A 113,839-nucleotide genomic window follows, 5' to 3' on the forward strand; every position below is an offset into this window, starting at 1 on the left:
ACAGGCCCGGCTGGTAGAGGTGATCGTCGTCCTGGTCGACGACCGTGATCCGCAGCTCGCTGTCGTCATACGCGCGGCACAAGCGGTTCGCGGTCATGGTGCCCGCGGTACCGCTTCCGAGAATCACGATGTGTTTGCCCATACCCCCACCCTCGTGCGGGAGATGAGGGCGAGGCAGGGGCCGATGGTCCCTGCCAGGTACCCACCCGGGTATAACCTCACCCTGACCAAATACCCAGCAGGGTATATCGCCGTGGCAGGACACACGAGGGCCGAACGGCCCCTTCCCCGCCCCGTCGGCCTCTTCATCCTCCGCACCCTGCGCGGTCGACTGGAATCCGGAGCAGCGGACACCAGCGAGAAGGGCCCTGCCATGACCGACACCACACCGCAGACCCTCAGCACGAACCGGCCGCAGAACCCGGACGTGCACCGCCTTGAGGTCATCCACGTCGACCGGGACGCCTACACAGTGGACGTCCGCGAACACCGCCTCCGGGTCGACCAGCCGCTGGAGGCCGGCGGCACGGACACCGCGCCCACCCCCACCGAGCTCTTCGCGGCCTCGCTGGCCACCTGCGTCGCCTTCTACGCGGGCCGCTACCTCCATCGGCACGGCCTGCCCGGCACCGGGCTTCGCGTCCGTGCGGAGTTCACGATGGCCACCGACCGCCCGGCGCGTGTCGCCTCCGTGCGCCTGGTGGTCGTCGCACCGTCGGAGCTGCCCGAGCAGCGCCGCGCGGGTCTGCTGGCCGTGGTCTCGCACTGCACGGTCCACAACACGCTGAACCGGCCGCCCGAGATCGACATCGAGCTGGAGCCGTGAGTACGGCCTCCCTGCCCGCCGTGTCGGCGTGGCCGGCCCGGATCCGGGCCGGGCTCATCGGTGACGACGAGGTGCTGGACGGCCCGTACGGCCCGAAGCGCATCGTCTACGCCGACTACACCGCGTCCGGTCGTGCCCTGCACTTCGTCGAGGACTTCGTCCACGAGCAGGTGCTGCCGCGCTACGGCAACACCCACACGGAGAGCTCCGGCACCGGCCTGCAGACGACCCGGCTGCGCGAGGACGCCCGCCGGATCATCCGGGACGCGGTCGGCGGCACCGAGGACGACCTGGTGATCTTCTGCGGCTCCGGCGCGACCGCGGCGGTCAACAAGCTGGTCGGCATCCTGGAGTTGCGCCGCCAGGTGAGGCCGCCCGAGGGCAAGCGCCCCGTGGTCTTCGTCGGGCCGTACGAGCACCACTCCAACGAACTGCCCTGGCGGGAGTCGGTCGCGGACGTCGTGGTCGTCGACGAGGATCCGGACGGCCACATCGGCCTCGCGCGGCTGGAGGCGGGGCTACGGCGGTACGCCGACCGCCCGCTGCTGATCGGCAGCTTCTCCGCCGCCTCCAACGTCACCGGCATCCTCACCGACACCGACCGCATCGCCCGCCTGCTGCACGCGTACGGCGCCCTGTCCTTCTGGGACTACGCGGCCGCGGCACCGTACATCCCGATCCGGATGGCGGAGAGCGCCCGGGGCGCCGGGGATCACAAGGACGCGCTGTTCCTGTCCCCGCACAAGTTCGTCGGCGGTCCGCAGACCCCGGGTGTGCTCGTCGTGCGGCGTGAGCTGGTGCGCAACCCGGTGCCCACCGCGCCCGGCGGCGGCACGGTGGCCTTCGTCGGCCCCCTCGGCCACCGCTATCTCGACGACCCGGTCGCCCGGGAGGAGGGCGGCACCCCGGCGATCGTGGAGTCCATCCGTGCCGGGCTGGTCTTCGCGCTCAAGCAGGCGGTCGGCACCGACGCCATTCAGGCCGCGGAGGAGCGCCACTGGCGCCGCGCCCTCGCGGCCTGGGAGCGCAACGCCGGCATCGAGGTCCTCGGCAACCACCACGCCCGGCGGCTGTCCATCGTCTCCTTCCGCATCCGCCACGGCGAACACGCCTACCTGCACCACAACTATGTCGTCGCCCTGCTCAACGACCTGTTCGGCATCCAGGCCCGCGGCGGCTGCTCCTGCGCCGGCCCCTACGGCCACCGCCTGCTCGCCATCGACGAACCCACCTCCCAGGCCCTGCTCGACGAGGTCGTGCACGGCTGCGACGGCATCAAGCCCGGCTGGACCCGCGTCAACTTCAACTACTTCATCAGCGACACCGTCCGCGACTACCTCATCGACGCAGTCGGCCTGATCGCCACGCACGGGCACCGGCTCCTGCCCGACTACCGCTTCGACCCGCACACCGGGCAGTGGCGCCACCACAGCGGCCCCACGGATCCCCCGTTGCGACTGACGGACCTGCGTTTCGGCACCGACGGGCGGATCACCTCCCCGACCGTCCGCCACCGCCGACTCGGCGAGGCGGCGCTGGCGGATCAACTCGACGCCGCCCGCACGGTGCTGGCCGACCGCCCCGACCGGAACGACGACGGCCCCACCGGACTGCCGGCCGACTTCGAGCGCATGCGCTGGTTCCCGCTGCCGCCCGTCTGTCTGGAACAAACCCGGACCGGCACCGGTTGAACCAAGCAGACACAGATACCCCACCGGGTATACGAGAGGAGAGGGAATCCCATGCCGACCGTCGAACTGACCAAGGACAACTTCGAGGAGACCGTCATCGGCTCCGACATCGTGCTGATCGACTTCTGGGCCGCCTGGTGCGGGCCGTGCCGGATGTTCGGCCCCGTCTACGAGAAGGCGTCCGCGCGCCACCCCGACATCGTCTTCGGCAAGGTCGACACCGAGGCACAGCCCGAACTCGCCGGAGCGTTCCGGATCTCCTCCATCCCCACCCTGATGGCCGTCCGCGACCGGACTGTCCTGTACTCCCAGCCCGGCGCACTGCCGCCGCAGGCTCTGGAGGAGCTCATCACCAACATCCGCGCAGTCGACATGGAGGACGTGCGCCGGAAGGCCGCCGCGGGCTCAGGCGGAGCCGACTGACACCGCGGCACCCGTCAAACAGCTCCACCGTGGCGTTCAGCAGGTACGAAGCGCAGTCAGCGCCTCGTCGAGGTCGGCCGCGCGGGGGCGGTTGTGGGGCAGCTTGCCGAGCACGGCTGCCATGCCGCAGGTGTCGGTGAGGGCGGAGAGGACGAGGCCGCCCGAGATGCCGGCCGAGATCAGCAGGAGGGCCGGATGCACGAGCACGCCGAGGACCAGGCCGAGGAGCACCAGGGCGCCGGCGGTGAAGCGGACCTGGCGTTCCATGCTCCAGCCGGCCCGCGTGTCGCAGGCGGCGGGCCGGTGCAGGTCGTGTCCGTCGGCGGCCCAGGCGCCGGTGCCGCCGGCGAGCGTGGCCGTGATGATGCCCTGCTGGGCCAGGAGCTTGCAGGCGTTGTCGGACCGGGCGCCGGAGGCGCACACGACCAGGACGTCGCCGCGCTCGGCGGCGTGGCGTATCTCCGGCAGAGCCCGCCGGATGTGGTCCAGGGGAATGTTGACGGCGCCGGGCAGGTGCCCGGAGGCGTACTCGGCGGGCGTGCGCACGTCGATGACGGTCAGCTCGTGCAGCCGTGCGCGGGCCTGCTCGGTGCCGAGGGTGACGAGAGCGGGGGTGTTGGTCATGGCAGGTGTGATCCTTAATGGTCGACGCCGCCCCGAACCGGGACGTACAGTACCCCTAGGGGTATTTTTTTGAGGAGTGGTCGTGGAACTGGAGCTTGAGGGTGCGGACCTGAAGGCCGTGCTGAACCGCCTGCGCCGGGCGCAGGGTCAGATCTCCGGCGTGATCCGGATGATCGAAGAGGGCCGGGACTGCGAGGACGTAGTCACGCAGCTCGCCGCCGCCTCCCGGGCACTGGACCGGGCCGGTTTCGCGATCATCGCGACGGGCCTGCAGCAGTGCCTGACGGACATGGAGTCCGGCCGCAAGAACGGCGAGGACCCCGAGGCGATGCGCGCCCGCTTGGAGAAGCTCTTCCTGTCCCTGGCCTGATCATGCGCGGTGGCCGCCTCACGCGACGGCGTCGATCAGCATGAAGGCCGCGACCGCGAGCAGCACCACGGCGAAGATCCGCTGAAGCGTGGGCCCGGAAACCCTCGCCGACAGCCGCTTGCCGTCCCACGCGCCGAGGATCGCCGCCCCGATGAACGGTCCGACGACCGCCCAGTCCAGCCCCTCGACCGTACCGGCGCGCGTGGCCAGCGCGGCCAGCGAGTTGACGGTGATGACCAGCAAACTGGTGCCGACCGCGTCGCGCATCCGCAATCCCAGCACACCCACCAGCGCGGGTACGGCGAGGAATCCGCCGCCGACCCCGAGGACCCCGGTGACCGTTCCGAGTCCGGCACCGGCCGCCGTGGCCCGCCCCGGCCGCGCCGTCACGGCGCCTTCGGCGGCCGGCCGGGAACGCAGCATGCGCAGGGCGGCCACTCCCGCGACCACGGCGAAAGCGGCCGTCAGCACAGCCTCCGGGATCCGGTCGGCGAGCGCGCCGCCGAGCATCGCCGGGCCGATCCCGGCCGCCGCGAACAGCAGTCCCGTGCGCCAGCGCACATGGCCGTCACGGGCATGTGCGACCAGCGCGGTGACCGAGGTGAGCGTGACGATGACCAGGCTCGCCGTCGTCGCCCCGACCGGGCTGAAGCCGAGCAGGTAGATCAGTGCCGGGACGGCCAGGACGCTGCCGCCGCCCCCGAGCGCTCCCAGCGCCAGGCCGATGACCGCTCCGGCGGCCAGGGCGAGCAAAAGAGCGCTCACGCTATCGTGCCGTTCCCGCCGCGCGCGTCCACCACCGGCAGCCCCGCTCCGGCCCAGTCGCGCATCCCGCCGATCACGTCCACGGCCTCTGCCCCACGGGCGACCAGCAGTTCGGCCGCCTGCCGGGAGCGGTTGCCGGACCGGCAGATCACGATCAGGGGCCGCGCCTGCACGTGAGCGGGCAGCCCCGCACCGGCGGTCAGCGCCGACAGGGACAGGTGAACGGCTCGCGGCGCGTGCCCGGCCTGCCACTCGTACGGCTCGCGCACGTCCAGCAGTACGGCGTCACCGCCGCTGCCCGCATGGCCGGTGCGTACCGCCGCCTGTTGCACGGTCACGCGCCCCGGGCCGCCGGTGCCTCGCCGGAAGATGCTCATCTCGGTCTCTCGCTCCAGTTTCCTGTGTCGGTACGGATGTTCGGCCGGTCCCCGCGCCGTCAGGCGGTGCGGACGACCAGGCCCGCCTTGTCGGCTCCGTCGAAGGAGTCGTCCACGGCGACGACGTCCCGGCCCGCGGCGTCCAGCAGCGAGGCGGCGATCGCGGCGCGCATGCCGCCCGCGCAGTGCACCCACACCTCGCCCTCGGGAACCTCGCCGAGGCGGTGGTGCAGGGTGTGGATCGGGACGTGGACCGAGCCCTGCACGTACCCGCCGGCCCGCTCGGACGCACGCCGCACGTCCAGGACGACGACATCGGTGGCCCGCTCGGCGAGATCCGCGAACGTGGCCCGGCGGAAGGACGCCGGCGCCTCCCCCGCACGCAGCCACTCGGTCGGTCCGCCGGTGGCCGCGGCGGCCGGGCGGTCGATACCCACCCTCACCAACTCACGCTGCGCAGCAGCCAGTTGACCGGGCGACGCGGCGAGCAGCGTGACCGGCTTGCCCCACGGGATCAGCCAGGCCAGATACGTGGCGAGCTGCCCCTCGCCCTCGAAGTTGAACGAGCCCGCCACATGCCCGTCGGCGAAGGCGACCCGGTTGCGCAGGTCCACCACCCACTCCCCCGCCGCGAGCCGCTCCGCGATCTCCTCGGCGTCGGCGACGGCGGGCGGGGTGAGGTCGACGGGCACGGGCCCGGCGGCGTTGGCCGGTCCCATGTGGGTGTAGTAGGCGGGGATGTCGTCCAGACCGGCCAGCAGATCGGCGACGAAGGTGTCCACGTCCCGGGTGAGCGCCTCGTTGGACGCCTTCTCCTTGCCGATGGTCGTGTCGCCGCCCTCGGTCTGGGCGGACGAACAGAAGCTGCCGAAGCCGTGCGTGGGCAGTACGGCCGTCTCGTCGGGCAACTCCGCCGCCAGCCGGTGCGCGGAGGCGTGCTGGGCGCGGGCGAGGTCCTCGGTCAGCCGCGGCTCCACCAGGTCGGGGCGACCGACCGTGCCGATGAGCAGGGAACCGCCGGTGAAGACGGCGACCGCCGCGCCGTTCTCCTCCAGCACGTAGGAGGTGTGGTGAGGGGTGTGACCGGGCGTGGCCAGTGCGCGCAACGTCAGACCGGCACCCGGATCGATCTCGGTCCGGTCTCCCTCGTGGACGGGGACACGCTCGAAGAAGACGCGGGCCGCGGCGGGAACCAGGTAGGCGGCGCCGACGAGCCGGGCGAGCTCCAGGCCCCCGGTGACGTAGTCGTTGTGGACGTGCGTCTCGACGACGTGCGAGATCCGCACCCCGCGCCGGGCCGCCGCGGCAACCACCTGATCGACATCGCGGGGCGGGTCGACCGCCACCGCCGTGTGCCGGCCCCCGGCCAGATAGCTGCGGTTGCCGAGCCCCGACACCTCGATCGTGTCGACGAAGAACACGAAGTGCTCCCTTCCATCGAAGAATTACCCCAGGGGGTATGCTTGCGAAGGTAACACAAGTACCCCGGGGGGTATTTTCAAGGGCCGGGAAAGCCCAGGAAACACCTCCCGGGTACCTCACACCCGGCCGGCCATCCGTCCCCCGCCGCCGAGAACCGCCAGGAAGGGCTCACACCATGCGCTACGACCGCACCGTCCGCCTCGACGCCGACTTCGCCACCGCCGTCGCCCGCACCCGCGAGGCCCTCGCCGCGCAGGGGTTCGGCATCCTCACCGAGATCGACGTGACCGCCACGCTGAAGGCCAAGCTCGATCACGACATGGAGGACTACGTCATCCTCGGCGCCTGCAACCCGCCCCTGGCCCACCGCGCCCTGGAGACCGACCGCTCCATCGGCCTGCTGCTGCCCTGCAACGTCGTCGTCCGCCGCGACGGCGACCACACCGCCGTACAGGCCCTCGACCCGAACACGATGGTCGCCCTGACCGAACTCGACGCCCTGCGCCCGGTCGCCGAGGAGGCCACACGCCGCCTCGACGCCGCCCTCTCCGCCCTCACGGCAGGTGAGACGGAAGATTGAGCAGCCGACGGGCCCGACTCGGACTGCGCGGCAACTGGAAAACCGACAGGTCCCGCGGCGGGGCGGCCGCGATGGCCTGCCCGGCGATGCGGATCCGGCGCATGCTCGGCGTGTCCAGCGCTCTGATCAGGTCGAGCAGCGGGGTCTTGCCAGAGTCGGAGGGGCCCAGCACGACGACGAAGGCGTTCTCGTCCACGTGGAGATCGACGTCGTCCAGCGCGGTGACGGCGATCTGCCCCACCCGGTAACGGCGGCACACGTCATCCAGCTCGATCCGGGTGCCCGTCGCCGCATGGCCGACCGAAGGCTGGAACAGGACGAAGGTGGTGAAGGCCATGGTGGCCGCGGTCGCGGTGCCGGTGGCAATGACGGCGCTGGAATGGGTGATGGCCAGCAGACGGTGGGCCCCCAGGATGCATTCGTCAGGCGAGCAGGGCCCAGCGGACGCCTCCGCCCCGTCCGCGCTCTGCTGGGCGGCAAAACCCGCACCCACAGACGTACCTGGTGGACGGCCTGGCCATCCCCATCACCCCGGACAGCCAGGCCGCGATCAACGACGAAGGTACTCGCCCAGCGCCATGCGGAGGAGTGGCAGCAGGGCCTGGCCCAGGCCGGCGGCTTCGACCAAATGACGCCGGAGCTGATGCGGCTGTGGATCGAGTTCGCCGTCGGGGCGTCACGGCCGGGACACCCAGCCCGCGCCTGCTTCGTCGAGCGCTACGAGCGCAGTCGCGATCAGTTCTCGGAGGGCTTCCCCGACGAGGCGGCCCGCGCCGGGCTGCGCGAGGGCGTCAGCCCCGACTTCGTCCGGCTGCTGTTCGGCGAGAGCGAAGACGAGGGCACCGAATAAGCGAAGGCGAGGGCGCCGAATAGTCGACCGCCTTCACCCCCGGGACGTCTCGCCGCGGCAACGGCTCACAGGACCGGTGCGACGTCGGTGGCGGTCCGGGTCGGCAGCCCGCGCCCGCGAGGGCCTGCACCGCCCGAGCCAGGGCAGAACCGAGTCGCGGCGGATCTGGCGACCATGGCGTGGGGGAGGTTGACCCTTCGTGCCCTTGGCGGCTGCTCCTGGCCCCGCATCGAGCTGTCGGCACATTTACTAACAGTTGATTGAACAGCCCAGACTGTTAAACCTACTGTTAGTACCCATGAGAGCGGACACGGCAGCGGGCGGCGGCGACGCCCGTGACCTGGGTGACAGCACACGGCTCGCCTCCGAGCTGCGACTCGCGGTGGGCCGTATGACGCGGCGGCTGCGGCAGGCCCACGCCGTGGGGGACGTGTCCCTGTCGGGTGTGTCGGTGCTGGCGCGGCTGGCCGCCGACGGGCCCGACTCGCCGACCTCGCTCGCCGAGATGGAGCGCGTGCGCCCGCAGGCGATGGCCAGCACTCTCGCGCTGCTCGAACAGCGCGGGCTGGTGCGCCGTACCCCGGACGCGGCGGACGGGCGGCGCAGCATCGTGGCCGTCACCGATCAGGGGCGGGCCATGCTGGCCGAGCGGCGCTCCGAGTCGGTGCAGCGGCTGGCGGCCGTCCTCGACGAGTTCACGGTCGAGGAACGCGCCACGCTCGCGTCCGCGCTGCCGCTGCTGGACCGGATGGCGGAGCGACTGTGAAGCAGCGCTCCGAGCCCGGGCCCGGCTACAAGTGGGTCGCGCTGTCGAACACCACGCTCGGGGTGCTGATAGCCACGATGGACGCCTCCATCGTGATCATCTCGCTGCCCGCGATCTTCCGGGGCATCGGCCTCGACCCGCTCGCGCCCGGCAACATCGGCTATCTGCTGTGGATGATCCTGGGCTATCTGCTGGTCTCGGCCGTCCTCGTGGTCGTGCTCGGCCGGCTCGGCGACATGTTCGGCCGGGTGCGGATCTACAATCTCGGCTTCCTGATCTTCGCGTGTGCGTCCGTGGCGCTCTCCCTCGACCCGTTCCACGCGGGGGCGGGTGCCCTGTGGCTGATCCTGTGGCGCATCGTGCAGGCCTTCGGCGGCTCCATGCTCACCGCCAACTCGGCGGCCATCCTCACCGACGCGTTCCCGGCCCGGCAGCGCGGCATGGCCCTGGGCATCAACCAGATCACCGCGCTCGCCGGGCAGTTCCTCGGCCTCCTCGCGGGCGGACTGCTCGCGGCGGTCGACTGGCGCGCCGTGTTCTGGGTGAGCGTCCCGATCAGCGTCACCGGGACCATCTGGTCGTACCTCAGCCTCCGGGAGACCGCCACGGGCCGCCCCGGCCGCGTCGACTGGCTCGGCAACGTCACCTTCGCCTCGGGCGCCGGCATCCTCCTGGCCGCGATCACCTACGGCATCCAGCCCTACGGCGACAGCGCCACCGGCTGGGGCAACCCGTGGGTGCTCACCGGCCTGACCGGGGGCGCCGTACTGCTGCTGCTCTTCTGCTACGTCGAGACCCGCATCGCCGAACCCATGTTCAACCTGGCCCTGTTCAAGGTCCGGGCGTTCGCCGCGGGCAATCTGGCGGCCCTGCTGACCGCGATCGCGCGCGGCGGGCTCCAGTTCATGCTCATCATCTGGCTGCAGGGCATCTGGCTGCCCCTGCACGGCTACGACTTCGAGGACACCCCGCTGTGGGCGGGCATCTTCATGCTCCCGCTCACCCTCGGCTTCCTCCTCGCCGGTCCGCTGTCCGGGTATCTGTCGGACCGCTTCGGCGCCCGCCTGTTCTCCACGCTCGGCCTGGCCCTCGTCGCCTGCTCCTTCCTCGGACTGCTCGCCCTGCCGGTCGACTTCGACTACGGCGCGTTCGCCGCGCTGCTGCTGCTCAACGGGCTGGGCCAGGGCATGTTCTCCTCACCCAACACGTCCTCCATCATGGGCAGCGTGCCGCCGGAGTACCGGGGCGTCGCCTCGGGCATGCGGTCCACCTTCCAGAACTCCGGTACGGCACTGTCCATCGGCGTGTTCTTCTCCCTGATGGTCTCCGGGCTCGCCTCCTCGCTGCCGTCGGCGCTCAGCCACGGCCTCCAGGCGCACGGCGTACCGGCCGCGGCGGCCGAGCAAGCCGCGTCGCTGCCGCCGGTCAGTACCCTGTTCGCGACGTTCCTCGGCAACAACCCCATCGAGCACCTGCTCACCTCCCAGGGCGCCCTCGACCATGTCTCCGCGTCGCAGCGCGCCGCACTGACCGGCCACACCTTCTTCCCGCAACTGGTCTCCGGCCCGTTCCATCACGGCCTGACCATCGTCTTCAGCGTGGCCGCGGGCATGGCCGTGATCTCCGCCGTCGCCTCCGCCCTGCGCGGCGGCCACCGAGCGGCCCACGAAAACGCCGGCCGGCAACGCCCGTCCGCGGTGCCCGAGGCTCACGACGCGTCGGAGTCCTCGCACAACACGCCGTCGTAGGAACCGATGTGGCGCAGCCAGTCGGCCACGACGGCAAGGTCGGTGGCGGTCAGACCGGTGCCGGAATCGACGGCGAGGAGGAGCGCCTGCCCCGGATGGTGCGCCGACACCCACGCACGGTCGACGTCGGTGATCGCGTCGTCGACCCACACGAACGTGCGTCCCGCCGCGGCCTCGACAAGCGCCCGGGTCTTCCAGTTCAGCTCGCCCACCGCGTCCGTCATCGGCGCCTCGGGCAGTTCCGCGACCGACAGCGCGGGAAGTCCGAGCAGTGGCCCGATCACGGCGTTGGCCCGGTGCATCCACGCGGTCGCCCACACCAGCGCGCAGGGCAGCGCCAGCAGCCGCGGGCCGTGGCCGGCGTCGATCTTCGCCAGCTGGGGATTGGTCACCCGCTCCCAGTCGTCCCAGTCGTCCAGGGTGGTGGGAAGCCGCGCCCCGGCCAACGGCAGGAGCGTTCCGTCGACATCCAGGAACAGGAGCGGCAGCTCGGCGGAACCGGTCATGGCCGCACGCTATCGGCCCGCCGCGGGCCGGACTCGTGCAACCGCCGAACGCCCCTTGATCGTCCCTGATGCGTGAGCTTTCTCCTCAGTCTGCTGTTCGTCGTGATCGCCGCGGTGACCGGTGTGGCGTTCCTCGGCAAGGGCCTTGTCGGCCTGGGGCGCGGCGGACTCGCGCCGTCGCTGCGTGCTCTCGCCCATCTCGTCGGTGCGGGCGCCGCCGTCCTGTACGCGTTGGGCATGCTCGTCGTCGCGGGCGCGGTGCTGGAGGCGGAGGACGGCGGAACGGACTCGTCCCCGATCATCCCGTGCCGCACGGGCGTCACCGCCTCCGACTACCGCATCGACGACTACCGGGTCTGGTACGTGCCGGTCCGCTTCGTCTGCCATCGAAGCGACGGTTCGACGTACGACCGCGAGGTCCCCGGCTATGTGAACCCGGCGCTCGCGGCCCTCACGGTCACCGGCGTGGGCCTGAGGGTGTCCGCCCGGTACGTGGACGAGCGGGCACGGAAGTCCTGAGCATGCTGGCCTTCTTCGGCATACCCTTGATCAGCCTCCTGTCGTGCGCCGTCGGGGTGGTTCCGTACCGGATGTGGCGGGCGCGACGCCGTCCGACCAGGCCGGCCCGCTGGGCTGTGATCGGCGCGTTCCTGGCCGTCGTCGGATACGCGGGCGCCGTCCTCTACGGGCTGGCCTTCACCGATCCCGTCGCCGTGTGCGGGCAGCGGACCCTCGACGACGACTTCCCGCTGGTACATGTGACGGTGGACGCCTTCCCGCCCGACGTCGCCTGCTACTGGACGGATTCGGGGACGTACGGCCCAACACACCCGACCGCGCTGGGCAGTTGGACGATGTGGGCGGGCACCGGCGTGCTGATGGTCGCCCTCTCCTTCCTCCTCCTCACACGGCAGTCGCGGACCTCGCGCTGGGTGCGGGCCGGTGTGATCGGCGCGCTGACGGTGGCCGCCGCGGTCTGGGTGACCGGCATCGACCCCGTGCTCGACCTCTCCCGTACAAACCTCAACGACCAGTGCCTGTACCGGAAGACGGTCCCCCCGGACACCAAGCTCACGAGGATCGAGATCCTGGACATCAGGAGGACCGTCTTTCCGCCGTCCGTCGTCTGCGCCTACTCCGACGGCGAGGCCGACCTCCTCGCGGACCGGTGGGCGGCCGTGCTCGTGTGCCTCTCCGTGTCCGGTGCGTTGACGGCGGTGGCACTCACCCAGGTCGTGCGGGCCGGGCGCCGTACCGGACTTGCGGAGTGACCGGCGTACGTCAGCTGTTGCGCTGGCGCAGTGCGATCCGGTTGCCGTCCGGGTCCACCGCCTCGATGCGGATGCCGTACCCGTAGTCCTCCGGTTCGGGCTGGTCGAAGGTGACTCCCCGGCCGCGCAGCAGCTCGAAATCCTTCCTCAGGTCGTCCGATTCGAGGAAGACCGGACCGGGCGCGAGGCCCGACTCCGGCTCGGCCGGCACTCCCGCGGACGGGGCGTGCGACCACAGGAGGAGCTCGACCGCACTGCCCGGCACGCCCACCGTGAGGAAACGCTGCTGGAGGCCGGGCGCGTCCACGCGCTTCTCCAGGCCCAGTTGCTCCGTGTAGAAGCTCAGCGCCCGGTCCTGGTCGGTGACGTAGACCGTGACGTACATGATGTTGTTCAGCATCGGATTTCCTTTCGTTCGGTCCGACGCCTCGCTGACGGAGGCCGGCGCGGGTTTGTGACGGCGGCCGCACATTGCTCTGTCCGCGAGCCACTCGAAATTCCCTGTGATCTGCGACGACCCTCGTCGTAGGCTGACGCCCGCTGTCTGCCGAGGGAGGACACGTGACTCCACCCATGCGTGAACACGTGGGTTTCCTGCGTCGGTGGCTAAGCCGCCGTACAGAGGACCAGCCCGGCCCTGTTGAGGACGTTCGTTGCGCCGACGTGGTCCGCGTTCGCCGTGAACCCGCATCGGACGCATTCGAACTTCGCTTGGGTGACGCGGTTCTCCTTGGCGACGTGCCCGCACTCGGGACACGTGCGGGAGGTATTGCGCGCATCCACCGGGACCACGAGGCGACCGGCACTCTCAGCCTTGTTCGCCAGGATTCCGAGGAACTGCGCCCAACCCGCATCGAGAACACTGCGGTTGAGTCCGGCCTTCGCGGCAGCATTGTTCGGCAGGAAGCCGCCGGGCTGGCCGGGGTCGGGCTCAGGGGCTGGGCTCTTGGTCATGCCCGCCGTGTTCAGCCGTTCGTGCGCGATCACGTCGTGATCACCAACCAGCGCGCGGGCGGTCTTGTGGTGGAAGTCGGCGCGCTGTCGCCGGATCTTGCCGTGCAGCTTGGCGACCTTCCGAGCCGCCGCGCGATGGCGCTTGGTGCGTCTTCGGGTTCGTTGGGGAAATGTCGCGAGGTGCTGCTGCGCCTCGGCCAGTTCGTCGGCCATCGCCTCAAGGAAGCGCGGGTTGGCGACGTGCACGCCGTCGGAGGTGGTGAGGAAGTGGACGACGCCCATGTCGATGCCGACGATCGCGCCCGTGGGCGGCAGCTCATCGGCGGGTACGTTGTCGCAGACGAGGACGGCGTACCAGCGGTTACCCTCCCGCTTGACCGAGATCGTTTTGACACGGCCCCGCACTCGCCGGTGCTGGTGAACACGGACGTGCCCGACACCTTGAAGGCGCAAGCGGGTCTGCCGGTCGTTGGGGGTGGAGGCCCAGCGGCAGCCGTCGCCGTCCTTGGGGAAGGTGACGGTGTCAAAGTGCCCGATGCCCTTGAACCTGGGGTAGCCCGGCGTGCGCCCCGCCGTGACGCGGTGGAAGAAGGCCTGGAACGCCCTGTCCAGCCGCCTGAGCGTGGCCTGCTGGCTGGAGAACGACCATCGGCCCTGACGCTCCGGGTCGAACGCCCGGATCGCTTTGAGCTGGGCGGACTGATCCCCGTACGTGATCGAGGTCTTCGAGCCGTGCCGGTAGGCGTCCCGACGCTCCTGCAACGCCCCGTTGTAGAGCGAACAGTGGTCGGCCAGCATCGCCCGCAACGCGGCTTGCTGACCTGCCGTTGGACGCAGAAGGAACTTGTAGGTGCGGATCACGCGTGCGCCTCCTTGTCCTTCTTCCCGGGGCGTTCCCACTGGGTGTTGATGTATTTCTCCCCCGTGGCCGCCCACCCCGCGCCAACCGATGCGGCGAAGTACGACGACGACCACAGCGTGGCCATGCGGCTCTTGAGGTGCGAGAACTCCGCGCGCAGGACGTGGAAGGTGCAGCCCTCGAACTGGTTGGCCACGCACGAGGGCGGGAACTTCGGATCGTGCTTGACGAAGAGGCGTACGCGGTCGGGCATCACCTCAAGAGCGATGACCTCCCACCCGCGCTCGTCTGCCCTGTGCCGGGTCAGCTCCTCAATGCCTTCCGTGACCTGGTCACCGAGGACCGGACGGCAGTACTTCGGGCACCACACCACGTGGGGCCCGAGGTCTTACACACCGCCGGAAAACCGGCGAACCTTCCTGGTCACAACCCCACGATCACTATACAAACGCAACAGGTCCAATGCGGCAGAAAGGCGATACAGGTGAACAGTGCAGATTCACGCACCCGGTCAAGGTCAGAGCAATCCACAGAAGCCCTTCCCCACCCCGCTACAGCGGGGCATCCCCTGGCCTGGCACTGATGGGGATCCGCAGCCTGACCCGTACCGAAGCCGAGCGCAGGGCTTCGTTGTTGAGCGTGGAGCGGTACGACGTCGACATCGACCTCACCGCGCTGCCCGACGGCCCGGAGGTGCGGTGCGTGTCCACCGTGACCTTCACCTGCCACGAGCCCGGCGCGGAGACCTTCGTCGACTGCGCGGCCGACGTACGCGGCGCGACGCTGAACGGCACGCCCCTCTCCCCCGCCGTCGACGGCCGCATCGCGTTGCCCGCGCTCGCCGGGCACAACGTGCTGCGGGTGGAGAGCGTCCAGGCCGACACGGCCACCGGCGAGGGCGTGCACCGGGCGGTCGACCCCGCGGACGGCGAGGTCTACGTGTGGATGTCCTTCGAACCCGACGAGGCCCGCTTCGTCTGGGCCTGCTTCGACCAGCCCGACCTCAAGGCCCCGCACGCCTTCACCGTCACGGCCCCCGCCGCCTGGACCGTCACGAGCAACTCCGGCGACGCGCGCGTCGAGGACCTGGGTACGGCGCGCCGCTGGGCCTTCCCGGACACGCCGCCGCTGTCCTCGTACAACACCGTCGTCAATGCGGGGCCCTTCCACGAGATCCGCCGTGAGGTGGACGGCCACGACCTCGGTCTGTACTCCCGCCGCTCGCTCGCCGAGGTCCTCGAACGCGACGCCGACCAGATGTTCACCCTCACCGGTCAGGGTCTCGCGTTCTACGCCGAGGTCTTCGCGATGCCGTTCCCGCAGCGGAAGTACGACCAGGTGTTCGTGCCCGAGTTCGGTGGCGCGATGGAGAACTACGGCTGTGTGACCTGGTCCGACGCCTTCCTGCGGCGGGCCGTGCCGACGCCCGCGGAGAGCGAGCTGCTGGCCAAGGTGCTGCTGCACGAGATGGCGCACATGTGGTTCGGCAACATCGTCACCATGCGCTGGTGGGACGACCTCTGGCTGAACGAGGCGTTCGCCGAGTTCGCCTGCCACTGGGCCGCCGAGCGCGCGACCCGGTACACCGACGCGTGGGCCGGTCATCTCGCGGACGACAAGCTCCGTGCGTACCTGTCCGACCAGGGACCCGCCTCCCACCCGATCCACCAGCCCATCCACGACGTCGCCCAGGCCGCGTCGATCTTCGACAACATCACCTACCCCAAGGGCGCCTCCGTCCTGCAGCAGCTGATGACGTACGTCGGCGAAGAGCGCTTCCGCGCCGGCATGGCGGCCTACTTCGCCCGCCACGCCTGGGGCAACACCACGCTCCAGGACCTGATCGACGCGCTCTCCGAGGCCGGTGGGCGCGATCTGACCGGCTGGCGCAAGGCCTGGCTGGAGACGGCGGGCACGGACCGCTTCTCGCTGGAGCGCGACGGCGAGTCGGTCACGCTCGTGGCCGCCGACTCCGCGCGTCCGCAGGTGCTCGCGGTGGGCGCGTACGCCAGGAAGGGCGAGGCGTACGAACGGACCGCGCTGGTCCGGGTCGAGGTGACGCAGCCGCGCACCGCGGTCACCGGGCTCCCGCCCGCCGCGGACGTCCTGCTCGTCAACGACGACGACCTCACCTTCGCCACGACCCGCCCGGACCCCGCCACCCGCGACCTCCTCTTCCGTACGGCGGCCCACCTGCCCTCGGCGATCTCGCGGGGCCTGGCCGTCGCCACCGTGTGGGACATGCTCACGACCGGCGAGGCCACGGCGGCGGAGGCCGGGCGGTGCATCACCTCGGTGCTGGCGGCCGAGACCTCGGACGCCGTGATCGAGCCGTACCTCACGCTCGCCGCGAGCATCGCCGAGCTGTGGGCGCCGGACGCCGTACGCGCCGAGTTGACGCGGGCCGTGGCGGCGACGTGCCGGAGCCTCGCGGCGGACCCGGGGCGCCGGCAGGTCGCGCTGCGCGGGCTGGCCCGCACGGCGACGGACGCGGACGACCTGGCCTGGCTGCGCGCACAGGCGGGCGACGACGTGGACCTGCGGTGGCGTGCCCTGGTCCGGGAGGCGGAACTCGGCGGGGACGTGGCGTCCGAGACCGGACGGCTGCTCGAACGCGACCCGGACCCCGACGCCTGGGTCCGCGCGCTCACCGTACGCGCCGCGCTGCCCGACGCCGCCGCGAAGGCGGAGGTCTGGCAGCAGCTGGCAGTCGACCGCAAGGTCCCGGTCAGCTCGATCCGGGAGGTGGCCGAAGCCTTCTGGCGGCCGGGACAGGACGCCCTGCTGGCCCCGTACGCCCAGCGCTACCTGGACGCGATCCCCCAGTTGCATCAGGGCGGGATGATCCCGGCGATGGGCTTCACGCGCCAGCTCTTCCCGCCGCACGCCGTCGACGAGCCGTACATCGAGAAGGCCCGGCAGGCGTCCGAGGATGCGGCCCCGGTCGTCCGCAAGACGCTGCTGGAACGCTCGGACGCGATCAGCCGGATGCTGCGGTCCCGTGCGGGATCGGGGTCCTGAGACACGGGAGGGCCGAGCGGAATCTCTGACGGGAATACACGGCTCCGTGCAGCTTGCTGCCCACATCGTCCACGGCCGCGACCGCCGTCGCTCACTACACTGATGTACGCACGACGGTATCGAGCCACGGATTCCCGACCGGCCGGAACGTCGACGGATGAGGACGCGCGTGCACGACGAGTCGCCAGGGACGGCAGAGGCCGCCACCGACGGGTCCATGTCCGGACGGACCGAGTGCGGCAAGCAGGCGCGCAGTCCGCTGCGGGCCTTCCTGCAGACCGAGACCGGCAGCGCCGCGGTCCTTCTGGTCGCTGTGCTGGCCGCACTCGTGTGGGCCAACGTCTCGCCCGACACGTACGAGTCGTGGTGGCGGACCGTGATGTCGTTCCGCGTCGGTTCGGTCGGCGTCTCCCTCGAACTGCGCGAGTGGGTCAACAGCGGGCTGATGGCGCTGTTCTTCTTCATCGTCGGGCTGGAGGCGCGGCGCGAGTTCGACATGGGCGAGCTGCGCGAGCGCCGGCGTCTCGCGCTGTCGGTGATCGCCGGGGTCAGCGGCATGGTCGTCCCCGTGGCGGTCTATCTCGGGATCAACGCCGGCCACGACTCGGTGCACGGCTGGGGCGCGGCCATGTCCACCGACACGGCCTTCGCCCTCGGCATGCTCGCCGTGTTCGGTTCGCGGCTGCCGGGCGGTCTGCGCGTCTTCCTGCTCAGCGTGGCGGTCACGGACGACCTGCTGGCCCTGGCCGTCATCGCCTTCGCCTACAGCGGCGCGGTGTATCTGCCCGCGCTGCTCACGGCACTCGGCGTCTTCGCCGTACTCCTCCTGCTGCGCTCCGCCGGAGTACGCATCTCGGCCCTCCACGCGGTGCTCGGCGTCGCCCTGTGGGGTGCGCTGCTGCGGTCCGGTGTGGACCCGGTGGTCAGCGGTCTGGCCATGGGCCTGCTCACCTACGCGCATCCGGCCGAGCGGCACGCCCTGGAGCGGGTCAGCCGCCTGTTCCGCGGCTTCCGGGAGCAGCCGACGCCCGAACTCGAACGCGACCTGCGCCGCGGTCTGGCCTCCGCGCTCTCCCCCAACGAGCGGCTCCAGCGGATGATCCATCCCTGGACGAGCTATGTCGTCGTGCCGCTGTTCGCGCTGGCCAACGCGGGCCTGACGATCGACGCGGACGGGCTGTCAGCGGCCTTCACCTCGCCGATCACGCTAGGCATCCTGTTCGGGTACGTCGTCGGCAAGCCGGTCGGGATCCTGGGCTCCACGTGGGTCGCGATCCGCCTGAGCCGGGGGCGGCTGCGGCCGCCGATCGGCTGGGGGGCCATCGCCGCGGGCGGCAGTCTGGCCGGGGTCGGCTTCACGGTGTCGCTGCTGATCGCCACGCTCGCCTTCGACGGACCGCGGCTGGAAGAGGCGAAGATCGGCATTCTCGCGGCGGTCCTGGCTTCCTTCCTGATCACCTGGGCGGTGACGCGGGTCATCGCCCTGCTGCCGGCGCAGGCGCGGACCCGGGCCCTGCTCGGCGAGGGGCACCCCATCGTCGACCTCAGCGAACCCGTCGACACCGAGCGCGACCACATCCGCGGTCCGCTCGCCGCGCCGGTGACGCTGGTCGAGTACGGGGACTACGAATGCCCGTACTGCGGTCTCGCCGAGCCGGTGGTGCGCGAGCTGCTCGCCGACTTCGGCGACGACCTGCGCTACGTGTGGCGCCATCTGCCGCTGCCGGACGTCCACCCCAACGCCCAGCTCGCCGCCGAGGCGGCGGAGGCGGCGGCGCTGCAGGGCCGCTACTGGGAGATGCACGACGTCCTGATCAGCCATCAGGGAGACTTGCGGCTCAAGGACCTTCTGCGGTACGCCGAGCAGGTCGGCCTCGACCTCGACGCCTTCCGCCGGGATCTGCGGGCGCGGGCCGGGGCTCAGCGGGTGGCGGAGGACGTGGAGTCGGCGGACCTGAGCAGCGTCTCGGGCACACCGACGTTCTTCGTCAACGGCCGCAGGCACTTCGGCGCGTACGACGTGGAGTCCCTGTCAGCGGCAGTACGAGCGGCACGGGACCGGGCGGCGCTGGCCGCGGTCGATTGAGGCCATGCCTGTCGCCGCTGCCGGCTGCGGACGAACTGTTCCATGCCGGGGGCGTAGGGACGGTCGGCCTCGACCGGATCATCGAGCACGCCGCGCCTGTCTCGACTCGCGTCATGCCCCGCTGATCGCTCGGCTGGTGCGCGCACCCTGTCCGCCCGGATGGACCGCAACGCCTCGGCGGCCGCGCGGCGGGAGCGGCGGCGTTGCTGCCGACGCAGCACGGATGGGGCCGCCTGGGGTCGATGCCTCGATCATGCGACGTGCGCTTCCTCGGCGGGCCTGGAGCGGTTCGGGGTCGTGGCCAGCGTACGTGTGGCGCGGGCTGAGAAGGTGCGCAGATGGTCGCCCCACCGGCTGCGGCATGCCTCGCACAGTTCGACGCCGCCGAACTGCCCAGCAGCCTCGGCTCCGTAGGAGTCCCGGCGGCGACAGCGAGGGCACTTGTCCCGGTCGGGACGGTTGAGCATCTGGGCCATGCCGGGGAACAGGACACGGTCGGCCTGATCCATGACGGCCTCGTAGCGTTCCTTGCCCGTCGGCGGGGTGGTCTCGGCTTCGAAGCGGTACCAGAGTTTGGCGTTGTGCCGCGCTCCGGCCACGACGTCGGAGGTCTCCGGTTTGCCGACCATCAGGCCGTCTTCGACAAACCGGTAGCGGCGCATCATCTGGTGGATCGGTCCCCCGACGAAGCGGGCGAAGTTGACCGCGCAGCGTCCGGCGACTGTGCCGGACCAGCGGGTGTCCAAGTCCCACAGGGCCTGCCGGTAAGAGCCGTAGGCGTCCTCGCGAATCTCGCCGCCGGCGTAAGCGTAGGTGTTGTGGATTTCTCCCTCGGCCCGGTGCTTGTGGAAGGCGACGGCGTCGTAGAGGACTTCGCCGATCTCGGTGAGCAGGCGGTTCTCGTCCTCGGTGAGCCAGGCGTCGTCGTCGTTGCAGGCGATTGCGGCAGCCACGTAGAAGCGGAACATGCCGTCGCAGTCACGCAGCCGGAACCAGTCCTGGGGCGAATGGGCCAGCGCGTCGACGTACCGGCGCATGAGTTCGGTGTCGCGCCGCCCGGTCGACTTCTCCGTCATCAGCAGCAAGGAGGCCCGGTACTCGCGGGCCATGGGCTCGCGCACCTGGCTGTCCCCGAAGAGCGTGTCCAGTAGAACGTCGATGTCGTAGCCCAGGACGGGGTCGTCGCCGAGCACGTCCACCAGGTCGCCGAACACCTCGGCGACGATCGCGATGCCGCCCAACCGGGCCAGAGCGATATAACGGTCCCAGTTGGTGAACTCCGGGACCACGCACCGGTTGTACTCCCAGGTGTGCGCCAGAGTTTCGGCCCTGCGCTCGGGCGGCAGCGCGGATGACTGGAAGTCGTCCTTGAGGTCATCGGGATAGAACCACTGCTCCTGCGCCATGACAGGCACCCACTCTCACGGGGTTCACGGTCCACGGGGCGACCGGCTACTTCACTGCCAGCGTCCCCGGTGCAGGTGGGCGGTCGCAGCGACTTCCGACGGCGCACGGATGAACACGCTGGGCGCACAGGAAGCACTCCCGGTGACCAGTCAATCGATCATACAGACACCGCCTAGCGATCCCGGCGGGTGTTGAGCCGCGCCGCCTGGCGGGTCAGGTAGTCGCGTTCGGCGATGTTGGGGGCCTTGTGGGCCGCTTCGGTGTACAGGCGGGCCGCCGTCGTCAGGTCGCCGTCGCGTTCGTGGAGGTAGGCGGCCACGGCGGCGTAGCGAGGCAGCGCGTCGTCCAGTGCGGCGAGTGCCGCCAGCCCGGCGCGCGGGCCGTCCGCCTCGCCGACCGCGACGGCGCGGTTGAGGCGGACGACGGGGCTGTCGGTCAGGCGGGCGAGTTCGTCGTACCACTCGACGATCTGCACCCAGTCCGTCTCCTCGACGGTCGGCGCGTCCGCGTGGAGCGCGGCGATCGCGGCCTGCGCCTGGAACTCGCCGAGGCGGTCGCGGGCGAGGGCCGCCTGGAGGATTCCCACGCCCTCGGCGATCGCCTTCGTGTCCCACCGGCTCCGGTCCTGCTCAGCGAGCGGCACCAGACCGCCGTCGGGCGCGGTCCGGGCGGCCCGCCGGGCGTGGTGGAGCAGCATGAGCGCCAGCAGCCCCGCCACCTCGGGGTGGTCGATCGCGGCCGCGAGCTGCCTAGTGAGCCGGATCGCCTCGGCGGAGAGGTCGACGTCGCCGGAGTAGCCCTCGTTGAAGACGAGGTAGAGGACGCGCAGGACGGTGGCGACGTCGCCGGGCTGGTCGAAGCGCACGCCGGAGACGGTGCGCTTGGCCCGGCTGATCCGCTGCGCCATGGTCGCCTCGGGCACCAGGTAGGCCTGGGCGATCTGGCGGGTGGTCAGCCCGCCGACCGCGCGCAGGGTGAGTGCGACCGCGGACGACGGGGTCAGGGAGGGGTGGGCGCACAGGAAGTAGAGCTGGAGCGTGTCGTCCGTGCCGGGTGCGGGGCCGGGCGGCGGCTCCTCGTCGACGCGGTCCTCCCGCCGGCGGCGGGCGGCGTCCGCGCGGGTCGCGTCGAGGAACTTGCGCCAGGCCACCGTGACCAGCCAGCCCTTGGCGTCCCGCGGTGGATCGTCCGGCCAGACGCGGACCGCCTCGACCAGCGCGTCCTGTACGGCGTCCTCGGCCGCCGCGAAGTCGGCTCCGCGGCGGACGAGGACGCCGAGCACGCCCGGCGTGAGGCTTCTGAGCAGGGCCTCGTCGATCGGGGTCACTTGAAGGTGCACTCCGGGATGGTGGGGGACGCGCCCAGGAAGGGGCGCAGTTCGAGCCACTCGTGGATCGGCTTCCCGCCCGCGCCGGGGGCGGCCGACAGTTCCCCGGCCAGCTCGACGGCCCGCTCGTAGCTGTCCACGTCGATGATCATCCAGCCGGCGATGACGTCCTTGGTCTCGGCGAACGGGCCGTCGGTGACCGGCGGCCGCCCCTCGCCGTCGTACCGCACGAACGTGCCCTCCGGGGCGAGCGCCTGGCTGTCGACGAACTCGCCGGTCTTCTCCAGCCGGGCCGCGAAGTCGTTCATGTACTGCACGTGCGCCGAGATCTCCTCCGGCGTCCACTGGTCCATCGGCACGTCGTTCACCGCGGCCGGGGCGCCTCGGTAGTGCTTCAGCAGCAGGTACTTGGCCATCGTGATGCTCCTCGGTACTGGTGCGACCCATTGTGGCCGCGTTCACCCCGGGGACGGAGCAGGCGGCGGGTTCTCGACATCTCCGTCCGACTTTTTTCCGGGAGCGGGACTCCGATCCCCAATCCCCTTCCCTCAACTCTTACTTCACACCTTGACGGAAGTGGTCCGTACCTTTAGTTTCACCGGGCAACGCCACCCCCACGAAAGGCCACCCCACCCATGGCCAGACCCGGGCCCCTCTCCGCGTCCCCCGTCCTCGCGGTCGCCGCCCTGACCCTCTCCGCGGGCCTGCTCGCCGGCTCTCCCGCGCAGGCCGCGAGCACCGCACTGCCCACCGGCTTCGCCACCGTCATGAACGCCGCGAGCGGCCGCTGCCTCGACGCCAAGGCGGCCGGCACCGCCAACGGCACCGTCGTCCAGCAGTACTCGTGCAACGGCACGACGGCCCAGCGCTGGAGCTTCACCGCCACCAGCGACGGGTACGTCCGCATCAACAACGCGGGCGACACGAACCAGGTCGTGGACGTCGCCGACGTCTCCACCGCCGACAACGCCCAGGTCCATCTGTGGAGTTACGGCGGCGGCGCCAACCAGCAGTGGCTGCCGGTGGACGACGGCGGCGGCGCCTACCACTTCGTCAACCGCAACAGCGGCAAGTGCCTGGACGATCCCGGCGCCTCGACCGCCGACAGCGTGCAGTTCGTGCAGTACACCTGCAACGGGACCGCCGCCCAGCGCTTCCAGGTGGTCCCCGTGAGCCAGTCGGCCGCCGACCCCGATCTCGGCCCGAACGTCGTCGTCTTCGACCCGTCGATGTCGTCCTCGACGATCCAGAGCAAGCTGAACTCGATCTTCCAGCAGCAGGAGACGAACCAGTTCGGCTCCCAGCGCTACGCCGTGCTGTTCAAGCCGGGCTCCTACGACGCGGACGTCAACGTCGGCTTCTACACACAGGTGCTGGGCCTCGGCCTGTCACCGGACGCGGTGACGATCAACGGCGCGGTGCACGCCGAGGCGGACTGGTTCCAGGGCAACGCCACCCAGAACTTCTGGCGCGGCGCCGAGAACCTGTCGGTCAACCCGGCCTCCGGCAGCGACCGTTGGGCGGTCTCGCAGGCCGCGCCGTACCGCCGTATGCATCTGCGCGGCAACCTCGCGCTGGACGACGGCGGCTGGTCCAGCGGCGGCCTGCTCGCCGACAGCAAGATCGACGGCCAGGTCAACTCCGGTTCGCAGCAACAGTGGTTGACCCGCAACTCCCAGCTGGGCAGCTGGACCGGCTCCAACTGGAACATGGTCTTCACCGGCAGCACGGGCGTCCCCGCGACCAGCTTCCCGAGCCCGCCGTACACCACGGTCGCGCAGAGCCCGGTCTCCCGTGAGAAGCCCTTCCTGTACGTCGACGCGGCGGGCGCCTACCAGGTGTTCGTGCCGTCGCTGCGCTCCAACTCCTCCGGCACCAGCTGGGCGAACGGCGCCTCGGGCAGTTCGCTGTCGCTGGACTCCTTCTACGTCGTGAAGCCGGGCGCCACCGCCGCCCAGATCAACTCCGCGCTCGCCGCGGGCAAGAACCTCCTGGTCACCCCCGGCGTCTACCACCTCGACCAGACCCTGCAGATCAACCGCGCCGACACGGTCGTACTCGGTCTGGGGCTCGCCACCTTCGTCCCGGACAACGGCGTCACCGCGATGAAGGTCGCCGACGTCGACGGCGTGAAGATAGCGGGCCTGCTCTTCGACGCGGGCACGACCAACTCGCCCTCCCTGCTGGAGGTCGGGCCGACCGGCTCCACCGCCTCCCACACGGCCGACCCGACCTCCCTGCACGACGTCTACTTCCGCGTCGGCGGCGCCGGCGTCGGCAAGGCGACCACCAGCCTGATCGTCAACAGCGACAACGTCATCGGCGACCACATGTGGATCTGGCGCGCCGACCACGGCAGCGGCGTCGGCTGGACCAGCAACACCGCGGACACCGGCCTGATCGTCAACGGCGACAACGTCACCATGTACGGCCTGTTCGTGGAGCACTTCCAGAAGTACCAGACCATCTGGAACGGCAACGGCGGCCGCACCTACTTCTTCCAGAACGAGATGCCCTACGACCCGCCGAACCAGGCCGCCTGGATGAACGGCTCCACCCAGGGCTACGCCGCCTACAAGGTCGCCGACTCGGTCACCAGCCATCAGGCGTACGGCCTCGGCAGCTACTGCTACTTCAACGTCAACCCGGCAGTCGTCGCCGCACGCGCCATCGAGGCACCGAACAACTCGGGCGTCCGCTTCACCAGCATGGTGACGGTCTCCCTCGGCGGCACCGGCACGATCAGCCACGTCATCAACAACACCGGAGGCCCCTCCAACTCCGGCTCCAACGTGGCCAACCTGAGCAACTATCCGTAGCAGTCGCCCAGGCGGGCCCGCCGGCAACGGAAAAAACCCGGCGGGCCCGTGCTCTCTGATCACTACGATGGGAGCCGAAGACAACCATTCGACCGGCCCGACGGAGTGTGCCGGTCGAGGTCGCCGGTGCCAGGGACCGCTCCCCGGGCTGCGGTGATCTTCCTACCCAGGAGGACCCCCCGCATGTTCCGACGTATTGGCAGCACGGTCGTCCGACATCCCGTCTGGACGATCGTGGCCTGGCTGATCGCCGCGGTGGCGATCGTCGCCACGGCTCCGAGTCTGCCCTCCAACAGTGACGAGAGCAGCTTCCTCCCGAAGAGCTACGAGTCCATCAAGGCCGCGGACCTGCAGGAGAAGGCGTTCCCCAGCGCCTTCACCCCCTCCGCGATCGCGCTCTACCAGCGCACCGACGGCGGCAGGCTGACCGCCGCCGACAAGAAGGACGTCGCCCGGATCACCTCCGAGCTGTCCGCCAAGCACATCGACCAGGTGCAGAAGGTCGTCCCCGGCCAGCCGTCCAAGGACGGCAGGTACACCATGACCCTGGTCCAGATGGACAGCAAGAACGCCGGCCAGCCCAAGCAGGCCGACGCCGCCAAGATCCTGCGCGACGACGTCAAGCAGCTCGCCAAGGGCACCGATCTGGACGTGAAGCTCGGCGGCTCGGCGGCCCAGGCGCTGGACCAGCAGGACTCCTCCAAGCGGGGTCAGGCGCTGATCGGCATCGGCACCTTCGTGATCATCCTGGTCACGCTGCTGATCATCTTCCGGGCGCCCATCCTGGCCGTACTGCCGCTGATCCTGATCGGCGTGGTCTCGGCCATCGCCAACGGGCTGATCGCGTACGCCACCAAGCTGTTCGGCCTGCAGGCCAACAGCTCGATCTCGTCGATCCTGATCGTGGTGCTCTTCGGCGTCGGCACGGACTACTTCCTGTTCCTGATGTTCCGTTACCGGGAGCGGCTGCGTGCCGGTGACGAGCCCAAGGAGGCCATGGTCAACGCGGTCGGCCGGGTCGGTGAGGCCATCGCCTCCGCCGCCGGGGCGGTCATCATCGCCTTCCTCGCGCTGGCGCTGTCCACGCTCGGGTTCCTCAAGCAGATGGGCCCGGCCCTGGCCATCGCGGTCACCGTCACCCTGATCGCGGGCCTGACCCTGATCCCGGCCGTCGTCTCGCTCATCGGCCCGAAGGTCTTCTGGCCCTCGAAGACCTGGCAGCGGGAGCCCGAGAACGCCAGGTTCGCCGCCCTGGGCCGTGGCGTGCAGCGCCGCCCGGCGCTCACCGCCGCGGTGTCCGGTCTCGTCCTGGTGGCGCTGTCGCTGGGCATCCTCGGCTACAAGGCCACCTTCGACCTCGCCTCGGGTTCCATGCCCAAGACCAAGGAGTCGATGGTCGTCCAGGACGAGATGCAGAAGGCGTACTCGGCGGGCGCCGCCGCCCCCACCGACGTCTACCTGTCCAGCACCGACGGCAAGCCGCTGGACCGGTCCGGCTTCGACGCGTACGCGCGCAGGCTCGGCGCGGTGGACGGGGTCGCGAGCGCCCGTATGTCCCAGGTGAACAAGGCGGGCACCACCGCGGACTTCACCGTCACGCTCAAGTACGAGGCGTCGACGGACAAGGCGATCGACGCGGTGGGCAGGGTGCGGGACGTCGCCCACTCCGACGCCCCCGACGGCACGGAAGCGGTGGTCGGCGGCATGTCGTCGATCTACAAGGACATCGACGCGGCGGTCAACCACGACTACCGGACGGTGTTCCCCGTGGCGGCCGTACTGATCATGCTGATCCTGGGGCTGCTGCTGCGCAGTGTGGTCGCCCCCTGGTACCTGATCGCGTCGGTGGGTCTGGGCTTCGGTGCGACCCTCGGCGCCACGGTGTGGATCTTCCAGGAGGGGCAGGGCAAGCCGGGCCTGATGTTCATGCTCCCGGTGATCATGTATCTGTTCGTGGTCGCCATCGGCACGGACTACAACATCCTCATGATCGCCCGGCTGCGCGAGGAGGCCCGTGAGGGCCGCGAGCCGCGCGAGGCGGCCGGGATGGCGCTGCGGCACGCCGGGCCGACCGTGGCCGCGGCGGGCTTCATCCTGGCGGCGACCTTCGCCACGATGATGCTGGCGGGCAACTCCCTGCTCACGGAGATGGGCTTCGCGGTCTCCTTCGGCATCGCCGTCGCCGCGTTCGTGATGGCGATGTTCTTCACGCCGAGCCTCACGGCGCTGATCGGCCACGCGGCCTGGTGGCCGGGGCACGGCGACCGCGCGGAGGAAGCGGCGGCCGGGGGCGCCGTGTCGGACCAGGTCTCCGGTGGGGAGGACCGGAGCGGCGTCGCGCAGCAGGATCCGGCGGGGCGCCGCAGGTAGCCGGTGCACGGAGGTCGGGTCTCCGCTCGGCAGGCCCGACCATCCTCCCGAGGGCAGGCGGTAGCGGTCACGGGATCTCCTGCTCCGCCCAGATGATCTTCCCGTCGGCCGTGTACCTGGCGCCCCAGCGGTCCGTCAGCTGGGCCACCAGGAAGAGGCCGCGGCCTCCCTCGTCGGTGCTGCGGGCATGCCGCAGGCGGGGCGCGGTGCTGCTGGCGTCGGCGACCTCGCAGGTCAGGCTGGCGTCGCGGAGCAGGCGCAGGCGGATGGGCGGCTCGGCGTAGCGGATCGCGTTGGTGACCAGTTCGCTCACGACGAGTTCCGTGGTCATGGCCAGGTCGTCCAGGCCCCAGGCCTCGACCTGGCGGGTGGCGCGGGCGCGGAGGTCGGCGACGGCGGACGGGTCGACGGGCACGTCCCAGGAGACGACCTGGTCGGCGCCCAGGGTGTGGGTGCGGGCCAGCAGGAGGGCGATGTCGTCGGGCTGCGGTACGGGGACGAGTTGCCGTACGGCGGAGGTGCACAGGGCGGAGAGGTCGGTGTCGGAGCGGGCCAGGAGGGCGCCGAGCCGGGTCATCCCCCGTTCCATGTCGCCGTCGGCGCCCTCGATGAGGCCGTCGGTGTACAGGCCCAGGACGCTGTTCTCGGCGAGTTCGATCTCGCCGGCCTCGAAGGCCATCGCGCCGAGCCCGAGCGGAGGACCGGCCGGCGGCTCGGGGAAGGAGACCTGCCCGTCGGGGCTGATCACGACGGGCGGCGGGTGGCCGGCCCTGGCCATCGTGCAGCGGCCGGTGACCGGGTCGTAGACGGCGTAGAGGCAGGTCGCGCCCAGGAACGCGGAGGCGCCCCGGTCGGCGGCCTCCTCGTCGGTCTTCTCCGCGCTCAGCCGCAGCACCAGGTCGTCGAGGTGGGCGAGGAGTTCGTCGGGCGGCAGCTCCATGTCGGCGAGGGTCTGCACGGCGGTGCGCAGCCGCCCCATGGCCGCCGCGGCGGTGATGCCGTGACCGACGACGTCGCCGACGACGAGCCCGACCCGGGCCCCGGAGAGCGGGATCACGTCGAACCAGTCGCCGCCCACGCCGTCCGTCGGGTCGGCCGGCAGGTAGGCGGAGGCCACCTCCAGCGCGGTACCGCCGGTCAGGGCCTGGGGCAGCAGGCTGCGCTGGAGGGTGATCGCGGCGGTGTGCTCGCGGGTGTAGCGGCGGGCGTTGTCGACGCAGAGCGCCGCCCGCGCGACCAGCTCCCGGGCCAGCAGGACGTCATCCGGCTGGAAGGAGACGGAGTTGAGGGACCGGATGAACGTGGTCAGCCCCAGGACGGTGTTGCGGGCCCGCATGGGCACGGAGATGAGGGAGTGCATTCCGAACTCCCGGATCCGCGCCGCCCGTTCGGGCTGCTCGGTGACCCAGCGCTCGTCGGCGGGGTCGAGGACCGGGATGAGGATGGGCTCGCCGTCGATGAGCAGGTTCACGTCGTGCGAGGGAGGCAGGAAGCCCGCTCGGTCCCCCACCCGTGCCACGGCCTCCGGGCAGCCCTCGCGCACCGAGCTCATGCCGGCGCGGCGCATCACCGGTCCGACGGTCGCGGGCCCGGCGTCGGTCAGCCAGGCGCCGTGGCCCTCGGTGCTCAGTACGGGTTCCAGGAGGTCCACGACGACGAAGTCGGCGAAGCGCGGGACGGCGAAGTCGGCGAGTTCCTGGGCCGTGCGCATGACGTCCAGCGTGGTGCCGACGCAGGCACCGGCCTCGTTGACCAGCGTCAGCAGGCGGCGGGCGTTCCAGCGCTCGGTGACGTCCTGGACCATGTAGCAGACCCCGGTGGCCAGGTCGTCGGCGTCCACCAGCGGGAAGAAGGACGTGGAGTAGGCGTGCTGGCGGTGCGGGTCGGCCCAGCTCCAGCCGAGGTACTCGTAGTCGGTGACCGGGACGCGCGTCTCCAGCACCTTGCGCATCAGGCCCTCGATGGTGGCCGCCTGCAGCCCGGGCAGCAGCTCGCTCAGCCGGCGCCCCAGCCGCTGCTCGCGGGGCACGCCGCCGAACCGTTCGAGGGTGTCGTTCAGCCAGACGTAGCGCAGCTCGCGGTCCATCACCGCCATGCCGACCGGGGAGCGGGTGAGGAAGCCGTCCAGGACGGACTGGCCGACGGCCCACTGCGCGCGCTGCTCACGCGCCGACATCAGGAAGCACTCGTCCCCGCCCAGCCGGAAGGACGCGGACACCCGCAGGTCGACGTCGACCGACCGGCCGTCGCGGTGCCGTAGGGCGATGTGGCCGTTCCAGCCCATCCCGGCGCGGCAGCGCTCCGCCACGCCGGCCACCCGGGCGGGGTCCCCGGCCATCGCGACCAGGCGAGCGGCCGGGCCGCCGACCACCTCGGACGCCGGGTGGCCCAGGAGGGCCTCGGCGGCGCGGGTCCAGGCGAGCACGACGCCCTGAGCGGACACGATCGCCGCCGCGTCGGTGGACGCGTCGAGGAGATCGCGCGGTGCTGCGGGCCGCGGCCCGTCGGACGCTTCTAGCGCAGGGTCCATGGGTGCCATCCGGGTGCCGTGCTGTACAGGACCATGTTCCTGCTTGTGCGGCCGATGTGCACGGCCCTGGTGGGGCCCGTTGCGCTTCCGCCCCCGGCGTGGCGGAGGGAGCATGGAAGGGCCGCTGGTCGGAACCCGGATGGTGCGGCGACGCCGTGCGGCGTCGCGTGCCCCGGTGGAACGGTGGAGGTGGTTCCGGGATGACAGCCGAATCCTTCCAGCCCGACGCCGGTGTGCCCGGTACCGAGTCGCCCCCGCCGACCGGTGTGCTGGACGTCCTGAGCGTGGCCGCGGTGGTGGTCGACGCCGAGGGACGCATCGTGTTCTGGACCCCGCAGGCGGAGGAGCTGTTCGGGTATACGGCGCAGGAGGCGCTCGGCAAGTACGCGGCCCGGCTGTTCATCCACCCGGAGCACCTCCAGGCGGTGGTCAGGCTGTTCTCGGAGGTGCTGGAGACGGGGCGCAGCTGGGCGGGCGCCTTCCCGATCCGGCACAAGGACGGCAGCAGCCGGATCATGGAGTTCCGCAACATGCGGCTCCAGGACGACCTCGGGGACGTCTACGCGCTGGGCATCGCCGCCGACCACACCCTGTTGCAGCGTGTCGAGACCGATCTGGCGCTGTGCGAGCGGCTGATCGACCAGTCCCCCATCGGGCTGGCCCTCCTCGACCCCGATCTGCACTACCTGCTGGTCAACCCGGCGCTGGAGCGCATCGACGGCATCCCCGCCGAGGACCACGTGGGCCGCGGTCTGCGGGAGACCCTGCCCCTGCCGGACGTCGACACCATCGAGTCGGCGCTGCGCCAGGTGCTCACCACCGGCACCCCGCTGCTCGACCAGTACCATGTGGGCCGCCCGCCGACCGACCCGGAGCACGAGCACGCCTGGTCGCTGTCCTTCTACCGCCTGGAGGACCCCGGCGGCCGGGTGCTGGGCGCGGCCACCTCGGTCGTCGACGTCACCGAACGCCACCGCGCGGCCTCCGAGGCGGATCGGGCCCGGCGCCGGCTGGCCCTCATCGCCGACGCCTCCGTGCGGGTCGGCACCACGCTGGAGGTGGAGGAGACCGCGCGGGAGCTGGCGGAGATCGCCGTGCCCGCGCTCGCCGACGTGGTCGCCGTGGACGTACTCGACTCCGCGCTGGCCTGCCGCCGCTCGCGACGGCCGGACGACGGACCCGAGCTCTTCCGCGCCCTCGCCCTCAAGGCGGCGCATCCGACCGTGGCACTGCGCGCCGCCGACCCGCCGGGAGGGCTCGCGGCCTACGACGGGGACCGCCTGGTCACGCTGTGCGTCCACACCGGTAGACCGGTGCTGGTACGGCATGTCGGCGACCAGGATCTGCCGCGGATCGCCCGGGACGCGGAGGCCGGTTCGCTGCTGGCGCGGGCCGGGGTGCACTCGTATCTCGCGGTGCCGTTGATCGCGCACGGCGAGGTGCTCGGCGCCCTCGACCTCAAGCGCACCCGCAATCCCCTGCCGTTCGACGAGGACGACGTCGTGCTCGCCGCCGAACTGGCCGGCCGTGCGGCGGTGGCCATCGACAACGCCCGCTGGTTCCAGAGCGTGCGCAACACAGCGCTCACCCTCCAGCGCAGTCTGCTGCCCGACCATCCGCCCGAGCACGCGGGCCTCGAACTCGCCTCCCGCTACCAGCCCGCGCAGGCCACCAGCGAGGTCGGCGGCGACTGGTACGACGTCATCCCGCTGTCCGACGACAAGACCGCACTCGTCGTCGGCGACGTGATGGGCAACGGCATCGACGCGGCCGCCACCATGGGCCGGCTGCGGACCGCGACCTGCGCCTACGCGGACCTCGACCTCGCGCCGGACGCCGTGCTCCAGCATCTCGACAAGATCACCTGCGATCTGGAGCACTACATCGTGACCTGCCTGTACGCGGTGTACGACCCGCGTACGCGGCTGTGCCGCATCGCCAACGCCGGGCACATGCCGCCCGCGCTGGCCGGCCCGGACCGCGCCGCCGAACTGCTGGACCTGCCGCCCGGGGCGCCGCTGGGCGTCGGCGGCATCACCTTCGAGACCACCACGGCCCGGCTCGACCCGGGCGACCTGCTGGTCCTGTACACCGACGGCCTCGTCGAGACCCGCCACCACGCGATCGACGACCGTCTCAACCTCCTGCTGAGCTTCCTCGACGAACCCCACCGCCCGCTGGAGGAAACCTGCGACCTGCTGCTCTACGGCCTGCGCCATCCCGACGACCACGACGATGTCGCGCTGCTGGTCGCCCGGGCGGTGTAGCGGAACCGGGGTCGCCCGAGCCGCGTTCTCATATGCGGGACGCACGAGAGACACACGGGGACACGATGAGTGAGAAGGCCCGCAAACTGTTCGAGGCGCTCGACCTCGACCACAACGGCACCCTGACCCGCGACGAGGTGATCATCGCCTTGCGGACGAAGGGGCCGACGCTCGCCGCGTCGGGGGATCTGCCGTTCTGGGGCCTGGGAGACGCCGACGACTCCTCCGCCCTGTTCGACGCGGCCGACCAGAACGGGGACTCGGTGCTGACGCTGGAGGAGTTCGCGGCGGTGGTGGACCGCCGCTTCGGCTGGTCCTGATCCGGGTGTGTGCCCCGGTCAGCCCTGGACCGGGGTGAGCACTACGAAGTCCGCGTTCCACGGGTCGAGGCAGACGGCGAGCCTGCCCACGCCCTCCGCGTCCGCCGGCCCCATCTGCACGCTGCCGCCGTTGCCGGTGACCTGGGCGACGGCGGCGTCGCAGTCGGCGACCGCGAAGACCGGGTGCCAGTAGGGCCGTCCGTCGGCCAGGGAGAGGTCCTTGGCGGTGAGTTCCATGAGGCCGCCCTGCATGCGGTCCTCGCCGCGTCCGGCCGGGGTGATGAGGGTGTACGTCCCGCCGCCGCCCGGTAGCTCCATGTCGCCGAACTGCCAGCCGAGGACACTCCCGTAGAACTCCTTCGCGGCCGTCGCGTCGGTCGTGTACAGCTCGGTCCAGGACAGCGAGCCCGGCTGGTCCACCAGTTCGGCGCCCTTGGTGGTGCCCGGCTGCCAGACGGCGAACTCGCCGCCCAGCGGGTCGCTGTACTGCGCCATCCGGCCCCACTCGCCGAGGTCCCGGGGCGCCACCCGCACCGTGCCGCCCAGCCGCCGCACGGTCTGCGTGGTGGCGTCCGTGTCGGTGACGCTGTAGTAGATCATCCAGGCGGGGCGCGCGCCCTCCTCGGTGAGCTTCCCGAGCCCGGCGACGACCTTGCCGTCCTTCTTGAACATGCCGCCTTCCGTGTCCCCGCTCTCCCCCATGGGCTCGTAGTCCCAGCCGAGCACGGTGCCGTAGAAGGCCGCGGCGGCCGGGACGTCCGGAGCGCCGAGGTCGAGCCAGCAAGGAGAACCGGGAGCGAAATCGGTGGTGATCACGGCGAATCCCTTTCTGCACGGCGCACGCATCGCTGCACCTCGTACGAACTCAGCCTGACATCGAGTCCCCACGGCCGCTCGTCGGCGACGGCGGGGTGTCAACGGCCGGCCAGTCGTGGGCAAAGGCAGAGGCAAGAAACGCCGACTTGACCAGCCCCTTGTGTCTCAACGGCCTACTGGAAACACAGCGTTCACCCAGAGTCCGTCGCGCAACGCCAGGGTGCCCCCGTCGACAGCGCAACTGCTCGTCAGGGAGGGGACCATGACCGCACAGGCAGGGACAACGGACGAGGCTTCACAGGGGGCTTCCGAGGGGGTGGGCAAGGGGGTCAGCCGGCGTCACGCGCTCGGCCTTCTCGGCACCGCGGGCGCCGGGGCGGCCATCCCCCCGGTGCTGGCAGCCGGTGCGGCGCAGGCCGCGCCGCTCGGCGCACCGGCCTTCCACATCACGCCGGACTCGGCGGGCGCACCGCCGGTCCAGGGGCTGCATCTGACCTTCGGGGCCGATCCGAGCAGCCAGATGACGGTCTCGTGGATCACCGACAAGCCGGTGAACAGACCCGTGGTCCACTACGGCACCCTGGAGCACGGCTTCGGCTCCAGCGCGAAGGCCCGGACCGTGACCTACGTGGACGGCACCTCCAGCCGGACCGTCTACGTCCACCACGCCGCCCTCAACCGGCTGGCGCCCGGCACCGATTACCTCTACTTCGCCGGGCACGAGGGGACCACGCCCGACGGCGGCACCTTCCGCACGGCGCCGCGCGGCCGGCAGCCCTTCACCTTCACCAGCTTCGGCGACCAGTCCGCCCCGCAGGTGACCTGGGCGGCCGACGGCACGGTGGGACTGGACGCCAACTCCACCCCGGCGACCAAGGACATCGTCACCGGCATCGAGCAGGTCGCGCCGCTCTTCCACCTCCTCAACGGCGACCTGTGCTACGCCAACCTCGACGTCGACCGGGTCCGCACCTGGAACAACTTCTTCGCCAACAACAGCCGTTCGGCGCGCTTCCGCCCCTGGATGCCGGCGGCCGGCAACCACGAGATCGAGAAGGCCAACGGCCCGCTCGGACTCGGCGCCTACCAGAGCTACTTCACCCTGCCCTCCACCGAGACGGACGCCGAACTCGCCGGGCTGTGGTACGCGTTCACGGCCGGCTCGGTCCGGGTGATCGTGCTGCAGAACGACGACAACTGCCTCCAGGACGGCGGCGACATCTACATCAGCGGCTACTCCGGCGGCCGCCAGCTCGCCTTCCTGGAGAAGGAGTTGCGGGCGGCACGGGCCTCCCGCGACATCGACTGGATCGTCGTCGCCATGCACCAGGTGATGATCAGCTCCTCGGACGCGAACGGTGCCGACCTGGGCCTGCGCCAGAAGTACGGCCCGCTGTTCGACCGGTACGGCGTGGACCTGGTGGTGTGCGGCCACGAGCACAACTACGAGCGCTCGCTGGCCGTGCGCGGTGTCGTGAGCGGCAGTGAGACCCTCACCCCGAACCCGGTCTCGCAGGCCACCGACTCCATCGACACCGGCCTCGGCACCGTGCACATGGTCCTCGGCGGCGGTGGCGTCTCCGGCACCACGAACCAGAAGTTCTTCACGGATGGCTCGGCCAAGGTGATCACCGCCGTGTCGGCGACGCCCGGCTCCAACGGCAAGCGCACCTCCACCTACACCAAGGAGCAGGCGGTCTGGTCCGGCGTCCGGGACGTCGAACACCCCTATGGCTTCGCCGCGTTCACGGTCGACCCCGGCCGCCACGCCGGTGACACCACCCGCATGCACGTGACCTACTACAACGTCAACAAGCCGCACGGCGAGCTGTCGGTCTTCGAGACCTTCACCCTCCACCGCAAGCGCTCCGACGGCAAGGCCTGAAGACACGCCCGGGGATGCCCCACCGACGGGGGGGCGTCCCCGCCGGGCGGCTGTCACTTCTTCAGCAGGGCAAGCAGCGCGTCCGCCGGCAGCGGATGGCGCGTGTCCCCGCCCGGGCCCGTCGTGACGGTGGCGGTGAGCAGCGAGTTGAGGACGGCTTCCTCCACAGCGTCGAGTACGGCGGCGAAGAGCGCGTCGAGCGAGTCGTCCGGTACGACGGCGGGTCCGGCCGGTGTGCCGAGGCGCCGGGTGCCGAGGGCAAGGCCGTAGTCGCCGCTGCCGTGCGCGTACGCGGCGCCGACCCTGCCCAGTGCGTAGACGGCACGTCGGGCGAGCCGGGTCAGCTGGCGGGCGTCGAGCGGCGCGTCCGTGGCGACCACGACCATGCAGGAGCCGTCGTCCGGCGTCGGCTCCGGTGCGGGAAGACCGACGTCGGCCGGGGTGACCGTACGCCCGAGAACCCGCAGGGTGCCGCCGAAGTTCGCCTGCACCAGGACTCCGAGCGTCGCCTCCCGGCCCGCGATCCGCACACACCGCGACGAGGTCCCGATGCCCGCCTTGAATCCCAGAGCGACCGTCCCCGTCCCCGCACCGACCGACCCCTCGGCGACCGGCCCTTCCGACGCGGAGTCGAGAGCGGCCCGCACGTGCTCCTCGTACACCGGACGTGACCGGATGTCGGACAGAAGCCCGTCGTTGCACTCCCCCACCACCGGGTTCAGACTCCGTACGTCCGCTCCCTCCGGCCGCTCCAGCACCCAGCCGACGAGTGCGTCCGCGGCCCGGAACGCGGAGAGGGTGGAGGTGAGCAGGACCGGGGTCTCGATCGCGCCGAGTTCGGCGATCTGGGTGCTGCCGAGCAGCTTGCCGTAGCCGTTGCCCGCGAACACGCCCGCGGGCAGCGGGTTGCCGGGACCGACCCCTTCGGGCACGATCGCGGTCACCCCGCTGTGCACGCGCGGCGGTCGGATCAGCGTGGTGTGCCCGACTCGGACGCCGGGCACGTCGGTGAGGGCGTTGTGCGGGCCGGTCGGCAAGTCGCCGAGGGTCAGGCCGAGTTCGCGGGCTCTGCGCGGGGCGGCGGGTGAGGAGGGAGACGGTGCGGGGGCGTGCATGACCGGCACATTAGCTCCGCGGCGCCACACCCGCGCGCGGCCCAGGTCCGTCAGGCGGACTTCCCCGTCAGGCGCGCGGGCCGGTGTGCGTGAACAGGCAGAACGGGTGGCCCGCCGGGTCGCGCAGGACGCGTACATCATCCTGGGGCTGGAAGTCCGCCACCGTGGCCCCCAGGGCAAGAGCTCGCTCGACGGCTGATGGCAGATCGTTCACCTCGATGTCCAGGTGCATCATCATCTGCTGCTCGGACCGTGTGGAAGGCCAGTGTGGGCGGGTGAAGAGCGGGTCCGTCTGGAATGACAGCCCGGCGCTGCCGTCGGGCGGAGCGATCTCGACCCAGCCGTGTTCCTCCTTCCGCATCGGCCACCCGAGCAGGGCCTGGTAGAACTCCGCCAACTCATGCGCGTCCGGTGCATCGAGAGTGGTCGCGGCCAGCGTGAAACGCGGTTCGGGCTTCATGCAGTGCTGCTGCCCCGTATCACCGCCGAAAGCGCAACGAGCTCATGCGTTCGCGCCGCGCCCACGTGCCAGAATGGTGAAGTCCGATCTCCGTTCCGGCTGCTTCGAGGTTCCGTTCGTGTCCCAGACCGTCGGCCGTGTGCCCCAGCGACGCAACGCACGGTCCAACCGAGCGCGCATCCTGGCCACCGCGCGTCAGGAGCTGGGGCGCAATCCCGACATCACCCTGGAGGAGCTCGCCCGCGCCGCCGGTGTCGTACGGCGCACTCTGTTCGGGCATTTTCCCGGGCGGGCGGCGCTGCTGGACGCGCTGGCCGAGGAGGCCGCGGAGGCGCTCCAGGCCGCCGTTGCGGCCGGAGCAGGCGCGACGGAACCGGCCGACCGGGCGCTCGCCCGCTTCATGTTGTCGCTCTGGCCCGTGGGTGATCGCTACCGGATGCTGCTGGCGCTGGCCCGGCAAGACCTCGGCATGGAACGTGTCACGGGGATCCTGGAACCGGCCAGGATCAGGGCCACGGCCATCGTGGAGCAAGGACAGCGGGACGGCGTCTTCCACTCCCAGCTGCCCGCCGCGGTGCTGAGCGCCGGCCTGGAGGCGATGACGGTCGCCCTGTTGGAAGAGGTCAACACCGGGGCGCTGGAGGACGACGGCACCCGGGTGGCCACCACCACCCTCATCGCGGCCGGGGTGCCGGAGGAGCAGGCGCGGGGCGTGGTCGACGACGTGGCCGCTGCACCTTCTGCATCCGCGCCGTCATAAAAGGCGAGGGGACGGTGCCGGGCGTCCCCTCCTGGCACCGTCCCAGGGCCGTGCGCCGCTCAAGGCACGGCCCGTCCTGGGGAACTCAGGCGTCCACGGTCTCGGTCTGCTCCTCGGTCGTCCGCGTCGCATCTTCCCCACCGTGCTTCGCGGTGTGCCTGCGGCCGGGCAGGACGGCGATGACGATCAACGTGCCGGCGGCCATGATGATGCCGCCGATGAGGCTGGTGTGGGCGATGGCGTGGGCGAAGGACTCGTGGACCGCGCCGAGCAGGGTCTGGGCCTGTTCGGCGCCGCCCTGGGGGTTCTTGGCGACCTGCTCGGCGACCGCGATTCCGCCGCCGACGGAGTCCTTGGCGGTGTCCAGCGCGGCGGCCGGGAGGTGGCCGCCGACCATGCCGGTCAGCTTGTCCTTGTAGGACGTGGCGAGCAGCGAGCCCAGGATGGCGATGCCCAGCGAGGCACCGAGTTCCAGGGCGGTGTCGTTGGCGCCACCGCCGACGCCCAGCTCGTCCTCCGGGAAGGAGCCCATGATGGTGTCGGTGGCCGGGGACAGGCTCAGGCCGATGGCGAAGCCGAGCAGCACCAGCGGGGCCAGGAAGTCGGTGTAGGCCGAGCCGGAGTCGATCCGCGTGAGCAGGAAGACGCCCACGGTGCCGATGACCATGCCGGTGCCGACCACGAGCTTCACCCCCAGCTTCGGGGCCAGCCTGCCGGTCACGGCGGCGCCGGCGAAGACCGCGCCGGCCAGCGGCAGCAGGCGTATGCCGGTCTCCAGGGCGTCGTAGCCGAGGACGAACTGCAGGAACTGGGTGGAGTAGTAGATCGAGCCGAAGGTGCCGAAGAAGAAGAACAGCACCGCGAGCATCGAGCCGCTGAAGGGGCGCTCGGTGAACTTGCGGACATCCAGCATCGGATTCGGGTGCTTCAACTCCCAGGCCACGAAGGCCAGCAGGCCCACGCCCGCGACGACGGCCGCGGTGATCGGGCCGACGCCCCAGCCGAAGTGCGGGCCCTCGATGGTCGCGTAGACGAGGGAGCCGACCGACACGATCGACAGCAGACCGCCGACGTAGTCGATCCGGCCCATGCCCTCCGCCTTCGACGGCGGCACCAGGAGCAGCGCGCCGACGACGCCCAGGACGGCGACGGGGACGCTCATCAGGAAGGTCGAGCCCCAGGCGTGGTCCTCGAGGAGCCAGCCGGCGGCCAGCGGACCGGCGGCGATGGCGAGACCGGAGGTCGCGGACCAGGCGGTGATCGCCTTGGCGCGCTCGGCCCTCGGGAAGATCGCGACCAGTAGCGACAGCGTGGCCGGCATGACGACGGCGGCACCGACACCCATGATCGCGCGAGCGGCGATCACGAGGTTCGTCTCGTCGACCAGGCCGCCCATCACCGAACCGCCGATGAATATCAGCAGGCCCAGGACGAGCGCGCCCCGGCGGCTGTACTTGTCGCCGATCGCGCCGAGCACGAGCATCAGCGCGGCGTAGGGGACGGTGTAGCCGTCGATGACCCACTGGAGGTCACTGCTGCTCAGCCCCAGGTCCTTGGTCATGTCGGGGGCGGCCACGATCAACGACGTGTTCGCCATGACCACGATCAGCAGGCTCAGGCACAGGACCAGCAGCGCCCACCCGCGGCGCGGATAGGGCTCGGTCATCTTCTCGACGGGTGTCTTCGCAAAGAGCGGCATCGTCAGGCTCCTCGGCAGGAGGTGAAGCGGTGGCTTCGGGGGGCGGATCGATGGGAGTGGCACGGGCGGGGCCAAGAGGAGGCCCGACGCCAAGGGCAGTTAATTGCCCACCGATGTGCAGACTAGTTTATTGCCCACCAGTGTGCAACTATCGAGTCGCCCTCCCCCGCCGACCGGAGGTCCGACATGACCCACGCACCCGCCACAGCCACCCCGGAACGCAGCCGAACCCTGCTCACACGGGCTCGCATCCTCGAAGCGGCCCGACAGCAGCTCGGCCGCGACCCGGACAGCAGCCTCGGTGACATCGCCGAGGCGGCAGGTGTGGTGCGCCGTACGGTCTACGGCCACTTCAACGGCAGAGCCGCGCTCATGGAGGGGCTGGTGGAGGATGCCGCGCGAGCATTGCGGCAGGCGCTCGCGGTCCCGCGGGCGCCGGCGGCGGATGCCGTCACGGAGCTGGCCCGCTTCGTCCTCGCCGTGTGGCCCGTCGGCGACCGCTATCGCATCCTGCTCCGCCTCACCCCCCAGGACCTCGGTCCCGAACGGGTCACCGAAGTCCTCTCCCCCGCACGCGAGATGGCGGAAGCGATCATCTCCCGGGGCCTGCGGCAGCGGGTCTTCCAGACCTGCGCGCCGCCGGCCGTGCTGAACCGGGCACTGGAGAGTTACCTGCTGGGGCTTCTGGAGTGCGTGAACAGCGAGGTATGGAGCGACGACGGCACCGGCACCGCGACCGCCGCCCTGATCGCGATGGGCGTGGACGCGGACAGCGCCGCGAGATGCGTCCACGGGCTCGTCCGGACGGAGGGCGACGCCGCGTAGGCACACTTGCCCAAGCACCATCGGCCCAGGCGACACCTGCTCATCGTCGCCGCGCCCCCGGGGGCCTTGCTGATCGGCGCTGTCGCGGTCGGCCGGATCGCCACAGGGGGCGGGTCGTGCCGTTCCCGGGGATGTCGCGGGCGGTCAGCGGATCGGCGCCACCGCGCGCCTGCCGCTCGTCGGGGACGTGACCGCGAGCGCGGCCGTCTCGGCAGCGAGTGGCAACCGCATCGCCTGGCGGGGATCTACGCCCGCCTCACGGGCCGCTCGGCCGCCTTCCGCCCGGACTCGTCGGCCGAGTGAGGTCAGTCGAGCTCGGGCAAGGGGCGCCGGGCGACCTCGTGGGCGTCGTCCGCCGGCAGGCCCAGCATGCGCAGGACCATCTCGGCGAGGTTCGCCGCGGCTTCGTCACCGTCCACCTCGGGACGGGCGAATCGCAGCTCCACCAGGGACAGCAGGGTTCCACCCAGTGCGGACAGGGCGACCGTGGGGTCGACGGCGGTGAAGCGGCCGGAGGCCACGCCGGCCTGGAGGTCGCGCAGGGCCCGCCAAGTCAGACCGTTGCCGGAGTGGACGTGGCCGAGACCGCCACGGCGCAGGACCTGCATCAGCTCCGGGTGGGAGTCGGCCATGCGGGCGCTCAGCCGGAAGCCGGCGGCGACGAGTTCCGCCGGGTCGTCGATCCCGGCCAGGCGCTTGTCGAAGTTCTGGCCGAACTCCTCCAGCGCGTCCACCACCGCCGCCTCGAACAGTTCGTTCTTCGACTCGAAGTGGTTGTAGAAGGAGCCGAAGCCCACGTCGGCGCGCTCGGCGATGGCCTGGATGCTGGCACCGGTGTCCCCCGTCTCGGCCAGTATCTGCCGGGCCGCGCCGATGAGCGCCTTCCGGGTCGCGGCACGGCGCCGCTCGAAGCGGTTGCTGGGCGGGGCTGACGTCGGCATGCGCAGAGTGTAACCGCGTAGCGATCGCGATCGCAGTCCTGATGAATTCATCATTTCCCCTCGCGAACGTCTTGACGAAGAGACTGTCAAACTTGATGATTTCATCATTAAGGCGATGTTGCTCGGAGGGCACCATGTCTGAAACCCGCGTCCACGGGGCCGACGTCATCACGGCCCACCAGGACCTTCACAGCGAGCAGGGCGCCCTGCGGGGCGAGCACCCCGGGCGCTCCCGAAACCCCGTCATCAAGGTCGCCGACCTGGCCTGGCTGGAGTTCGAGAAGCCCGACCTGGAGCGGGCCGAGGTCTTCGCCCGGGACTTCGGCTTCCAGGTCGCCGCCCGCACCGAGCGCGAGCTGTGGCTGCGCGGCACCTTCGCGGGCTCGCCCTGCATGGTGATCCGGCGTGGTCGGACCTCCCGTTTCATCGGCCCGGCGTTCCGCGCGGTCGAGCGGGCCGACCTGGGCCGGCTGGCCCGCGTGACGGGCCGGGACGTACGCGACGCGGACGTGCCGGGCGGTGGCAAGGTGGTCGACCTGCTCGACCCCTCGGGCTTCCCGGTGCGCGTGGTGCACTGCGCCGAGCGGCTGCCCGCGCTGCCGGAGCAGCAGCCACTGCTGCTCAACTTCGGTACCGATCACCGCCGTACGAACGCCACCCAGCGCCCGCCCCGCGAGCCGTCCCGCATCCAGCGGCTGGGCCATGTGGTGCTGGAGACAAGGGTGTTCAGCCAGGCCCTGGACTGGTATCTGGACACCCTCGGCATGATCGTGTCCGACTTCCTGTTCCTGGACGGGCAGCGGGGCCGGGGGCCCACGATGGCGTTCATCCGCTGCGACCTCGGCAGCGTGCCGGCCGACCATCACACGCTCGCCATGCACCTGGGGCCCGGCACCGGCTACGTCCACTCCGCGTACCAGGTCACCGACCTGGACTCCATTGCGACCGGCGGCGAATACCTCAAGGAGCGCGGCTACAAGCGCAGTTGGGGCATCGGCCGGCACATCCAGGGCAGCCAGCTCTTCGACTACTGGCGCGACCCCGACCACTTCATGCTGGAGCACTTCGCCGACGGCGACCTGTTCTCCTGCGACCTCGAACCCGGCTGGGCACCCATGTCCACCAGCGGACTGGCCCAGTGGGGACCGCCCGCCACTCGCGACTTCCTCGGCGCGAGCCCCTCCCCGCAGCGCATCCGCGACGTCGTCCAGGCATTGCGCGGCGACAACGAGATGGACCCCGCACGCCTGCTCGGCCTGCTCAAGGCCGCCAACTCCTGAACCCCCGACTCCCTCACAAAGGCAATGCGATGAGCACCAATGTCCTGCGTACCGCCGACGGCTGGTGGGTCGTCCGCGGCGACCGCGCCGTCCCCGTCGACACCAAGGCCGCCACCACCGCCGAGCTGCTCGCCGACCCCGACGCCGTACGAGAGGCAGCCCTCTCGGACGAGGCGGGCACGCCCGTCGCCGACCTGGCCGCCCTCTCGCCGGTCACCACTCCGTGCCGTGTGGTCGCCCAGATGGTCAACTACCGCAGCCACGCCCGCGATTCGGGCTTCACCGGCGACATCCCGCCCGCCTTCTTCCGCAAGGCGTCCGGCTCGGTGAGCGGCCCCGGCGAGACCATCGTCCGCCCCGCGCACGTGAAGTTCCTCGACTACGAAGTCGAGCTCGGGCTCGTCATGGGCGCGTCGCTGCCCGTCGGCACCGTCGTCGAGGAGCGGGACCTGCCCTCGTACGTCGCCGGGCTCGTCGTCACCAACGACGTCAGCGCCCGTGACGTCCAGCTGACCAAGACGCAGTTCTACGAGAGCAAGTCGTACCCCACGTTCACGCCCACCGGGCCCCACCTCACGCTCCTGGAGCCGGAGGACTTCGCCCATCTCCTCGACCTGCGGCTCACGTTGAGCGTCAACGGCGAGCTGCGTCAGGACCGCACCCTGGCCGACATGATCGTCCGCCCGGCGCAGGCGCTGACCCTGCTGGCCCGCTTCCAGGCCCTGGACGCCGGCGACCTGCTGCTCACCGGCACCCCCGGCGGCACCGCGCTGAAGGCCCCGCCGAAAGCCGTGGAGAAGATCGGCGCGCTGCTGCCGCCCGCGGTGAAGTGGAAGGCGTTCTTCAAGAGCCAGGCGAAGAACCCGCGCTACCTGCGCACCGGGGACGTGATCACGGCGACGATCGCGACCCCGGACGGCCGCATCGACCTCGGCGAGCAGCGCACGCCCGTCGCGTCCGCGAACTGACACCCGAGGTGAGCCGCACATGAACGTCGACGAAGCCGCCCGCGTGCCCGTCGTGATCGTCGGGGCCGGGCCGGTGGGTGTCACCGCCGCCCTCCTCCTCGCCCGGCGCGGAATCCGCAGCGTCGTCCTCGAACGCCACCGGGACGTCTATCCGCTCCCGCGCGCCGTCGCATGCGACGACGAGATCCATCGGATCCTTCAGGCCGCGGGCGTGGGCGAGGAGTTCACCGCGATCTCCCGCCCGGCGGGCGGGCTGCGGCTGCTGGACGCCCGGCATCGGGTGATGGCCGAGTTCCGGCGCTCCCGGCGCGGCCGTCACGGCTATCCGCAGTCCAGCATGTTCGACCAGCCCGAGCTGGAGCGCGTGCTGCGCGACGCCCTCGCGAAGCGCCCGGAGTGCGAACTGCGCGGTGGCGTGGAGGTCACCGGTGTCGGCCCGGACACCGCGGGCCCCGTCCGGGTGACCTACCGTGACGACACCGGCGAGCACGAGCTGTGGGCCGAGGCAGTGCTCGGCTGCGACGGCGCCAACAGCCTCACCCGCGATGCGATCGGCGGCGTCTGGGAAGACCTGCACTTCGAGGAACGCTGGACGGTCATCGACGCCGAGACGACCGGTCCCGTCCGTTGCTGGGAAGGGGTCGACCAGGTCTGCGACCCCAAGCAGCCGGCGACCTTCATGCGGGTGAACGACACCCGCTACCGCTGGGAGTTCCGGCAGCGGGAAGGCCAGGAGACCGTCCGCGAGCTGGTCGCCCCGTGGCTCCCGCCCTCGTACGACGGGGACTTCGACGTCGTGCGCGAGACGCAGTACACCTTCCGGGCACGCGTCGCCGACCGCTGGCGCAGCGGACGGGTCTTCCTGCTCGGCGACGCCGCGCACCTCACCCCGCCGTTCGTCGGACAGGGACTGTGCTCGGGGCTGCGGGACGCCCACAACCTCACCTGGAAACTCGCCCGCGTCCTCCAACAGGGCGGCGACGAACGGCTGTTGGACACCTACGAGAGCGAACGCAGGCCGCACGCCCGGCACGTGGTCCGGCTCGCGGTCGCGATGGGCTGGGCCATGACCGGCGGCCAGGACGGCGCCGCCGCGATCCGCCGCAGGGCGCTGGCCGCCGCCTGCCGCATACCCGGCCTGACCGAACGGGCCGGCCGCGACCTCAGCCCGCCCCTGACCGCAGGGCCGCTGGTGCGGCGCGGTGTCCGACGCGGCCTGGTGGGCACGCACTGCCCGCAACCGTGGGTGAGCGTGGGCGGACGGCGTACCCGTCTCGACGAGGTGCTCGGCGACTCCTTCGCCGTCCTGACAGCCACCGGACCCGGCCCCTCGCTGACCGCACTCGCCCACGGCCTCGGCATACCCGCGCTCCCGGTGACCGACCTCGGCGACGACGGCACCCTCGCCGCCTGGCTGCGCTCCGGACGCGCGGACGCGGTCCTGCTGCGGCCCGACCGGATCGTGATGGACGTCGTCCCCTCCGGCGGCCGGGACTTCACGTCGACCGCCGCCTGGTCGCCCCTGCTGCACACCACACGAAGCCCTGTTCCCTCCGAACGGACGGCCCCGAAAAGCCTGTTGAGGAGTACGACGTGACGAGCACGCCCTTCTTCACACCCGACCCGGAGACGGCGGCCGCCAGCCGCATCGCCGAGTTCGCCCGGCGGCAGGGCATCGCCCCGGACGACTACGCCGCCCTGCACCGCTGGTCGGTCACCGACCTGGAGGGCTTCTGGGGTGCGGTGTGGGACTACTTCGCCATCGACTCCGACACCCCGTACGAACAGGTCCTGGCCGAGGAACGAATGCCCGGCGCCCGCTGGTTCACCGGCGCCACCCTCAACTACGCCCACCACGCCCTGCGCAACCTCGCCGACGACCGGCCCGCGATCATCGCCCTCGACGAGACCGGCTCCGGGTACGAGGTGACCGGCGAGCGGCTGCGCGGCCAAGTCGCCTCCGTCGCCGCGACCTTGCGCGACCTCGGCGTCGGCAAGGGCGACCGGGTCGTCGGCTACCTCCCCAACACCCCGCACGCCATCATCGCCTTCCTCGCCGCGGCGAGCCTGGGCGCCGTCTGGTCGGTGTGCGGACAGGACTACGCCCCCAAGGCCGCCGCCGACCGCTTCGCCCAGCTCGAACCCACCGTGCTGATCGCCGCCGACGGCTACCTCTTCAACGGCACCACCAACGACCGCCGCGAGGCCGTCCTCGAACTCGCCGGGTCCCTGCCGACCTTGAAGGCGACGCTGCTGGTCGGCCATGTCGGCCTGCCCTGGCCGGAGGGCAACTACCCGTCCCTGGTGATCCCGTGGGAGGACGCGGCCACCCGCACCGAGGAACTCGCCTTCACCGCGGTGCCGTTCGACCACCCCCTGTGGGTCGTGTTCTCCTCCGGCACCACCGGCCGGCCCAAGGGCATCGTGCACGGCCACGGCGGTGTGCTGCTCGAACACCTCAAGACGCTCGCCCTGCACTCCGACCTCGGCCCCGGCGACCGCCTCCTGTGGTACACCACCACCCACTGGATGATGTGGAACCTGGTCGCCTCCACGCTGCTGACGGGTGCCACGACGTGCACGTACGACGGCAGCCCGGCACCCTTCGCCAAACTCGACGTGCTGTGGGAGCTGGCCGCCCGCCACCGGGTGACCGTCTTCGGCACCAGCCCCCAATACCTGCTGGGCATGGCCAAGTTCGGCATCGACCCCTCCACGCACGACCTGTCATCGATCCGCGTGGTCGGCTGCACCGGCTCCGCCCTGCCGGCCTCCGCGTATCCCTGGGTCCGGGATCACGTCGGTGACCATGTACTGCTGGCCTCCATCAGCGGCGGCACGGACGTGGTGTCCGGCTTCGCGGGCAGCGCACCCAACACCCCCGTCTGGGCCGGGGAGTTGTCCGCCCCGCACCTGGGCGTGGCGCTGGCGGCGTACGACGCCGAGGGCATGCCGGTGGTGGACCAGGTCGGTGAGCTGGTCGTCACCCGCCCCATGCCGTCGATGCCGCTGTACTTCTGGAACGACCCCGACGGCACCCGGTACCGCGACGCCTACTTCGCCTCGTATCCCGGCGTGTGGCGGCACGGGGACTGGATCACGCTCACGGGTCACGGCTCGGTGATCGTGCACGGCCGGTCCGACTCCACCTTGAACCGCAACGGCGTACGGCTGGGCAGTGCCGACATCCACGACGTCGTCGAGCGCCTCCCGGAGGTCGCCGAGGCCCTGGTCATCGGCGCGGAGGAGCCGGACGGCGGCTACTGGATGCCGCTGTTCGTGGTCCCGGCCGCCGGCACGGCCCTGGACGACGCCCTGCGCGACCGCATCCGCGAGGCCATCCGCACCGGCGCCTCACCCCGCCACGTACCCGACGAGATCATCGAGGTGCCGGGCATCCCGCACACCCGTACCGGCAAGAAGCTGGAGGTCCCGGTCAAGCGCCTGCTCCAGGGCGCCCCGGTCGAGCAGGTCGTCAACCCGGCCGCCGTGGACGAGCCCGACCTCATCGACCACTTCGCCCGGCTGGGCGCCGAACGCCGTGGCCGATCGGCATGACGACCCCGCAGATCACGCTCGGCGGCTCACGTCGGCGTGTCACCCGGTCGTTCACCGCGCGGGGTCCGTCAGTCGGCCGCGAAGTCCTTCAGCGCGTCGGCCGTGCCGTTGTACCGGTCGTGGTCGCCGACCGTCTGGCCGGACGAGGTGTACTGCCACATGGTGTACGACGACCAGCCGGCCGGAAGCGTGCCGACCGAGGAGGCGTACCGGGCGACCCACAGGGGGTTGGTCGCCGCGAAGCCGGTGTAGCCGCCGGTGCAGCTGGTCCACCAGGAGGTGGACGTGTAGATGACGGCCGCGCGGCCGGTGCGGGCCTTGTAGCGGTTGAGGAAGTCCCGGATCCAGCCGACCATGCCGCTGCGGGAGAGGCCGTAGCAGGAGTCGCCGTAGGGGTTCCACTCGATGTCGAGGGCTCCCGGCAGTGTCCGGCCGTCGCCGGTCCAGCCGCCGCCGTGGTCGACGAAGTAGTCGGCCTGTGCGGCGCCGCTGCTCGAGTCGGGGGTGGCGAAGTGGTAGCCGCCGCGGACCAGGCCGACGTCGTAGGCGCCGTCGTACTGCCCGTCGAAGTACGGGTTCGTGTAGGACGTGCCCTCGGTGGCCTTCGTGTACGCCCACCGCACCCCGCTGCCCCAGAGGGTGGGCCAGGCGACGTCGCGCTGGTAGCTGGAGACGTCGACGCCCTCGGTCTGCACGGCCCGTGCCGCCGGGGGTACGGCGTCGGGCCGGCCCTCGATTCCGTCGTGGGCCATCACTCCGATGCCCATGTAGGCGCTGCCGCGCTCGGGTATGGACTCGCCGGCGGAGGCCGGGGTGGCCGAGAGTACGGACAGGACGGCGAGGAGGCCGGTCAGGGCCGCGGTGAGCCGCAGGCCCGGGCGACCGCGCCCCGCAGATATGGATCTTTGCATGTCCTCATCTGACCCTCGCTCCGGCCGGTCCGCACGTCATGCTCAGCCGACCGGCAACCCCCAGCGCGGCGCGTCCCCGTTCGGCCGTACGGGCGCCACGGTGAGGTCGGGCCGGTCGCCCTTGGCTGTGATCAGTACCGAGTCGCCCTTCCGCAGCGCGACCTCGATCGCGCCGTCGCCCGCGTCCGTGTAGTGCAGGGGGCGGCCGCGTCCGTCGCGTACCTGGATCGGCCCGGCGATGCCGTGCCGTACGACACAGGGTGCGCCGGCCTCGCTGACCAGGCGCACCCAGCGGGTGGTGCCGTGCTCGCGGCGCGCGCTCAGCAGGAAGGCGCCCTGGGTGCGGAAGTCGTGGACGGCGGTGTCGGTCCAGGCGGCGGGCAGTGCGGGGAAGACGCGGATGACGCCGCCCCAGGACTGGCAGACCATGTCGTGGAGTGACTGGGCGGCCGACAGGGGTGTCTCGATGACCGGGCCGGACTCCTTGTACATGGTGTTGGGCTGGATGAAGCGGGTCATCAGCTGTCCGAGGTAGGCGAGCGCGTCCTCGCCCTTGCCGAGCATTGCGGACATGGAGGCGGCGCCGGTGAAGGTGTAGCCCTGCAGGGCGCCTTCGAAGCCGACCCAGTGGGCGAGTGACTTCTCGATGAGGGCGCGCTCGTCGGGGGTGCGGCCGGTCACCTCGTACAGCGGGTAGACGGCGAGCAGGTGCGAGTAGTGGCGGTGCGACTTAGCGAAGGGGATGTCCGCGCCGATCATGAAGCCGTTCGCGTCCGTGGGGTACGCCACGCGCTTCGCGAGGACCTCGCGCCAGCGGGGGGCCAACGGGTCGTCGATGCCGAGGAGTTCGGCGCTCTGGATCAGGGTGGTGCAGCCCCAGGTCAGGAGCATCAGGTCGTAGTTGCAGTCGCGGGAGTTGCCGCCGTACTCCGGGGAGAAGGTGGCGGGCAGGTGGAGTCTGCCGTCGGGGCCGGGCTCCAGGAAGTGCAGGTAGTAGTTGATCGCCTTGCGGAGGAGGGGGAAGAGGACGTCCCGGAGGATCGACTCGTCCCTGGTGTGCCGGTAGCTGAGCCAGACGTTGTGCAACGCCCAGGTGAGGTCGCCGACTTCGGGGGTGGGCGGGTCCTGGCCGGGGATGCCGACGCCGTAGCCGGTGAGGGTGCCGGCCGCGCCGTTGACGAGCTGGGGGTCGGTGGTGCGCGGGATGCCGAGCGAGTCGGCGCGGTAGGGCTGGGCGACCTCCTTGGCGAGGTTGTCGCGGTATTCGCTCAACGCCCTGGTGATGGCGTCGAGTTCGAGGTGGTTGGAGCCGTGGACGAGCCAGTACTCCAGCTGGGCGTTGAGGTTCCACCAGGTGTTGGGCCAGGGCGTGGGCTCCAGCCAGGGGCCGCTGGTCGCCATGACGGGGGCGTCGCGGCGGGCGGCGGAGGCGGCCTTGTAGAGCTGGATCCAGTAGAAGCGCTGGATGCGGGCGTCGGGGAGGGAGAGGAAGCTCTTGCGGTAGTAGGTGTGCCACCAGGCGCGGTGGGTGGCCGTGAGGGCGGCGTAGGGCAGTGCGGCGGAGGCGCGGACGGCCTTCAGAGCTCGGTTCAGGGCCGTGGTCCGCGGGTACGAGTGCGCGACATGCGCGTACAGCGTCCTGGTACGGCCGCTGGACCGCTCCTGCCATGCGGTGACGTGCTGTCCGCCCGACAGCAGGGGCTGTACGGCGGCGTGCACCCCGTCGTGGTCGGTGACCTCGGCCGGCGGGTTGCCCTGGTAGCCGTCGGGCAGTGGTTTGAAGGCGGCGCGGGGGCTGATCGCGTCGGCCGGGTGGAACACCCAGCGGAATTCGCGCTCGCCCTCGCTGGGCGTTACCTCGACGGCGAGGACCGAGCGGTCGTTGTGGACCAGGGCGCGCAGCGCGAGGGTGCCCTTCTCGGTGGTGAGCGTGCCGGTCAACTCGGCGTCGTGCAGGGACAGTCGCCAGTCGAGGCCGGTGATCGCGCCCACCGGCTCCAGCGTGAAGTACCCGATGGGCAGCCGGGCCAGCCCGAACAGGGACCCGAACTCGGGGCGGTGGTCCTGGACTTCGGAGTGCTGGACGTTGAAGCGGACGGCGGCCGAGGTGGCGCCGGGCTCGGCGTAGATGCCGGAGCCGAGGAAGCCGTTGCCGAGGAACGGGCCCTCGTACCAGGCCGTCGGCATGCGCTGCCAGACGAGGTCGGCGTCGGCGAGGACGGTGCGCCAGGCGTCGGCCGCCGCGGCGCTCTCCTCGGCCACGGATCCTTCCGCCGCCGTCGCCGGGGTGGCCGGACCCGATGTCAGAAGTGCTCCGCCCAGGGCGGATCCGGTGGCGAGGACGGTGCGTCTGGACGGTTCGGGTGCGGCGGGGCAGGACACGTTACCTCCAGGCGGCTCTGTGATTCATCGGAGCTATCCCGCGTTGCAACATAGGGATGGGGGCAGACCGCGTCAATGGAGCGGGAGATATCCGATGTGTCAGGGGTGCATCCAGGCCCGGGTGCCGAAGGAGGCACATGCCCGAGCCGCCACCTCGGCCGCTCCCCGCAGCGCCGCCGCGAAGCCGTCGGAGGTCAACTTCCCCTGCGCGGCGAGGTGATGAGCGAGCGCGCCGTGCAGAAAGTCGCCCGCGCCCAGCGTGTCCACCACGCGCACCGACGGCACCTCCACGGTGCCGCCGGCCCCGTCGGGCCCTGCCCAGACGATGGGCTCCCCTCCCCGGCTGACCGCCGCCCACGCCACCCCGTGCCGGCGCAGGAACCGCAGTGTGTCCGCCGGGATGCCCGTGCCGGGCGGGTGGAAGTCGGCCGAGCAGACGGCCACGTCGACGGACGGCAGCAAGTCCCGCGTGCCGTCCTTCCAACTGCCCCCGTCCAGCAGGGTCGTTCGTCCGGTCGCGCGTGCCGTGCGGGCGGCAGCCGATGCCAGTTCCCCGTGGTGGCCGTCGAATTCGACGATGTCGCAGGCGGCGACCAGCGTTTCCAGGTCGTCGGGCGGAGTGAGGCGGTGGGCCGTCGCGTTGGTCGAGGCGACCGCGCGCTCGCCGCTCGACGCGGTGACCAGGATGGACGACACGGCGGGCGGCCCGGCCGAATCCGCGGCCAGGTCACGCACGTTCACGCCGAACCGGTCGAGGTCCGCGGTGGCGGCGAGTCCCAGCGGGTGCGAGCCGATCGCCGTGAGCAGCCCGGCCGTACCGCCGAGGTGCGCGAAGGCGACGGCCGCGTTGGCCGCCGGGCCGCCCGCGGCGACGGTCTGCTCACGGGCCGTCAGTTTCTCGTCGGGACCCGGCACATGGTCCACGAGCTGGATGACGTCCACCGTGCACAGGCCGACGAACAGCCCTCTCGGCCGTGCCCCGTTCACCGCTTCAGTCATCTTCGCCCTCTCCCCTGCCGAGTCGTTCCCCCGGCAGCCATCGCAGGGCGAACCAGAGTTCCATCCGTACGTCGAGATCGTCGAGGTCGACGTCGAGCAGCTCGGCCGTCCTCGCGATCCGGCGCCGGACCGTGTTGCGGTGCAGCTCCAGGGCGGCGGCGGTGCGGTCCCAGTTGCCGTGCTGGGCCAGCCAGGTGCGCAGGGTCTCCAGCAGTACGGCCGGCCCGGGTGCGGGGGCGTCGGCGAGCGGCGCGAAGCGGGCCCGGGCCAGCGCCACCGCGTCGTCGGCGCCGACCAGGGAGTGCAGGCTCAGCTCCTGCTCGCGGTGGAGGGCCCAGGGCGCGCCGGCGGCGACGGCGTGGCGCAGCATGCGGTCGGCCTGCCGGTCGGCGATCACCAGGTCCGCGGCGGCGACGGGTGCGCTCAGGCCGAGGGTCCAGCCCAGGCGGGCGACCGGGGCGAGGTCGGGCAGTGCGGCGCCGGCCGGGAGCAGTCCCCGCAGACGGATGCCGTCGACGTCGAGGTACGGCGTGTTCAACGCGGTGCCGAGGGCGGCGAGTTGGGCCGGGTCGGCGCCCGGGCGGCTCGCCGGTCCGGCGTGCGAGGTCGTGAGGCGGCCGTGGATCACGGTCCAGGTGTCCGTGGTGCGTGCCGCGGAGGCCAGCAGTGGAGCCACTTCGACCGGGTCGTGGCCGAGCATCAGGCGGACCAGCGCGGCGGCCGAGCGTGTGTCGGTGCCCAGGGCGTGCCGGGGAGTGGTGAGCAGCGACAGCAGGACGAGGGCGGTGCCGGTGACGGAGCGGTGCACGGCCGTGGGCGGGCGATCGGCGGCGATGCCGAGGGCGAACACCCCGTCGGTCGTCCCGGCCGTCTCGGCCGGGAGGGTGTGCACGGTCAGGTGGACATCGGCCTGGTGCTCGGCCGCCGCCGTCGGCGGTTGGGCCCGCCCGCCGCTCATGCCCCAACGTACGCGGGTCATGGTCTCGGTGGCGAGCGCGCGCAGCTGCTCGACGGCAGGCTCGGCCGGACGGGTCCCGGCAGCGAGGAGTTCCTGGCCGTACGGGTCCAACAGGACTGCCCACGCGCCCAGATGGGAGGCGAGCCGGTGCAGTACCGCCTTGAGCGGGTCAGGGCGGGCCGCGGCGGTGGCCAGAGCGGCCTGGGCCTCGGCTACCTCCCGCAATTCCCGGTGCCGGGCTTGTGCCATCGCCTGGTGGGCGGCGTGGTTGACGGCGACGAAGGGGGTGCCGGGCGGGATGCGCAGCAGGGGCAGCCCATGCCGGTCGCAGGCCGAGCGCAGGGCGGGCGGGACCTCGTCGTGCACGGGCGCGACGCCGAAGCCGAGTGCCGCGATGCCCGCCTCCACGAGACGGCGCACATAGGCGTCGACGGCCTCGTCCGTCCGCGGGAGGCGGACGCCGGCGATGAGCAGGAGCTCGCCGCCGCGGAGGTAGGGCGCCGGGTCCTCCAGTTCCGTGGTGCCGATCGTGCCGACCAGACGGTCCTCACGGGGGCCGGCGATCTGCTCCAGCCCGAGGCCGGGGTCGGCGAGCAGGGTGCTCAGCGACACGGCGGGCGTGTCCGGTGCCTGCGGGGTCGACGGCATGAGCGGTTCCTTGGATCCATGCGGCGGGATGATTCATCCCTTCGTCGCCAGGATATGAGATGGATCCGACACTGGGGCGGCGCGGCGGGCTGGCCTACGGTTGCCGGGAACCCGATCCCCAGGAGCCGCCGCCCATGACCATCCCGACCGCGACCTCCGCCCCTCTCCCCGTCGCCGAAGAGCAGCGCCTGCGCCGCGAACTGGCCGCCGTCTACCGGCTCGTCGCGCACTTCCGCATGACCGACCTGATCTTCACGCACATCTCACTGCGGCTGCCCGGCCCCGACCACCACTTCCTCATCAACCCCTACGGCCTCCTCTTCGAGGAGATCACCGCCTCGAACCTCGTCAAGATCGACCTGCGGGGCAACCCGGTCGAGCCGACGCCGTACCCCGTCAACCCCGCCGGGTTCGTCATCCACAGCGCGATCCACGCGGCCCGCTCCGACGCGCACTGTGTGCTGCACACCCACACCAGGGCGGGCTGTGCCGTGGCCGCCCAGCGGGACGGGCTGCTGCCGGTCAACCAGATGTCCCTGGAGTTCCACGGCCGCCTCGGCTACCACGACTACGAGGGCGTCGCCCTCGACCTCGACGAGCAGCGGCGGCTGGTCGCCGACCTCGGCGGGCACAGCGCGCTCGTCCTGCGCAACCACGGACTGCTCACCGTCGGCGAGACGTCCGGTCAGGCCTTCCTGCGCATGTACTACCTGGAGAAGGCCTGCGAGATCCAGGTCGCCGCCCAGGCCGCGGGCGCCCCGCTCACCGTGCCGCCCGCCGACGTCCGCGAGCGCGCCGGCCGCCAACTGCGCGGCGAGGACCACGGATCCGACCTCCGGGACGACGAGGCGTACGACCTGGCCTGGCGGGCCCTGCTGCGTCTGGTCGACCGCATCGCCCCCGATCACGCGGACTGACCTGCCCCGCCGCCGAAGATGATCATCCCTTGGGTTGCTGTTCGGATGGACGTCGGCCTTCCGCTCCCGACCGTTGGCGTTCGGCTCACACCGTTCTCCCGGCATCCGCGCCGCACCGGCCGGATGTGCCGAGCCGACGAAAGGCACCCACCGTGCGCCGTCCCACTCCGCAGTCCGTCCGTCGCGCCTGCCTGGCCGCCGCCGCGGCACTGCTGCCGGCCGTCTGCTCCACCCTGCCCGCACAGGCCGCGAGTTACGGCACCCCGACCATCAAGCTCTCCACCGCCTACCTGTCGGGCGCCGTCGGCTCCACCGGCGACCCGACGGTCACCGTGACCGTGGCGCAGAGCGGCGCGGACGCGAGCGCCCTCACCGTCGCCGCGTCGAAGACCAGCAAGTCGGCGGTCGCGGGCACCTCGGACGTCTCCGTCACCGGGAGCGGCACCACCCGTACCGTGGCGGTCACCGCGCACGCCCAGGGCTACGCGGACCTCACCCTCAAGGTCACCGGCCTCGGCGGCAAGACCGCCACCACCACACTGCACTTCGCGGCCTCTCCCGCCGTCCAGTACTCCACGGACGCCCGCTACCTGACCGGCGCGAGTGACGCCTCCGCGGCGGTGGACGTCGGCGGCGGGTACGTGGTGGTCGCCAACGACGAGGACAACACCCTGCGCCTGTACAACGGTGCCGCCTCGGGCGCGCCGGTGAGGACCTGGGACCTCGACAGCGCCCTGAACGCCGACAAGGAGGTCGACATCGAGGCCGGCACGCTGGTCGGGAGCACGATCTACTGGACCGGCTCGCTCGGCAACAACAAGGACGGCGAGTACAAGGCGGACCGCAACACCGTCTTCACCACCACGGTCTCCGGCTCCGGCGCAAACACCTCCCTGTCCTTCGGCAGCGCCTACCACCAGCTCCGCGACGACCTAGTGGCCTGGGACGAGGCCAACGGCGACCGGTACGGCTTCGAGGCCGCCACCGCGGACGGCGAGATCCCCAAGGAGATCAACGGATTCAACGTCGAGGGGCTGGAGTTCGCGCCCGACTCCACCTCCACCGCCTACGTCGGCTTCCGCGCCCCGCTGGTCCCGCCGCAGGCCGGCGGCAAGGCGCTGATCGTGCCCGTGACGAACATGGACAAGGTCGTCACCGGCACCGCCGCCGCCTTCGGTACGCCGATCGAGCTGGACCTCGGCGGACTGTCGGTCCGCGACATCCGCAGGAACTCCCTCGACCAGTACCTGATCCTCGCCGGTTCCTGGGCCGCGGACGACAACAGCGACCCGTACGCCTTGTACTCCTGGGACGGGGTGGCAGGGCACCAGCCGGTGAAGGTGCTGGACCTGCCCACGACCGACGCGGGCGGCTGGGAGTCGATCGTGTCCGTGCCCGACCTCACCCGGCCGGGAGCCCGTGTGCAGCTGATCACCGACGACGGCTCCGCCGACCTCTACGGCGACGGCACCGAGGCCAAGGACCTGACCCACCCGGAGTGGCAGAAGTCCCGCAGCACCTGGTTCACCCTGGGCTGACCCGGCGCCGGGCCCCCGGACGGACAGTAGAGTGAACGGTCCATGCCATAAAGGCCGACCGCATCCGTCCAGGCCACACCCGGTGAAGGAGACACGGTGACCCTGCGCGAGGACGATCCGCGGACCGTCGGCGGATACCGGATCGAAGCGCGCATCGGCACCGGCGGCATGGGCGTCGTCTACCTCGGCCGGTCGGTGTCGGGGCGGGCCGTCGCGGTCAAGGTCGTCCACGCGAAGTACGCGGAGAACGACGAGTTCCGGTCCAGGTTCCGGCAGGAGATCGCGGCGGCCCGGCGGGTGAGCGGAGCGTTCACCGCGCCGGTCCTCGACGCCGACCCGGACGCGGAACGGCCGTGGATGGCCACCGCGTACGTGCCCGGCCACACCCTTGCCGAGCGGGTGACCGAGGAGGGCCCGCTGGACTGGCCCTCCCTGCGCCGCCTGGGCACCGAACTCGCCGAGGCGCTGCGGGAGATCCACCGCGCGGACGTGGTCCACCGCGATCTCAAACCCGGCAATGTCCTGCTCCTGGAGGGCGGCGGCGAGGACGGGGCGGTGCGGGTCATCGACTTCGGCATCTCGCGGGCGGCGAGCAGCGACGTCCGTACCCAGACCGGCATCGTGATGGGCTCGCCGCCGTTCATGGCGCCGGAGCAGTTCAGCAGCCCCCGCGATGTCGGCCCGGCCGTGGACGTCTTCTCGCTGGGCGCGGTGCTGGTGTACGCGGCCACCGGGCGCAGCCCCTTCGAGGCGGAGAACGCCTACCTCGCCGCGTACAACACCGTGCACAGCGAGCCGGAACTGGGCCGACTGCCGCAGCCTCTGCGGCCGTTGGTGTCCCTGTGCCTCGCGAAGGAGCCGACCGCGCGGCCGACCTCGGCCGAGGTGCTGGAGACGCTGGCCGCGCTGCCGGAGGAGGTGACCGACGGGGAGCCGCAGGGCAGCCCGGCGCCCGTGGTCACGGAGACGGTGACCACGCTGCCGCCCGTCGCGGGCAAGAGCGGGCGGCGCGGGAAGAAGGTGTGGTTCGCGGTGGCCGGCGCGGCCCTGCTGGGCCTCGCGGGCACGGTCGTCGGGGTCAATCTCGACGACGCCCCGGCGGCGAGCCCCGGCCGGGCCGGCGTACGGGCGACCGGGACTCCGGCCGTACCGGCGGGCTGGAAGCCCTGGCACAACGCGCTCGCGTCCGACAAGGACGACCCGAAGAGCATGGGCATGGGCTCGGCCTGCACCCCGGATGCCCTCGGCGTGTTCTGCTCCTCCCCGACGGTCGCGCTGCAGCGACTGAGCCCCGCGACCGGGCAGGTCGACTGGACCAAGCCGATGAGCGACAAGCAGGTCTCCGGCTTCTCGCTGAGCGAGCCCGTCGTGCTCGACGGGGTGGTGTACGTCAACAGCGCCGACCGCAACGAGGGAGTGGACGCCTTCGACGGCCGGACCGGCAAGCGGCTGTGGCATCTGAACGGTCCCGTCGGGGAGTTCGACGCCCTGAGCGGCGTACTGCTCGTACGACTGGACAAGCTCACGCTCCAGGAGGCGGACGACGGCGCGAGCTATGCGGCGTACGAACCTCGCACGGGCAAGGAGTTGTGGCGGCGCAAGCTGGTCTCGAAGTCGGCCCAGCCCTTCTACGAGGGCTCGGACGGGGTGCTGTACGCCGATCTGCGCGGCGGTTCCGGCGGGATCGCGCGCATCGACGCCCGCTCGGGCCGGACGCTGGGCGCGGTCACTCCGCCGAAGGGTGATCTGTGGCTGGCCACGGTCCATGACAGCACGGCGTACTACGCGCGCTGGGAGGACAACACCGGGGTCTCCGCCGCCTTCTTCATCCAGGACCTCACCAGCGGGAAGACCCGCCGCATCGACTTCCCCTGGAGCGTGGAGCCGGAGGCGCCGCCGCTCGTGCGCGGCGACACCATGTACATCTTCGACTACGGCAACGAGACGCTGCTCGCCCTCGACCTCAAGCGCGGCAAACCGCTGTGGACCAGCTCCCGCGACCTGCGCGTGTTCAGCGAACCGTCCCTGCACGACGGGCGGTTGTACGTGAACCTGCCCGACACCAGCGTCATCGCCCTGGACCCGCGCACCGGCAAGGAGATCGGCCGCACCGCGCCGTCCTTCGACACGGAGGGCACCTCCTTCGAGGAGCTCTCCCCGAGCGGGACGCCGCCCTTGCTGGTGGGCCGGGTGCTGTACGGGGTCAGCGGACCGGGGGTCTTCTCGGTGGCCGACGTGACCTGAGCGGCCCGGCCGGAAAAGAGGCAGCCTTGTCACGGGCGGAGTCTGCGCGTCAGCCGACGGCAGCGGACTCCTCCGGGGCGTGGCTGTGGTAGCGGAGCAGGAGCATCGCCGCGTCGTCGTGCGGCGGGCCGCCCGCGTGCCGGACCACGTCCTCGCGCAGGCTGTCCAGGGCGCTCTGGGCGTCGGCCTCCTTGAGGAGGTACGCGCGCTCGCCGAGGGGGTAGAAGGTGCCGCGGTCGTCGCGTGCCTCGCTCACGCCGTCGGTGTACAGCAGCAGTTGCTCGCCCGGGGCGAAGCCGACGGGGAAGGGCCTGGGGCTGCCGTCCCCGTACCCGCCCAGGCCCAGCGGCAGCGCGTAGGCGGGCGGCCGGGGGAAGTCGGCGGTGCCGTCCTCGTGGACGACCATCGGCGGCGGGTGCCCGTAGTTGAGGAAGACGGCCTTGTGGTCGGCGCCCACCTCGGCGAGGATCGCGGTGACGAACTTCTCCCCTTCCAGCACCCGGGCCACACTGCGCTCCAGCCGCTCGCCCAGCCGCACCAGGTCGGGCTCCTCGTGCGCCGCCTCACGGAAGGCGCCGAGCACCACGGCGGCCGTCTCGACAGCGGCCAGGCCCTTGCCCTGCACATCGCCGACGATCACCCGCACCCCGTGCGGGGAGGCGACCACCTCGTACAGGTCGCCGCCGATCCGGGCCTCCGCGACGGCCGAGGTGTACGACACCGCCGCCTGCAGCGGCCCCGCGGTCAGCGGCACCGGCCGCAGCAGCACCCGCTGGGCGACCTCCGCGATCGAGCGCACATTGGCCAGTTCGGCCTCCCGGCGACCGCGCATCACGGCGGCCGCTATGCCCGCGCCGGTCACCCCGATCACGGACACCATCGCCATGAAGCCGCGGCGCTCCTGGAACAGCCCGTCGTACAGGCCGAGTGCCACGCACAGCAGCAGGGCGGCCGCGCCGAACACGGCGGTACGGCGCCAGCCGCCGACGAGTCCGGCGAAGGCGGGCCCCAACGAAGCCAGCGGCAGGAATCCCAGGCCGGGCCCGGTGAGGACGTCGCCCACGGCCACGGTCGCCATCACCGCGACCGGCAGCCAGGCCAGCACGGTGTGGCTGCGCTGCGGCTTCGTTGCGGCCATGGCGTGCTCCAAGGCGTCCCTGCGCTCAGGGGCCACCAAGGGCCCCTTCCCCACCTCTCGACGTCGAACAGACTGCCAGCCGGTGCTGTGAACCGCCTTCGCTTTACCCAATTGAGGCCGAGAGCGGACATTTACCGACCAACCTCCGCCAGAGCGCCGAGCAGACCGGCCGCGGCCTGCCGCAGGCGTGTCAGGCCGAGGGTGGCGTGATAGCGCACGGGTCGTGCGGGTCTGCGAGCCCGTCGTACTGCGGGCAGGGCTTGGGGCAGGTTGGCCAGCGCTTGATCAGCGACCTTGCCACGGCCTGGCGCTCCCACGGGCGCAGCCCGCCGTCGACCAGCGCCCTCAGGCCGTCCACCGCCCTTGCTCCGAGTTCGGGGTCGGCGTCGTCGAGGAGCGGCAGCAGCCGCCATACGGCGTCCCAGTCGCCCGATTCCCCAACGGCCCGGGCGGCAGCCGCACGGGGGGGGCCGGGCAGTGTGCGGTCGTGGAGTGTCGCTCGAACGCCTCGGTCGCCGCCTCGCCGTCCAGGGCCAGCCGGATCGCGGCGCGCGAGGCCCTGGCCGCACGATCGGGTTCTCGTCCGCCATGAGTGCCGGGAGCGTCCGTGCGCCCGCGTCCCGGTCCCCGAGCCGCCCGAGGGCCTGCGCCGCGGCCGCCCGCACGTGGGGATGGGGGTCGCGTGTGGCCCGTACGAGATGAGCGCTGTGCTCGGACCGGCCGAGCCTGCCGCGCGACGCCGCGCGTCCGCATCCGATGCCGCCGACTCCCGTACGAGGTATGCGATCTGATGCTCGGCGCACATGCCGTCACCCCCGCGGAGCGAGACTCCTGGGGCGTGCGGAGGTTGTGCCTGGTGCGGGCGCGGTGAGTCGGCTCAGGCAGTCGAGGGCGGTCCCCCGGCCGCCCTCCCAGCTCGCGGCGGCGAGCACCGCGGCCGCCGCCCCCGTGCCCAGCACGGCGCCGGCGATGACGTCGCCCGGATAGTGCACGCCGGTGTGGATGCGGGAGTAGCCCACCGCGCAGGCCAGCAGGCCGAGCGGGACCGTGGCGGCCGGGAAGGCGGGGCCCACGGCCGCGGCGAAGGCGACGGCGGAGGCGGTGTGGCCGGAGGGGAAGGACGCGGAGGCCGGCATGGGTACGTGCCGTCCCGGGAACGGCGAGTCCTCGGCGCGGTGCGGACGCGGCCGGCGCAGCAGCCGCTTGCCGATCAGGTTCGCGGTCGCCGAGGCCACGGCCACCGCCCCGACGCCGAGCACGGCGGCGCGGCGCGAGCTGCCGGGGCGCAGGGCCAGCAGGCCGGCGATCGCGAAGGAGATCTTGGAGTGATCGGCCGCCGCGGACAGCCGGCGCAGGGCGTCGTCGAGCGTGGGTGTCCTGGTGACCGTGACGGCCTCGTAGAGCGCCTGGTCGAGGGCGGCGAGATCACGCAACAGGCCTCGCTCTGCCGGGTGTTCGGGCGGCGGACGGTCAGGCATCGCTGTGCTCCTGCTTCTTCTCGGTGGGAACGGGGGTGCGGCCGAACGCGAGGCGGACCACGCGCCGCCAGTCGACGGACGGTGCGACGTAGGGGGCGCCGGGCCGGTGTCTGGGCACCCGCACCCGCAGTGCTCCGGGCCGCACCGTGCAGACGACCGGCGGCGGCAGGGTGAGCGCCTCGCCGTCGACGGCCACCGCGATGAGCTCCTCCTCGGCCTCCACGACGACCTGACGTGCCGTCAAGGACGTTATTCCGGCCGCCCTTTCGCCGAGCAGGACCACTTCGGCGGCCTGCGCCGCGCCCTCGACGCGGACGGCGATCACGCCGAGTCTGCCGCTGTCGAGCCGGGGGCGGCGCCCGCCGGCGAGCGGATCGGCGCGCGCGTACGGGTTGTTGCTGACGAGAAGTGCCTGCGGTGCGTGCAACTCCTTGTCGTCCACGCGGGCTTCGAGGGTGGTGCCGGCGTCGCCGGCGAGGAGGTCGGGGAGTTGGTCGAGGGCGGTGGCCGCCTTGGCGTCGCGGTAGTCGGGGCTCTGCACGATCTCCGCGTACGTCCCGAACGAGACCGTGTTGACGAACGGCCGCCCGGAGACATCGCCGAGGTCGACGCGGAGTTCGACGCCGTCGGTGAGTGCGTCCAGGCTGTTCGCGGGGTTCTCCCGGTCGAGGCCCAGGTCCATGGCGAAGTGGTTGCGGGTCCCGGCCGTGACGACCATGAACGGCAGCCCGTGTTCGGCGGCCACCCCCGCCACCAGGGCCTGGGTGCCGTCGCCGCCGGCCACGCCGAGCAGGTCGGCGCCCTCGGCCACCGCCTGGCGGGCCAGCGCCACCGGGTCGGGGTTCGTGTCGAGGTCGAGGAGGATCACGCGGGCGCCGAGGGCCTGGGCCCGCTCCACCAGGTCGAACCGGCCGACCTTTCCGCCACCCGACCGGGGGTTCATGATGAGCACGGGCCGGCGCGGCGGACGGGCCGAGCGGGAGTGCATCCCGTGCGGCTTGCGCAGGCGGCGCAGGGCGCTCCTGGCGCAGGCCAGCGCGGCGGTCCACGACGCGAGCGACGCCATCGCCACCACCCACAGGCCAGACACCGCGTACAGCACCAGGACGGCCACCGGGGCGGCCATGGCCAGCAGAGCGCCGAACAGACGCGCCGGTCCCCGGTGCGCGAGCGCCCACCAAAGACCCGCACCCGCCAGGCCGAGCCCGACCAGACCGAGCACCAGGACCGCCCACTGCCCGGCGGTCGCCACGAAGGCGACGGCCCCGGCAAGGCACAGCAGCGCGAGCCGGGCCAGGGACCGAGCCGCGCGCAGCTCTCGGCCGGAGCCGCGCGGCTCCGCCTCGCTCGTCGTACGGGTCACGTTCATGCTGCACGGGCGGTACGCCCTGCCTCCCCCTCCATGGTCGTCACGGCCTGCCGGTGCGGCACCCCGGCGTCCATGATCCCGGTCCGGCCGGAACGGCGCCACCAACGTGGCCTGCTCCCCAGTACCACCGTGTACGCCCCCCAAGCGCTCCTCCGTTGTGATGGCGCGCGCCGTCGGAGTTCGGCCTTTCTGCCGGTCGCAGGCAGGTGTTCGACTGGTCAGACGTGCGGGTTGACAGCATGGGCGGTTCCGTCGGCCGGGCCCTCCGACGGCCGGGAAATCGCCCGTGACCTGCGGGGATCCCCGCGGGGGCCGCCCTGGGACCGGGCGCGGACCCGGTGTCGTACTGCCTGCTGAGACGTCAGCGGCGACTTCCGGCCGGTTGGGGCTTGGCGTGATGGCACGTGCCGGGCGGTGGCCGAAGTGCCGACACCCCGTCAGGGTGCGCTTCCATTTGTGTGCGATCCATGCAGACGGCAAGGAGCACCTGTGCTGAGACGCGACGCCTTCAGACTGCCCCGGCATCCGACCTCGGTCGCCTGTGCCCGGCGGCGCGTTCGGCACCACCTCACCGCGTGGGGGCACAAGCCCGACGACGAGGTCACCGAGGAGGTCGTGCTGCTCGTCTCCGAGCTGGCGGCGAACGTGGTGCGCCACGCGCCCGCGCAGGCGCAGGAGTTCGAGATCGCGGTGACCGCGCTGGCGGACGACTCCTGCTTCATCGAGGTCTCCGACGAGAGCCCGACCCTGCCGTCGCTGCGGGCCGTGTCCTGCTGGGAGGAGGAGAGCGGGCGCGGACTGCGGCTGGTCGACGAACTCGCCCGCACCTGGGGCGTCCATCAGCGCGGCGGACACGGCAAGACCGTGTGGGCCCTGATCACTTCAGGCCCTCCCTAGCCGGACGCCCGCCGTCCCGACCCGGCCCGCGTGCCCCGACGGGATCAGGGTGGGCGAGTCCCCGCATTTCGGGTACCCGTGGGCTTGGAACCGCCCCCTCCGGGGTGGGTCCGAGCCGATGCCGAGGTGCAGCCATGGGTGATGCGCAGCGCGTCACGGAGTCCGACCGCCTGCCGGACGAGTGGGGCAGGATCCTCGACCTGCTGCGCCGGACGCGCGGCTTCACCTTCACCGGGTACAAGCACGGCGTGCTGGAGAGGTCCGTCAGCCGTCGGATGGCCGTCCTCGGCATCACCTCCTACACGGCGTACCGGCAGCGGCTCGCGGCCGGCCCCGGCGAGTGCGATCTTCTCCTGCGCGCGCTGCTGATCGGCACCACGTCCTTCTTCCGCGACCCGTCGGCCTGGGACTACCTGCGTCGGGAGGTCGTTCCGGAACTGCTGGAGGAGAGCGTTCCGGGCAGGGAGATCCGGGTGTGGAGCGCCGGCTGCGCCCGCGGCGAGGAGGCGTACTCGCTGGCGATCCTGTTCGCGGAGGCGATCGGCCGGGGCCCGGTGCTGCCCGATGTGAGGATCTTCGCCACGGACGTGGACCCGGACGCGCTCCAGGTCGCGCGGAGCGGGCTGTACCCGGGCAAGGCGGTGACCGCGATGCCGTCGCGGTTGCGCGACACCTACCTGACTCCGCAGGGCGACCAGTACCGGATCCGTTCCGGCCTGCGGTGCTCCGTGGTGTTCGGCCGACACGACATCATGCGCGACGTGCCGCTGTCCGGGGTCGACCTGCTGGTCTGCCGCAACACGCTGATGTACTTCGACACCACGACCCAGGCCGGGGTCCTGGACGGGTTCCGCTTCGCCCTGCGTGGCGGGGGGTTCCTCTTCCTCGGCCGGGCGGAGACGCTGGCGATCTACGGCCACGACACGTTCGTACCCGTGGAGCGGCGGCAGCGGGTCTACCGGCGGCTGCCGGACGGCCCGGCGGCGACCGAGCACCGGCCGGCTGCCGCCCGGCGACGCGATCGACGGCGCTGAGACTCGGCTGCCCGGACGCGCCGGGATGCTCTCAGCCGTGCGGAACGGTGCCGGTGTCGAGGGCCGCAGCGCGCAGGGCCGCGGCGAGCCGGGCGACCGGTTCGGTCGGCGGCTGGGGCATGCGGGCCAGCAGGAGGCGCCGCTGTTCCTGGGGGCCGCCGCGGACCGGCAGGACGCGTACGCCCGCGGGCGCGGCGGGCGCGAGGACGGCGGGCACGGTGGTCAGGCCGAAGCCGGCGGCGACCAGGTGCAGCTTGGCCAGCCAGTCGCGGGCGGTGTGGACGATCTCGGGCCGTTCGTCGAGGCCGGGCCACACCCCCATCAGCCGGTCCTCGCCGGAGGTGGAACCGGCGATCCAGCGCTGTCCCCGCAGATCGGCCACGTCGACGTACTCGCCGCGCGCGAGCGGATGGGAAGCGGGCAGGGCGAGGCACAGGGCGCGCTCGCTGAGCGTGCGCAGGGCCAGCGGCGGCGATTCGGCGTCCGGTGGCCGGAACGGCGGCGCCGACGCCAGCAGCGCGAGATCCAGGCTCCCGGCCCGCAACGCGCGGACCAGCGCCGGGGTGCTGCCCTCCCGGGTGACGACCCGCAGGGCGGGATCCGTCTCGCGCAGCCGGGCCAGCGCGCCGGGCAGCAGTACGGCGCCGGCGCTCGGGAACCAGCCCAGCCGGACGGTCCCGGCCTGCCCGGGCAGGCCGGACAACTCCCGGGCGGCGGCGTCGATCTCGTCGAGCACCGCCCTGGCGCGCCGCAGCACGACATGCCCGGCCGGGGTCAGCCGTGCGCCGTCCCTGCGCCGCTCCAGCAGTTCCGTGCCGGCCGCCCGTTCGATCGCGGCGATCTGCCGGGACACCGCGGACTGGGTGTAGCCCAGGGAGGCGGCGGCCGCGGTGAAGGTCGCCTGCTCGGCGACCGCTCGGAAGACCCGCAGTGCGGTGAGGGACACATCGGTGAAGTCCATGACGATTCCGCATCGTAGCTGTGCCTGGTTCTCGTTGGACTCATGGCACGGGGGTTCCTAGCGTTGCCTGCATGACCTCATCACGCATCGCCCTCGTGACGGGCGCCAACCAGGGTCTGGGCCGAGCCCTCGTCGAGGGGCTCGCGGCCCGGATGGATCCCGAGGACCTGGTCCTGCTCACCGGCCGCGACCCACGGCGCGTCGCCGACGCCGCCCGGGAGGTGGCCCAACTGCCCGGCACACGCAGCCGAGTCGAGGGACGGGTGCTGGACGTCACCGACACGGACGCCGTCGCACGGCTCGCCGACGAGCTCACCGCGCAGCACGGCGGGGTGGACGTGGTGATCTCCAACGCGGTCGCCCGCGTCCTCCCCGACGAGTCGCAGGCGGCGCGCGCCGACGAGTTCATCGACGTCTCCAACACCGCCACCCATGCCCTCCTGCGTTCCTTCGGCCCCGTCCTGCGCCCCGGCGGCCGGCTCCTTGTGGTGGCCAGCAGCCTGGGCACCCTCGGCCATCTCGACCCACGGCTGCACCACCTATTCGACGGGGCGGACCTGGAGCAGGTCGAGTACGCCGTCGAGTCCTGGCGCACCGCCATCCACAACAGGACGTCCGAGGAGGCGGGTTGGCCGCGCTGGCTCAACGTGCCCTCGAAGGTCGCCCAGGTCGCGGCCGTGCGCGCGGTCGCCGCCGAACGCCGGGAGCGGGACCTCGCCGAGGGCACCCTGATCGCCTCGGTGTGTCCCGGGATGGTCGACACGGCCACCTCCCGCCCCTGGTTCAGCGACTACAGCCAGGCCCAGTCCCCCGCCCGCGCCGCCGGTCCCGTCCTCGACCTGGTCCTCGCCGACCACGTGGACCCGGCCCTGTACGGCGAGTTGGTGCGCTTCGGCAAGCCCCTGCCGTGGCACGACGGGACGCCGCTGGTCGAGCAGGACCGGCTGCTCACGCCCTGACCCGGTCGCCCTAGGGGCAACACCCGTCCCCGGGCGCGGACTTGGCGCCCGTTTCCAGGCGGCAGAAGCAGGACGCCTCGACCGGTACGTCCGCCAGTGCCGTGGCGATCTTCAGCTGCTGGGCCACGATCGCGGCCTCGCCCGCCTTGCCGAGCCGTACGAGGCATTCGTGGAAGCCGTGCAGGGCCCAGACGTTGCCCGGGTGCTGCTGGGCGCGCGGGAGGGTGCCGTCGAGCCCGAGGTCGGCGCGGTAGACCGCCTCGGCCTCGGTGACCCGGCCCTGTTCGAGCAGCAGCGCTCCGTAGGCGTGCCGGGTGGGTTGCATCCACCCCCAGGGCTCGTCGTACGGGAGGCCGTCGTCGAGCTCGATCGACCGGCGCAGGGCCGCGAACGCCTCCTCGTAGCGGCCCTTGCGGTACTCCAGTTCGCCGTCGAGCATCGCGGCGGCGATAGCCAGGATGTCGGCGCAGGTGTTGTTGAACAGCATCCGCGTCTCCGGCACCCGCTCGACCGCCGCCCGGAACAGCTCGCGTTCGGCGTCGGCCTCCTCGACGCGGCCCGTGGCGGAGAGGGCGACTCCGCGCGCGTAGTGCAGCATCGCCGTGGTGACGCAGTACAGGCGCGGGTCGTCGGGCATGGGGAGGCGCAGGACGTCGTCCCAGCGGCCGAAGCGGATCAGTGCGTGCACCCGCATGGCGAGGAAGCCCTCCAGCCAGTCCGCCATGGGCGGGCTCTGCACGCGCAGCAGTTCCTCGGGCACGGCCGCTTCGAGCCGTCCCACCGTGTCGATCGCCTCCTGGAAGCGGCCGAGGAACATCGCGCCGTAGATCTTGAAGTGGAGGTTGTGGCACCGGTAGAGGGTGTAGAAGTTCATCGCCCCGGCCTCGGCGTGGTACTTCTCGTCGGCCTCGATCGCGTCGGTGTTGTCGGTGATCACGCGGCGGTAGTCGCCGCAGAGGACCTCCAGGTGCGAGGGCATGTGCAGGAGGTGTCCCGCGTCGGGCACGAGGCCGCGCAGCCGGTCGCCGGCGGGCAGGGCGGCCTCGGGGGTCGGGGACATCTCCATCAGGTGGATGTAGAGGTGGAGCAGGCCCGGGTGGACCGTGCCCGCCGCCGTGCCGAGCGCCCGCTCCAGCACGGCTCTGGCCTCGGTGGTGCGCGAGCCCGCCGCGGGGGTGCCGGTGCGGATGTCCCACAGCTGCCAGGGGGTCAGGTTCATCATGGCGTCCGCGTACAGGGCGGCCACGTCGAGGTCGTCGGGCGCCAGTCGGTGAACGGCCCGCATGCTGTCGGCGTAGGCGGTGTTCCACACGGCGCAGGTCTCGACCGCGGGAGCCTGCCGCTGCGGGTAGCGGGCGCGCAGTGCGCCGACGAGGGCCTGCTCGACCGGTGTCGCGCCGGCCGCTTTGGCGTGGGCGCGTTCGACGGCGGCGTGGGTGCGCTCGACGGTCCGCGACAGGTCCTGCTCGTCGAAGAACTCCCACGGCTTGTTGTAGTTGGGGCCCAGCGCGTAGGCGATGCCCCAGTCGGCCATGGCGCAGTCGGGGTCCGCCGCGGCGGCCGCCTCGAAGCAGCGGACGGCCTCTTCGTGGTTGAAGGCGTACGTCCAGTTCAGGCCCCGGTCGAACCACGTCTGCGCCTCGGCGGACGAGGTCGTCACGCGTCGGGTGTGGCCGCCGAGGTCGTAGTAGGTCATCCGGGCTCCTCAACGCTGCGGCCACCGCTTCGCACGATGCCCTCATCATGCCTTTTCGCCGCTACGGCGACCTGGTGGGCGCGCGCCGTGCCGCAGTGAGCCCTGTGTGCGCCTCCACCACCCTGGGGAAAAATCGCCATGTGACCGGTCGTCGGCCGGACATGGTGCAGCCCAGCCCCGCGTCGTCGAGAAAGCAGGTCCGCTCCCGTGCTGTTGCGTCTTCCCGAGTCCGTGTCCGAAGCACAGGAGTGCCTGGCGGAGGGTGCGGTGCCCATCGGCGGGGCCACGCTCGTGTGGGCCGGGTGGCAACGGGACGGATTCCCCGAGCAGGCCATGTCGCTGCGCAACCTGCCGGAGGCCAACGTCATCGCGCCGGGCGCGCTCGGAGCCGCCGTGGTGCTGAACCGGATAGACGACCGCGTGCCCGAGGTGCTGCGGCGGGCGGCCGGCTCGGTGGGGACCGGTGCGGTACGCCGGACCGCCACCGTCGGCGGCAACATCGTCGGCAGCACGCTTCGCTGCCTGCTCCCCGCCGCGCTGGTGCTGGACGCGCGCGCCACCGTGCTGGAGCGGGACCGGGTCTTCGAGACGGACCTCGCCGAACTCCTCGCCAAGCACCACCTGTTGGTCAGCCTGCGCTGGAGGGATCCGGTCGCGAGCAGTTACCGCAAGCTGGAGGGCGAAGCCGGCGGCCCGCCGCCCTTCGTCGTCGCCGCCGCGGTGCACGATGTCGGGGACGGGCCCGGTCTGCTGCGCGTTGCCGTGCGCGACGGGTACGAGGTGCTCGCCGACAGCGCCCCTTGTGACGCCGGGCCCGAACAGGCGATCGGTGCCCTGCGCGACACGGCCGTGGGCACGCTCCCCGACGCGGCCTGGGACGTGGTGCGCGAGCAGGTCACCGAGCTCCTGGACCGCCCGGAGGTCGGCTGAGGCCGTCGGGCATCAGGAATGACCTCAGTACGGTGAGCATCTCGTCGGGCGTCTCCTCCGCGGGGTAGTGCCCGCAGCCGGGAATGACCGCCGTCTCGACGTCGTCGGCGGCGAGCCGCATCGTCGCGCCGACGCCCTCGCCCAGGTTCTCCCCTCCCCCGATCGCCAGAACGGGCAGCTCCAGTCGCCGCGCCCGGCGCCGCTCGTTCTGCGCGACGGTGGTGTCGAGCGCGCGGTAGAACTCGAAGCTGGAGCGCAGTGCGGCCGGGTCCTCGGCGAGGGTGTCGACGTAGTGCCGTACCGCGTGATCCGGCAGCGGCTTCGCGGCCTTCGTGGCGAACTGGTGGCCGAAGAAGAGGTCTTCACGGCCGCGGACGAGGTCCTCGTTGAGACCGGAGAGCCGGTTGAAGGCGAAGTGCCACAGACGGTCGTTGGTCTCGCGGCTGCTGTGGAGCGGTGGGGAGGGGGACAGTCCCGGGATGGCCGCCTCGGCGACCGCGAGGCGGTCGATGCGGCCGGGGTGGTCGGCGGCGAGGGCGTAGCCGACCCACATGCCCACGTCGTGCCCGACCATCGAGAACCGCTCGTGCCCGAGCGCCGCCATGAGCGCCACCGCGTCGCTCGCGAGCGTGCCGGTGTCGTAGCCGTCGACCGGCTTGCCGGACTCGCCGACGCCCCGCGGGTCGAGCGCGACGACGCGGAAGTCCCGGGCGAGCGCGGGCATGAGCAGCCGCCAGGCGTACCAGGCCTGGGGCCAGCCGGCGTGGAGCAGGAGGGCGGGCCCCTCTCCGCCGGTGACGGCGTGCAGCCGGACGTCCCCGACATCGACGTGACGACTGGTGAAGGTGCGGGCGAACCCCTCCGGGAGTCCTGGCGCCCGCGAGACGCAGCCCCGGCCCTCGGGGGCGGACGGGCCACTTGCAGCGTTCGTCACCATCATCCTCGTCCTCGTTTCGCCGGCCGCGACGGGCGACCGCAACGCTATCCATCTTGGATCGATCGGTCAAAGATGGTGGGCGCATACTTGGACCGGTCGATCCAGGCGCGGGAGGGTGAGCGGCATGTCCGGCCGGAAGCAGTTCGACGTCGGCACGGCCCTGGACCAGGCCATGCGGGTCTTCTGGCAGCACGGGTACGAGGGCGCCTCGCTCGACGCGCTGGGCTCCGCCACCGGCCTCGGGCGCGGTTCGCTGTACGGCGCCTTCGGCAACAAGGACGCGCTGTTCCGCCAGTGCCTCGACCGCTACGCCTCGATCTACGCGGCCCGGCACGAGAAGGCCCTCGCGGCGCACCCGGGCGATCCCGTACATGCCATGGAGGCCTTCTTCGACGCGACGCTGGCCCGCATCGCCGATCCGTCGGTCCCGGTCGGCTGCCTCATCGCGCAGTCCGCCGCCCAGTCACCGGCGCTGAAGGCGGAGAACGGCGCCCGTGTGCGCGCTTTGGTGGACGCCCAACGGCGCCGGGTGCGCGGGGCGTTGGAGGGCGCGGCCGCCCCTGACGTACTCGACGAACTGGCCCTCTACGTCGTCGCCGTCAACCAGTCCCTCGCCGTGCTCAGCCGCGCCGGCACACCGGTGGAGGAACTGCGCGTCGTCACCCGCCTGGCCTGCGCCACGGTGGCGCACACCCTCGCCGAAGGAGCCTGAATGCGTCTCGGAGTGGTCGTCGCCGTCCTGTACTGCACGCAGTTCAGCAGGGAGCTGGACGACGCGGAGGCCGAACGGCTCGTCGGCATGATCCTGGAGCGCCCCTTCTACGACCTCACGGTGGAGGAGCAGTACGCGGGCATCGAAGCGGCCCTCACCGCCCAGTTCTGGGACGAGGACCTGTCCTGGCAACCGCACGACGAGGCGTCGATCCGTGACTTCCTGCGCCGCCTGCTGGACCTTCTGGACGCGCGGCGCCCGTGGCCGGAACCGCCGGTGCGCGCGCTGGGATTCGACCGCTGGGAGGAGTACAAGCACGGCGTGCTGCTGGCGCACGTACGTCTGCGCTCGCCCGCCCAGGACCGGCTGCACGCCCGCCTGCGGACCGTGCCCGGGGACCCGGAACAACTGCGTGGCGTCGTGCTGCGGCTCGGCTCCGGGGACGAAGTCGCCGTGGTGGCACCGCCGTTGCCCGACGGGTACGACGCGGTGCTGATGGCGCTGCCGCCGCACCGGAGCGCGACGCAGGTGATCGACGCGTTCGTCACACACGCGGAGTGCGAGCGGGACCGCGTGTCCCCGCCGGGGCGAGGGTGGCTCCGGCGCCGGGGCGCGCCGCTGCCTCCCGGGGTGCGGCCGGCCCGCGCCTGAGTTCAGCGGTCCAGGTCGTCCGCGTCCAGCACCTCGTCCGGCTTCGGCGCGCGCACGTCGAGCGTCTCGTCGAAGTCGCCGAACGACGTGGTGGTGTGGAAGTCGCCGCCCTTGTAGACCGTCTTCAGCAGGTACGGCTTGCCCTGCGTCGCCACGTAGAAGGTGTACGTCCCGCCCTTGTCGGCCTCGTCGGTGACCGTGAGCGCGACGGCCTCCTTGCCTTCGACGCGGGTGGGCCTGCCCTTCGTCGCCGTGCCGAAGGAGTCGAAGGTCCGCTCGCAGGAGGTGAGGCCCTTGTCGCCGTCCTGACCGGCCTCGACCGGCGACTTGATCCACAGCTTCTGTTCCGTGTCGACGTCGGTGTCGCCGTTCCAGCGCCGGAGGTAGGCGCGGTCCGGTCGGACGTAGTCCGTGCCGCCGATGCGGATCTGTTCGAGCGTGCCGCCCTCGGACCAACTGGTCCTGGCCCGGCACCGCTTGTCGAGGTCGGTCACCAGCCGGGTGGTGACCGTGCCGCCCTTCGTCGCGGTGCTGCTGACGTCGACCGTCACCGACTTCAGCGCGCGCATGGTGTCGTTGGCGTCGTCGAGCAGTTCCTCGGCGGACCGGTCCTCGGTGCCGCCGTCGCCGCAGCCCGACAGGGCCGCTCCCGCCAGCAGGCACGTCAGTGCGGCGGTCACCGCGGCAGGCATGTTCCGCATGAAAGGGCTCCCCGTTGTGGCCATGATCAGCCCGGGGAGCCTACCAAGGGCCCGGCTCCCGGCCGTTCAGTCCGCCGTCTTGCGTGCGAGCGCGTTGTTGGCCGTCGAGTTGTGCACGCTGAAGCTGACGGCGTCCGAGCGGTAACGGTCGTCCGACCACTCCACGGGCCGCCCCTCGCGTGTCGTGGTGACGCGGCGGACGCGCAGCAGGGGGCTGGTGCGGCGGATGCCGAGGAGCTCGGCGTCCTGGGCGCTCGCCGCGACCGCGTCGATGACGTGCTCGCCGTAGGCGAAGACGAGGCCGGTGCTGTCGAACAGCTGCTGGGTGACCGACGCGGCGTCGGGGTCGATGACCTCGACGGCGGGTGAGATCCAGTCGGCGTACACCGTGCGCTCGACGAGCACCGGCTCGCCGTCCAGTCCGCGCACCCGCAGGACGTGCAACACCTGCGTGCCCTCGCGGAGTTGGAGCCGCGCCGCGTCCTGCGCGCTGGCCGGCAGGTACTCCTGCGCCACCACGTGCCCGGTCGCCTCACGGCCCATCGCGCGCGCCCACTGGGCGAAGCTGCGCAGCTCGGCGAAGCTCTGGCTGCGACGGCTGGCGAGGACCACCCGGCGGGCGCCCTGGCGGGAGCCGATGAGCCCTTCCGTGGTCAGCGCGGCGACGGCCTGGCGGACGGTGCCGCGCGAGACGCCGTAGTGCGCGGCGAGCTCGGTCTCGGCGGGCAGCCTGCTGCCGACCGCGTACTCCTCGCGGTCGATCGCCCGCCGCAGTTCGTCGGCGATCTCCTCGTGTCGCGTCGCCACCGTTCCCCTCCGAATCTGCTGCTGTGCACAGCGTGAACAGGCTAGACGAGACCCTACAGTGAGCGCGCTTACCCGCGATTGTGCAGGGAATCGGGGGTCAGGATTTCGCCAGTGTTTACGAACACGTCACCACAGGCAGCCTTACTGAGGCCAACTTGTTCAGACAAGTTCCGAGTTTTGTGCGTCCCCTGCGCCCCTCCTGGAGTCACCGTGTCCCAGTCGAGAACAGCCGTCCTGACCGGCTCCCTCGCCGTCGTTGCCGCACTCGCCCTGAGTGCCTGCGGCGCCGCTCCCGACAACGCGTCGACGACGGCCGACGGCAAGAACGCCGCGACCGCAACCTCCGCGGCCGGCTTCGGCGGCCTCGACGCCCTGGTGAAGGCCGCCAAGAAGGAGGGCACGCTGCACGCCATCGCGCTCCCCCGCGACTGGGCGAACTACGGCGCCCTCATCGACGGCTTCACCAAGAAGTACGGCATCAAGATCACGGTGGAGAACCCGGACGGCTCCAGCCAGGACGAGATCAACGCCGTCACCTCCCGCAAGGGCCAGGACCGCGCCCCCGACGTCCTGGACCTCGGCTCCTCCTTCGCGCTCAGCGCCGCCCAGCAGGGCCTGCTCGCGCCGTACAAGGTGGCCTCCTACGCCGACATCCCCACCGGCCAGAAGGACCCGCAGGCCCGCTGGTACAACGACTACGGCGGCTACATCTCCATCGGCTGCGACGCGAAGCGGGTCAAGACCTGCCCGACGACCTTCGCGGACCTGCTCAAGCCGCAGTACAAGGGCCAGGTCGCGCTCAACGGCAACCCCACCAAGTCGGGTTCGGCCTTCGGCGGTGTGTACGCGGCGGCGCTCGCGAGCGGCGGCTCCTTCGACGACATCCAGCCCGGCCTGGACTTCTTCGCCAAGCTGAAGAAGAACGGCAACTACACGCCCGTGGAGTCGACTCCGGCGACCGTCGAGAAGGGCGAGACGCCGATCAGCATCGACTGGGACTACCTCAACGCCGGGTACGCCGAGGAGTTCAAGTCCAAGGGCCTGGACTGGAAGGTGGCGATCCCCTCCGACGGGCAGTACGCCCAGTACTACTCCCAGGCCATCAACAAGGACGCCCCGCACCCGGCGGCCGCCCGGCTGTGGCAGGAGTACCTCTACAGCACCGAGGGCCAGAACCTGTGGCTGAAGGGGTATGCCCGGCCGGCCCTGATGACCGCGATGGAGAAGGCCGGCACCCTCGACAAGACGGCCGCCGCGAAGCTCCCGCAGGTCTCCGGTACGCCGTCCTTCCCGACCGAGGCCCAGCAGAGTAAGGCCAAGACGGTCATCGCGCAGGGCTGGGCGAAGGCCGTCTCCGGATGACGGCCACCCTCCCGAGGACCGATGTGGTGCCCGCCGCTTCCCCGAAGCGGCGGGCCCGCGCCGGCGGCGTACTCGCCGTCGTGCCCCTCCTCGCCTTCACCGCGATCGCTTTCGGGGTCCCGGCGATCGCCATGCTGAACGGTGCGTTCAGCGTCAAGGACCAGGCCACGGGCGCCAGTTCGTACAGCACTCAGAACCTGACCACCTCGCTGCAGGGCGCGTACCTGACCGCGCTGCTCGGCAGCGTCAAGCTGTCGGCCGTCTCCGCCGGCATCGGGACGCTCCTCGGGCTGCCGCTCGCCCAGGTGATCGTGACCTCCCGCTTCCGGGTACTGCGCGAGGCCGCGCTCACCGCCTCCGGTGTGCTCGCGAACTTCGGCGGCATCCCGCTGGCCTTCGCCTTCGTCGCCACGCTCGGCAACGCGGGCGTACTGACCCGGCACCTGGGCCTCACGGACGCGGGCTGGGACCTCTACAGCTTCTGGGGTCTGGTCATCGTCTACCTGTACTTCCTGATCCCGCTGATGGTGCTCACCATCACGCCGGCCCTGGAGGGCCTGCGCTCCCAGTGGCGGGAGGCCGCGCAGAACAACGGGGCGACGGGCGTCCAGTACTGGCGGCACGTCGCCCTGCCGGTGCTGCTGCCCTCGCTGCTCGGCGGTTTCGTGCTGCTCTTCGGCAGCGCGTTCGCCGCGTACGCCACCGCCGCGGCCATGGTGGGCAGTTCGGTCCCGCTGGTCACCCTGCAGATCGCCGACGCCATCTCCGGCAACGTGCTCGTCGGCCAGGAGAACGTCGCGCTCGCGCTGAGCCTCGACATGGTCCTGGTCGCCGGGCTCGTCATGGCCGTGTACCTGCCCCTGCAACGACGGAGCGCGCGATGGCTCGACGCCTGAACCCGTGGCGGTGGGTCGTCCTCGGCCTGGCCGCCCTGTACTTCCTGGTCCCGCTCGCCGCCTCGGTGGTCTTCACCGTCGACGTGCCGGGCCAGGGCGTCACCTTCGACGCCTACTCGCAGATCGTCTCCACCGAGGGCTTCGGCTCCAGCCTGCTGCTCTCGCTGGAGCTGGCGGCCGCGACCATCGCCCTGGTCCTGCTGCTGATGGTGCCCGCCATGGTCGCGCTGCGGCTGGGCGCGCCCCGGCTGCGGCCGGTGGTGGAGGTGCTGTGCTCGCTGCCGCTGGTCGTCCCGCCGATCGCCTTCGTCGCCGGGATCGCCACCGTCCTCAAGTGGGGCCCCGAGTACCTCTCCCGCACCCCGCTGTTCGAGACGTTCGTGGCGATCCAGAACCCGAGCTTCCCGTTCGTGCTCGTCCTCGCCTACGTGGTGATGGCGCTGCCGTTCGTGTACCGGGCGCTCGACTCGGGGCTGCGCGCCATCGACGTACGCACTCTCGTCGAGGCCGCCCGCAGCTGCGGGGCCGGCTGGCCGCAGGCGCTGCTGCGGGCCGTGCTGCCCAACCTGCGCGGGGCGCTGCTCAACGCGTCCTTCCTCACCCTCGCCCTGGTGCTCGGCGAGTTCACCGTGGCCCAGCTGCTCGGCTTCCAGCCGTTCGCCGTGTGGATCTACAGCGTCGGCGGCTCGCAGGCCCAGCTGTCCGTCGCCGTGTCCGTGCTGAGCCTGCTCGTCACATGGGCCCTGCTCCTCGCGCTCGCCGGCCTCGGCGGACGCGACCGTACCGCTTCGTCCCGGGGATGAACCATGACCGCCACCACGCTTGAGAAGACGGCCGTCGACAAGGCCGCCACCGTCGAATTCCGGGGTCTGCGCCGGGAGTTCGGGGCGACCGTCGCCCTGGACGGCCTCGACCTGACCGTGCGGCCGGGTGAGTTCCTGGCCCTGCTCGGCCCCTCCGGGTGCGGCAAGACGACCGCGCTGCGCATGCTCGCCGGGTTCGAACACCCGGACTCCGGCGAGGTGCTGGTCGACGGCGAGGACGTCACGCGGGTCCCGGCTCACCGCCGTGACGCCGGGATGGTCTTCCAGTCGTACAGCCTCTTCCCGCATCTCAACGCCCTCGACAACGTGGCGTTCGGGCTGCGGATGCGGAAGGTGGGGACGGCCGAACGCCGGTCCCGTGCAGCCGAGTTGCTGGAGCTGGTCGGGCTCGCCGACAAGGGCGACCGGTTCCCGCACCAGCTCTCCGGCGGCCAGCAGCAGCGCATCGCGCTCGCCCGCGCCCTCGCGCTGCGGCCGCGCGTCCTGCTCCTGGACGAGCCGTTGTCCGCGCTCGACGCCAAGGTGCGGCTGACGCTGCGCGAGGAGATCCGCCGCCTGCAGCAGGAACTCGGCATCACCACCCTCTTCGTGACGCACGATCAGGAGGAGGCCCTGTCCGTCGCCGACCGGGTCGCCGTGATGCGCTCGGGACGGCTCGAACAGTGCGCCGCACCCGCCGAGTTGTACGGCCGGCCCGCCACCGCCTTCGTCGCCGAGTTCGTCGGCACGATGAGCCGGATCCCCGGCCGGCTGTCCGGTGACACGGTGGAGGTGCTCGGCGTACGGCTGCCCGCCGACGGGACGCTTCCCGCGGACGGGGTGGTCGACGTGCTGGTGCGGCCCGAGGCCGTGCAGGTCGCCGCGGACGGCGCCGGTGACGCCCGGGTGATCGCCGCCGCCTTCCTCGGCGCGGCCACCCGGCTGACCGTGCGCCTCGCCGACGGCACCGAGGTGAAGGCCGACCTGCCCACGCACGAGGCCGCCGCGCTGGGCGCCGGGACCGCCGTACGGGTGTCGCTGCCCGAGCGGCCGGTGCTGGTCGCCGGACGACCGGCCTGACACCCCACACTCGTAACCCATCAGATCCCATCCGATCCCATCCGTTCCCCCCACCCGAAGGCAGTTACCGTGACCCAACCCCCGCTCCAGGCAGTCCTGTTCGACATGGACGGCACGCTCGTCGACACCGAGCGACTGTGGTGGGAGGCGGTGCAGGACATCGCGACGGAGCTGGGCCGGCCGCTGGCCGAGGCCGACCAGCCGGAGGTGCTCGGCCGGCCGGTCGAGCACACCGCCGACTGGCTGGCCGGGCTCACCGGGGCGCGGGACCTCGCCGCACGGCTGCACCGGGAGTTCGCCGAGCGCGTCCGCACCGGCATCGTGCCGCGCCCCGGCGCGCTCGCCCTCCTCGACGCCCTCGCCCGCGACGGCGTGCCGACCGCCCTGGTCACCGCCTCTCCGCGGTCGGTCGCCGACAGCGTGCTGGCCGTGCTCGGCGCGGACCGCTTCCGCGTGTCGGTGACCGCGGACGACACCCCGGCCACCAAGCCCGACCCGGACCCCTACCTCGCCGCCTGCCGGGCCCTCGGCGTCGACCCGGCCCGCTGCGTGGCCGTCGAGGACACCCCCACGGGCGTCACCTCCGCCGAGGCCGCAGGGTGCGCCGTCCTGGCCGTGCCCTCGCTCGCGCCCATCGCCCCGGCCCCCGGCCGGACGGTGGTGCCGAGCCTGGCGGAGGTGACACCGGGCCGGCTGCGGGACCTGGTCCGGCCCCGGCTGCGGGTGCTGAGCTGGAACCTCTGGTACGGCGGTACGAAGGTCGACGACCACCGCGCCAAGCAGCTCAAGGTGATCCTGGACACCGAGGCCGACGTGGTGGGCCTGCAGGAGACGGCCGGCACGGCGGCCCGGGAACTCGCCGAGGCGCTGGGCTGGTACCACCACGAGGCCGGCGAGAACCTCGGCGTCATCAGCCGCCACCCCATCACGGCCGGCCTCGGCGACCCCGATGTCGGCTTCTACGGGGCGGCCGGCGCCCGCATCTGCGTCGACGGCCTCCGCGAGGTGGACGTGTGGACGGCCCACCTCCACTACACGCCGTACGGGCCCTACGAGGCCGCCTTCGACGGCCTGCCGCCCGCCGAGCTCATCGCCCACGAGGGCGTACGGCTGGGGCAGATGCGGGAGGCGCTGCGGTGGATCGCCGAGTCGGGTGGCGCCGGACGGCCCGTGATCCTCACCGGGGACTTCAACTGCCCCTCCCACCTGGACCGGCCCGACGTGGACTGGCCGGTGACCTGGGCCGCCGAGGAGGCGGGCCTGCGCGACTCCTACCGTGAGGCCCATCCCGACCCGGTCCTCGCCCCCGGCCACACCTGGTCCCCGATCCACCCGGTGCACGAGGAGGATCCCGCCCGCCCGGAGCCGCAGGACCGCATCGACTACGTCCTCCACAACGGCCGCGGCCTCGACGTGATCGACGCCCGTACGGTCGTCACCGGTGTCCCGCGCCCCTGGCCCGACGTCGCCGGCAACGACTGGCCGTCGGACCACGCGGCGGTCCTGACGACGTTCGCCCTCACCCCTCCGGAGTGATCCTCAGGTCGCCGAGCGCCTCGGTCGCGGCGTCGAGGAAGCGCTGCCGCGCCGATTCCACGTCCGTGGCGCCGTCCCACGACCCTTGGTAGAGGATCCGCTCGGCGATCCGCACCAGGCGTTCCTGGAGGTCGGGGTCGCCGGTCTCCCGGTAGCGGGCGTTGGCCTCGTCGAACTCGGCGCGTACGGCCTCCGGCAGCTCCATGGCGGTCACGGCGGTGAGGGCCTCCTCGGCGACCACCGCCACGCTCCGGGGCCCGACGATCCGGATGCGGAAGACGGTGGTGAACAGCCGTCCGCCGAGGTCCTGCACCCGTCTCCAGTTCTCGTACCTCGGCGGGAGCTCGCTGTGGAACCGCCCCCGGGCCAGGGTGTATTCGTGCCAGGCGGTGAGGAACTCGGCGTACGCCGTGCTGCGTTGGCCGCGCACCCACTGCTCCTGCTCGGCGTGCCGCTGATGGCGGATCTGGTGGAGGAGGGCCGCCGCGTTGCGGTCGGCTCCGATCTTCGCGCCGAGGATCGCGGCAAGCCCGCCCAGTGCCGCGCCCAGCACACCGACCGCTCCCGCCGCGATCGCGGCGACTCCTTCGTCCATGCGGTCATCCTCACCGCCGCCCCGCCCGGGCAACCCTGACGCACCGCCGCCCGGCGCACGCGAAGTGGCCGGGCGGCGGACGTCGTCGTGGGGCGGGGATGTCAGGGAATCAGATACCACTTCTCGATGTAGCCGACGTCACGTGCCAGCCGGTCCTGGACGCGCAGCTTCCAGGTGCCGGAGACGGGCTGGTCGGAGGCGTCGACGACGAAGGTCTGGTCGACGTTGTCGGCCGAGCCGCCGCTCCGGTTGAGCAGGGAGTAGACCTTGCCGTCCGGGCCGACGAGGTCGACGGTGAGGTCTCCGCGGTAGGTGTGAACGATCTTGACGTAGACCTCGGTGGCGGTGGAGGCGTTGCCGTCGCGGTCGGCGACGGTGACCGGGGACTCCACCGCGGCTCCGGCGTCGGGGATGTCGACCCGGGTGGCGTTGCCGTACAGCTTCGCCACCCGCCAGGTGAAGGTCCGGGTCGCGGTCGAGCCGGTGTCGTCGGTGACCGTCACCTTCACGTCCTGGGTGCCGACGGTGGTCGGCGTGCCGCTGATCAGGCCCGTGGGGCTGATGGTCAGGCCGTCGGGCAGGCCGGTCGCCGAATAGGTGAGCGCGGAGCCGGAGTTGGTGGTGTAGGCGTCGATCTGGAGGGAGACCTGGTCGCCGACCCCGCTGGTCTGATCGGCCGTTGCCGCGATGTTGACGCCCGGTGCGATGCGCGGGCCCACGTTGATCGCGGCCCAGGCGTCGGAGACGGCCAGGTACGTGGGGCTGTAGGCGCCGAACAGGTCGGCCGCGGCCTGGAGGGTGGCGGTGCGCGCGCCCGCGTAGTTGGTGGTGGAGGTCATGTACGTGGTCAGGGCCCGGTACCAGATCCGCTGGGCGTTCTCGATGCCGATGCCGGTGACCGGGAGGCCGTCGTGGGTGGGGCTGTCGTAGGCGACCCCGTTGACGGTCTTGGCGCCGCTGCCCTCCGAGAGGAGGTAGAAGAAGTGGTTGGCGGGGCCGGAGGAGTAGTGGACGTCGATGTTGCCGAGCGAGGAGTCCCAGTAGTCGCGGGAGGTGCCGTCCCTGGACGGCTTGTCCATGTAGCGCAGCGGGGTGCCGTCGCCGTTGATGTCGATCTTCTCGCCGACCAGGTAGTCGGGGACGTCGGCGGGCAGGTCGGCGTGGAACTCGACCGCGGCGGCGAAGATGTCCGAGGTCGCCTCGTTGAGGCCGCCCGACTCGCCGGAGTATGTCAGGCCGGCGGTGGCGCTGGTGACGCCGTGGCTCATCTCGTGGGCGGCGACGTCGAGGGCGGTGAGCGGGTGGGTGTTGCCCGAGCCGTCGCCGTAGGTCATGCAGAAGCAGGTGTCGGACCAGAAGGCGTTGACGTAGTTGTTGCCGTAGTGGGCGCGGCTGTAGGCGGCGACCCCGTCGTTGCGGATGCCGTTGCGGCCGAAGACGTCCTTGTAGTAGTCCCAGGTGGCCGCGGCGCCGAACGCGACGTCCACGCCCGCGGTCTGCCGGTCGGCCGGGGTTCCGTCGCCCCAGATATCGTTGTCATCGGTGAACAGGGTGCCCGTGCCGGAGGTTCCCTGGTTGAGGTCGTAGGTGCGGTGACCCGCGCGGTCGCCGTCGACGAGCTGGTAGGTCGAGCCGGACAGCGTGGTGCCCAGCGGCACGGTTCCGTTGAACTGGCCGGTGCCGGTGCCGGTTTCGACGCCTTGGTAGCGGAAGAGTTCCTTGCCCGTGCGGGCGTCGGTGATCACGTGCAGTTCGCTGGGTGTGCCGTCGTGCTGGAAGCCGCCGACCACCGACTCCCAGGCCAGGGCGGGCTTTCCGGAGGCGGCCCAGACGACCCGGCGCGGCGTGCCGTCGATCTCGGCGGCCTTCGCTCCGGCCCTCCGCGCGGCGGTGAGCGCCCGCGTCTTCGCGGTGCCGGCGGTGACGCTCGGCCTGGTGGCCGGGACGGTGAGCGTGGCACCGGTCGCCCTGGTGCTCGTGGTCCGGCCCTTCCCGGTGTGCACGACCAGGTCGCCGCCGAGGACCGGCATTCCGGCGTACGTCCGCTCGTAGCGGGTGTGGGTCGTTCCGTCGGCGTCCTGTACGACGTCCTTGACGACCAGCTTCTCCTTGGCGCCGAGACCGAGGGTCCGGGCGGTGGCGGCGGCCTTGTCGGTGGCGTTCTCGACGAGGGCGGCGCGGCGCGCCGGGGTGAGCGGGACCTGGGCCGCGCCCGACTTCGGCGTGGCGAGGATCTTTCCATGGCCGCGCGCGGCGGGCGCCGCACCGGCGGTGCCGGTCTGGACTCCGGTGGCCAGCAGCGTACTTATGGCCGTGAGGGCGAGGGCGAAGGTGTATCTGGAGCGGTGCGAGGAAGGGTGTTGCCGCGACAAGTCGTTCTCCTTCTGCAGGGGCGAAGGAACCGTGCATGTTGTGAACACACGGTGAAGTCCGCGGACAGCAGACTGGCACCCGACCCACCCGCTTGTCATGAATGCAACAACACAACGGCCGGAAACCGCCGCCAACTTCCGGTCCCGTCAGGCCAGTTCCGGACTCTCAAGCGAACGTCGAACGTCGGTCTTCGTCCAGCATGTGTCAGTCCCAGAGACACGCTCCCGCCACCCCGGCCACCCGCCTACGGTCCCGTGCATCGGACAGGCCGGCGGCCGCCGGTCCGCCACAGCCGACTACCAAGGGGAGGCGCCATGGCGAGTGTGGAAGTGTCGCTGAAGGAGATGATGACGGGGGTCGAGGGATCGTTGGGGGCCGCGGTCGTCGACTACACCAGCGGCATGGCCCTGGGCACGCTGGGCGGGGGCAAGGACCTCGATCTGACGATCGCCTCGGCCGGCAACACGGACGTCGTGCGGGCCAAGGTGCGCACGATGGAGACGCTGGGGCTCAAGAGCCGGATCGAGGACATCCTGATCACCCTGGGCAACCAGTACCACCTGATCCGCCTGGTGACCGGCCGCAACGGGAACGGGCTGTTCCTCTACCTCGTACTGGACAAGGACCGCTCGAACCTCGCGATGGCCCGCCACCAGCTCAAGCGGGTCGAGGAGAAGCTCGAGGTCTAGGCCGCCCGGAGGTCCGGGGTTTCGTGCGCCCACGATGTGAAGACTTCTTCAAGTCACCACATCAGCATGATCCCAATACGTGCCTGGGCGCGGCCGCGGACGACCAGGATCGGTTCTCGCAAGACGGGTGCGGCGGCACCTCCGGGCGCCGCCGCACCGTGGCACCACACCCGAACGGCAGGGAGAGAGCACTCATGCAAGTCCCCCTCTACCAGGCCAAGGCGGACTTCTTCCGCATGCTCGGGCACCCCGTGCGCATCAGGGTCCTGGAGCTGCTCCAGCACGGGCCCGTCCCGGTGCGGGACCTTCTCGCCGACATCGAGATCGAGCCGTCCAGTCTCTCGCAGCAGCTGGCGGTCCTGCGCCGGGCCGGCATCGTGGTGTCCATCCGGGAGGGCTCGACCGTCAGCTACGCGCTGGCCGGCGGTGATGTCGCCGAACTCCTGCGCGCGGCCCGCCGGATCCTCACCGAGCTGCTGGACGGGCGCAACGAACTCCTCGCCGAGCTGCGCCGCGCGGACGCCCCCGCGCCGCAGGTGCCCACCAGCAGCCGCGGCTGAACCGGCGCTGCCCCCGGCACGGTGGCCTGCATTGCTCCGCCCGAGTGGTGCTCGCCTCCGCCCGGTCGTAGCGTCGGTACAGGGACGACCGCAGAGGAACCGCAGCCGGGGAGCGGACATGCGCGCACACGCACTGACCACAGCAGTAACGCTCTGCCTGGCCGCGTCGCTCGCGGCGGCCGCGGGCGCGCCTTCCTCGGCGAGGCCGGAGTCGTCGCGGACGGTGGCGGAGCAACCCGCGCCGCCGGTGCTCGTCGACTGCTTCTGGCACCCGCAAATACGCCCCTCGGCGTTCATGCTCGCCTGCGGTGACGGCAACAGCCGTCTGACCTCGCTCAAGTGGTCGCAGTGGGGTGCGGACTCGGCGACCGCGCAAGGCGTGAACGTCGTCAACGACTGCAAGCCGTACTGCGCGGCGGGCACCTTCCATTCGTACGCCGTCTCGGTGCGGCTGGATCATCCGCGGTCCTGGAAGAAGCGCCCGCAGGTACGCCACTACACCCGCATGACGCTCGTCTTCACCGGCGCTCGCCCGGACACGTACCCGCCGACGGTGCGGTATCCGCTGTGGGACTGAACGTCAGCCGCGGTCGTCCGCGTCCATGGGCGGCCGGCCCTGCGGAGACTCCCCCGCGGTGAGGTGTTCCAGCACCTCGACCAGTTCCTGGCAGGCCTGTTCCACCGAGCGCCGGGTGTTGAGCTGTTCCGTGATGACGGCGGACAGCAGGAGGGCGGTCAGGGCCATCGCGCCGTTGAAGGCCTGGAGCTTGATCATGACCTCGACGCCGGTGAGGTGCGCGAAGGGGCCGACCCGGTCGGTGGCCGCAATGGTGGCCATGACCGAGGCGAACAGGGCGCACAGCATGCTGCCGGTGAGCTGGAAGCGCAGCGCCGCCCAGATCAGCAGCGGGTAGACGAGGAACAGCAGGCTGACGGAGCTGTGGGCGGCCAGGGGTATCAGCCCGCAGGCCACCAGGGTCAGGCCGACGGCCTCCTTCCAGCGGTGCGGATACGGCGGCCAGGGCGTCGCGTACAGCGCCAGCAGGACCGGCGTGACGATCAGGACGCCCATCGCGTCGCCCGCCCACCAGGCCGACCAGACCAGCCAGAAGCCGCTCATGGCGAGCTTGCCGGTGAGCACGAGCAGGCCCGCGCCGGCGGTGGCGCTGATCAGCATGGCGGCGAGGGCGCCGAGGAAGACCAGGGCGAGACCGTCCCGCAGTCGGGCGAGGTCGGTGCGGAAGCCGACCTTGCGCAGCAGGTAGTACGCGGCGAGCGGGGCGAGGGTGTTGCCCAGCAGGGTGCCGAGCACGGCGAGCTGCGGGGTGGTGATCGACATGACGACGAGCAGGGAGCCGATCGCGATGCCGGGCCAGGCGCCGAGTCCGAACAGCAGCAGACAGGTCAGTGCCACGCCGGTGGGCGGCCAGATGGGTGTGACCACGGCACCCTCGACCACGAGCTGCCGCAACAGCCCCAGCCGCCCGGCCGCGAAGTAGCAGGCGGCGACGGCCAGGGTCCTCAGGGCGAAGAGGCCTGGTCGGCGCAGATCCTGGGTAGCCACCACAGTTGCCATCAGACACCGAGGGGGGCCGGACGGCGAGGCGAGCGGGGCAGCGGTAGGGGCGGGACCGGGTTCGCGCCCTAGCGCCGGGCCGCCGGTCCGTCGTGGCCGACCACCAGGACCGCCGCGTCGTCCTCGTGGCCGACGCGTTCCGCCACCTTCATCACGGCCGCCGCCAGCGAGCTCGCCTCCATGCCCGCCACCGCGGCGATTCCCGCGAGGCGTACCACCTGGTCGAGGCCCTCGTCGATGCTCAGGGACGGGCCCTCGACGACGCCGTCCGTCAGCAGGACGAAGACGCCGCCCGTGGTGAGCCGGTGGCGGGTCACCGCGTACTCCATGCCCTGCTGGATGCCCAGCGGCGGTCCGCCCTCGTCGTCGGCGATGCCGGACCGGCCGTCCTGCGTGGCCCAGATGTGCGGGGTGTGCCCGGCACGTGCGCTCTCCAGGACCCCGGTGGCCGGGTCGAGCCGCATGAACGTGCAGGTGGCGAAGAGGTCGGTGCCCAGCGAGAGCAGCAGGTCGTTGGTGCGGGAGAGCAGCTCGCCGGGTTCGCTGGTGACGGAGGCGAGCGCGCGCAGACAGACCCGGACCTGGCCCATGAAGGCGGCCGCCTCGATGTTGTGGCCCTGGACGTCGCCGATCGACAGGCCGATCCGGCCGTCGGGCATCGTGAAGGCGTCGTACCAGTCGCCGCCCACGTTGAGGCCGTGGTAGGCGGGCGCGTACCGGACGGCCAGGTGGAAGCCGGGGGCGACGGGCAGGTCCCTGGGCAGCATGCCGCGCTGGAGGGCCACGGCGAGCTCGACGCGCGAGCGCTGCAGCTCGGCCAGCTCGCGCGCCTGGGCGGTCAGCGACCCGAGGCGGGCGAGCAGCTCGTCGCCGTCCTCCGTTGGGCGCGTCAGGGACATTGTTCACTCCGGCGGGGCCGTGGGCCGTGGCCCCTTCAGGGCAAAACCCCAGATTATGCGTTTAAAGGGATGATAGCGACATCCGTCGCCGTCCCCGAGTCCGCAGGTCCTGGGCTGCCCCCCGGGGGCCACGCGCCCGCCCGCCGGTTCAGCCGCCGAGGGCCGCCATGACCACGTCCTTGGCCTCCTCCTGCACCTGCCGGAGGTGGTCCGCCCCCCGGAAAGACTCGGCGTAGATCTTGTACACGTCCTCCGTGCCGGAGGGCCGCGCAGCGAACCAGGCATTCTCGGTGCTGACCTTGATGCCGCCGATGGCCGCGCCGTTGCCCGGGGCCTCGGTGAGCACACCCGTGACCGGCTCCCCCGCCAGGGTGTCGGCGGTGACCTGGGCGGGCGAGAGTTTGGCGAGGAGGGCCTTCTCCTCGCGGGTGGCGGGGGCGTCGATGCGCGCGTAGGCCGGGGAGCCGAAGCGGTCGGTCAGGGCGGCGTAGTGCTCGGACGGGGTCTTCCCGGTGACCGCGGTGATCTCGGAGGCGAGCAGCGCCAGGATGATGCCGTCCTTGTCGGTGGTCCACACCGACCCGTCCCGGCGCAGGAAGGACGCGCCGGCCGACTCCTCGCCGCCGAAGCCGATCGACCCGTCGACCAGCCCGTCCACGAACCACTTGAACCCGACGGGCACCTCGACCAGCCGGCGCCCGAGGTCGGCGGCGACCCGGTCGATCATCCCGGAGGAGACGAGGGTCTTGCCGATGCCCGCGTCGGCGGGCCACTCCTTGCGGTGGGTGTAGAGGTAGGCGATGGCGGCCGCGAGGTAGTGGTTGGGGTTCATCAGGCCCGCGTCCGGGGTGACGATGCCGTGCCGGTCGGCGTCGGCGTCGTTGCCGGTGGAGATCTGGAACCGGTCGCGCCGCTCGATGAGCGAGGCCATCGCGTACGGCGAGGAGCAGTCCATGCGGATCTTGCCGTCCCAGTCCAGCGTCATGAACCGCCAGGTGGGGTCGGCGAGCGGGTTGACCACGGTCAGGTCGAGCCGGTGCTGTTCGGCGATACGGCCCCAGTAGGCGACCGAGGCCCCGCCCAGCGGGTCGGCGCCGATCCGGACGCCGGCGGCGCGGATCGCGTCGAGGTCGAGGACGTTCGGCAGGTCGGCGACGTAGGCGCCGAGGAAGTCGTGGCGGCGGGTGGTCTCCGCGGCGAGCGCGCGGGTGTACGGGACGCGCCGTACGTCCTTCAGGCCGGCCGCGATGATGGCGTTGGCGCGGTCCTGGATCCAGGAGGTGGCGTCGGAACCGGCCGGGCCGCCGCTCGGCGGGTTGTACTTGAAACCGCCGTCGGCGGGCGGGTTGTGGGACGGGGTGACGACGACGCCGTCGGCGAGGCCGGAGGTGCGGCCGCGGTTGTGGGTGAGGATGGCGTGCGAGACCGCGGGGGTGGGCGTGTAGCCGTCGGCGCTGTCGATGAGCACGGTGACCCCGTTGGCGGCGAACACCTCCAGGGCGGTGACCTGGGCCGGCTCGGACAGGGCGTGGGTGTCGGCGCCGAGGAAGAGCGGGCCGTCGGTGCCCTGTTCGGCGCGGTACTCGCAGATCGCCTGGCTGGTCGCGGCGATGTGGTCCTCGTTGAACGCGGTCGCCAGGGACGAGCCGCGGTGCCCGGACGTACCGAAGGTCACCCGCTGGCCCGGGTCGGACGGGTCCGGGTGCAGCGCGTAGTACGCGGTGACCAGCCGGGCGACGTCGACGAGATCCTCGGGTCCGGCAGGCTGACCCGCTCGCTCGTGCTGCATGTGCCCGCTCCTCCACATCGGTTGACCAAAAGCGTTTGCAGCGCCCATCCTCCCCCGTCGCCGGGCCGGTTCGCGAGTGTGCGCTCCTCACGCACACTCGCGTGCGGTCGGCTACTTCCGCAGGAGCGCGCAGACGAAGTCCTCCTGGACGGCACGCATCTTCTTCAACAGTTCCGGTTTGAGGGCCTCGTTGATCTGGGTGGTGACGGAGAAGGTGAGCGACCTGCGGCCGTCCGGGGTGGCCGCGATCAGCTGGGTGTAGCCGGGGAAGTTGCCGGTGTGCCCGAGGACGACCCCGCACCGGGTGTCGTACCGGAAGATGGCCAGTCCGGCGGAGTTGCGCCCCGGGCCCTGGGGCTGGGAGGCGCCGTCGATCCAGTTCCGCTGCGCGTGCACCACGTCCTTGCCGTACAGCGCGCCGCCCGCGTAGCCGCGGATGAAGCGGGTCATGTCGGCGGGCGTGGAGATGATGCCTCCGGACGCCCAGGCCCCGGAGACGCCGAAGACCTCGCTGACGTCGGCCGGCGGCGCGGGCGGGCTCACGTCGTAGCCGTGCAGGTAGGGCTCGGGCATCCGGTAGCCCTGGGGCAGGCTGGTGTCGTGCAGCCCCAGCGGCCGGTAGACCAGCGTGCGCAGCAGTTTCTCGTACGGGGTGCCGGTGACCGCCTCCGCCATGAGGGCGACGGCGATGTTGTCCGAGTTGCTGTACTGGTAGCGGCTGCCGGGACTGAAGCGGAGGGGCTGGTCGGCCACATAGTCGAGCAGGCGCCGGGAGTCGAAGTGGTGCCGTGGGTCGGCCGCGAGGGCCGCGCGGAACCCGGCGGACTCGGAGAAGTCGGGCAGCCCGCTGGTGTGGTCGAGGAGTTGGCCGAGCGAGACGCGGTGCCAGGCCTTGGGCAGCCGTGGCAGCCGTTCGCCGAGGGTGTCGTCGAGGCGCAGGGCGTGCCGGTCGACCAGGCTCAGCGCGACGGCCCCGCTGAAGGCCTTGGCCGTGCTGGCGATGCGCATGTGGTCGTCGCTGTGCGGGCGCCGACCGGTGGCGAGGTCCGCGACGCCGGCCCGGACGACATGGGTCTCCCCGTCCCGTCTCAGCAGGGCGATGACTCCGGGCGGCCCGCCCGGGGTGTCCACCAACTGCTGGGCCTGGCGCTGGAGTTCGTCGTCGTGGGTGGCGGCCGTGCTCGTGGCGGCGGGGCCGAGGGCGGCGGCGCAGACCGCGGCGAGGCCGGTTGCCAGCAGGCGGGCGCGGGCCGGGACGGAGCGGTGGGGCATGGGGTCTCCCGGGAGGCTGGGCGAAGGTGCAGGCCCAGCCTTTCCCTCACCCGGAGCGGTAGCCTCCGGTGCTGCTGCATCCGGCGGAACGCGTCACGCGCCGGCCGGCACCACCTTGGTCACCTTGCCCTGGGGGGTGGCGTCCAGATATCCGGTCTCGCCGTAGTTGTCGGTGAGGTAGATCCGCAGGGCGACGGGCGTGTCGAAGGTGCTGTTGGGCGGCTGCAGCCACAGGTAAGGGTCCGCCGGCTTCTCGACCTTCAGCTTCTTCTCGGCGAGGGCGAGCAGCGCGGGCACCTTGTCCCAGTCGAAGTCCTTCAGGCTCACCGGCTCGTTGCCGCCGCTCAGGGTGCCACCCAGCGGGCTCTTCTCCACCCCCTGCCATGTGCGGTAGGTGTAGCTGTCGTAGCGGGTCTCGCTGCCGGGGACCATCGCGTCCACGGACACGTACCCGGGGTACACCTTCAGATCGCCGAAGGTGGTCCGGCCCGTCTTGTCCTCGATGGCCTTCAGCGCGGACCGGATGCCCTGGGGAGTGAGCATGCCGGTGGCGAGCTTCGACGTGGCGCTGGGCACCGGTGACCCCGAGGGCTCGGTGGTCGACGTATCGGTCGATGCGGAGCCGGTCTGCGGCGTTGTGTGGCTGCTGGGGCCCGAAGCGCCGGAATCCTTGTTCCCGTCGTCGCCGGACACCGCCAGCCAAGTAGCCCCGCCCGCAAGCACGGCGCCCACGACCACGGACGCGATCACCGCCCCGCGCCGCCGCCCCGGCCGCGGCACCACCGTGTCGGGAGCCGGTGGCGTCGGCGGCAGCGGTCGCGGCGGCGCCAAGGGGTAGGAGGTCGTACCGGAGTCCTCCACCGCCTCGGCCGCCGCGGCCAGCAGCGCGTCGACGGTCTGGGCGTCCGGCCGCGCCGCTGGGTCGCGTACCAGCACGCGTTCGAGTACGGGCGTGAGGGGCCCGGCCTGCTTCGGCGGTGGCACGTCATCGTGGAGTACGGCGGCCAGCGTGGCCAGCGTCGTGCCGCGCCGCAGCGGATGGTGGCCCTCGACGGCGACGTACAGCATCATCGCCAGCGACCACAGGTCGGCGGCGGGGCCGCCCTCGCCGCCCGTGACGCGTTCCGGGGCCATGTAGTCGGGGGTGCCGATGATGGAGCCGGTGGCGGTCAGGGCCGTGGACTCGCGGATGGCGGCGATGCCGAAGTCGGTGAGGACGGGGCGGCCGTCGGGGCGCAGCAGGACGTTGGCGGGTTTCACGTCGCGGTGCTGGACGCCCATGGCGTGGGCCGCGCGCAGGGCGTCGAGGACGCCGCGGCCGACGCGGGCGGCTTCTGCGGGGCGCATGGGGCCGCGGGCCAGGCGGTCGGCGAGGGAGCCGCCCTCGACCAGTTCCATGACGATCCACGGGTAGGTGCCGGCGCCGCCGTCGACGATGTGATGGATCGTCACGACGTTGGGGTGCTGGACCCTGGCGAGGGCGCGGGCCTCGCGCAGCACCCGCTCGCGCAGCATCCGCGCGCTCTCGGGGTCGTACTCGGCGAGGTCCGGGTCGGCGGGCCGGACCTCCTTGACCGCCACGCTGCGGTGCAGCAGCAGGTCGCGGGCGCGCCACACCGTGCCCATACCGCCGCCGCCCAGCCTGGACTCCAGCTCGAACCGGTCGTCGACGACCCGTCTGCCGGTCTCCCCGTCGTTCATGGCGAGGAGCTTAGGGGACAAGTGTTCACGGTCCGGTCGGTGGCCCTTGCAGCCAGGGCCTGTTGGGCTGGTTCGGCGGCAGGGTGAAGCGGGTGGTCAGGCCGGCCGGCTCTGGGGCGGCGGGGGCATGCCTGCGGTGCCTCTGCCGGGCGGGGACGGTGTCGGCTGGGGGCTCGGCGCTCCGTCGCCGACCCGTGGGCGCCTCCGCCATGACCACCGCCAGCACACACCAGAACAGGACGTCGATCCGGTCGAGGTTGGCCGGGTGGTCGAGCATGCTCATCAGGAAGAAGCCGGTCAGGGACGCGAGGCCGACCGTGCCGACGACCGACTTGGCGCGGGCGGCGCGGGCCGCGGACGTCCAGGCGATCACGGTCACCGCGCCGATGGCGAGCAGACCGAGCGGGCCCGTCTCCACCAGCCAGTTGAGCCAGAGGTTGTGGGCGTGGACGAAGACCCGGTCGCCCGGTGCGGTGGCGGTGATGACGGCGCCCGACCGGCCGAGGCCGACGCCGAGGGGGTTGTGCGGGGCGAGGTCCAGGGCGGCGCGCCAGGCCTGACCGCGTACGCCGAGGGAGTTCCCGGCGCGGGAGGCGAACCAGATCGCGGCGGACGCGGCGAGCAGGCCGCCCAGGCTGATCCCGGCCACCAGACGGCGCCCGGTGCGGTCGGCGAGCCGAGGCGCGAACCAATAGGCGCCGCCGAGCACGAGCAGGCCGGCGGCAGCGGCGACGTACCCGGCCCGCGAGAAGGTGGTCAGCAGGGCCCCGTACCCGACGACGCCCAGGACGACGATCGCCGTACGGGCCGTGCGCTCGTCGACCGCGACGGCGGCGAGCAGCGTGAACGGCAGGAGCAGTACCAGGAAGGCGGCCAGCAGGTTGGGGTTGGCGAAGGTGCCGGTGGCCCGGATGAGCACGTCGCCGCCCGCGTCGCAGGCGATGTCGGTGAGGAGGCCGGTGCGGCAGAGGCCGGTCGGGGTGTCGTTGGTGAACTGGGAGAAGGCGCCGGTGCCGGCCGCGGCCACCCCGGCGAGGGCGAGGAGGCCGACGGCGCGCCAGGACTCGGGCTGGGTGCGGCGCAGGCCGACGACGAGGTAGTAGCAGGCGATCACGGTGAGCAGGCCGCGCAGCGGGGCGGTGGGGTGGCCGCCGCCGTAGGTGGCCAGCACCGACGCGACGAGCAGCAGGCCGACGGGGATGTCGAGGCGGGTGCGGAAGTCCCGCAGCCGGGCCCGGGGCCGGCCCGGCGCCGGTACGGCCATGGCGGTCAGGCCGATCAGCAGCACGAGCCGCGTCGGCGTGAGGATCCCGGTGATCGGGTCGTCGGGGAAGAAGTCGGTGGCCGCGTCCAGGAGCAGCACGGCGACCGCGCCCAGGGGCACGAACTGCAGGAACCTGGCTGCCGCCGACGGCTGCCCCGCCGATGCCGGTACCGGTCCGCCGGTGGGTGTGCGTCCGTCAGGTGTCGATGCCATGGCACCCGAGCCTGGGCCCCGAGCGCGAAGAGCGGGCGTCGGGCGGACGAACACGACGGATCGGGTACGGGGACGGGGCTTTGCGGATGCTTCACGGCGCGCGGACTCGCCGTCGCCCGACAGCGTCGAGCCTTGCGGTCACCTCATCACGCGCGGGCGTGCAGTCGCCGCACCGGCGTCCAGCCGGGCGCCCACCTCACGACACGCCGACTTGCCGCCACCCGACGACGCCGGACCGTGCGCTCACCTCATCACGCGCGGGCGTGCAGTCGCCGCACCGGCGTCCAGCCGGGCGCCCACCTCACGACACGCGGCCTCACGCTTTCCTCACCACGCCCGACCGCGCGCCCCGCGTCACCGGACCGCCCGGCTTCACACCCGCCTCCCCGGACCGCCCCGCCCCGCCTTGCCCCGCCTCACGAGGCCCGGCCCGTCGCTCGCCCCGCAACGCCGGGCCCCTGCCGGCGCGGTGACGCGGGCGATGGTCGGCAGACGACCGGCGTGGCTGGCCTACTCGACCCCGACCAGCGCCCGCACCTCGAACTCGGCGTACTCCTCCGGTGGTTCGGGCCGGCTCAGGACCGTGCCGAGCCAGCCGAGGAGGAAGCCGGCCGGGATCGAGACGATGCCGGGGTTCTGCAGGGGGAACCAGGCGAAGTCGGAGTCGGGGTAGAGGGAGGCGGGGGTGGAGGAGACGACGGGTGAGAAGACGACGAGGAGTACCGAGCACAGGAGCCCGCCGCAGAGGCTGAGCAGCGCGCCGGTCGCGGTGAAGCGCCGCCAGAACAGGGTGTAGACGAGGGTCGGCAGAATGGCGGACGCGGCGATCGCGAAGGCGAGGAAGGCGAGCGTCGCGGTGTTGGCGCCCCAGGACACGAGGGCGAGGAGGATGCCGAGGACGCCCATGACGGCGGCGGCGAGCCGGGCGACGAGGAGTTCCTCGGTCTCCTTGGCCCTGCCCTTGCGGATGACCTCGCCGTAGAGGTCGTGGGCGAGGGAGGAGGCCGCGGCGAGGGTGAGTCCGGCGGCCACCGCGAGCAGCGTGACGAAGGCCAGGCAGGACAGCAGGGCGGTGAGGACGCCGCCGCCGAGGGCGTGCGCGAGGAGCAGTACGGCGGCGTCGCCCTTGTGGTCCATGCGGGAGATGGTGTCCCGGCCCACGACGGCCGTGGCGCCGAGGCCGAGGATCCCGGCGGCCAGGCACACGAGGCCGACCAGGCCCATCGCCCACACGACCGAGGTCCGCAGGACGTGCCGGGAGCGCGGGGCGAGCAGCCGCATCATGACGTGCGGGAGCGCGGCGAGGCCGAGCACGATCGCCAGTTCCAGGCTGAAGAAGTCCAGTTTGCTGGTGGTGCTGCCGCCGTAGCGCAGCCCGGGTTCCAGGAAGCGGGTGCCGATGCCGCTGTTGTCCGCGGCCGCGGTCAGCAGGGCGTTGAAGTTCCAGTGGTAGTGGTGCAGCACCATCACCGCGGTCACGCCCACCCCGGCGATGAGCATGACGGCCTTGACGATCTGGATGAACGTGGCTCCGGGCATGCCGCCGAGCGCGGCGTACACGATGACGATGGAGCCGATGACGACCACGCACAGGGTGCGGGTGGCGGCACTGGGTTCGCCGGTGAACTGGGTCAACAGGGCGACGCTGCCGACGAGTTGGGCGACGAGGTAGAGGGTCGTGACGGCGAGGGTGCACAGGGCCAGGGCGAGCCGGACCGGGCGCTGACGGCGCGGCATACGCAGGGCGATGGTGTCGCCGAGGGTGAACTTGCCCGCGTTGCGCAGGGGTTCGGCGATCAGCAGCAGGACCGTCATCCAGGCCACCGCGGTGCCGCCGAGGTAGAGGAGGCCGTCGTATCCGGTGAGGGCGACCAGGCCGGTGCTGCCGAGCAGGGTGGCGGCGGACAGGTAGTCGCCGCACATCGCGAGCCCGTTTCGCAGGGGTGTCATGGTGCGGTTGCCGAGGTAGAACTCGCTGATCTCGTCGCGCTGCGGGGCGATCAGCAGCGCGGTGAAGAGGGTCACCACGACCACGGCGGTGAAGAGCAGGAACGTCAGCTGGAGGCTGAACCGGTCGGTGACGACGGCTGCGGTCATCGCCATGTGTGCTGCCCCCCGCTCCGGAACGGGGCGGCCTGCCAGGTGCCCTGCTCCCCCGGGTCGGGCTGCTGTTTGTGCGCCTGGGTGCGGAAGCCCCGGGCGATGGGGTCGATCCTGGTGCGCATGTGTACGAGGTGGCGTCGCGCGACCAGGGCCATCACCACGAACTGGCCGAGCCCGAGCGCGAGTCCGAGGGTGAGGTGGCCGACGAGCGACGTGTTCATGAGAGCGGGCGTGAAACTCGACAGCAGGACGTACACCAGGAACCCGCCGACGGCGAGGGCGGTCATCCGTATCCCTGTTCTGCGCTGGGCCCGGCGCAGCAGCCGAAATTCGGGGTTTTCGGATATCTCGCGCTGTCTTGCCTGCTCGACATTCACGCGGGCGCACCTTCTTTGCATCCTGATGCCGCGAAGGTGAATCGTCCGATCAGTCCAAAGAACGGATCGAACACGCGCGGGGAGCGTGCCGGAGTCGATCACCATGCGGACATTGTGGGGGGTTCGTGAATCTGGAATCGCTGCTTTCCGGATTCCTGCGGGCCGGCCGGAGGGTGAGGCGGCACCGGATGCCGGAGTATTGCAGCGCGCCGGTTGAAGTATCAACCGGACGGACGGGCGAATTTACCGGGCTGGCTCATTCACACACGCGACGGTGAGTCACGGGCGTCGCGCGGCCTGCGAAAAACAGCACGTCCGCGAATAGTCCATACCTATTCCACGGAAAGGCTGTCTCAAATGCAGCGCACAGGAGTCGAGCCTCCGTCACCCCGCCGCGCTGACGGCAACGTAAGTGAACGTTTAACCACCCGTTGACACCCCTGTGGCGATGCAGGTTCCCGCTCCGTCTGCGCCATGACCCGCCACCGCGAACTGCCGGCGCCGAGCTCATCGGAGTGGAGGACGACGTCTACAAGGGCCGGGTCAAGGTCAAAGTCGGCCCGGTGGTCAGCCAGTTCGCGGGCACGGGGCCGGGAACGCCTCCGCGACGATCGACGCGCGGCTGCGCCCCGAGGCCGTGGGCACGGTCGTGACGGTGAGCGCCGATCTCAAGTACACCTGCCGCGGAGCCCGAGGAGGAGCCTGCGGGCGAGCCGCTGGACCTGGTGCGGCCGCCCGGCGCGGCGGCACCAGGTCCGGCGAACGGGCCGGGCCGTCGCCGTCAGGCGCTCCGCGTCAGCCGAACATGCCCGGCTGGTAGTCGCCGGCGGGCTGCTGGACGATGACGTTGAACCGGTTGTACATGTTGATCAGGGCGATGGTGGTCACGAGGGCGGCGAGCTGCTCCTCGTCGTAGTGCTTGGCCGCGTTCTCCCAGACCTCGTCCGGGACCCCGCCCGCCGCGTCCGCGATACGGGTGCCCTCCTCGGCCAGCGCCAGCGCGGCACGCTCTGCCTCGGTGAACACCGTGGCCTCCCGCCAGGCCGAGACCAGCAGGAGGCGCTGCACGTCCTCGCCCGCGGCCAGGGCGTCCTTGGTGTGCATGTCGGTGCACATTCCACAGCCGTTGATCTGGCTGGCGCGGAGCTTCACCAGCTCCTGCGTGGCGTGCGGCAGCGTCGAGTCGGAGACGGCCTTGCCCGCCGAGTTGATGTGCCGGAAGACCTTGGTCGCGACCGCGTTCTCGAAGAGGTTCAGACGCGCTTCCATGATGTGCTCCTGTGTCGTCGTCGTTGGCTACACCTCTCTGACGGGACGGCACGAGGAGTTGTGACACGCGCGAATGTGACCTGCGTCTCCCTGGGGCGCGGGGTGTGGTGACGAAGCGGCGCAGTCCCGGGGCGACCGGCGAACAGCTCGATGAGGCCGGGCGCCGCGTGCTCGGCGAACAGGCTCGACGCGGCGACCCGGCCCGTGCGCGGTCCGCGTGAACAGCTTGTCGCCGAGTTCCCTGGGCAGATGGGCGATCGGTTGTGCCGGGGTGAACGAGAACCTCCCGCGCTCTCCACGGGTGCACATCTCCTGTGGGCCGCCGGGCTTCGAAGGCCCCCAAACGGCCTGAGGAGCAAGGGAGTTCGATGGACTCGGGTGAGGGTCAGTCCAGCAGCCCGGCGGCCAGTGTGGCCCCGAGTTCCCAGCAGGCCTCGATGTCGGCCTTTGCCGGCTCGCCCGTCACGGTCACCGGCTTCGCCGCGAGCCGCCAGCCGAGGCCGGTGGTGATCGCCTCGATGCCGCGCACCGCGCCGGTGACGTCGCTGCCGCCGTGCACGTAGTAGCCGAAGGGCCTGCCCCCGGTCGCGTCCAGGCAGGGGTAGTAGATCTGGTCGAAGAAGTGCTTGAGGGCGCCGGACATGTAGCCGATGTTGGCCGGGGTGCCGAGCAGACACGCGTCGGCGGCCAGCACGTCGGAGGCCGTGGCGGCGAGCGCGGGGCGCCGTACGACCTCGACACCCTCGATCTCCGGGTCGGTCGCGCCGGCGACGACGGACTCGAGCATGGCCTGGCAGTTGGGCGAGGGCGTGTGATGCACGATCAGCAAGGTGGGCACACCCCGCACCCTAATTCAGAAGCGGAAACGCTGAATTTGATGAGAAGGAGTTGTTGGACTTCAGAATCGTGCGCGGCCACAGTGAAACCATGAACCACCTCGCTGATCCCGGCCGCTACGACGGCACCATGCGCTACCGGCGCACCGGCCGTTCGGGCCTCGACCTGCCCCTTCTGTCCCTCGGCTACTGGCACAACTTCGGGGACGACCGGCCCTTCGAGACGCAGCGCGAGATCGCCCTGCGCGCCTTCGACCTCGGGATCACCCACCACGACCTGGCGAACAACTACGGCCCGCCGTACGGCTCCGCGGAGCTCAACTTCGGCCGGCTGATGGAGCGGGACCTCGCGCCGTACCGCGACGAGCTGGTGATCTCCACCAAGGCGGGCTGGGACATGTGGCCCGGTCCGTACGGCCAGGGCGGCGGCTCCCGCAAGTACGTGCTGGCCTCGCTCGACCAGTCCCTGAAGCGCATGGGCCTGGAGTACGTGGACATCTTCTACTCCCACCGGCTCGACGCGAGCACTCCGCTGGAGGAGACGATGGGCGCGCTGGACACGGCGGTGCGCCAGGGCAAGGCCCTCTACGTGGGGATCTCCTCGTACGACGCCGAGCGCTCGCGGCAGGCCGCGGCGATCCTGCGTGACCTGGGGACCCCGCTGCTGATCCACCAGCCCTCCTACAGCATGGTCAACCGCTGGATCGAGACCGAGGGCCTGCTGGACGCCGCCCAGGAGGAGGGCTTCGGGGTCATCGGCTTCACGGCGCTGGCGCAGGGGCTGCTGACCGGGCGCTATCTGAACGGGGTGCCGGAGGGGTCGCGGGCCGCTGCGGGGACGTCGTTCGACACGTCGTGGCTGTCGGAGGACATGCTGGCCAGGCTGCGCGCGCTGAACGACATCGCGGCCCGGCGCGGGCAGAGCCTCGCCCAGATGGCGCTCGCCTGGGCGCTGCGGGACGAGCGGGTCACCTCACTGGTCATCGGCGCGTCGCGCACCGAGCAGCTGGAGCAGAACGTCGCCGCGCTGGAGAACCTCGACTTCAGCGCCGAGGAGCTGGCCGAGATCGACAAGTACGCCACCGACGGCGGCGTCGACCTGTGGCGGGACGCCCGGACGGGCAACCTCGGCTGACGTCGGGGCTCAGCACAGCACGCGCAGCGCTCCGGGCAGGACCCTGACCGTGACGGGCAGTACGGCCTCGACCTCGCCGTCTGCGCCGTAGGGCACGTCACGGTCGGCGGAGATGGTGATCTCCCGCCCCCGCAGGATGCGCACCTGGGGCCGGTCCACGTGGGCGCCGGTCTTCAGGTCGTTCATGAGGGCGAAGAAGAGCCGCCGGGGCGCCTCGCTGATCATCACGATCTCCAGCAGTCCGTCGTCCACGCGGGCGTCGGGGGCGATCAGACGGCCGGAGCCGTAGTAGCCGGAGTTGGCGGCCACCACCGTGTAGCCGGTGTGCCGGTGCTCCCGGCCGTCGACGGTGACGCGGTAGCGGGCCGCCCGCCAGGTGGTGACGGCCCGCAGGCCGCCGGCGTAGTAGGAGGCCGCGCCGCGCAGCAGTCTCGCCTGGTTGGCGTGGCGGTTGGCGAGGGCGTCGACGCCCGCGTAGACGCTGCCGAGGACGACGGTGCGGTCGTGGACGGCCGACTCCACCTCGATGGTGTCGACCGCGCGCGGCTCGTTGTGCAGCAGCACCTCGGCCAGCCGGGCCGGGTCCGAGGGGAGTTCGAGGGCGCGGGCGAAGTCGTTGCCGCGCCCGGCCGGGACGAGGCCCAGCACGGTGCCGGTGCCGCTGAGCGCGCCGCCGATCCCGCCGGCGATGCCGTCCCCGCCGACGGCGAGCACGACCCGGCCCTTGCGGCCCGCGTCCCGGGCGAGTTCCTGGGCGTGGGCGAGGCTGCGGCTGTACTCGGTCTCCAGCTCGGCGCCCGCCTCCCGCAGCGGCCGGGCCACGGCGAGCAGCGCGGCGGCGCCGGTGGATCCGCCCGCGGTGGGGTTGACGACGGCGGTGAACTGTCGCATCGGTGTGGCCTCCGGTCAGTCTTCGAGGGGCAGCAGAACACCGGGGTTGAGCAGCCCGTCCGGGTCCAGTGTCCGCTTCACGGCCCGCAGCGCGTCGACGGCGAGGGGTCCGGCCTCGCGGACGTACCAGTCGCGGTGGTCGGTGCCCACGCCGTGGTGGTGGGTGATGGTGCCGCCCGCGGCGAGGATCGCCTCGTTCGCCGCGTGCTTGGCCCGCGTCCAGTGCGCCACCGGGTTGTCGCCCTGGGCCGAGACGACGGTGAAGTACAGCGAGGCGCCGTTCTCGTAGACGTGGGAGATGTGGCACATGACCAGGGGCGGGGTGCCGGACTCGGTGAGCGTCGTGGTGAGCGCCTCGCGCACCGCCGTGTAGAGCCCGGGGACGCGGGACCAGAAGGTCGCCGTCTCCAGCGTCTCGGCGAAGGCGCCGGCGTCGAGCAGCGAGTCGCGCAGATACGGCGCCGAGTAGCGCCCGTGCGCCCAGCGCTCGCCGGGTTCCGCGCCGAGGGGCGTGCCACCGCACTCGCGCAGTACGGCCGCGGCGCCTTCCCGGCGGTACGAGACGTCCTCCTCCGTACCCTCGTAACCCGCGATCGCCGTGCATCCGGCGGGCGTCGGGGCCTCGGACGAACCGATGGCGTCGGGCTGGGCGAGGCCGATGAGGGTCTCGGTCTCGTCGGACAGGCGCAGTACGGTCGGGCGCGGCCCGTCCTGGGCGAGGCGGCGCAGTGCCGCGGCCCCTTCGTCGAAGGAGGCGAAGCGCCAGCCCTCGTACACGCGGGTCTGCGGGACCGGGCGGACGCGTACCGTCACGGAGGTGATGACGCCGAAGGCCCCCTCCGAGCCGAGGACGAGCTGACGCAGGTCCGGTCCGGCCGCCGAGCGTGGTGCGCGGCCCGTGTCGACGGTGCCCTCGGGGGTGGCGAGGGTGAGGGCGAGGACCATCTCGTCGAAGCGGCCGTAGCCGGCGGAGGCCTGGCCGCTGGAGCGGGTGGCGGCGAACCCGCCGATGCTGGCCCACTCGTACGACTGCGGGAAGTGGCCGAGCGTGAAGCCGTGTTCGGCGAGCAGCGCCTCGGCCTGCGGGGCGCGCAGGCCCGGTTGCAGGGTGGCGGTGCGGGAGACGGGGTCGAGGTCGAGCAGCCCGTCCATGCGCCGCAGGTCCAACGCGACGAACGCGCCGCGCCGTTCGGGCGCGAGACCGCCGACGACCGACGTGCCGCCGCCGAACGGCACGACGGGCAGGCCGAGTTCGGCGCACGCCCGCAGCACGGCGAGGACCTCCTCGTGCCCGGCCGGGAGCAGTACGGCCGCCGGGACGTCATCGACCTCGCCCTCCCTGATCCGCAGCAGATCGGGGGTGGACTTGCCCCTGGTGTGCCGGATCCGCGTCTCGGCATCCGTGCGCACGTACTCCTGGCCGCCGACCGCGGCCGCCAGCGCTTGATGGGCTGCGGGCTCCAACTGCCCTTCCGGTACGGCGATTTCCGCCAGCTCGACCGGGTCGGCGGCGCGCGGTTTCACGCCGAGCAGATCGCGCAGCAGCCCGATCACCGTGTCGGGCAGCGGCGTCGCCCTGGCCGGGTCGCCCCAGCCGCTCCACAGCATGTCCATGAGTGTCGTCCTCACCGGTCGATTCGAGCGATTCCGTCCGCCGACGCCACCCGCGGGCCCGTCGAGGCGTTACACTGTGACACATGACGCCTATTCGTCACAACGGTTCGGACAACGACGCGGTGCTCGACGCGGTACGGGACTGCGTCCTGGCCGTCGGGGTCCGCCGTACGACGCTCACGGACGTGGCCCGCCGCGCGGGCGTCTCCCGGATGACGCTGTACCGGCGCTGGCCCGATGTGCGCACGCTGGTCGGCGACCTGATGACCCGGGAGTGGGTCGACGTGGCCACCCGGGCCATCCCGGAGCGCAGAGAAGGGGCCGACGCGCGCAGCCTGCTCGTGGAGGGGCTCGTGGCCGGAGTGGCCTCCTTCCGCGCCCATCCGCTGTTCCGGAAGATCGTCGACGTCGACCCCGAGCTGCTGCTCCCCTATGTGCTGGACCGGCGCGGGGCCAGCCAGATCGCCCTGCTGGAGCTGCTGGTCGGCAGCATCGCGGAGGGACACGCCGACGGGTCGGTGCGCGCCGGCCACCCCGAGCGACAGGCGCGGTCGCTGCTGCTGATCGTCCAGTCCTTCACCCTGTCCCTGCGGACCATGACCGACGAGGACGATCCCGAACTCGACTCCCCCGCGTTCCTCGCCGAGTTGAGCGCCATCCTGGAGAGGACCCTCGCGCCATGAGCATCGCCCCCGCACACGGCTCTTCCCTGTCCGCCGCCCGCCGCTCGCGCGAGCTGACCGCGACCGTCGGCGGCCCGGCCGTGGACGTCCTCGTCGTCGGGCTCGGCGCCACCGGTGCCGGAGCGGCGCTGGACGCCGCGGCCCGCGGGCTGTCCGTCGTCGCCGTCGACGCCCACGACCTGGCCTTCGGCACCTCCCGCTGGAGCAGCAAGCTCATCCACGGCGGGCTGCGCTATCTCGCCTCCGGCCGGCTCGACGTCGCCCACGAGAGCGCGGTCGAGCGCGGGGTGCTGATGGAGCGCACCGCGCCCCATCTGGTCCGCGCCCAGCCGTTCGTGCTGCCCCTGACCCCGCTCGTCTCCCGCGGTCAGGCGGCACTCTCCTGGGCCGGCTTCAAGGCCGGCGACACCCTGCGCCTCTCGGCCCGCACGGCCCGGGCGACACTCCCCGCGCCCCGCCGCCTCTCCGCGGTGGAGACCCGCCATCTGACCCCCGCCCTGCGCACCGACGGCCTGCGCGGCGGACTGCTGTCCTGGGACGGCCGGCTCGTCGACGACGCCCGCCTGGTCACCGCCGTCGCCCGCACCGCCGCCGCGCACGGGGCACGGATCCTGACCCGCGTCCGGGCACTGGAACTCACCGGCTCCGGGGCCCGGGTCCGCGACGAACTCACCGGCGAGGAGGGCGAGATCCGCGCCCGCGCGGTCGTCAACGCCGCGGGCGTCTGGGCGGGCGGCCTGGTGGACGGCATCCGCATCCGGCCCTCGCGCGGCACCCACCTCGTCCTGCGCGCCGCACATCTCGGCCCACTGCCGGCCGGCCTGCACATCCCGGTCCCCGGCGAGACGAACCGCTTCGTCCTCGTCCTGCCCCAAGGCGACGGCCGGGTCTACGTCGGCCTCACGGACGAACCCGTCGAGGGCCAGATCCCGGATGTCCCCGAGGCGCCGGAGGCGGACATCGGCTTCCTCCTCGACGTGCTCGGCTCGGTCCTGGACGTCCCGGTCCGCCGCGAGGACGTCGTCGGGGCCTTCGCCGGACTGCGCCCTCTGCTCGACACCGCGACCGGCGAGGCGACGAGGACCTCCGACATCTCCCGCCGGCACGCGGTGCTCACCTCGCCCGACGGCGTGATCACCGTGGTCGGCGGCAAGCTCACCACGTACCGGCGGATGGCCGAGGACGCCGTGGACGCGGCCGTCGAGGCCCGCAACCTCACCGCGGGCCCCTCCCCGACCGCGTCCCTGCCCCTCGTCGGCGCCGCGTCCCCGCGGACCCTCGAAGCCCTGCCGGCCCCGCGCCGTCTGGTACGGCGGTACGGCACCGAGGCTCCGGCCGTGCACGCCCTCGGCGCGGCCGACCCCCGCCTGGGCGAGCGGGTACTGCCGGGCCACCCCGTCACCGCCGCCGAACTGCTGTGGGCGGTGCGCCACGAGGGCGCGCTCGACGAGTCCGACGTACTCGACCGGCGCACCCGGATCGGAGTGGTGCCCGCGGACCGGGCGGCGGCGCTGGATGTCGTACGAGAGCTGCTGAGTGAGGCACCGGCACAGCAGGGCTGACGCGTCCCGGACCTGCGGCCCCACGCGCGGGATTCGAATTGCCCACTTATGCTCCCTTTGTGTGACGCACACCTTCGACGAGCTCGTGGAGAAACAGCGCGCGGCCGACCAGACCCACAACCAGGTCGAGGAGCTGCGGCTCTCGTACGGTCCGCCGACACAGCCGGGCGGCTGGACCGGGCAGCAGACGGAGACGTACGAGACCGCGTGGCGAGCCTGGCGCGATCTGGCCCGTGAGGCGCAGTCCTCGGTCACCGAGTACGCCAAGGAGACCGGCAAGCCGCGCACGAGTGTGGAGGCCGAGGTCAAGCAGGCCGTACGGCATCCCCAGCCGGAGTCCTGACCCACGCGGAAGGGCGCCCGGACCGATCACGTCGGTCCGGGCGCCCCTGGCGGTGCGTCAGCGCACGTAACGGCGGCGCGTCCGCGTGAGCAGGAACAGGCCCGCGATCAGCAGCGCGGTACCGGCCGCGGCCGGCCACAGTGTCGTGCCGGTCTCGGCCAGCCCGCCCTGGACGGCCTGCGGTTCGGTCTGGTTCGCGGCGCCGGTGTCGCTGCCGCCCGTGGTCTGGGCGGCGTTGTCGCCGGTGCCGGAGCCGTTGTCCGAGGAGCCGCCGTTCTGCGCGGCCGCGGTGGTCTTGGACGCCGAGGGCTTCGCGTAGACCTTGGGTTCCGAGGTGCTGGACATGGTCGGAGCATCGGTCGTCGGGGCGGCCGACTGCTGCTGACCGGAGCCGTTGCCGTTGTCGGAGCCGTTGCCTGATCCATTGTCGGAGCCGTTGTCGGATCCGCCGTTGCCGTTGCCCGAATCGCCGTTCCCGTTGCCCGAGTTGCCGTTGCCGTCACCGGCCGGCGGCGTCGTCGGGTCCTCGGTCGGCTGGGCGGTCGGCTCGTCCGTGGGCTGGTCGGTCGGCTTGTCAGTGGGCTTGTCGGTGGGCTGGTCCGTGGGGTTCTCCGTCGGCTGCTGGGTCGCCCCGCCGTCCGAGCCCGGGTCCTCGGAGGTGCCCGCGCCGCAGTTGCGGCCGCCGTTGATGCAGGAGACCACCTCCTTCATCAGACCCTCGTCGAAGACGTTGATGAAGTCGCCGTGGTCGGTGACCGGCTTGTGCAGCTGCTCGGGGAAGGAGTCCACCGCGAACAAGGGAGTGGTCTTGCCGCCGTCCTGCAGGCTCGGCGCCTTGACGTCGTAGACGATCCGCTGGACGAGCTGCGGAATGGCCTCGAAGCCGTTCGGGCAGTTGCCCTGGGCGTCCGCGAAGGCCACGTGGGTGCGGTGGTTGGCGCTGTCGATGTTGCGGCCGTCCCAGCAGCTCTGGAAACGGAAGGTGCGCACCACGTCGCTGCCCTGCGGGCACAGCGGGTACTTGTCCTTCAGCTGCCGGTCCTCGAACCCGGTGCAGCTCCAGGAGGCGTTGGCGTTGGCCGGGCCGTTGACGAAGGCCTTGGCGTCGCCGGTGATGATGCGCAGCAGGCGGGGCATCTCGGTGACCTTGCTGCGCGGGCTGCCGATGAAGGTCAGCGTGACCTGCTTGGCCCTCACGATCTGACCGGCGTTGCCCTCGATGCCACCGCCGGGCTTGTTGGCGTCCTGCTCCTGGGTGCCGTTCTGCAGCCGCAGCACGGGCCAGTAGTACGTGGACTTGTCGCCCGGGTTCTCACAGCTCGTGTCGGCGTTCGCGAGGTCGTCGTCGCTGGCGAAGGCGTTGTTGGACTGGTTGCCGATGTAGTCGTGGAAGTGGTGGGCGCCGTTGGTGACACCCGGGGCCACGATCACGTTGTCGGAGTTGAACAGCCCGTTCTCGTTCACGCCGCAGCTGGTGGTGAAGCTGCCCTTGGAGACGAAGGAGTTCAGGTCGGGGGCGGGGGCGTTGGGCTGGACGCTGTTGATGTCCTGGTAGTCCCCGGCGACGGGCCCGTTGCCGGCCTGCCCGCCGTTGCCGTTCTGCTGGCCCCCGCCGTTCTGACCGTTCTGGCCGTCTCCCTGGCCGCCCTGCTGCTGACCGTTCTGGGAACCGTCACCGCCGTTGCCGCCGTTGTCCTGGCCGGCGTTCTGGTCGTTCCACGTCCGCATCGAGCAGTCCGCCATGGAGTCCAGGCCGTCGGCGCTCTGCCCGGCATGCTCCATGGCGCCGCCGATGCGGTCGAGCGTCTGGGACCGCTGCTCCTTCAGCGGCTTCATGACCGTCTCGTCCGTGTAGCCGCTGTCCTGGCGCTGCTCGGGCGTCGCGGCCTGAAGCTTCTGGTAGGCCTCGGCTATCTGCTGGTCCAGGGAGGCGAGTTGCTTGTCGACGTCGCCCCGCGCCTGGTCCGGCACCTGGGTCAGCTTGCTTCCGACGTCCGGACAGTCGATCGTGCCGGCCGCCGCGCTGCGGGTCGACTGCTCAGTGCCCGAGCCGCCTTCCGTCGCGGAGGCGTACACGTTGGCCGCGACCAGGCCGCCTCCACCCAGCATCAGGGCGAAAGCCGCGAAGGTCGCGCGGCGCGGTCCTGTCGGGCGTCTGCGCGTGTTGCGTCCCACGAGTTCTCCTACGGATCATGGCGGTCAGGCATGGAAATCCCTCGACCCCATACGGACACCGGCACAGGCGTGTTCAACCGCACCACAGATTCATAGGAACATCTCAGTAAGCGCATGCACCGCGACGCGCTCGCGTAGCGCCCGGGAGGCCGCCGGTTCCGCGGATCCACGGGCTGACGGGCCCTACAGCTCCAGCCAGAAACCCGTGCGCGTCAGCCAGCGGTCGAGCAGGGCCGTGTCGCCGTCGGTTTCGACCGCGGGTGTCGGACGGCGGTAGAGGAACAGCAGCAGGTCGGTCGCGGATCCGCGGACGCTCACGGCGGCGTCCCCGACGCCGGGCCGCCAGAGGGGCCGGGCGCCGGTCAGGTCGACGAGCCACTGCCCGGCGCCGGTCGCCTCGAAGCTGAGCGTGCGGCCGGGGCCCAGCAGACCGGGCGCGTCCGGTCCGGGCTCGTACGCCTCGGGGACCGTCGAGAAGTCCAGCCACTCCTCGACACCGTCGACCGCGAGACCCTCGTCGAGGGTGAACCTCCCGCCGGTCGCCAGCACCGCGTCGGCACGGTGGACGACGGTCTCGTGGGTCATCCTCCTCGCCCAGAACGACGTCGACTGCTCGACGAGTTGCTCGTCGGCCGGAGTCCACACCGGCACCCCCGGCCCGGCGTCGCGCAGGGCGGCGGCGAGCTCCGACGCGCCCTCGCCGAGCCACGCGTCGAGTGCCTCACCGTCCACATGCGCGTACACGGCCGGGTCGTTGACGCCGTCGTCGGGGAGTGGTTCGGCGGACCGGGTCCGTACGATCGCCTCCGCCCAGCGGTGGTCCCCGCCCACGTGCCGCAGCAGTCGGCCGAGGTCCCAGCCGGGGCACGACGGCACCGGGGTGGTCGGGTCCGCGTCGGCGGCCTCGGTCCGGAGCAGGTCGGTCTGGTCGACGATCGCGCGGCAGTGGTCCTCGAAGGTCAGCGAAGTCACCCGTTCATCATGCGTCAGGTGCCCCGGGCGACGGCCTCGGCAGACGCGAGGGACGCCCCCCGATCCGCCAAGCCAATCCCTGACCGTCCCGCACTCTTGACGTGGCCCTTGACGTGTTTGGTTCAGACCTTTAGGTTCCCGGACGCACGGCTTCACAAGTTCGACTGACGTTCACTCACATGAACGTGCTTCGTGGTGCCACCCCCCACCGTCCGCCGCCTGCGAAAGGCTGTGAACCCCACTCATGAGAGCCCAACCCCCCACGCGCCGCGCCGTGTTGCGCGGCGGCCTCGCCGCAGCCCTGCTCACCCTGCCCGCCACCTTCCTGGCCGCCCCTGCCGCCGACGCCGCCGCGTCCGCGCCGATGGCCGTCGCGCCCTACCTCTACAACGGCTGGGGCAGCCCGCCGAGTCCGACCACCATCACCAACGCGACCGGCGTCAAGTGGTTCACGCTCGCCTTCGTGCTCAGCAACGGGCACTGCAATCCGCAGTGGGACGGCTCCCGGCCCCTGACCGGTGGCGTCGACCAGCGGACCGTCAACACCGTCCGCACCAACGGCGGCGACGTCATCCCCTCCTTCGGCGGCTACAGCGGCAACAAGCTGGAGAGCTCCTGCTCCAACGCCACCGAACTGGCGGGCGCCTACCAGAAGGTGATCAACGCGTACGGCCTCAAGGCGATCGACATCGACATCGAGGCCGACGCCTACAGCAGCGCCACCGTGCAGAAGCGCACGGTGGACGCGCTGAAGACCGTGAAGGCGAACAACCCCGGCCTGAAGGTGTACATCACCATCGGCACTGATCAGAGCGGCCCCGACACCAGCCTCATCAAGCGCGCGGCCTCCTCCGGCCTCTCCGTCGACGCGTGGGCCATCATGCCGTTCGACTTCGGCGGCGCCGGCAAGAACATGGGCACGCTCACCAAGCAGGCCGCCGAGGGCCTCAAGTCCGCGCTCAAGAGCGCCTACGGCTACAGCGACGACCAGGCCTACCGGGACATGGGCATATCGTCGATGAACGGCATCACCGACGACAACGAGACGGTGACGGTCGCCGACTTCCGCACCATCCTCGGCTACGCCCAGCAGCACCACCTCGCCCGGCTCACCTTCTGGTCCGCGAACCGCGACCGGCCCTGCACCGGCGGCCCCGACGACAGCTGCTCCGGGGTGAGCCAGCAGGCCTGGGACTACACCCGCGTCTTCGCCGGATACACCGGCTGATGCACGCCGCACATCAGCTCACCTCGTCCGTCGGCGAGTCGTACAGCTGGCCGAACGACCTGCGGCGCAACCCCGACCAGTCCTGGTACAGCGGCTACCACCCGATCCTGTGGACGAACACGAAGTTCCGGATGCCGTCGTCGGCCTTCGCGAGCCCGACGCGGAACCGGTTCCTGCTCGACGGCCTCAAGTGGCTCGGCGGGCTGCCGAGTCCGCACCGGAGCGCGCACCACTGAGCCGGTGCGCGAGGGGCCCCGACCGCGGCGAGGGTGCGGTCGGGGCCCCGCACCTGTCGTGATGTCGTCGCACCGCCGGGCGTGATCCGGGGCCCGCACTGGCGTTCCCTACGATGACCGGGTGACGAGTGACACCCCCACACGGGCCGGCGCCGACGAGGCCGTCCGCCCGGCCGCGGAACCCGAGACCGCTTCCTGGGCGCAGCGCCTGCGCCGGTTCGGATACACGCCGGCCCCACGCACCGACACACGCGAGCGCCTGGTGCCCCCGTTCCCGCAACCGAGCACCCGGATCTGGGAGTTCCTGGGCCTCGGCCCGCGGCTCGCCCGGCGGCTGGCCGGATCCATGGCGTGGGTGGGGCCGCTCCTCGTCGCCGCGGTCGCCGGAGCGCTCCGGTTCTGGCGGCTGGGGCAGCCGCACGCCCTCGTCTTCGACGAGACGTACTACGCGAAGGACGCCTGGTCGCTGCTGAAGCTCGGTTACGAGGGCACCTGGCCGGACCGGAAGATCGCCGACCCGAAGATCCTGGCCGACCCGCAGGTGATCCCGCTCTCGGACACGGGGAGCTTCGTCGCGCATCCGCCGATGGGCAAGTGGGTGATCGCGTTCGGGGAGAACCTGTTCGGTCTCGACCCGTTCGGCTGGCGGTTCATGACGGCCCTGCTGGGCACCTTGTCGGTGCTCATGCTGTGCCGAATAGGCCGTCGGCTGTTCCGTTCGACGCTGCTCGGCTGCCTGGCCGGGGCGCTGCTGGCGGTGGACGGCCTGCACTTCGTGATGAGCCGTACCGCGCTGCTGGACCTGGTCGTGATGTTCTTCGCGCTTGCCGCCTTCGGCTGTCTGCTCGTCGACCGGGACCGGGCCCGCGCCCGGCTCGCGGCCGCCCTGCCCGTCGGCCCGGACGGCTTCGCCCGCCCCGACCACCACACCGGCGAACACGCCGGCACCGGGTGGCGCCCCTGGCGGCTCGCGGCCGGTGTCTTCCTGGGCCTGGCAGCGGCGAGCAAGTGGAACGGCCTGTACTTCCTCGTCTTCTTCACGGCCCTGACCCTGCTCTGGGACGTCGGCGCGCGCCGGATCGCGGGGGCGTACAGCCCGTACCGGGCGGTGCTGCGCAAGGACCTGGGCTGGTCGGTGGTCTCGATGGTGCCGGTCGCCGTGCTGACGTATCTGGCGACCTGGACCGGCTGGTTCATGACCGATGACGGCTATGCCCGGCACTGGGCGGACGGCCGCGGCGGCACCTGGTCGTGGATCCCGGCCCCGCTGCGAAGCCTGTGGCACTACGAGCACGCGGTCTACGAGTTCAACATCAACCTCCACGCCTGGCACCGCTACAAGTCCAATCCGTGGAGCTGGCTCGTCCAGGGCCGCCCGGTGTCCTTCTTCTACGAGTCCCCGAAGCCCGGCCAGGAGGGCTGCCACACCAGCGTCGACTGCTCCCAGGAGATCCTCGGCCTCGGTACACCGCTGCTGTGGTGGACGGCCTGCTTCGCGCTCGCCTACCTCCTCTACCGATGGGCGATGCGCCGCGACTGGCGCTCCGGTGCCGTCCTGTGCGCGGTGGCGGCGGGCTATCTCCCCTGGTTCAACTACCAGGACCGTACGATCTTCTCGTTCTACGCCGTCGCGTTCGTGCCGTATCTGTGCCTGGCCGTGGCCCTGCTGATCGGCGCCCTGCTCGGACCTCCGGGGGCGAGCGAGCGGCGCCGGCTCGTGGGCGCGACGGGGGCCGGTGTCCTCGTCCTGCTCATCGTCTGGAACTTCATCTACTTCTTCCCGCTCTACACGGGCCAGACGATCCCGTACTCCGACTGGCACGCCCGGATGTGGCTGGACACCTGGATATAGGGGCGGGGGCTCGTCAGAGGGAGTCCAACTCCCCTGTCGTACGGCCGAGATAGGTGACCGGACCCGGATCCGGCACCTCGATCTCGTGGAAGCCGAGGCGGTCGTAGAAGGCCCTGGCCGGGGTGTTGGCCGTGACCATGCACAGGTGCGCGGCGGCGACACCCCGGTCGTGCAGGGCGCGCAGGAAGGTCCGCATCAGCTCACGGCCGTGCCCGCGGCCCTGCCACGCGGGGAGCAGGTCGATGTGCAGATGGGCCGGGTACGCGGCGACCTCGGGGACGATCATCCGCTCGGGATGGTGCAGCAGCGCGATCATCGCCTCGTCCGGGGTGCTCGGCGGCCCGGCGGGCTCCGGGTAGCGGTCCGCGACCAGGAGCAGCCACTTGGCGCGGAAGGCCTGGACGAAGCCGGGGGTGTCGGCGGTGCCGAGGATGTAGCCGACGGCCCGGCCGTGTCCGTCGTCCAGGACGAAGGCCAGTTCCGGCTCCAGGTGGGCGTACGGCGCCGCGAAGTTCGTCGGGAAGATGCCGGGGTCGGCGTAGAGGGGGCGGCTGTCCTGGCCGTTGTGCGCGGTGCGGACGCAGATGTCGTCGAGGGCCGCACGGTCCTCGGGGCGGTAGGGGCGGATGGCGGGAGACGAAGTCACACCGGCATCCTGCATCCGATGGGAGCGCTCCCACAAGGGGGCGGTGTACGGGCCCGGTCGCGCGACCGGGCCCTCGGCCGTCGGGTCAGACGTGCGGGCGACGCCCCTGCTCCTGGTGCGGGAACGTCTGGTCCGCGCCGGGCAGCGTGGGCTTCGGCAGCGTCGCGACCTCCTCCTTGGCCTTCTCCAGCTGCTCCGCGGTGTCCTCGGGCAGCCGGGGCGGGCGCGGGCGGGCGTCACGGAAGCGGAACGCGGTCGTGAGGTCGCCGAAGGTCTCACGCCGCCAGTCGCTGACGTTGGGCTCCTCCACGCCGGTGAAGCGCTCCAGGAACTGGAGGGCCGAGGTGTGGTCGAAGGCCTCCGAGGCGACCCAACCGCCCACGGTCCAGGGCGAGACGATGATCGCGGGCACGCGGAAGCCGGCGCCGATCGGCAGCCCCTGGACGTACTCGTCCTCGGTGCCGGCGGGTGCGGTCGGCGGGGGCACGTGGTCGAACAGGCCGTCGTTCTCGTCGTAGTTGAGGATGAAGGCCGTCTTGCGCCACACCTTCGGGTTGGCCGCGATCGCCTCGATCTTCGAGGCGACGAAGTCGGCGCCGGCGGCGGGCAGGTAGTCGGGATGCTCCGACTGGTAGCTGGTCGGCATGATCCAACTCACCGTCGGCAGCCGGTCGCCCCGGGCGTCGTCCTCGAAGGTGCCCTCGGGCTGCGGGCGCACGCCGCGCTCGTAGAGGTCGGAGCCGGGCTGCGCGTTCTTGAACGTGGCGAACTGCTCCAGCATGTTGCAGCCGTAGTCGTCGTCCTGCTGGTACACCTTCCAGCTGACGCCGGCCGCCTGCAGCCGTTCGGCGTACGTCGTCCAGCGGTACGGCGTCGGCGCGACGTTGCTGATGATCGGGCCGCCGTGGGTGCCGGCCGGGTCGATCGAACCGGTCATCCACATCAGGCGGTTGGGCCAGGTGGGGCCGAAGACCGAGCAGTAGTAGTTGTCGCAGACGGTGAAGGTCTCGGCGAGCGCGAACTGGAACGGGATGTCCTCGCGCGTGTAGTAGCCCATCACGTAGGGGCCGTTGACGCCGTCGGCCTTGCGGTGGGCCGGCAGCCACTGGTCCATCTTCCCGCCGTTCCACGCCTGGTGCTGCACCGACCAGGCGTGGCTGGTGGAGGGGATGGCCTGGGCGCTCGACGTGTGGGTGTCGAGGTGGAAGGGCAGCAGATAGCCCTTCGGGTTCACGGCGTCCGGCTGGTAGAAGACGGACCGTCCGGTGTCGAGCTTCAGGGCGTGCGGGTCGGCGAAGCCCCGGACACCGGACAGGGTGCCGAAGTAGTGGTCGAAGGACCTGTTCTCCTGCATCAGCATGACGACGTGCTCGATGTCGCGCAGCGAGCCGTTCCTGGGCGGTTCGGCGGCGACGGCCTTCTGGACGCTCGGCGGGAGGAGGGAGAGGGCCGCGGCGCCGCCCAGCGCGCCCGCGGCGGAACCCAGAAGTCTACGACGTGTCAACTCGGCCATGGTTGCCCCTTCTTGAGCGGGAGAAGCTCTCGGGAGTGGCGGCCGGCCCGGTGCGAGAGGCGGGCCGTCGATCACTCTCCGCTCGAAGAGGCGGGGCACATCAGGGGCCGGTGGTGAACATGTGGCCAACGCCCGGTGGGGAGTTGGCCAAGCCATGACCGGGGATGGTTGGCGGCTACATGGATGTCGCCCGGTGTTGGGAGACGCCCGAATGGAACTCCATGGCCAGGGCGTCGGGTTCGACCGTGATGACGGCCTGGGCACGCGGTGGACGGGAGGTCACCTCGAACCGGGGCCAGGCCTGGAGCACGGTCGCGAGGATGATCTGGAGCTCGACCCAGGCGAAGTTCTCCCCGATGCACTTGCGGCGGCCGTCGCCGAAGGCGAGGAAGGACCCCCGGGTGCCCGCGCCACCGTCCGCCTCCCAGCGGTCCGGGTCGAAGCTGTCCGGGTCGGGGAAATGGGCGGAGTCGTGCTGGTGCATATACGGGCTCCACATGACGTCGGCGCCCTCGGGTATGAGGTGTCCGCCGAGGACGATGTCGCGGGCGGCGGTCCGCGTCACCATCCAGAGCACCCCGTACTTCCTGATCGCCTCCTGCAGAACCCGTCGGGCGTACGGGAGCCGGTCGATGTCGTCGTAGCGCAGCGGCCGGTCCCCGCACACCGAGGCCAGTTCCTCGCGGAGGCGTCGCTCGACGGCGGGGTTGCCGGCGATCTCGTACAGCGCCCAGGCGAGGGTGGTGCCGGTGGTCTCGATCGAGCCGGCCAGAAGGGTGATGGTCTCGTCCTGGAGTTGCCGGCGGCCGAGTCGGTCCTCGGCGCCGATCAGGGTCTCGAACAGGCCGCCCTGCTGCCGCACCGCCTCGGCCGCGTGCGGGCACGCCTCGACGCCGGACGCGCCGTCCGCCGGAGCCGGTCCGGGTGCGGTGACGTCGATGTGGTGGTCGATGGCCTGGTCGATGAGGGCGCGCAGGCGGGCGACACGGTCGGCGTGCGCACGGTTGGCGGGCAGCGGCAGCCGCGTGATCCAGGGCGGGAGAATGACCTGCCGAATCGTTCCTTTCATGATGTCGGGCATGAGGGCGGTGAACTCGCCCTCCAGATGGGCGGGCAGGCCCGTGCCGAACACGGCGACGAGGAACGTGGCGAGCGTGATCCCGTTCATGTCGGCGAGCACGTCGCGCGGTTCGGCCGCGGTCCAGGCGCCGACCATCTTGCGCACCTGGTCGATCATGGCGTTGCCGTGCTCGGCGATGTGCGCCTTGTTGAACATGGGCTGCATCAGACGGCGGTTGCGCAGATGGGTGTCGCCGTCGGCGACGGTCGCGATCCCGTCGCCGAGGAAGACCCGCAGCGCGTCGTTGTACTTGCCGCCCTTGACGAAGTGGGCGGCGTCGTTCACCAGGACGCGCCGGGTCAGTGCGGGGTCGGTGACCACGTAGGCGGGTGTGGGGCCGATGCGGATGCGCACCACACTGCCGTACTCACGAAGCGAGTTGAAGAACGGCAGCGGGTCGCGGGCCAGGCGGAGGCCATGTCCGATCAGCGGGAGTCCGCCGGGGGCCGTGGGGGTGGGGATGGGAGCCGTGGTGGGGGCGCTCATCACGCGATCACTCCTCGTGGGGCGGGATCAAACCCCCGGATGCATGCCCATGACAGCCAAAGCCGATGCACCGGGCCGATGATCTCTGCGTCACACAGGTCCCTCCGATGTCTCTGTCCGCCCAGGTGCGCCGCAGGCCCGTCGTGGCGCATTCTTGCTGTGTCGCCCGCTGGACGGCGCACGGACGAGGTAGGACCGGATGACTCGGAGCGCGGAGGAAGCACACCGGACGCCCGGGCAGCTGGCCGCGCTGCTGATCGACACCTCGACGGAGGCGATCGACCAGGCCGGCGGCTACGCGGGAGGGGTCTATCTGCGCTCCGGCACGCCCGGACTGCTGCGGCTGGCCGTGCTCGCGGGGCTGCCGGGCCCCCTCTTCCGGCCCTGGTGGCGGATGCACGTGGACCGCCCGTTCCCGGTGGCCGACGTCTACCGGCTCGGCGTGCAGGTGGTGCTGCCGAACGCCACGGAGACGATGCGGCGCTACCCCCAGTTCGCGGCCGGCCTGCCGTTCCAGTTCGGCTCGCTGTACGTGCCGATCGTGGGCGGTTCGACCACCTACGGCGTACTGACCGTGCTGCGCCCCTCCGCCGCGGACGCCGCCGAGCTGCTCCAGCACCGCGACCGCCTGGTCCGGCAGGCCGAGGACCTGGGCGCGGCCCTACGACGCCTGGAGGAGCCCGACGGACCGCAGGTCTCCTGGGACGGCGAGCCGGTCTGCGTACGGCCGCCGGGCGCCCGGCCGCCGGGCGGGCGCGCCGGGGGCTTCGCCTGGGATCCGGTGACGGACGTGGTGACCGTGGACGAGCGGCTGCCGGCCCTGCTGGGCCTGCCGGCCGAGACGTTCGGCGCGTCGGTGCAGGCACTCGCCGAGGCGGTGGCCCCGGGCGAGACCCAGCGGGTCCTGGCGGCGCTGCGGGAGACCGCCGCGGGCCGCCCGCCGGCGCTGCCCCTGTACGTGCGGGACGGGGACGGCGCGCTGCGGCTCGTGGAGCTGTGGAGCCCGTACGCCCCGCCCGCCAGGCGCGGCACGGTCTCGGGCGTGCACCCGGTCCGGGGCTCGGTCGTGGACCCGGGGCCCGGCGCGGCGGCCGACGCGGCGGCGGACCTGCTGCCCGACGGCGTGCTCTGCGTGGACCGGCTGGGGCTGATCCTGTACGCCAATCCACGCGCCGGACAGCTGCTGCGCCGCCCGCGCGCCGAGCTGCTCGGCCGCTCCCTGTGGGACGGCGTGCCCTGGCTGAACCAGCCGAACTGCGAGGACCATCTGCGCAGCGCGCTGCTGTCCCCGGAGCCGGTGAGCTTCCACGTCGGGCTGCCCGCCGCCGACGGAGCGCCGACCGGCACGCCGCCGTACGAAGGTGCCTGGCTGGACGTCTGCGTCTATCCGGGCCCGAACGTCCTGACCTGCACGTTCAGCCCGGCGAGTCCCGTGGCGGACGCCGCCGCCGAGCTGACGCCGACGCCCGAGCCGGAGGAGACGGGCAAGGCGGCCGCGACCGGAGTGCCGTCGATGGCGCCGCTGTACCGGCCGATCGTGCTGGCCATCGCGCTGACCGAGGCGGTCACCGCACGGCAGGTGTCGGCCGTGGTCATGCGGGAGCTGCTGCCCGCGTTCGGCGGCCGTCGGCTGGCCATCTACCTGCTCCAGGACCGGCATCTGTACCTGGCCTGGGAGAGCGGCTTCCCCAAGGGGTTCCTCGCCCCCTTCGAGGGCGTGGGCCTGGACGCCCATCTGCCCGGCGTCGAGACGCTCACCACCGGCCGGCCGCTGTTCTTCGACTCGATGGAGCAGCTGACGGCCGCCTATCCGGGGATCGCGCTGGACGCGGCGGAGGGCGCCCGCGCCTTCCTGCCGCTGATCGCCTCCGGGCGGCCGGTCGGCTCCTGCATCCTCGGCTTCGACCGCCCGCACACCTTCAGCACCGAGGAACGGACCGTGCTGACCGCGCTGGCCGGGCTCATCGCGCACGCCATGGAGAAGGCCCAGCGCTACGAGAGCGAGGCGGCCCTCGCCCGCGGGCTCCAGCAGGCCCTCCTCCCCCGCCGGCTCTCTGCCCACCCGCTGGTGGAGACCACCGGCCGCTATCTGCCCGGCACGCAGGGCATGGAGATCGGCGGGGACTGGTACGACGTCGTGGAGGCCGGGGACGGTCTGGCGCTGGTGATCGGCGATGTCCAGGGGCACGGGGTGCAGGCGGCGGCCACCATGGGACAACTGCGCAGCGCGGTGAGGGCGTTCGCGCTCGGCGACCGTCCACCCGACGAGGTGATGAGCGGCACGAATCATCTGCTCATCGACCTCGACCCCGGCCAGTTCGCGAGCTGCTGCTACATCCGCCTCGACCCGGTCTCGGGGATCGCCCAGGTGGCCCGTGCGGGCCATCCCCCACCGCTCCTGCGCCTCCCGGACGGCCGCACAGAGGTCGTCGACCTGCCCGGCGGGGTGGTACTGGGGGTGGATCCGGGGGCCCACTACCCGGTCGCGGAACTCCGGATCGAGCCCGGAGCCGTCCTCGCCCTGTACACGGACGGGCTCGTGGAGCGGCCCGGCGCGGACATCGACGACGGCATCACGGCCCTGCGAGTGGCCCTGGCGAAGGCGGGCGCCCCCGCGACCCGCCCCGGCCGCCGCCCCCTCGCCGGCATCGCCGACCGCCTCACAGCCACGGCCCGCCACACGGCCGACCGCCCCGACGACATCGCCCTACTACTGGCCACACGGCGTGTCGCAAGCGGGGGACGGGGCTGAGCCGAGCGACTGACGACCACTGGAAGTCCACACGCCGAGGCCGGCAGCCCGCCGGCCGCTGGGGGGCCGGGCGCGGGGACCGGCA

The 113,839-nt window shown here is 71.8% G+C and carries 96 protein-coding genes and 2 pseudogenes; 48 read left to right on the forward strand and 50 right to left on the reverse strand.

Annotated elements, in window-relative coordinates; translation table 11 throughout:
- Window positions 1-373: 373 nt before the first annotated feature.
- From MQP27_RS22685 to trxA, 3 genes are read left to right on the forward strand one after another with little or no spacing between them, the layout of a single operon-like run.
- Window positions 374-826, forward strand: coding sequence for an OsmC family protein (locus MQP27_RS22685; RefSeq protein ID WP_242767167.1), 453 nt, complete (start codon window positions 374-376; stop codon window positions 824-826).
- Window positions 823-2,517, forward strand: coding sequence for an aminotransferase class V-fold PLP-dependent enzyme (locus tag MQP27_RS22690; protein ID WP_242767168.1), 1,695 nt, complete (start codon window positions 823-825; stop codon window positions 2,515-2,517). The genes MQP27_RS22685 and MQP27_RS22690 overlap by 4 nt, the downstream gene beginning before the upstream one ends.
- 51 nt (window positions 2,518-2,568) lie before the next feature.
- Entirely contained in the window at window positions 2,569-2,940 is a 372-nt protein-coding gene (trxA, locus tag MQP27_RS22695; RefSeq protein WP_242767169.1) for a thioredoxin, read from the forward strand.
- Window positions 2,941-2,976: 36 nt separating this feature from the next.
- Here trxA and MQP27_RS22700 read toward each other — a convergent pair whose 3' ends face one another.
- A complete protein-coding gene (locus tag MQP27_RS22700; protein ID WP_242767170.1) occupies window positions 2,977-3,564 on the reverse strand; it encodes a rhodanese-like domain-containing protein in 588 nt (195 codons plus the stop codon).
- A gap of 82 nt (window positions 3,565-3,646) precedes the next feature.
- Between MQP27_RS22700 and MQP27_RS22705 the strand changes: the two genes are divergently transcribed.
- Window positions 3,647-3,934, forward strand: coding sequence for a metal-sensitive transcriptional regulator (locus MQP27_RS22705; protein ID WP_242767171.1), 288 nt, complete (start codon window positions 3,647-3,649; stop codon window positions 3,932-3,934).
- Window positions 3,935-3,952: 18 nt separating this feature from the next.
- On the opposite strand, the gene MQP27_RS22710 is transcribed toward MQP27_RS22705, so the two are convergent.
- Genes MQP27_RS22710 through MQP27_RS22720 form a run of 3 tightly spaced genes read right to left on the reverse strand, consistent with a single transcriptional unit; the run spans window position 3,953 to window position 6,497 of the window.
- Window positions 3,953-4,699 (reverse strand): sulfite exporter TauE/SafE family protein, encoded by a 747-nt coding sequence (locus tag MQP27_RS22710; RefSeq protein ID WP_242767172.1) that lies wholly within the window; start codon window positions 4,697-4,699, stop codon window positions 3,953-3,955.
- A complete protein-coding gene (locus MQP27_RS22715; protein ID WP_242767173.1) occupies window positions 4,696-5,076 on the reverse strand; it encodes a rhodanese-like domain-containing protein in 381 nt (126 codons plus the stop codon). The genes MQP27_RS22710 and MQP27_RS22715 overlap by 4 nt, the downstream gene beginning before the upstream one ends.
- Window positions 5,077-5,135: 59 nt before the next feature.
- Window positions 5,136-6,497, reverse strand: coding sequence for an MBL fold metallo-hydrolase (locus tag MQP27_RS22720; protein ID WP_242767174.1), 1,362 nt, complete (start codon window positions 6,495-6,497; stop codon window positions 5,136-5,138).
- A gap of 176 nt (window positions 6,498-6,673) precedes the next feature.
- Between MQP27_RS22720 and MQP27_RS22725 the strand changes: the two genes are divergently transcribed.
- Window positions 6,674-7,078, forward strand: a complete 405-nt coding sequence (locus tag MQP27_RS22725) for a DUF302 domain-containing protein (protein WP_242767175.1) — start codon at window positions 6,674-6,676, stop codon at window positions 7,076-7,078.
- Here the strand turns inward: MQP27_RS22725 and MQP27_RS22730 are convergent.
- A complete protein-coding gene (locus MQP27_RS22730) occupies window positions 7,053-7,415 on the reverse strand; it encodes an ATP-binding cassette domain-containing protein (protein ID WP_242767176.1) in 363 nt (120 codons plus the stop codon). The genes MQP27_RS22725 and MQP27_RS22730 overlap by 26 nt on opposite strands.
- A gap of 291 nt (window positions 7,416-7,706) precedes the next feature.
- On the opposite strand from MQP27_RS22730, the gene MQP27_RS22735 reads away from it, so the two are divergent.
- From MQP27_RS22735 to MQP27_RS22745, 3 genes are all read left to right on the forward strand, one after another.
- Window positions 7,707-7,928, forward strand: coding sequence for a hypothetical protein (locus MQP27_RS22735; RefSeq protein WP_242767177.1), 222 nt, complete (start codon window positions 7,707-7,709; stop codon window positions 7,926-7,928).
- 298 nt (window positions 7,929-8,226) lie between these two features.
- Window positions 8,227-8,694: a MarR family winged helix-turn-helix transcriptional regulator gene (locus MQP27_RS22740; RefSeq protein ID WP_242767178.1), complete on the forward strand. Its 468-nt coding sequence runs from the start codon at window positions 8,227-8,229 to the stop codon at window positions 8,692-8,694.
- Window positions 8,691-10,442: an MFS transporter gene (locus tag MQP27_RS22745; protein ID WP_308289973.1), complete on the forward strand. Its 1,752-nt coding sequence runs from the start codon at window positions 8,691-8,693 to the stop codon at window positions 10,440-10,442. The genes MQP27_RS22740 and MQP27_RS22745 overlap by 4 nt, the downstream gene beginning before the upstream one ends.
- On the opposite strand, the gene MQP27_RS22750 is transcribed toward MQP27_RS22745, so the two are convergent.
- Complete coding sequence (locus MQP27_RS22750) at window positions 10,403-10,948, reverse strand: HAD domain-containing protein (protein ID WP_242767179.1); 546 nt, start codon at window positions 10,946-10,948, stop codon at window positions 10,403-10,405. The genes MQP27_RS22745 and MQP27_RS22750 overlap by 40 nt on opposite strands.
- A gap of 72 nt (window positions 10,949-11,020) precedes the next feature.
- Here MQP27_RS22750 and MQP27_RS22755 point away from each other — a divergent pair, with 72 nt between their 5' ends.
- Entirely contained in the window at window positions 11,021-11,467 is a 447-nt protein-coding gene (locus MQP27_RS22755) for a hypothetical protein (protein WP_242767180.1), read from the forward strand.
- 2 nt (window positions 11,468-11,469) lie between these two features.
- The gene (locus MQP27_RS22760) at window positions 11,470-12,219 is read left to right on the forward strand and encodes a hypothetical protein (protein WP_242767181.1); all 750 of its coding nucleotides are present in this window, start codon (window positions 11,470-11,472) and stop codon (window positions 12,217-12,219) included.
- Window positions 12,220-12,229: 10 nt separating this feature from the next.
- Here MQP27_RS22760 and MQP27_RS22765 read toward each other — a convergent pair whose 3' ends face one another.
- From MQP27_RS22765 to tnpA, 3 genes are all read right to left on the reverse strand, one after another.
- A complete protein-coding gene (locus tag MQP27_RS22765) occupies window positions 12,230-12,619 on the reverse strand; it encodes a VOC family protein (RefSeq protein ID WP_242767182.1) in 390 nt (129 codons plus the stop codon).
- Window positions 12,620-12,825: 206 nt separating this feature from the next.
- Window positions 12,826-14,034, reverse strand: coding sequence for an RNA-guided endonuclease InsQ/TnpB family protein (locus MQP27_RS22770; RefSeq protein ID WP_242767183.1), 1,209 nt, complete (start codon window positions 14,032-14,034; stop codon window positions 12,826-12,828).
- On the reverse strand, window positions 14,031-14,405 hold the full coding sequence (gene tnpA, locus MQP27_RS22775) for an IS200/IS605 family transposase (protein WP_308289974.1): 375 nt from the start codon (window positions 14,403-14,405) through the stop codon (window positions 14,031-14,033). Before tnpA ends, MQP27_RS22770 begins: the two co-directional genes overlap by 4 nt.
- 209 nt (window positions 14,406-14,614) lie before the next feature.
- Here tnpA and pepN point away from each other — a divergent pair, with 209 nt between their 5' ends.
- Window positions 14,615-17,053 carry an aminopeptidase N gene (gene pepN / locus MQP27_RS22780; protein WP_242767184.1) on the forward strand — a complete coding sequence of 813 codons (2,439 nt, stop codon included), beginning with the start codon at window positions 14,615-14,617 and terminating at the stop codon, window positions 17,051-17,053.
- A gap of 217 nt (window positions 17,054-17,270) precedes the next feature.
- The gene (nhaA, locus tag MQP27_RS22785) at window positions 17,271-19,139 is read left to right on the forward strand and encodes a Na+/H+ antiporter NhaA (RefSeq protein WP_242767185.1); all 1,869 of its coding nucleotides are present in this window, start codon (window positions 17,271-17,273) and stop codon (window positions 19,137-19,139) included.
- Between the two features lie 251 nt (window positions 19,140-19,390).
- Here nhaA and MQP27_RS22790 read toward each other — a convergent pair whose 3' ends face one another.
- From MQP27_RS22790 to MQP27_RS22800, 3 genes are all read right to left on the reverse strand, one after another.
- Window positions 19,391-20,545: a hypothetical protein gene (locus tag MQP27_RS22790; protein ID WP_242767186.1), complete on the reverse strand. Its 1,155-nt coding sequence runs from the start codon at window positions 20,543-20,545 to the stop codon at window positions 19,391-19,393.
- Window positions 20,546-20,718: 173 nt separating this feature from the next.
- Complete coding sequence (locus MQP27_RS22795; protein WP_242767788.1) at window positions 20,719-21,864, reverse strand: RNA polymerase sigma factor; 1,146 nt, start codon at window positions 21,862-21,864, stop codon at window positions 20,719-20,721.
- Window positions 21,865-21,869: 5 nt separating this feature from the next.
- On the reverse strand, window positions 21,870-22,289 hold the full coding sequence (locus MQP27_RS22800) for a YciI family protein (protein ID WP_242767187.1): 420 nt from the start codon (window positions 22,287-22,289) through the stop codon (window positions 21,870-21,872).
- A gap of 219 nt (window positions 22,290-22,508) precedes the next feature.
- On the opposite strand from MQP27_RS22800, the gene MQP27_RS22805 reads away from it, so the two are divergent.
- Both MQP27_RS22805 and MQP27_RS22810 read left to right on the forward strand, forming a co-directional pair.
- The gene (locus MQP27_RS22805) at window positions 22,509-24,692 is read left to right on the forward strand and encodes an RICIN domain-containing protein (protein WP_242767188.1); all 2,184 of its coding nucleotides are present in this window, start codon (window positions 22,509-22,511) and stop codon (window positions 24,690-24,692) included.
- A 183-nt stretch (window positions 24,693-24,875) separates the two neighbouring features.
- Window positions 24,876-27,062 carry an MMPL family transporter gene (locus MQP27_RS22810; RefSeq protein WP_242767189.1) on the forward strand — a complete coding sequence of 729 codons (2,187 nt, stop codon included), beginning with the start codon at window positions 24,876-24,878 and terminating at the stop codon, window positions 27,060-27,062.
- A gap of 67 nt (window positions 27,063-27,129) precedes the next feature.
- On the opposite strand, the gene MQP27_RS22815 is transcribed toward MQP27_RS22810, so the two are convergent.
- A complete protein-coding gene (locus MQP27_RS22815; RefSeq protein ID WP_372511281.1) occupies window positions 27,130-29,601 on the reverse strand; it encodes a SpoIIE family protein phosphatase in 2,472 nt (823 codons plus the stop codon).
- 191 nt (window positions 29,602-29,792) lie between these two features.
- Here MQP27_RS22815 and MQP27_RS22820 point away from each other — a divergent pair, with 191 nt between their 5' ends.
- Both MQP27_RS22820 and MQP27_RS22825 read left to right on the forward strand, forming a co-directional pair.
- Window positions 29,793-31,859 (forward strand): SpoIIE family protein phosphatase, encoded by a 2,067-nt coding sequence (locus MQP27_RS22820; protein ID WP_242767191.1) that lies wholly within the window; start codon window positions 29,793-29,795, stop codon window positions 31,857-31,859.
- A 65-nt stretch (window positions 31,860-31,924) separates the two neighbouring features.
- Window positions 31,925-32,179 carry an EF-hand domain-containing protein gene (locus MQP27_RS22825; protein WP_242767192.1) on the forward strand — a complete coding sequence of 85 codons (255 nt, stop codon included), beginning with the start codon at window positions 31,925-31,927 and terminating at the stop codon, window positions 32,177-32,179.
- An 18-nt stretch (window positions 32,180-32,197) separates the two neighbouring features.
- Here MQP27_RS22825 and MQP27_RS22830 read toward each other — a convergent pair whose 3' ends face one another.
- Window positions 32,198-32,995 (reverse strand): VOC family protein, encoded by a 798-nt coding sequence (locus MQP27_RS22830; protein ID WP_242767193.1) that lies wholly within the window; start codon window positions 32,993-32,995, stop codon window positions 32,198-32,200.
- 262 nt (window positions 32,996-33,257) lie between these two features.
- Between MQP27_RS22830 and MQP27_RS22835 the strand changes: the two genes are divergently transcribed.
- A complete protein-coding gene (locus MQP27_RS22835) occupies window positions 33,258-34,880 on the forward strand; it encodes a purple acid phosphatase family protein (RefSeq protein ID WP_242767194.1) in 1,623 nt (540 codons plus the stop codon).
- A gap of 53 nt (window positions 34,881-34,933) precedes the next feature.
- Here the strand turns inward: MQP27_RS22835 and MQP27_RS22840 are convergent, their stop codons facing one another.
- Window positions 34,934-35,995, reverse strand: a complete 1,062-nt coding sequence (locus MQP27_RS22840) for a P1 family peptidase (protein ID WP_242767195.1) — start codon at window positions 35,993-35,995, stop codon at window positions 34,934-34,936.
- Window positions 35,996-36,062: 67 nt separating this feature from the next.
- Complete coding sequence (locus tag MQP27_RS22845; protein ID WP_242767196.1) at window positions 36,063-36,455, reverse strand: VOC family protein; 393 nt, start codon at window positions 36,453-36,455, stop codon at window positions 36,063-36,065.
- 73 nt (window positions 36,456-36,528) lie between these two features.
- Here MQP27_RS22845 and MQP27_RS22850 point away from each other — a divergent pair, with 73 nt between their 5' ends.
- A complete protein-coding gene (locus MQP27_RS22850; protein ID WP_278196452.1) occupies window positions 36,529-37,215 on the forward strand; it encodes a TetR family transcriptional regulator in 687 nt (228 codons plus the stop codon).
- An 85-nt stretch (window positions 37,216-37,300) separates the two neighbouring features.
- Here the strand turns inward: MQP27_RS22850 and MQP27_RS22855 are convergent, their stop codons facing one another.
- Window positions 37,301-38,914 (reverse strand): MFS transporter, encoded by a 1,614-nt coding sequence (locus MQP27_RS22855; protein ID WP_242767198.1) that lies wholly within the window; start codon window positions 38,912-38,914, stop codon window positions 37,301-37,303.
- A 186-nt stretch (window positions 38,915-39,100) separates the two neighbouring features.
- On the opposite strand from MQP27_RS22855, the gene MQP27_RS22860 reads away from it, so the two are divergent.
- Window positions 39,101-39,739 carry a TetR/AcrR family transcriptional regulator gene (locus MQP27_RS22860; RefSeq protein ID WP_242767199.1) on the forward strand — a complete coding sequence of 213 codons (639 nt, stop codon included), beginning with the start codon at window positions 39,101-39,103 and terminating at the stop codon, window positions 39,737-39,739.
- Between the two features lie 305 nt (window positions 39,740-40,044).
- Here MQP27_RS22860 and MQP27_RS22865 read toward each other — a convergent pair whose 3' ends face one another.
- Window positions 40,045-40,680, reverse strand: a complete 636-nt coding sequence (locus MQP27_RS22865) for a TetR/AcrR family transcriptional regulator (protein WP_242767200.1) — start codon at window positions 40,678-40,680, stop codon at window positions 40,045-40,047.
- A 134-nt stretch (window positions 40,681-40,814) separates the two neighbouring features.
- On the opposite strand from MQP27_RS22865, the gene MQP27_RS22870 reads away from it, so the two are divergent.
- Genes MQP27_RS22870 through MQP27_RS22885 form a run of 4 tightly spaced genes read left to right on the forward strand, consistent with a single transcriptional unit; the run spans window position 40,815 to window position 46,486 of the window.
- Entirely contained in the window at window positions 40,815-41,960 is a 1,146-nt protein-coding gene (locus MQP27_RS22870; protein ID WP_242767201.1) for a VOC family protein, read from the forward strand.
- A gap of 29 nt (window positions 41,961-41,989) precedes the next feature.
- Window positions 41,990-42,928 carry a fumarylacetoacetate hydrolase family protein gene (locus MQP27_RS22875; protein WP_242767202.1) on the forward strand — a complete coding sequence of 313 codons (939 nt, stop codon included), beginning with the start codon at window positions 41,990-41,992 and terminating at the stop codon, window positions 42,926-42,928.
- A gap of 19 nt (window positions 42,929-42,947) precedes the next feature.
- Window positions 42,948-44,525, forward strand: a complete 1,578-nt coding sequence (gene mhpA, locus MQP27_RS22880; RefSeq protein WP_242767203.1) for a bifunctional 3-(3-hydroxy-phenyl)propionate/3-hydroxycinnamic acid hydroxylase MhpA — start codon at window positions 42,948-42,950, stop codon at window positions 44,523-44,525.
- Window positions 44,522-46,486, forward strand: a complete 1,965-nt coding sequence (locus tag MQP27_RS22885) for an acetoacetate--CoA ligase (protein WP_242767204.1) — start codon at window positions 44,522-44,524, stop codon at window positions 46,484-46,486. The genes mhpA and MQP27_RS22885 overlap by 4 nt, the downstream gene beginning before the upstream one ends.
- A 68-nt stretch (window positions 46,487-46,554) precedes the next feature.
- Here MQP27_RS22885 and MQP27_RS22890 read toward each other — a convergent pair whose 3' ends face one another.
- The 4 genes and pseudogenes from MQP27_RS22890 to MQP27_RS22905 form a co-directional block, all read right to left on the reverse strand.
- A complete protein-coding gene (locus MQP27_RS22890; protein ID WP_242767205.1) occupies window positions 46,555-47,397 on the reverse strand; it encodes a lysozyme in 843 nt (280 codons plus the stop codon).
- 42 nt (window positions 47,398-47,439) lie between these two features.
- Window positions 47,440-49,752 (reverse strand): annotated as a pseudogene (locus tag MQP27_RS22895) (glycosyl hydrolase family 95 catalytic domain-containing protein); the annotation flags it as partial.
- A gap of 126 nt (window positions 49,753-49,878) precedes the next feature.
- On the reverse strand, window positions 49,879-50,778 hold the full coding sequence (locus MQP27_RS22900; protein WP_242767207.1) for a PfkB family carbohydrate kinase: 900 nt from the start codon (window positions 50,776-50,778) through the stop codon (window positions 49,879-49,881).
- Complete coding sequence (locus MQP27_RS22905) at window positions 50,771-52,384, reverse strand: PucR family transcriptional regulator (RefSeq protein WP_242767208.1); 1,614 nt, start codon at window positions 52,382-52,384, stop codon at window positions 50,771-50,773. Before MQP27_RS22905 ends, MQP27_RS22900 begins: the two co-directional genes overlap by 8 nt.
- Before the next feature lie 134 nt (window positions 52,385-52,518).
- Here MQP27_RS22905 and MQP27_RS22910 point away from each other — a divergent pair, with 134 nt between their 5' ends.
- The 3 genes from MQP27_RS22910 (at window position 52,519) to MQP27_RS22920 (ending at window position 57,083) form a co-directional block, all read left to right on the forward strand.
- The gene (locus tag MQP27_RS22910; protein ID WP_242767209.1) at window positions 52,519-53,301 is read left to right on the forward strand and encodes a class II aldolase/adducin family protein; all 783 of its coding nucleotides are present in this window, start codon (window positions 52,519-52,521) and stop codon (window positions 53,299-53,301) included.
- Window positions 53,302-53,453: 152 nt separating this feature from the next.
- On the forward strand, window positions 53,454-54,839 hold the full coding sequence (locus MQP27_RS22915; RefSeq protein WP_372511282.1) for a DUF3616 domain-containing protein: 1,386 nt from the start codon (window positions 53,454-53,456) through the stop codon (window positions 54,837-54,839).
- A gap of 96 nt (window positions 54,840-54,935) precedes the next feature.
- On the forward strand, window positions 54,936-57,083 hold the full coding sequence (locus MQP27_RS22920; RefSeq protein WP_242767210.1) for a serine/threonine-protein kinase: 2,148 nt from the start codon (window positions 54,936-54,938) through the stop codon (window positions 57,081-57,083).
- A gap of 49 nt (window positions 57,084-57,132) precedes the next feature.
- On the opposite strand, the gene MQP27_RS22925 is transcribed toward MQP27_RS22920, so the two are convergent.
- The 4 genes from MQP27_RS22925 to MQP27_RS22935 all read right to left on the reverse strand — a co-directional run bounded on the left by MQP27_RS22925 (window position 57,133) and on the right by MQP27_RS22935 (window position 61,068).
- A complete protein-coding gene (locus tag MQP27_RS22925) occupies window positions 57,133-58,221 on the reverse strand; it encodes a PP2C family protein-serine/threonine phosphatase (RefSeq protein ID WP_242767211.1) in 1,089 nt (362 codons plus the stop codon).
- A 131-nt stretch (window positions 58,222-58,352) separates the two neighbouring features.
- Entirely contained in the window at window positions 58,353-59,024 is a 672-nt protein-coding gene (locus MQP27_RS51725) for a HEAT repeat domain-containing protein (protein WP_372511283.1), read from the reverse strand.
- 6 nt (window positions 59,025-59,030) lie between these two features.
- Entirely contained in the window at window positions 59,031-59,699 is a 669-nt protein-coding gene (locus tag MQP27_RS22930; protein WP_242767212.1) for a phosphatase PAP2 family protein, read from the reverse strand.
- Window positions 59,692-61,068, reverse strand: coding sequence for a diacylglycerol/lipid kinase family protein (locus tag MQP27_RS22935; protein ID WP_242767213.1), 1,377 nt, complete (start codon window positions 61,066-61,068; stop codon window positions 59,692-59,694). The genes MQP27_RS22930 and MQP27_RS22935 overlap by 8 nt, the downstream gene beginning before the upstream one ends.
- Before the next feature lie 489 nt (window positions 61,069-61,557).
- Between MQP27_RS22935 and MQP27_RS22940 the strand changes: the two genes are divergently transcribed.
- Window positions 61,558-61,965, forward strand: coding sequence for an ATP-binding protein (locus tag MQP27_RS22940; RefSeq protein ID WP_242767214.1), 408 nt, complete (start codon window positions 61,558-61,560; stop codon window positions 61,963-61,965).
- A 134-nt stretch (window positions 61,966-62,099) separates the two neighbouring features.
- Window positions 62,100-62,999 (forward strand): CheR family methyltransferase, encoded by a 900-nt coding sequence (locus MQP27_RS22945; RefSeq protein ID WP_242767215.1) that lies wholly within the window; start codon window positions 62,100-62,102, stop codon window positions 62,997-62,999.
- Between the two features lie 31 nt (window positions 63,000-63,030).
- On the opposite strand, the gene MQP27_RS22950 is transcribed toward MQP27_RS22945, so the two are convergent.
- Complete coding sequence (locus MQP27_RS22950) at window positions 63,031-63,960, reverse strand: LysR family transcriptional regulator (RefSeq protein ID WP_242767216.1); 930 nt, start codon at window positions 63,958-63,960, stop codon at window positions 63,031-63,033.
- A 71-nt stretch (window positions 63,961-64,031) separates the two neighbouring features.
- Between MQP27_RS22950 and MQP27_RS22955 the strand changes: the two genes are divergently transcribed.
- A complete protein-coding gene (locus MQP27_RS22955) occupies window positions 64,032-64,919 on the forward strand; it encodes an SDR family NAD(P)-dependent oxidoreductase (RefSeq protein WP_242767217.1) in 888 nt (295 codons plus the stop codon).
- 10 nt (window positions 64,920-64,929) lie between these two features.
- On the opposite strand, the gene MQP27_RS22960 is transcribed toward MQP27_RS22955, so the two are convergent.
- A complete protein-coding gene (locus MQP27_RS22960; protein WP_242767218.1) occupies window positions 64,930-66,615 on the reverse strand; it encodes a tetratricopeptide repeat protein in 1,686 nt (561 codons plus the stop codon).
- A 207-nt stretch (window positions 66,616-66,822) separates the two neighbouring features.
- On the opposite strand from MQP27_RS22960, the gene MQP27_RS22965 reads away from it, so the two are divergent.
- Entirely contained in the window at window positions 66,823-67,545 is a 723-nt protein-coding gene (locus MQP27_RS22965) for an FAD binding domain-containing protein (RefSeq protein WP_242767219.1), read from the forward strand.
- Here the strand turns inward: MQP27_RS22965 and MQP27_RS22970 are convergent.
- Window positions 67,511-68,485, reverse strand: coding sequence for an alpha/beta fold hydrolase (locus MQP27_RS22970; RefSeq protein WP_242767220.1), 975 nt, complete (start codon window positions 68,483-68,485; stop codon window positions 67,511-67,513). The genes MQP27_RS22965 and MQP27_RS22970 overlap by 35 nt on opposite strands.
- A gap of 121 nt (window positions 68,486-68,606) precedes the next feature.
- On the opposite strand from MQP27_RS22970, the gene MQP27_RS22975 reads away from it, so the two are divergent.
- Window positions 68,607-69,194, forward strand: coding sequence for a TetR/AcrR family transcriptional regulator (locus MQP27_RS22975; protein WP_242767221.1), 588 nt, complete (start codon window positions 68,607-68,609; stop codon window positions 69,192-69,194).
- The gene (locus tag MQP27_RS22980) at window positions 69,195-69,845 is read left to right on the forward strand and encodes a hypothetical protein (RefSeq protein ID WP_242767222.1); all 651 of its coding nucleotides are present in this window, start codon (window positions 69,195-69,197) and stop codon (window positions 69,843-69,845) included.
- A gap of 2 nt (window positions 69,846-69,847) precedes the next feature.
- Here the strand turns inward: MQP27_RS22980 and MQP27_RS22985 are convergent, their stop codons facing one another.
- Both MQP27_RS22985 and MQP27_RS22990 read right to left on the reverse strand, forming a co-directional pair.
- On the reverse strand, window positions 69,848-70,546 hold the full coding sequence (locus MQP27_RS22985) for a hypothetical protein (protein ID WP_242767223.1): 699 nt from the start codon (window positions 70,544-70,546) through the stop codon (window positions 69,848-69,850).
- A 66-nt stretch (window positions 70,547-70,612) separates the two neighbouring features.
- Window positions 70,613-71,353, reverse strand: a complete 741-nt coding sequence (locus MQP27_RS22990; RefSeq protein WP_242767224.1) for a GntR family transcriptional regulator — start codon at window positions 71,351-71,353, stop codon at window positions 70,613-70,615.
- A gap of 210 nt (window positions 71,354-71,563) precedes the next feature.
- Between MQP27_RS22990 and MQP27_RS22995 the strand changes: the two genes are divergently transcribed.
- The 5 genes from MQP27_RS22995 (at window position 71,564) to MQP27_RS23015 (ending at window position 77,030) form a co-directional block, all read left to right on the forward strand.
- Window positions 71,564-72,715 (forward strand): ABC transporter substrate-binding protein, encoded by a 1,152-nt coding sequence (locus MQP27_RS22995; RefSeq protein WP_242767225.1) that lies wholly within the window; start codon window positions 71,564-71,566, stop codon window positions 72,713-72,715.
- Window positions 72,712-73,611, forward strand: coding sequence for an ABC transporter permease (locus MQP27_RS23000; RefSeq protein ID WP_242767226.1), 900 nt, complete (start codon window positions 72,712-72,714; stop codon window positions 73,609-73,611). The genes MQP27_RS22995 and MQP27_RS23000 overlap by 4 nt, the downstream gene beginning before the upstream one ends.
- A complete protein-coding gene (locus MQP27_RS23005) occupies window positions 73,596-74,414 on the forward strand; it encodes an ABC transporter permease (RefSeq protein WP_242767227.1) in 819 nt (272 codons plus the stop codon). The genes MQP27_RS23000 and MQP27_RS23005 overlap by 16 nt, the downstream gene beginning before the upstream one ends.
- Before the next feature lie 3 nt (window positions 74,415-74,417).
- Window positions 74,418-75,494, forward strand: coding sequence for an ABC transporter ATP-binding protein (locus MQP27_RS23010; protein WP_242767228.1), 1,077 nt, complete (start codon window positions 74,418-74,420; stop codon window positions 75,492-75,494).
- A gap of 69 nt (window positions 75,495-75,563) precedes the next feature.
- Window positions 75,564-77,030, forward strand: a complete 1,467-nt coding sequence (locus MQP27_RS23015; RefSeq protein WP_242767229.1) for an HAD-IA family hydrolase — start codon at window positions 75,564-75,566, stop codon at window positions 77,028-77,030.
- Here MQP27_RS23015 and MQP27_RS23020 read toward each other — a convergent pair.
- Together MQP27_RS23020 and MQP27_RS23025 are read right to left on the reverse strand one after the other, a co-directional pair.
- Window positions 77,014-77,625 carry a hypothetical protein gene (locus tag MQP27_RS23020; RefSeq protein WP_242767230.1) on the reverse strand — a complete coding sequence of 204 codons (612 nt, stop codon included), beginning with the start codon at window positions 77,623-77,625 and terminating at the stop codon, window positions 77,014-77,016. The genes MQP27_RS23015 and MQP27_RS23020 overlap by 17 nt on opposite strands.
- Before the next feature lie 101 nt (window positions 77,626-77,726).
- Window positions 77,727-79,997 (reverse strand): M4 family metallopeptidase, encoded by a 2,271-nt coding sequence (locus tag MQP27_RS23025; protein WP_242767231.1) that lies wholly within the window; start codon window positions 79,995-79,997, stop codon window positions 77,727-77,729.
- A gap of 315 nt (window positions 79,998-80,312) precedes the next feature.
- Here MQP27_RS23025 and MQP27_RS23030 point away from each other — a divergent pair, with 315 nt between their 5' ends.
- From MQP27_RS23030 to MQP27_RS23040, 3 genes are all read left to right on the forward strand, one after another.
- Complete coding sequence (locus tag MQP27_RS23030; RefSeq protein WP_242767232.1) at window positions 80,313-80,687, forward strand: roadblock/LC7 domain-containing protein; 375 nt, start codon at window positions 80,313-80,315, stop codon at window positions 80,685-80,687.
- Between the two features lie 194 nt (window positions 80,688-80,881).
- Window positions 80,882-81,247, forward strand: coding sequence for an ArsR/SmtB family transcription factor (locus tag MQP27_RS23035; RefSeq protein ID WP_242767233.1), 366 nt, complete (start codon window positions 80,882-80,884; stop codon window positions 81,245-81,247).
- A 118-nt stretch (window positions 81,248-81,365) separates the two neighbouring features.
- The gene (locus MQP27_RS23040) at window positions 81,366-81,824 is read left to right on the forward strand and encodes a hypothetical protein (protein WP_242767234.1); all 459 of its coding nucleotides are present in this window, start codon (window positions 81,366-81,368) and stop codon (window positions 81,822-81,824) included.
- Window positions 81,825-81,827: 3 nt separating this feature from the next.
- On the opposite strand, the gene MQP27_RS23045 is transcribed toward MQP27_RS23040, so the two are convergent.
- The 10 genes from MQP27_RS23045 to MQP27_RS23090 all read right to left on the reverse strand — a co-directional run bounded on the left by MQP27_RS23045 (window position 81,828) and on the right by MQP27_RS23090 (window position 94,548).
- Window positions 81,828-82,814 carry an MASE1 domain-containing protein gene (locus MQP27_RS23045; protein WP_242767235.1) on the reverse strand — a complete coding sequence of 329 codons (987 nt, stop codon included), beginning with the start codon at window positions 82,812-82,814 and terminating at the stop codon, window positions 81,828-81,830.
- 77 nt (window positions 82,815-82,891) lie between these two features.
- The gene (locus tag MQP27_RS23050) at window positions 82,892-83,722 is read right to left on the reverse strand and encodes a PP2C family protein-serine/threonine phosphatase (protein ID WP_242767236.1); all 831 of its coding nucleotides are present in this window, start codon (window positions 83,720-83,722) and stop codon (window positions 82,892-82,894) included.
- Window positions 83,723-83,870: 148 nt separating this feature from the next.
- Window positions 83,871-85,511, reverse strand: a complete 1,641-nt coding sequence (gene pgm, locus MQP27_RS23055; protein ID WP_242767237.1) for a phosphoglucomutase (alpha-D-glucose-1,6-bisphosphate-dependent) — start codon at window positions 85,509-85,511, stop codon at window positions 83,871-83,873.
- Window positions 85,512-85,622: 111 nt separating this feature from the next.
- A complete protein-coding gene (locus MQP27_RS23060; protein WP_242767238.1) occupies window positions 85,623-86,783 on the reverse strand; it encodes a serine hydrolase domain-containing protein in 1,161 nt (386 codons plus the stop codon).
- Window positions 86,784-86,876: 93 nt separating this feature from the next.
- Entirely contained in the window at window positions 86,877-88,484 is a 1,608-nt protein-coding gene (locus tag MQP27_RS23065) for a serine/threonine-protein kinase (RefSeq protein ID WP_242767239.1), read from the reverse strand.
- 25 nt (window positions 88,485-88,509) lie between these two features.
- Window positions 88,510-89,961: an O-antigen ligase family protein gene (locus MQP27_RS23070; protein WP_242767240.1), complete on the reverse strand. Its 1,452-nt coding sequence runs from the start codon at window positions 89,959-89,961 to the stop codon at window positions 88,510-88,512.
- Between the two features lie 510 nt (window positions 89,962-90,471).
- Window positions 90,472-92,064, reverse strand: a complete 1,593-nt coding sequence (locus MQP27_RS23075; RefSeq protein WP_242767241.1) for a solute symporter family protein — start codon at window positions 92,062-92,064, stop codon at window positions 90,472-90,474.
- Window positions 92,055-92,462, reverse strand: coding sequence for a DUF485 domain-containing protein (locus MQP27_RS23080; protein ID WP_278196480.1), 408 nt, complete (start codon window positions 92,460-92,462; stop codon window positions 92,055-92,057). The genes MQP27_RS23075 and MQP27_RS23080 overlap by 10 nt, the downstream gene beginning before the upstream one ends.
- A 774-nt stretch (window positions 92,463-93,236) precedes the next feature.
- The gene (locus tag MQP27_RS23085) at window positions 93,237-93,710 is read right to left on the reverse strand and encodes a carboxymuconolactone decarboxylase family protein (RefSeq protein WP_242767243.1); all 474 of its coding nucleotides are present in this window, start codon (window positions 93,708-93,710) and stop codon (window positions 93,237-93,239) included.
- A 385-nt stretch (window positions 93,711-94,095) separates the two neighbouring features.
- Window positions 94,096-94,548, reverse strand: a complete 453-nt coding sequence (locus MQP27_RS23090; protein ID WP_242767244.1) for a flavodoxin family protein — start codon at window positions 94,546-94,548, stop codon at window positions 94,096-94,098.
- Between the two features lie 89 nt (window positions 94,549-94,637).
- On the opposite strand from MQP27_RS23090, the gene mgrA reads away from it, so the two are divergent.
- Window positions 94,638-95,681 (forward strand): L-glyceraldehyde 3-phosphate reductase, encoded by a 1,044-nt coding sequence (gene mgrA, locus MQP27_RS23095; protein WP_242767245.1) that lies wholly within the window; start codon window positions 94,638-94,640, stop codon window positions 95,679-95,681.
- A gap of 9 nt (window positions 95,682-95,690) precedes the next feature.
- Here mgrA and MQP27_RS23100 read toward each other — a convergent pair whose 3' ends face one another.
- Both MQP27_RS23100 and MQP27_RS23105 read right to left on the reverse strand, forming a co-directional pair.
- Window positions 95,691-96,572 carry a YegS/Rv2252/BmrU family lipid kinase gene (locus MQP27_RS23100; RefSeq protein ID WP_242767246.1) on the reverse strand — a complete coding sequence of 294 codons (882 nt, stop codon included), beginning with the start codon at window positions 96,570-96,572 and terminating at the stop codon, window positions 95,691-95,693.
- Between the two features lie 15 nt (window positions 96,573-96,587).
- Window positions 96,588-98,186, reverse strand: coding sequence for an FAD-binding oxidoreductase (locus MQP27_RS23105; protein WP_242767790.1), 1,599 nt, complete (start codon window positions 98,184-98,186; stop codon window positions 96,588-96,590).
- A gap of 83 nt (window positions 98,187-98,269) precedes the next feature.
- Between MQP27_RS23105 and MQP27_RS23110 the strand changes: the two genes are divergently transcribed.
- From MQP27_RS23110 to MQP27_RS23120, 3 genes are all read left to right on the forward strand, one after another.
- Window positions 98,270-98,869, forward strand: coding sequence for a TetR/AcrR family transcriptional regulator (locus MQP27_RS23110; protein WP_242767247.1), 600 nt, complete (start codon window positions 98,270-98,272; stop codon window positions 98,867-98,869).
- Window positions 98,866-100,431, forward strand: coding sequence for a glycerol-3-phosphate dehydrogenase/oxidase (locus MQP27_RS23115; RefSeq protein ID WP_242767248.1), 1,566 nt, complete (start codon window positions 98,866-98,868; stop codon window positions 100,429-100,431). Before MQP27_RS23110 ends, MQP27_RS23115 begins: the two co-directional genes overlap by 4 nt.
- Window positions 100,432-100,492: 61 nt before the next feature.
- Window positions 100,493-100,774: a hypothetical protein gene (locus tag MQP27_RS23120; RefSeq protein WP_242767249.1), complete on the forward strand. Its 282-nt coding sequence runs from the start codon at window positions 100,493-100,495 to the stop codon at window positions 100,772-100,774.
- Between the two features lie 57 nt (window positions 100,775-100,831).
- Here MQP27_RS23120 and MQP27_RS23125 read toward each other — a convergent pair whose 3' ends face one another.
- Both MQP27_RS23125 and MQP27_RS23130 read right to left on the reverse strand, forming a co-directional pair.
- The gene (locus MQP27_RS23125; RefSeq protein ID WP_242767250.1) at window positions 100,832-102,949 is read right to left on the reverse strand and encodes a DUF1996 domain-containing protein; all 2,118 of its coding nucleotides are present in this window, start codon (window positions 102,947-102,949) and stop codon (window positions 100,832-100,834) included.
- Between the two features lie 183 nt (window positions 102,950-103,132).
- A complete protein-coding gene (locus MQP27_RS23130; protein ID WP_242767251.1) occupies window positions 103,133-103,921 on the reverse strand; it encodes a maleylpyruvate isomerase family mycothiol-dependent enzyme in 789 nt (262 codons plus the stop codon).
- 244 nt (window positions 103,922-104,165) lie between these two features.
- On the opposite strand from MQP27_RS23130, the gene MQP27_RS23135 reads away from it, so the two are divergent.
- The 3 genes and pseudogenes from MQP27_RS23135 to MQP27_RS23145 all read left to right on the forward strand — a co-directional run bounded on the left by MQP27_RS23135 (window position 104,166) and on the right by MQP27_RS23145 (window position 107,237).
- On the forward strand, window positions 104,166-105,149 hold the full coding sequence (locus MQP27_RS23135; RefSeq protein ID WP_372511287.1) for a chitinase: 984 nt from the start codon (window positions 104,166-104,168) through the stop codon (window positions 105,147-105,149).
- Between the two features lie 20 nt (window positions 105,150-105,169).
- Window positions 105,170-105,352: pseudogene (locus MQP27_RS23140) on the forward strand (1,4-beta-xylanase); the annotation flags it as partial.
- 154 nt (window positions 105,353-105,506) lie between these two features.
- The gene (locus MQP27_RS23145) at window positions 105,507-107,237 is read left to right on the forward strand and encodes a dolichyl-phosphate-mannose--protein mannosyltransferase (protein WP_242767252.1); all 1,731 of its coding nucleotides are present in this window, start codon (window positions 105,507-105,509) and stop codon (window positions 107,235-107,237) included.
- Between the two features lie 13 nt (window positions 107,238-107,250).
- Here MQP27_RS23145 and MQP27_RS23150 read toward each other — a convergent pair whose 3' ends face one another.
- The 3 genes from MQP27_RS23150 to MQP27_RS23160 form a co-directional block, all read right to left on the reverse strand.
- Window positions 107,251-107,883, reverse strand: coding sequence for a GNAT family N-acetyltransferase (locus MQP27_RS23150; RefSeq protein WP_242767253.1), 633 nt, complete (start codon window positions 107,881-107,883; stop codon window positions 107,251-107,253).
- A gap of 85 nt (window positions 107,884-107,968) precedes the next feature.
- On the reverse strand, window positions 107,969-109,396 hold the full coding sequence (locus tag MQP27_RS23155) for an alkaline phosphatase family protein (protein ID WP_242767254.1): 1,428 nt from the start codon (window positions 109,394-109,396) through the stop codon (window positions 107,969-107,971).
- A gap of 175 nt (window positions 109,397-109,571) precedes the next feature.
- Window positions 109,572-111,002: a cytochrome P450 gene (locus MQP27_RS23160; protein ID WP_242767255.1), complete on the reverse strand. Its 1,431-nt coding sequence runs from the start codon at window positions 111,000-111,002 to the stop codon at window positions 109,572-109,574.
- A 199-nt stretch (window positions 111,003-111,201) separates the two neighbouring features.
- On the opposite strand from MQP27_RS23160, the gene MQP27_RS23165 reads away from it, so the two are divergent.
- Window positions 111,202-113,754, forward strand: a complete 2,553-nt coding sequence (locus MQP27_RS23165) for a SpoIIE family protein phosphatase (protein ID WP_242767256.1) — start codon at window positions 111,202-111,204, stop codon at window positions 113,752-113,754.
- Window positions 113,755-113,839 lie beyond the last annotated feature (85 nt).

This window comes from Streptomyces cylindrosporus (genome assembly GCF_022698165.1).
GTDB classification, from domain to species: Bacteria; Actinomycetota; Actinomycetes; order Streptomycetales; family Streptomycetaceae; genus Streptomyces; species Streptomyces cylindrosporus.

Excerpts from the sequence above, each read along its gene's own strand:
- MQP27_RS22865 (WP_242767200.1), bottom strand. The coding sequence starts at position 40,680 with ATGCCGACGTCAGCCCCGCCCAGCAACCGCTTCGAGCGGCGCCGTGCC.
- MQP27_RS23155 (WP_242767254.1), bottom strand. The coding sequence starts at position 109,396 with ATGGCCGAGTTGACACGTCGTAGACTTCTGGGTTCCGCCGCGGGCGCG.
- pgm (WP_242767237.1), bottom strand. The coding sequence starts at position 85,511 with ATGCAGCACGAGCGAGCGGGTCAGCCTGCCGGACCCGAGGATCTCGTC.
- MQP27_RS23030 (WP_242767232.1), top strand. The coding sequence starts at position 80,313 with ATGGCGAGTGTGGAAGTGTCGCTGAAGGAGATGATGACGGGGGTCGAG.
- pepN (WP_242767184.1), top strand. The coding sequence starts at position 14,615 with ATGGGGATCCGCAGCCTGACCCGTACCGAAGCCGAGCGCAGGGCTTCG.
- MQP27_RS23070 (WP_242767240.1), bottom strand. The coding sequence starts at position 89,961 with ATGGCATCGACACCTGACGGACGCACACCCACCGGCGGACCGGTACCG.
- MQP27_RS23085 (WP_242767243.1), bottom strand. The coding sequence starts at position 93,710 with ATGGAAGCGCGTCTGAACCTCTTCGAGAACGCGGTCGCGACCAAGGTC.
- MQP27_RS23135 (WP_372511287.1), top strand. The coding sequence starts at position 104,166 with ATGAGAGCCCAACCCCCCACGCGCCGCGCCGTGTTGCGCGGCGGCCTC.
- MQP27_RS22730 (WP_242767176.1), bottom strand. The coding sequence starts at position 7,415 with ATGGCCTTCACCACCTTCGTCCTGTTCCAGCCTTCGGTCGGCCATGCG.
- MQP27_RS23110 (WP_242767247.1), top strand. The coding sequence starts at position 98,270 with ATGACGCCTATTCGTCACAACGGTTCGGACAACGACGCGGTGCTCGAC.
- MQP27_RS23115 (WP_242767248.1), top strand. The coding sequence starts at position 98,866 with ATGAGCATCGCCCCCGCACACGGCTCTTCCCTGTCCGCCGCCCGCCGC.
- MQP27_RS22740 (WP_242767178.1), top strand. The coding sequence starts at position 8,227 with ATGAGAGCGGACACGGCAGCGGGCGGCGGCGACGCCCGTGACCTGGGT.
- MQP27_RS23040 (WP_242767234.1), top strand. The coding sequence starts at position 81,366 with ATGCGCGCACACGCACTGACCACAGCAGTAACGCTCTGCCTGGCCGCG.
- MQP27_RS22975 (WP_242767221.1), top strand. The coding sequence starts at position 68,607 with ATGTCCGGCCGGAAGCAGTTCGACGTCGGCACGGCCCTGGACCAGGCC.
- MQP27_RS22840 (WP_242767195.1), bottom strand. The coding sequence starts at position 35,995 with ATGCACGCCCCCGCACCGTCTCCCTCCTCACCCGCCGCCCCGCGCAGA.
- MQP27_RS22870 (WP_242767201.1), top strand. The coding sequence starts at position 40,815 with ATGTCTGAAACCCGCGTCCACGGGGCCGACGTCATCACGGCCCACCAG.
- MQP27_RS22700 (WP_242767170.1), bottom strand. The coding sequence starts at position 3,564 with ATGACCAACACCCCCGCTCTCGTCACCCTCGGCACCGAGCAGGCCCGC.
- MQP27_RS22735 (WP_242767177.1), top strand. The coding sequence starts at position 7,707 with ATGACGCCGGAGCTGATGCGGCTGTGGATCGAGTTCGCCGTCGGGGCG.
- MQP27_RS22750 (WP_242767179.1), bottom strand. The coding sequence starts at position 10,948 with ATGACCGGTTCCGCCGAGCTGCCGCTCCTGTTCCTGGATGTCGACGGA.
- MQP27_RS22950 (WP_242767216.1), bottom strand. The coding sequence starts at position 63,960 with ATGGACTTCACCGATGTGTCCCTCACCGCACTGCGGGTCTTCCGAGCG.
- mgrA (WP_242767245.1), top strand. The coding sequence starts at position 94,638 with ATGAACCACCTCGCTGATCCCGGCCGCTACGACGGCACCATGCGCTAC.
- MQP27_RS22910 (WP_242767209.1), top strand. The coding sequence starts at position 52,519 with ATGACCATCCCGACCGCGACCTCCGCCCCTCTCCCCGTCGCCGAAGAG.
- MQP27_RS22875 (WP_242767202.1), top strand. The coding sequence starts at position 41,990 with ATGAGCACCAATGTCCTGCGTACCGCCGACGGCTGGTGGGTCGTCCGC.
- trxA (WP_242767169.1), top strand. The coding sequence starts at position 2,569 with ATGCCGACCGTCGAACTGACCAAGGACAACTTCGAGGAGACCGTCATC.
- MQP27_RS23020 (WP_242767230.1), bottom strand. The coding sequence starts at position 77,625 with ATGGACGAAGGAGTCGCCGCGATCGCGGCGGGAGCGGTCGGTGTGCTG.
- MQP27_RS22820 (WP_242767191.1), top strand. The coding sequence starts at position 29,793 with ATGACAGCCGAATCCTTCCAGCCCGACGCCGGTGTGCCCGGTACCGAG.
- MQP27_RS23075 (WP_242767241.1), bottom strand. The coding sequence starts at position 92,064 with ATGGCGATGACCGCAGCCGTCGTCACCGACCGGTTCAGCCTCCAGCTG.
- MQP27_RS22930 (WP_242767212.1), bottom strand. The coding sequence starts at position 59,699 with ATGCCTGACCGTCCGCCGCCCGAACACCCGGCAGAGCGAGGCCTGTTG.
- MQP27_RS22800 (WP_242767187.1), bottom strand. The coding sequence starts at position 22,289 with ATGGCCAAGTACCTGCTGCTGAAGCACTACCGAGGCGCCCCGGCCGCG.
- mhpA (WP_242767203.1), top strand. The coding sequence starts at position 42,948 with ATGAACGTCGACGAAGCCGCCCGCGTGCCCGTCGTGATCGTCGGGGCC.
- MQP27_RS22855 (WP_242767198.1), bottom strand. The coding sequence starts at position 38,914 with ATGCCGCTCTTTGCGAAGACACCCGTCGAGAAGATGACCGAGCCCTAT.
- MQP27_RS23035 (WP_242767233.1), top strand. The coding sequence starts at position 80,882 with ATGCAAGTCCCCCTCTACCAGGCCAAGGCGGACTTCTTCCGCATGCTC.
- MQP27_RS22955 (WP_242767217.1), top strand. The coding sequence starts at position 64,032 with ATGACCTCATCACGCATCGCCCTCGTGACGGGCGCCAACCAGGGTCTG.
- MQP27_RS22945 (WP_242767215.1), top strand. The coding sequence starts at position 62,100 with ATGGGTGATGCGCAGCGCGTCACGGAGTCCGACCGCCTGCCGGACGAG.
- MQP27_RS22970 (WP_242767220.1), bottom strand. The coding sequence starts at position 68,485 with ATGATGGTGACGAACGCTGCAAGTGGCCCGTCCGCCCCCGAGGGCCGG.
- MQP27_RS22715 (WP_242767173.1), bottom strand. The coding sequence starts at position 5,076 with ATGAGCATCTTCCGGCGAGGCACCGGCGGCCCGGGGCGCGTGACCGTG.
- MQP27_RS22925 (WP_242767211.1), bottom strand. The coding sequence starts at position 58,221 with ATGGCCGCAACGAAGCCGCAGCGCAGCCACACCGTGCTGGCCTGGCTG.
- MQP27_RS23100 (WP_242767246.1), bottom strand. The coding sequence starts at position 96,572 with ATGCGACAGTTCACCGCCGTCGTCAACCCCACCGCGGGCGGATCCACC.
- MQP27_RS23050 (WP_242767236.1), bottom strand. The coding sequence starts at position 83,722 with ATGTCCCTGACGCGCCCAACGGAGGACGGCGACGAGCTGCTCGCCCGC.
- MQP27_RS22835 (WP_242767194.1), top strand. The coding sequence starts at position 33,258 with ATGACCGCACAGGCAGGGACAACGGACGAGGCTTCACAGGGGGCTTCC.
- MQP27_RS23080 (WP_278196480.1), bottom strand. The coding sequence starts at position 92,462 with ATGCAAAGAAGGTGCGCCCGCGTGAATGTCGAGCAGGCAAGACAGCGC.
- MQP27_RS22845 (WP_242767196.1), bottom strand. The coding sequence starts at position 36,455 with ATGAAGCCCGAACCGCGTTTCACGCTGGCCGCGACCACTCTCGATGCA.
- MQP27_RS22790 (WP_242767186.1), bottom strand. The coding sequence starts at position 20,545 with ATGGCGCAGGAGCAGTGGTTCTATCCCGATGACCTCAAGGACGACTTC.
- MQP27_RS22900 (WP_242767207.1), bottom strand. The coding sequence starts at position 50,778 with ATGACTGAAGCGGTGAACGGGGCACGGCCGAGAGGGCTGTTCGTCGGC.
- MQP27_RS23165 (WP_242767256.1), top strand. The coding sequence starts at position 111,202 with ATGACTCGGAGCGCGGAGGAAGCACACCGGACGCCCGGGCAGCTGGCC.
- MQP27_RS22685 (WP_242767167.1), top strand. The coding sequence starts at position 374 with ATGACCGACACCACACCGCAGACCCTCAGCACGAACCGGCCGCAGAAC.
- MQP27_RS22805 (WP_242767188.1), top strand. The coding sequence starts at position 22,509 with ATGGCCAGACCCGGGCCCCTCTCCGCGTCCCCCGTCCTCGCGGTCGCC.
- MQP27_RS22960 (WP_242767218.1), bottom strand. The coding sequence starts at position 66,615 with ATGACCTACTACGACCTCGGCGGCCACACCCGACGCGTGACGACCTCG.
- MQP27_RS23065 (WP_242767239.1), bottom strand. The coding sequence starts at position 88,484 with ATGAACGACGGGGAGACCGGCAGACGGGTCGTCGACGACCGGTTCGAG.
- MQP27_RS22860 (WP_242767199.1), top strand. The coding sequence starts at position 39,101 with ATGACCCACGCACCCGCCACAGCCACCCCGGAACGCAGCCGAACCCTG.
- MQP27_RS22890 (WP_242767205.1), bottom strand. The coding sequence starts at position 47,397 with ATGCAAAGATCCATATCTGCGGGGCGCGGTCGCCCGGGCCTGCGGCTC.
- MQP27_RS22905 (WP_242767208.1), bottom strand. The coding sequence starts at position 52,384 with ATGCCGTCGACCCCGCAGGCACCGGACACGCCCGCCGTGTCGCTGAGC.
- MQP27_RS22815 (WP_372511281.1), bottom strand. The coding sequence starts at position 29,601 with ATGGCACCCATGGACCCTGCGCTAGAAGCGTCCGACGGGCCGCGGCCC.
- nhaA (WP_242767185.1), top strand. The coding sequence starts at position 17,271 with ATGTCCGGACGGACCGAGTGCGGCAAGCAGGCGCGCAGTCCGCTGCGG.
- MQP27_RS23060 (WP_242767238.1), bottom strand. The coding sequence starts at position 86,783 with ATGCCCCACCGCTCCGTCCCGGCCCGCGCCCGCCTGCTGGCAACCGGC.
- MQP27_RS22765 (WP_242767182.1), bottom strand. The coding sequence starts at position 12,619 with ATGCTGAACAACATCATGTACGTCACGGTCTACGTCACCGACCAGGAC.
- MQP27_RS23000 (WP_242767226.1), top strand. The coding sequence starts at position 72,712 with ATGACGGCCACCCTCCCGAGGACCGATGTGGTGCCCGCCGCTTCCCCG.
- MQP27_RS22725 (WP_242767175.1), top strand. The coding sequence starts at position 6,674 with ATGCGCTACGACCGCACCGTCCGCCTCGACGCCGACTTCGCCACCGCC.
- MQP27_RS22760 (WP_242767181.1), top strand. The coding sequence starts at position 11,470 with ATGCTGGCCTTCTTCGGCATACCCTTGATCAGCCTCCTGTCGTGCGCC.
- MQP27_RS22935 (WP_242767213.1), bottom strand. The coding sequence starts at position 61,068 with ATGAACGTGACCCGTACGACGAGCGAGGCGGAGCCGCGCGGCTCCGGC.
- MQP27_RS22985 (WP_242767223.1), bottom strand. The coding sequence starts at position 70,546 with ATGCGGAACATGCCTGCCGCGGTGACCGCCGCACTGACGTGCCTGCTG.
- MQP27_RS22825 (WP_242767192.1), top strand. The coding sequence starts at position 31,925 with ATGAGTGAGAAGGCCCGCAAACTGTTCGAGGCGCTCGACCTCGACCAC.
- MQP27_RS23010 (WP_242767228.1), top strand. The coding sequence starts at position 74,418 with ATGACCGCCACCACGCTTGAGAAGACGGCCGTCGACAAGGCCGCCACC.
- MQP27_RS23005 (WP_242767227.1), top strand. The coding sequence starts at position 73,596 with ATGGCTCGACGCCTGAACCCGTGGCGGTGGGTCGTCCTCGGCCTGGCC.
- MQP27_RS22810 (WP_242767189.1), top strand. The coding sequence starts at position 24,876 with ATGTTCCGACGTATTGGCAGCACGGTCGTCCGACATCCCGTCTGGACG.
- MQP27_RS22980 (WP_242767222.1), top strand. The coding sequence starts at position 69,195 with ATGCGTCTCGGAGTGGTCGTCGCCGTCCTGTACTGCACGCAGTTCAGC.
- MQP27_RS23105 (WP_242767790.1), bottom strand. The coding sequence starts at position 98,186 with ATGGACATGCTGTGGAGCGGCTGGGGCGACCCGGCCAGGGCGACGCCG.
- MQP27_RS22850 (WP_278196452.1), top strand. The coding sequence starts at position 36,529 with ATGGTGAAGTCCGATCTCCGTTCCGGCTGCTTCGAGGTTCCGTTCGTG.
- MQP27_RS23160 (WP_242767255.1), bottom strand. The coding sequence starts at position 111,002 with ATGAGCGCCCCCACCACGGCTCCCATCCCCACCCCCACGGCCCCCGGC.